The sequence below is a fragment of the Methylobacterium litchii genome (assembly GCF_038442315.1).
GTDB classification, from domain to species: Bacteria; Pseudomonadota; Alphaproteobacteria; order Rhizobiales; family Beijerinckiaceae; genus Methylobacterium; species Methylobacterium litchii.
The window spans coordinates 1-112,824 of record NZ_JBBXMY010000003.1 but is presented as its reverse complement, the minus strand read 5'-3'; the positions used below and the strand labels follow the sequence as shown (position 1 = coordinate 112,824).

The 112,824-nt window shown below is 68.5% G+C and carries 109 protein-coding genes, 1 tRNA gene and 4 pseudogenes (1 of these 114 only partly in view); 44 read left to right on the top strand and 70 right to left on the bottom strand.

Annotated features, from left to right (window positions below; genetic code table 11):
- The 4 genes in view from AAHF99_RS07935 to AAHF99_RS07920 are tightly spaced (at most 12 nt apart) and all read left to right on the top strand, a layout consistent with a single transcriptional unit that may run on beyond the window.
- Positions 1–530: the 3' portion of a 3-hydroxyacyl-CoA dehydrogenase NAD-binding domain-containing protein gene (locus AAHF99_RS07935; RefSeq protein WP_342163601.1), read on the top strand. The gene continues 1,543 nt to the left of window position 1, outside the view; only the last 530 of its 2,073 coding nucleotides appear in the window; its start codon lies beyond the left edge, outside the window; the stop codon is at positions 528–530.
- The gene (locus AAHF99_RS07930; RefSeq protein WP_342163600.1) at positions 527–1,711 is read left to right on the top strand and encodes an acetyl-CoA C-acyltransferase; all 1,185 of its coding nucleotides are present in this window, start codon (positions 527–529) and stop codon (positions 1,709–1,711) included. The genes AAHF99_RS07935 and AAHF99_RS07930 overlap by 4 nt, the downstream gene beginning before the upstream one ends.
- 3 nt (positions 1,712–1,714) lie before the next feature.
- Positions 1,715–2,911: an acyl-CoA dehydrogenase family protein gene (locus AAHF99_RS07925; protein WP_342163599.1), complete on the top strand. Its 1,197-nt coding sequence runs from the start codon at positions 1,715–1,717 to the stop codon at positions 2,909–2,911.
- Between the two features lie 12 nt (positions 2,912–2,923).
- Entirely contained in the window at positions 2,924–4,078 is a 1,155-nt protein-coding gene (locus AAHF99_RS07920) for an acyl-CoA dehydrogenase family protein (RefSeq protein ID WP_342163598.1), read from the top strand.
- 29 nt (positions 4,079–4,107) lie between these two features.
- Here AAHF99_RS07920 and AAHF99_RS07915 read toward each other — a convergent pair whose 3' ends face one another.
- The 4 genes from AAHF99_RS07915 to AAHF99_RS07900 form a co-directional block, all read right to left on the bottom strand.
- Positions 4,108–4,977 (bottom strand): tetratricopeptide repeat protein, encoded by an 870-nt coding sequence (locus AAHF99_RS07915; RefSeq protein ID WP_342163596.1) that lies wholly within the window; start codon positions 4,975–4,977, stop codon positions 4,108–4,110.
- A gap of 291 nt (positions 4,978–5,268) precedes the next feature.
- On the bottom strand, positions 5,269–6,363 hold the full coding sequence (locus AAHF99_RS07910; RefSeq protein WP_342163595.1) for a 5-(carboxyamino)imidazole ribonucleotide synthase: 1,095 nt from the start codon (positions 6,361–6,363) through the stop codon (positions 5,269–5,271).
- On the bottom strand, positions 6,360–6,854 hold the full coding sequence (gene purE / locus AAHF99_RS07905; protein WP_342163594.1) for a 5-(carboxyamino)imidazole ribonucleotide mutase: 495 nt from the start codon (positions 6,852–6,854) through the stop codon (positions 6,360–6,362). Before purE ends, AAHF99_RS07910 begins: the two co-directional genes overlap by 4 nt.
- Before the next feature lie 78 nt (positions 6,855–6,932).
- A complete protein-coding gene (locus AAHF99_RS07900) occupies positions 6,933–7,151 on the bottom strand; it encodes a YdcH family protein (protein ID WP_342163915.1) in 219 nt (72 codons plus the stop codon).
- 172 nt (positions 7,152–7,323) lie between these two features.
- Here AAHF99_RS07900 and AAHF99_RS07895 point away from each other — a divergent pair, with 172 nt between their 5' ends.
- Both AAHF99_RS07895 and AAHF99_RS07890 read left to right on the top strand, forming a co-directional pair.
- On the top strand, positions 7,324–7,503 hold the full coding sequence (locus tag AAHF99_RS07895) for a YdcH family protein (RefSeq protein ID WP_342163593.1): 180 nt from the start codon (positions 7,324–7,326) through the stop codon (positions 7,501–7,503).
- 163 nt (positions 7,504–7,666) lie between these two features.
- Positions 7,667–9,577, top strand: coding sequence for a propionyl-CoA synthetase (locus AAHF99_RS07890; protein WP_342163591.1), 1,911 nt, complete (start codon positions 7,667–7,669; stop codon positions 9,575–9,577).
- A gap of 3 nt (positions 9,578–9,580) precedes the next feature.
- Here the strand turns inward: AAHF99_RS07890 and AAHF99_RS07885 are convergent, their stop codons facing one another.
- A complete protein-coding gene (locus AAHF99_RS07885; RefSeq protein WP_342163913.1) occupies positions 9,581–10,006 on the bottom strand; it encodes a hypothetical protein in 426 nt (141 codons plus the stop codon).
- Positions 10,007–10,179: 173 nt separating this feature from the next.
- Here AAHF99_RS07885 and AAHF99_RS07880 point away from each other — a divergent pair, with 173 nt between their 5' ends.
- Complete coding sequence (locus tag AAHF99_RS07880; protein WP_342163589.1) at positions 10,180–11,298, top strand: NADH:flavin oxidoreductase/NADH oxidase; 1,119 nt, start codon at positions 10,180–10,182, stop codon at positions 11,296–11,298.
- A 30-nt stretch (positions 11,299–11,328) separates the two neighbouring features.
- On the opposite strand, the gene AAHF99_RS07875 is transcribed toward AAHF99_RS07880, so the two are convergent.
- Positions 11,329–12,288 carry a nucleotidyltransferase and HEPN domain-containing protein gene (locus AAHF99_RS07875; protein WP_342163588.1) on the bottom strand — a complete coding sequence of 320 codons (960 nt, stop codon included), beginning with the start codon at positions 12,286–12,288 and terminating at the stop codon, positions 11,329–11,331.
- Between the two features lie 318 nt (positions 12,289–12,606).
- Positions 12,607–13,353, bottom strand: coding sequence for a phosphodiester glycosidase family protein (locus tag AAHF99_RS07870; RefSeq protein ID WP_412759851.1), 747 nt, complete (start codon positions 13,351–13,353; stop codon positions 12,607–12,609).
- A 179-nt stretch (positions 13,354–13,532) separates the two neighbouring features.
- Between AAHF99_RS07870 and AAHF99_RS07865 the strand changes: the two genes are divergently transcribed.
- The 3 genes from AAHF99_RS07865 (at position 13,533) to AAHF99_RS07855 (ending at position 16,340) form a co-directional block, all read left to right on the top strand.
- Positions 13,533–14,039, top strand: a complete 507-nt coding sequence (locus tag AAHF99_RS07865) for a hypothetical protein (protein ID WP_342163587.1) — start codon at positions 13,533–13,535, stop codon at positions 14,037–14,039.
- Between the two features lie 124 nt (positions 14,040–14,163).
- Entirely contained in the window at positions 14,164–15,471 is a 1,308-nt protein-coding gene (locus tag AAHF99_RS07860; RefSeq protein WP_342163585.1) for an MFS transporter, read from the top strand.
- 2 nt (positions 15,472–15,473) lie between these two features.
- A complete protein-coding gene (locus AAHF99_RS07855) occupies positions 15,474–16,340 on the top strand; it encodes an amidohydrolase family protein (protein ID WP_342163584.1) in 867 nt (288 codons plus the stop codon).
- Here AAHF99_RS07855 and AAHF99_RS07850 read toward each other — a convergent pair.
- Positions 16,337–16,513 carry a hypothetical protein gene (locus AAHF99_RS07850; protein WP_342163583.1) on the bottom strand — a complete coding sequence of 59 codons (177 nt, stop codon included), beginning with the start codon at positions 16,511–16,513 and terminating at the stop codon, positions 16,337–16,339. The genes AAHF99_RS07855 and AAHF99_RS07850 overlap by 4 nt on opposite strands.
- A gap of 174 nt (positions 16,514–16,687) precedes the next feature.
- Here AAHF99_RS07850 and AAHF99_RS07845 point away from each other — a divergent pair, with 174 nt between their 5' ends.
- Positions 16,688–17,980: an ArgE/DapE family deacylase gene (locus AAHF99_RS07845; protein ID WP_342163582.1), complete on the top strand. Its 1,293-nt coding sequence runs from the start codon at positions 16,688–16,690 to the stop codon at positions 17,978–17,980.
- On the opposite strand, the gene AAHF99_RS07840 is transcribed toward AAHF99_RS07845, so the two are convergent.
- Positions 17,977–19,038, bottom strand: a complete 1,062-nt coding sequence (locus AAHF99_RS07840) for an SDR family oxidoreductase (protein WP_342163581.1) — start codon at positions 19,036–19,038, stop codon at positions 17,977–17,979. The genes AAHF99_RS07845 and AAHF99_RS07840 overlap by 4 nt on opposite strands.
- Positions 19,039–19,107: 69 nt before the next feature.
- Positions 19,108–20,430, bottom strand: a complete 1,323-nt coding sequence (gene aptA, locus AAHF99_RS07835; RefSeq protein WP_342163580.1) for an omega-aminotransferase AptA — start codon at positions 20,428–20,430, stop codon at positions 19,108–19,110.
- 146 nt (positions 20,431–20,576) lie between these two features.
- Between aptA and AAHF99_RS07830 the strand changes: the two genes are divergently transcribed.
- A complete protein-coding gene (locus AAHF99_RS07830; RefSeq protein WP_342163578.1) occupies positions 20,577–21,137 on the top strand; it encodes a cupin domain-containing protein in 561 nt (186 codons plus the stop codon).
- Positions 21,138–21,144: 7 nt separating this feature from the next.
- On the opposite strand, the gene AAHF99_RS07825 is transcribed toward AAHF99_RS07830, so the two are convergent.
- The 5 genes from AAHF99_RS07825 to gltX form a co-directional block, all read right to left on the bottom strand.
- Positions 21,145–21,441: an alkylphosphonate utilization protein gene (locus tag AAHF99_RS07825; RefSeq protein ID WP_342163577.1), complete on the bottom strand. Its 297-nt coding sequence runs from the start codon at positions 21,439–21,441 to the stop codon at positions 21,145–21,147.
- A 142-nt stretch (positions 21,442–21,583) separates the two neighbouring features.
- A complete protein-coding gene (ccrA, locus tag AAHF99_RS07820; RefSeq protein WP_243956373.1) occupies positions 21,584–22,873 on the bottom strand; it encodes a crotonyl-CoA carboxylase/reductase in 1,290 nt (429 codons plus the stop codon).
- 222 nt (positions 22,874–23,095) lie between these two features.
- Positions 23,096–23,968 carry a DNA-3-methyladenine glycosylase family protein gene (locus tag AAHF99_RS07815; protein WP_342163575.1) on the bottom strand — a complete coding sequence of 291 codons (873 nt, stop codon included), beginning with the start codon at positions 23,966–23,968 and terminating at the stop codon, positions 23,096–23,098.
- A 68-nt stretch (positions 23,969–24,036) separates the two neighbouring features.
- Positions 24,037–25,326 carry a citrate synthase gene (gene gltA / locus AAHF99_RS07810; protein WP_243956376.1) on the bottom strand — a complete coding sequence of 430 codons (1,290 nt, stop codon included), beginning with the start codon at positions 25,324–25,326 and terminating at the stop codon, positions 24,037–24,039.
- A gap of 188 nt (positions 25,327–25,514) precedes the next feature.
- A complete protein-coding gene (gene gltX, locus AAHF99_RS07805; protein WP_342163573.1) occupies positions 25,515–26,942 on the bottom strand; it encodes a glutamate--tRNA ligase in 1,428 nt (475 codons plus the stop codon).
- A 262-nt stretch (positions 26,943–27,204) separates the two neighbouring features.
- Here gltX and AAHF99_RS07800 point away from each other — a divergent pair, with 262 nt between their 5' ends.
- Positions 27,205–29,376 (top strand): ComEC/Rec2 family competence protein, encoded by a 2,172-nt coding sequence (locus tag AAHF99_RS07800; RefSeq protein WP_342163572.1) that lies wholly within the window; start codon positions 27,205–27,207, stop codon positions 29,374–29,376.
- Here AAHF99_RS07800 and lexA read toward each other — a convergent pair.
- The 12 genes from lexA to AAHF99_RS07740 all read right to left on the bottom strand — a co-directional run bounded on the left by lexA (position 29,370) and on the right by AAHF99_RS07740 (position 38,335).
- Entirely contained in the window at positions 29,370–30,110 is a 741-nt protein-coding gene (gene lexA, locus AAHF99_RS07795) for a transcriptional repressor LexA (protein WP_342163571.1), read from the bottom strand. The genes AAHF99_RS07800 and lexA overlap by 7 nt on opposite strands.
- A gap of 116 nt (positions 30,111–30,226) precedes the next feature.
- Positions 30,227–31,270 carry an EscU/YscU/HrcU family type III secretion system export apparatus switch protein gene (locus AAHF99_RS07790; RefSeq protein ID WP_342163570.1) on the bottom strand — a complete coding sequence of 348 codons (1,044 nt, stop codon included), beginning with the start codon at positions 31,268–31,270 and terminating at the stop codon, positions 30,227–30,229.
- Entirely contained in the window at positions 31,267–32,070 is an 804-nt protein-coding gene (sctT, locus tag AAHF99_RS07785; RefSeq protein WP_342163568.1) for a type III secretion system export apparatus subunit SctT, read from the bottom strand. The genes AAHF99_RS07790 and sctT overlap by 4 nt, the downstream gene beginning before the upstream one ends.
- Before the next feature lie 8 nt (positions 32,071–32,078).
- Positions 32,079–32,354 (bottom strand): EscS/YscS/HrcS family type III secretion system export apparatus protein, encoded by a 276-nt coding sequence (locus tag AAHF99_RS07780; RefSeq protein ID WP_243956388.1) that lies wholly within the window; start codon positions 32,352–32,354, stop codon positions 32,079–32,081.
- A 13-nt stretch (positions 32,355–32,367) separates the two neighbouring features.
- Positions 32,368–33,030, bottom strand: a complete 663-nt coding sequence (gene sctR, locus AAHF99_RS07775) for a type III secretion system export apparatus subunit SctR (protein WP_342163565.1) — start codon at positions 33,028–33,030, stop codon at positions 32,368–32,370.
- Position 33,031: 1 nt separating this feature from the next.
- Positions 33,032–34,111, bottom strand: a complete 1,080-nt coding sequence (sctQ, locus tag AAHF99_RS07770) for a type III secretion system cytoplasmic ring protein SctQ (protein ID WP_342163563.1) — start codon at positions 34,109–34,111, stop codon at positions 33,032–33,034.
- Positions 34,108–34,620, bottom strand: coding sequence for a hypothetical protein (locus tag AAHF99_RS07765; RefSeq protein ID WP_342163562.1), 513 nt, complete (start codon positions 34,618–34,620; stop codon positions 34,108–34,110). The genes sctQ and AAHF99_RS07765 overlap by 4 nt, the downstream gene beginning before the upstream one ends.
- Positions 34,596–35,936: a type III secretion system ATPase SctN gene (gene sctN / locus AAHF99_RS07760; RefSeq protein ID WP_342163560.1), complete on the bottom strand. Its 1,341-nt coding sequence runs from the start codon at positions 35,934–35,936 to the stop codon at positions 34,596–34,598. Before sctN ends, AAHF99_RS07765 begins: the two co-directional genes overlap by 25 nt.
- Positions 35,933–36,529 carry a type III secretion system stator protein SctL gene (gene sctL, locus AAHF99_RS07755; RefSeq protein ID WP_342163559.1) on the bottom strand — a complete coding sequence of 199 codons (597 nt, stop codon included), beginning with the start codon at positions 36,527–36,529 and terminating at the stop codon, positions 35,933–35,935. The genes sctN and sctL overlap by 4 nt, the downstream gene beginning before the upstream one ends.
- Entirely contained in the window at positions 36,522–37,046 is a 525-nt protein-coding gene (locus AAHF99_RS07750; protein WP_342163557.1) for a hypothetical protein, read from the bottom strand. Before AAHF99_RS07750 ends, sctL begins: the two co-directional genes overlap by 8 nt.
- 25 nt (positions 37,047–37,071) lie before the next feature.
- Entirely contained in the window at positions 37,072–37,881 is an 810-nt protein-coding gene (gene sctJ / locus AAHF99_RS07745; protein ID WP_342163556.1) for a type III secretion system inner membrane ring lipoprotein SctJ, read from the bottom strand.
- A 10-nt stretch (positions 37,882–37,891) separates the two neighbouring features.
- Entirely contained in the window at positions 37,892–38,335 is a 444-nt protein-coding gene (locus AAHF99_RS07740) for a nodulation protein NolB (protein WP_342163555.1), read from the bottom strand.
- 540 nt (positions 38,336–38,875) lie between these two features.
- Here AAHF99_RS07740 and AAHF99_RS07735 point away from each other — a divergent pair.
- From AAHF99_RS07735 to AAHF99_RS07725, 3 genes are all read left to right on the top strand, one after another.
- Positions 38,876–39,169 carry a hypothetical protein gene (locus AAHF99_RS07735; RefSeq protein WP_342163554.1) on the top strand — a complete coding sequence of 98 codons (294 nt, stop codon included), beginning with the start codon at positions 38,876–38,878 and terminating at the stop codon, positions 39,167–39,169.
- A 194-nt stretch (positions 39,170–39,363) separates the two neighbouring features.
- Positions 39,364–39,558 (top strand): hypothetical protein, encoded by a 195-nt coding sequence (locus tag AAHF99_RS07730; RefSeq protein WP_342163553.1) that lies wholly within the window; start codon positions 39,364–39,366, stop codon positions 39,556–39,558.
- Positions 39,559–39,637: 79 nt separating this feature from the next.
- A complete protein-coding gene (locus tag AAHF99_RS07725; RefSeq protein ID WP_342163552.1) occupies positions 39,638–39,844 on the top strand; it encodes a hypothetical protein in 207 nt (68 codons plus the stop codon).
- A 118-nt stretch (positions 39,845–39,962) separates the two neighbouring features.
- On the opposite strand, the gene AAHF99_RS07720 is transcribed toward AAHF99_RS07725, so the two are convergent.
- Positions 39,963–40,100, bottom strand: a complete 138-nt coding sequence (locus tag AAHF99_RS07720; RefSeq protein ID WP_342163551.1) for a hypothetical protein — start codon at positions 40,098–40,100, stop codon at positions 39,963–39,965.
- A 33-nt stretch (positions 40,101–40,133) separates the two neighbouring features.
- Here AAHF99_RS07720 and AAHF99_RS07715 point away from each other — a divergent pair, with 33 nt between their 5' ends.
- The 4 genes from AAHF99_RS07715 to sctV are packed head-to-tail and all read left to right on the top strand — an operon-like array spanning position 40,134 to position 43,921.
- Positions 40,134–40,907: a SctD/MshK family protein gene (locus AAHF99_RS07715; protein ID WP_342163550.1), complete on the top strand. Its 774-nt coding sequence runs from the start codon at positions 40,134–40,136 to the stop codon at positions 40,905–40,907.
- Between the two features lie 41 nt (positions 40,908–40,948).
- Positions 40,949–41,416, top strand: coding sequence for a type III secretion apparatus assembly protein SctX (gene sctX, locus AAHF99_RS07710; protein WP_342163549.1), 468 nt, complete (start codon positions 40,949–40,951; stop codon positions 41,414–41,416).
- A gap of 4 nt (positions 41,417–41,420) precedes the next feature.
- On the top strand, positions 41,421–41,831 hold the full coding sequence (gene sctY / locus AAHF99_RS07705) for a type III secretion apparatus assembly chaperone SctY (RefSeq protein WP_342163548.1): 411 nt from the start codon (positions 41,421–41,423) through the stop codon (positions 41,829–41,831).
- Entirely contained in the window at positions 41,828–43,921 is a 2,094-nt protein-coding gene (sctV, locus tag AAHF99_RS07700) for a type III secretion system export apparatus subunit SctV (RefSeq protein ID WP_342163547.1), read from the top strand. Before sctY ends, sctV begins: the two co-directional genes overlap by 4 nt.
- Before the next feature lie 12 nt (positions 43,922–43,933).
- On the opposite strand, the gene AAHF99_RS07695 is transcribed toward sctV, so the two are convergent.
- Positions 43,934–44,806: a response regulator transcription factor gene (locus AAHF99_RS07695; RefSeq protein ID WP_342163546.1), complete on the bottom strand. Its 873-nt coding sequence runs from the start codon at positions 44,804–44,806 to the stop codon at positions 43,934–43,936.
- A 243-nt stretch (positions 44,807–45,049) separates the two neighbouring features.
- Positions 45,050–46,003: pseudogene (locus AAHF99_RS07690) on the bottom strand (DUF1521 domain-containing protein).
- A gap of 468 nt (positions 46,004–46,471) precedes the next feature.
- Here AAHF99_RS07690 and AAHF99_RS07685 point away from each other — a divergent pair.
- The 8 genes from AAHF99_RS07685 (at position 46,472) to AAHF99_RS07650 (ending at position 55,398) form a co-directional block, all read left to right on the top strand.
- Positions 46,472–48,262, top strand: coding sequence for a hypothetical protein (locus AAHF99_RS07685; protein WP_342163545.1), 1,791 nt, complete (start codon positions 46,472–46,474; stop codon positions 48,260–48,262).
- The gene (locus AAHF99_RS07680; RefSeq protein WP_342163544.1) at positions 48,262–48,762 is read left to right on the top strand and encodes a hypothetical protein; all 501 of its coding nucleotides are present in this window, start codon (positions 48,262–48,264) and stop codon (positions 48,760–48,762) included. The genes AAHF99_RS07685 and AAHF99_RS07680 overlap by 1 nt, the downstream gene beginning before the upstream one ends.
- A gap of 9 nt (positions 48,763–48,771) precedes the next feature.
- Complete coding sequence (locus AAHF99_RS07675) at positions 48,772–50,424, top strand: radical SAM/SPASM domain-containing protein (RefSeq protein ID WP_342163543.1); 1,653 nt, start codon at positions 48,772–48,774, stop codon at positions 50,422–50,424.
- Positions 50,421–51,275, top strand: a complete 855-nt coding sequence (locus AAHF99_RS07670; protein ID WP_342163542.1) for a hypothetical protein — start codon at positions 50,421–50,423, stop codon at positions 51,273–51,275. The genes AAHF99_RS07675 and AAHF99_RS07670 overlap by 4 nt, the downstream gene beginning before the upstream one ends.
- Before the next feature lie 171 nt (positions 51,276–51,446).
- Positions 51,447–53,012 (top strand): type II and III secretion system protein family protein, encoded by a 1,566-nt coding sequence (locus tag AAHF99_RS07665; protein WP_342163541.1) that lies wholly within the window; start codon positions 51,447–51,449, stop codon positions 53,010–53,012.
- Between the two features lie 11 nt (positions 53,013–53,023).
- Positions 53,024–53,635 carry a CpaD family pilus assembly lipoprotein gene (locus AAHF99_RS07660; RefSeq protein ID WP_342163540.1) on the top strand — a complete coding sequence of 204 codons (612 nt, stop codon included), beginning with the start codon at positions 53,024–53,026 and terminating at the stop codon, positions 53,633–53,635.
- 69 nt (positions 53,636–53,704) lie between these two features.
- Positions 53,705–54,211: a copper chaperone PCu(A)C gene (locus AAHF99_RS07655; RefSeq protein WP_342163539.1), complete on the top strand. Its 507-nt coding sequence runs from the start codon at positions 53,705–53,707 to the stop codon at positions 54,209–54,211.
- 209 nt (positions 54,212–54,420) lie between these two features.
- Positions 54,421–55,398 (top strand): hypothetical protein, encoded by a 978-nt coding sequence (locus AAHF99_RS07650; RefSeq protein ID WP_342163537.1) that lies wholly within the window; start codon positions 54,421–54,423, stop codon positions 55,396–55,398.
- Positions 55,399–55,401: 3 nt separating this feature from the next.
- Here the strand turns inward: AAHF99_RS07650 and AAHF99_RS07645 are convergent, their stop codons facing one another.
- Genes AAHF99_RS07645 through AAHF99_RS07635 form a run of 3 tightly spaced genes read right to left on the bottom strand, consistent with a single transcriptional unit; the run spans position 55,402 to position 58,728 of the window.
- A complete protein-coding gene (locus tag AAHF99_RS07645; RefSeq protein ID WP_342163536.1) occupies positions 55,402–56,454 on the bottom strand; it encodes a HoxN/HupN/NixA family nickel/cobalt transporter in 1,053 nt (350 codons plus the stop codon).
- Between the two features lie 2 nt (positions 56,455–56,456).
- A complete protein-coding gene (locus tag AAHF99_RS07640; RefSeq protein ID WP_342163534.1) occupies positions 56,457–57,437 on the bottom strand; it encodes a DUF6925 family protein in 981 nt (326 codons plus the stop codon).
- A complete protein-coding gene (locus AAHF99_RS07635; protein ID WP_342163532.1) occupies positions 57,388–58,728 on the bottom strand; it encodes an MFS transporter in 1,341 nt (446 codons plus the stop codon). Before AAHF99_RS07635 ends, AAHF99_RS07640 begins: the two co-directional genes overlap by 50 nt.
- A gap of 188 nt (positions 58,729–58,916) precedes the next feature.
- Between AAHF99_RS07635 and AAHF99_RS07630 the strand changes: the two genes are divergently transcribed.
- A tRNA-Phe gene (locus AAHF99_RS07630) sits at positions 58,917–58,992 on the top strand.
- 86 nt (positions 58,993–59,078) lie between these two features.
- The gene (locus tag AAHF99_RS07625; protein ID WP_342163531.1) at positions 59,079–60,722 is read left to right on the top strand and encodes a DUF6538 domain-containing protein; all 1,644 of its coding nucleotides are present in this window, start codon (positions 59,079–59,081) and stop codon (positions 60,720–60,722) included.
- A gap of 95 nt (positions 60,723–60,817) precedes the next feature.
- Here the strand turns inward: AAHF99_RS07625 and AAHF99_RS07620 are convergent, their stop codons facing one another.
- Both AAHF99_RS07620 and AAHF99_RS07615 read right to left on the bottom strand, forming a co-directional pair.
- Positions 60,818–62,575, bottom strand: coding sequence for an ATP-dependent helicase (locus AAHF99_RS07620; protein ID WP_342163910.1), 1,758 nt, complete (start codon positions 62,573–62,575; stop codon positions 60,818–60,820).
- Positions 62,520–64,376, bottom strand: a complete 1,857-nt coding sequence (locus AAHF99_RS07615; protein ID WP_342163530.1) for an ATP-dependent nuclease — start codon at positions 64,374–64,376, stop codon at positions 62,520–62,522. The genes AAHF99_RS07620 and AAHF99_RS07615 overlap by 56 nt, the downstream gene beginning before the upstream one ends.
- A 343-nt stretch (positions 64,377–64,719) precedes the next feature.
- Between AAHF99_RS07615 and AAHF99_RS07610 the strand changes: the two are divergent.
- Together AAHF99_RS07610 and AAHF99_RS07605 are read left to right on the top strand one after the other, a co-directional pair.
- Positions 64,720–65,536: pseudogene (locus tag AAHF99_RS07610) on the top strand (IS5 family transposase).
- Between the two features lie 458 nt (positions 65,537–65,994).
- Positions 65,995–66,800 (top strand): IS5 family transposase gene (locus AAHF99_RS07605; RefSeq protein ID WP_342163528.1). Its coding sequence is split into 2 segments (ribosomal slippage): positions 65,995–66,325 and positions 66,325–66,800, totalling 807 coding nucleotides; the frame shifts between segments, so codons are not numbered across the junction.
- 144 nt (positions 66,801–66,944) lie between these two features.
- Here AAHF99_RS07605 and AAHF99_RS07600 read toward each other — a convergent pair.
- From AAHF99_RS07600 to AAHF99_RS07540, 13 genes are all read right to left on the bottom strand, one after another.
- Positions 66,945–67,859: a ferritin-like domain-containing protein gene (locus AAHF99_RS07600; protein ID WP_342163527.1), complete on the bottom strand. Its 915-nt coding sequence runs from the start codon at positions 67,857–67,859 to the stop codon at positions 66,945–66,947.
- A gap of 149 nt (positions 67,860–68,008) precedes the next feature.
- Positions 68,009–69,439 (bottom strand): pilus assembly protein TadG-related protein, encoded by a 1,431-nt coding sequence (locus AAHF99_RS07595; protein ID WP_342163525.1) that lies wholly within the window; start codon positions 69,437–69,439, stop codon positions 68,009–68,011.
- Between the two features lie 32 nt (positions 69,440–69,471).
- Entirely contained in the window at positions 69,472–70,083 is a 612-nt protein-coding gene (locus tag AAHF99_RS07590; protein WP_342163524.1) for a TadE/TadG family type IV pilus assembly protein, read from the bottom strand.
- A gap of 13 nt (positions 70,084–70,096) precedes the next feature.
- On the bottom strand, positions 70,097–70,522 hold the full coding sequence (locus AAHF99_RS07585) for a TadE/TadG family type IV pilus assembly protein (protein WP_342163523.1): 426 nt from the start codon (positions 70,520–70,522) through the stop codon (positions 70,097–70,099).
- Positions 70,523–70,563: 41 nt separating this feature from the next.
- Positions 70,564–71,457: a type II secretion system F family protein gene (locus AAHF99_RS07580; protein ID WP_342163522.1), complete on the bottom strand. Its 894-nt coding sequence runs from the start codon at positions 71,455–71,457 to the stop codon at positions 70,564–70,566.
- 5 nt (positions 71,458–71,462) lie between these two features.
- Positions 71,463–72,401 carry a type II secretion system F family protein gene (locus AAHF99_RS07575; RefSeq protein ID WP_342163520.1) on the bottom strand — a complete coding sequence of 313 codons (939 nt, stop codon included), beginning with the start codon at positions 72,399–72,401 and terminating at the stop codon, positions 71,463–71,465.
- Positions 72,402–72,432: 31 nt separating this feature from the next.
- Positions 72,433–73,746 (bottom strand): CpaF family protein, encoded by a 1,314-nt coding sequence (locus AAHF99_RS07570; protein WP_412759850.1) that lies wholly within the window; start codon positions 73,744–73,746, stop codon positions 72,433–72,435.
- 158 nt (positions 73,747–73,904) lie between these two features.
- Complete coding sequence (locus AAHF99_RS07565; protein ID WP_342163519.1) at positions 73,905–75,062, bottom strand: AAA family ATPase; 1,158 nt, start codon at positions 75,060–75,062, stop codon at positions 73,905–73,907.
- Positions 75,063–75,103: 41 nt separating this feature from the next.
- On the bottom strand, positions 75,104–76,066 hold the full coding sequence (gene cpaB, locus AAHF99_RS07560) for a Flp pilus assembly protein CpaB (protein WP_342163518.1): 963 nt from the start codon (positions 76,064–76,066) through the stop codon (positions 75,104–75,106).
- Positions 76,063–76,254, bottom strand: coding sequence for a Flp family type IVb pilin (locus AAHF99_RS07555; protein ID WP_342163517.1), 192 nt, complete (start codon positions 76,252–76,254; stop codon positions 76,063–76,065). The genes cpaB and AAHF99_RS07555 overlap by 4 nt, the downstream gene beginning before the upstream one ends.
- A gap of 156 nt (positions 76,255–76,410) precedes the next feature.
- On the bottom strand, positions 76,411–76,866 hold the full coding sequence (locus tag AAHF99_RS07550) for a prepilin peptidase (RefSeq protein ID WP_342163515.1): 456 nt from the start codon (positions 76,864–76,866) through the stop codon (positions 76,411–76,413).
- 1 nt (position 76,867) lies between these two features.
- Positions 76,868–77,203, bottom strand: coding sequence for a hypothetical protein (locus tag AAHF99_RS07545; RefSeq protein WP_342163513.1), 336 nt, complete (start codon positions 77,201–77,203; stop codon positions 76,868–76,870).
- 8 nt (positions 77,204–77,211) lie between these two features.
- A complete protein-coding gene (locus tag AAHF99_RS07540) occupies positions 77,212–78,729 on the bottom strand; it encodes a type II and III secretion system protein family protein (protein ID WP_342163512.1) in 1,518 nt (505 codons plus the stop codon).
- Positions 78,730–79,184: 455 nt separating this feature from the next.
- On the opposite strand from AAHF99_RS07540, the gene AAHF99_RS07535 reads away from it, so the two are divergent.
- Positions 79,185–82,718 carry a glycosyltransferase gene (locus AAHF99_RS07535; RefSeq protein WP_342163511.1) on the top strand — a complete coding sequence of 1,178 codons (3,534 nt, stop codon included), beginning with the start codon at positions 79,185–79,187 and terminating at the stop codon, positions 82,716–82,718.
- A gap of 77 nt (positions 82,719–82,795) precedes the next feature.
- Complete coding sequence (locus AAHF99_RS07530; RefSeq protein ID WP_342163510.1) at positions 82,796–83,614, top strand: hypothetical protein; 819 nt, start codon at positions 82,796–82,798, stop codon at positions 83,612–83,614.
- A gap of 18 nt (positions 83,615–83,632) precedes the next feature.
- On the opposite strand, the gene AAHF99_RS07525 is transcribed toward AAHF99_RS07530, so the two are convergent.
- The 3 genes from AAHF99_RS07525 to AAHF99_RS07515 form a co-directional block, all read right to left on the bottom strand.
- On the bottom strand, positions 83,633–83,941 hold the full coding sequence (locus AAHF99_RS07525; protein WP_342163508.1) for a Rap1a family protein: 309 nt from the start codon (positions 83,939–83,941) through the stop codon (positions 83,633–83,635).
- An 89-nt stretch (positions 83,942–84,030) separates the two neighbouring features.
- Positions 84,031–84,726: a tetratricopeptide repeat protein gene (locus tag AAHF99_RS07520; RefSeq protein ID WP_342163506.1), complete on the bottom strand. Its 696-nt coding sequence runs from the start codon at positions 84,724–84,726 to the stop codon at positions 84,031–84,033.
- 59 nt (positions 84,727–84,785) lie between these two features.
- Positions 84,786–85,307 (bottom strand): hypothetical protein, encoded by a 522-nt coding sequence (locus tag AAHF99_RS07515; protein WP_342163505.1) that lies wholly within the window; start codon positions 85,305–85,307, stop codon positions 84,786–84,788.
- Between the two features lie 367 nt (positions 85,308–85,674).
- On the opposite strand from AAHF99_RS07515, the gene AAHF99_RS07510 reads away from it, so the two are divergent.
- Together AAHF99_RS07510 and AAHF99_RS07505 are read left to right on the top strand one after the other, a co-directional pair.
- Positions 85,675–86,601, top strand: a complete 927-nt coding sequence (locus AAHF99_RS07510; RefSeq protein ID WP_342163504.1) for a ferritin-like domain-containing protein — start codon at positions 85,675–85,677, stop codon at positions 86,599–86,601.
- Between the two features lie 41 nt (positions 86,602–86,642).
- On the top strand, positions 86,643–87,554 hold the full coding sequence (locus tag AAHF99_RS07505; RefSeq protein ID WP_342163502.1) for a ferritin-like domain-containing protein: 912 nt from the start codon (positions 86,643–86,645) through the stop codon (positions 87,552–87,554).
- Positions 87,555–87,601: 47 nt separating this feature from the next.
- On the opposite strand, the gene AAHF99_RS07500 is transcribed toward AAHF99_RS07505, so the two are convergent.
- The 15 genes and pseudogenes from AAHF99_RS07500 to AAHF99_RS07430 all read right to left on the bottom strand — a co-directional run.
- The gene (locus AAHF99_RS07500) at positions 87,602–88,048 is read right to left on the bottom strand and encodes a prepilin-type N-terminal cleavage/methylation domain-containing protein (RefSeq protein WP_342163501.1); all 447 of its coding nucleotides are present in this window, start codon (positions 88,046–88,048) and stop codon (positions 87,602–87,604) included.
- A 2-nt stretch (positions 88,049–88,050) separates the two neighbouring features.
- On the bottom strand, positions 88,051–88,515 hold the full coding sequence (gene gspG, locus AAHF99_RS07495) for a type II secretion system major pseudopilin GspG (RefSeq protein WP_342163500.1): 465 nt from the start codon (positions 88,513–88,515) through the stop codon (positions 88,051–88,053).
- Between the two features lie 59 nt (positions 88,516–88,574).
- Positions 88,575–89,801, bottom strand: a complete 1,227-nt coding sequence (locus AAHF99_RS07490) for a type II secretion system F family protein (RefSeq protein WP_342163499.1) — start codon at positions 89,799–89,801, stop codon at positions 88,575–88,577.
- Position 89,802: 1 nt separating this feature from the next.
- Complete coding sequence (locus tag AAHF99_RS07485) at positions 89,803–90,306, bottom strand: prepilin peptidase (RefSeq protein ID WP_342163498.1); 504 nt, start codon at positions 90,304–90,306, stop codon at positions 89,803–89,805.
- Positions 90,307–90,398: 92 nt separating this feature from the next.
- Positions 90,399–91,013, bottom strand: coding sequence for a hypothetical protein (locus tag AAHF99_RS07480; RefSeq protein WP_342163497.1), 615 nt, complete (start codon positions 91,011–91,013; stop codon positions 90,399–90,401).
- Positions 91,014–91,117: 104 nt separating this feature from the next.
- Positions 91,118–91,678, bottom strand: coding sequence for a type II secretion system protein GspM (gspM, locus tag AAHF99_RS07475; RefSeq protein WP_342163496.1), 561 nt, complete (start codon positions 91,676–91,678; stop codon positions 91,118–91,120).
- The gene (locus AAHF99_RS07470) at positions 91,675–92,823 is read right to left on the bottom strand and encodes a PilN domain-containing protein (protein WP_342163495.1); all 1,149 of its coding nucleotides are present in this window, start codon (positions 92,821–92,823) and stop codon (positions 91,675–91,677) included. The genes gspM and AAHF99_RS07470 overlap by 4 nt, the downstream gene beginning before the upstream one ends.
- On the bottom strand, positions 92,810–94,420 hold the full coding sequence (locus tag AAHF99_RS07465) for a GspE/PulE family protein (protein WP_412759856.1): 1,611 nt from the start codon (positions 94,418–94,420) through the stop codon (positions 92,810–92,812). Before AAHF99_RS07465 ends, AAHF99_RS07470 begins: the two co-directional genes overlap by 14 nt.
- Positions 94,421–94,707: 287 nt before the next feature.
- Positions 94,708–95,634 carry an alginate O-acetyltransferase AlgX-related protein gene (locus AAHF99_RS07460; protein ID WP_342163492.1) on the bottom strand — a complete coding sequence of 309 codons (927 nt, stop codon included), beginning with the start codon at positions 95,632–95,634 and terminating at the stop codon, positions 94,708–94,710.
- A 170-nt stretch (positions 95,635–95,804) separates the two neighbouring features.
- Positions 95,805–96,542 (bottom strand): heme-binding protein, encoded by a 738-nt coding sequence (locus AAHF99_RS07455; protein WP_342163491.1) that lies wholly within the window; start codon positions 96,540–96,542, stop codon positions 95,805–95,807.
- Positions 96,543–96,783: 241 nt separating this feature from the next.
- Positions 96,784–97,572 (bottom strand): type II secretion system protein GspK, encoded by a 789-nt coding sequence (locus AAHF99_RS07450; protein WP_342163489.1) that lies wholly within the window; start codon positions 97,570–97,572, stop codon positions 96,784–96,786.
- A gap of 41 nt (positions 97,573–97,613) precedes the next feature.
- Positions 97,614–98,369, bottom strand: coding sequence for a PulJ/GspJ family protein (locus tag AAHF99_RS07445; protein ID WP_342163488.1), 756 nt, complete (start codon positions 98,367–98,369; stop codon positions 97,614–97,616).
- A complete protein-coding gene (locus AAHF99_RS07440) occupies positions 98,359–98,856 on the bottom strand; it encodes a prepilin-type N-terminal cleavage/methylation domain-containing protein (RefSeq protein ID WP_342163487.1) in 498 nt (165 codons plus the stop codon). Before AAHF99_RS07440 ends, AAHF99_RS07445 begins: the two co-directional genes overlap by 11 nt.
- A gap of 4 nt (positions 98,857–98,860) precedes the next feature.
- Entirely contained in the window at positions 98,861–101,212 is a 2,352-nt protein-coding gene (gene gspD / locus AAHF99_RS07435) for a type II secretion system secretin GspD (protein ID WP_342163485.1), read from the bottom strand.
- A gap of 702 nt (positions 101,213–101,914) precedes the next feature.
- A pseudogene (locus tag AAHF99_RS07430) lies at positions 101,915–102,643 on the bottom strand (ABC transporter ATP-binding protein); the annotation flags it as partial.
- On the opposite strand from AAHF99_RS07430, the pseudogene AAHF99_RS07425 reads away from it, so the two are divergent.
- The 4 genes and pseudogenes from AAHF99_RS07425 to AAHF99_RS07410 form a co-directional block, all read left to right on the top strand.
- Positions 102,635–103,312: pseudogene (locus tag AAHF99_RS07425) on the top strand (transposase); the annotation flags it as partial. The pseudogenes AAHF99_RS07430 and AAHF99_RS07425 sit on opposite strands and share 9 nt — an antisense overlap.
- 16 nt (positions 103,313–103,328) lie before the next feature.
- A complete protein-coding gene (locus tag AAHF99_RS07420; RefSeq protein WP_342163484.1) occupies positions 103,329–103,496 on the top strand; it encodes a hypothetical protein in 168 nt (55 codons plus the stop codon).
- A 1,177-nt stretch (positions 103,497–104,673) separates the two neighbouring features.
- The gene (locus AAHF99_RS07415) at positions 104,674–105,009 is read left to right on the top strand and encodes a DUF3768 domain-containing protein (RefSeq protein WP_342163483.1); all 336 of its coding nucleotides are present in this window, start codon (positions 104,674–104,676) and stop codon (positions 105,007–105,009) included.
- Between the two features lie 121 nt (positions 105,010–105,130).
- Positions 105,131–105,694 (top strand): hypothetical protein, encoded by a 564-nt coding sequence (locus AAHF99_RS07410; protein WP_342163482.1) that lies wholly within the window; start codon positions 105,131–105,133, stop codon positions 105,692–105,694.
- An 8-nt stretch (positions 105,695–105,702) separates the two neighbouring features.
- Here the strand turns inward: AAHF99_RS07410 and AAHF99_RS07405 are convergent, their stop codons facing one another.
- Positions 105,703–105,966, bottom strand: a complete 264-nt coding sequence (locus tag AAHF99_RS07405) for a helix-turn-helix domain-containing protein (RefSeq protein ID WP_342163481.1) — start codon at positions 105,964–105,966, stop codon at positions 105,703–105,705.
- Between the two features lie 560 nt (positions 105,967–106,526).
- Between AAHF99_RS07405 and AAHF99_RS07400 the strand changes: the two genes are divergently transcribed.
- The 3 genes from AAHF99_RS07400 to AAHF99_RS07390 are packed head-to-tail and all read left to right on the top strand — an operon-like array spanning position 106,527 to position 108,662.
- A complete protein-coding gene (locus AAHF99_RS07400) occupies positions 106,527–107,585 on the top strand; it encodes a hypothetical protein (RefSeq protein WP_342163480.1) in 1,059 nt (352 codons plus the stop codon).
- 39 nt (positions 107,586–107,624) lie between these two features.
- Entirely contained in the window at positions 107,625–108,278 is a 654-nt protein-coding gene (locus tag AAHF99_RS07395; RefSeq protein ID WP_342163479.1) for a hypothetical protein, read from the top strand.
- A 54-nt stretch (positions 108,279–108,332) separates the two neighbouring features.
- A complete protein-coding gene (locus AAHF99_RS07390) occupies positions 108,333–108,662 on the top strand; it encodes a hypothetical protein (protein WP_342163477.1) in 330 nt (109 codons plus the stop codon).
- 8 nt (positions 108,663–108,670) lie between these two features.
- Here the strand turns inward: AAHF99_RS07390 and AAHF99_RS07385 are convergent, their stop codons facing one another.
- From AAHF99_RS07385 to AAHF99_RS07375, 3 genes are all read right to left on the bottom strand, one after another.
- Entirely contained in the window at positions 108,671–109,069 is a 399-nt protein-coding gene (locus tag AAHF99_RS07385; protein ID WP_342163475.1) for a hypothetical protein, read from the bottom strand.
- Between the two features lie 114 nt (positions 109,070–109,183).
- A complete protein-coding gene (locus AAHF99_RS07380) occupies positions 109,184–109,492 on the bottom strand; it encodes a hypothetical protein (RefSeq protein WP_342163473.1) in 309 nt (102 codons plus the stop codon).
- Positions 109,493–109,555: 63 nt separating this feature from the next.
- Positions 109,556–111,088: a DUF927 domain-containing protein gene (locus AAHF99_RS07375; RefSeq protein ID WP_342163472.1), complete on the bottom strand. Its 1,533-nt coding sequence runs from the start codon at positions 111,086–111,088 to the stop codon at positions 109,556–109,558.
- 559 nt (positions 111,089–111,647) lie between these two features.
- Between AAHF99_RS07375 and AAHF99_RS07370 the strand changes: the two genes are divergently transcribed.
- Complete coding sequence (locus tag AAHF99_RS07370) at positions 111,648–112,580, top strand: hypothetical protein (protein ID WP_342163471.1); 933 nt, start codon at positions 111,648–111,650, stop codon at positions 112,578–112,580.
- Positions 112,581–112,824: the final 244 nt, after the last annotated feature.

Genomic DNA, 112,824 nt, shown 5'->3' with positions numbered 1-112,824 from the left:
CCATGAGCGACCTCGCCGGGCTCGATATCGGCTGGCGCTCCCGCAAGGATTTCGGCGGGCGGGCCCCGGTCGCGGATTCGCTGGCCGAGATGGGCCGCTACGGCCAGAAGACCGGGCGCGGCTTCTACCTCTATCCCGAGGGCGCCCGCACCGGCACCCGCGACCCGGAGGTGGAGACGCTGATCGAGCGGGTCTCCGCCGAGCACGGCATCACCCGCCGCCGCTTCACCACCGACGAGATCATCGCGCGGCTGATGTACCCGATGGTCAACGAGGGCGCCCGCATCCTCGATGAGGGCATCGCGGCCCGGCCCGGCGACATCGATACGATCTGGATCAACGGCTACAATTGGCCTGCGTGGCGCGGCGGTCCGATGCACTGGGCCGACGGGGTCGGCCTCGACAGGATCGCCGCCGACCTTAGCCGCTTCGCCGACGAGTCCGGCGACGACAGCTTGGAGCCCGCCCCCCTCCTGAAGCGCCTCGCCGCCGAGGGCGGCCGCTTCGCCGATTGGAAGGCGCACGCATGACCGACGCTGTCATCGTCTCCACCGCGCGCACGCCGATCGGCAAGGCCCAACGGGGCGCGTTCAATCAGACCCACGGCGCCGACCTCGCCGCCCACGCGATCCGCGCCGCCCTCGACCGCGCCCGGCTCGAACCGGAGGCGGTGGAGGAGGTGGTGCTCGGCTGCGGCTACCCGGAGGCCTCGACAGGCGGCAACGTCGCCCGCCGCGCCTCGCTCATCGCCGGGGTGCCCGTCGCCTCGGCGGGGGTCACGGTCTCGCGCTTCTGCGCCTCAGGGCTGGAAGCCATCGCCTCGGCTGCGCGGCGCATCGTGCTCGACGGCGTTCCCGTCGCCGTGGCGGGCGGGGTCGAGTCGATCAGCCTCGTCCAGCCGCATGTGCAGCGCGAACTCACCCGCAACGCGTGGCTCGACGCGCATCTCCCCGCCATCGCCATGCCGATGATCGAGACCGCCGACATCGTGGCCGCACGCTACGGCGTCTCGCGGGAGGCGCAGGACGCCTTCGCCCTGGAAAGCCAGCGCCGCACGGCGGCTGCGCAGGAGGCCGGTCTGTTCGAGGACGAGATCGTGCCGATGAGCGCGGTCATGGCCGTCACCGACAAGGCGACCGGGGAGACGCGGCAGGTCGAGACGCGGCTCGCCAAGGACGAGGGCAACCGCCCCGACACCACCCTCGACGGCCTCGCCAAGCTGAAGCCCGTGCGCGGGGAGGGCGCCTTCATCACCGCCGGGAATGCGAGCCAGCTCTCGGACGGGGCGTCGGCCTGCGTGCTGATGGCCGCCGACGAGGCGGCGCGGCGCGGTCTGACCCCGCTCGGCACCTTCCGGGGCTTCGCCTCGGCGGGCTGTTCGCCGGAGGAGATGGGCATCGGCCCGGTCTTCGCCGTGCCGCGCCTGCTCGACCGCCACGGGCTCACAGTCGCCGACATCGACCTGTGGGAGTTGAACGAGGCCTTCGCCTCGCAATCCGTCTATTGCCGCGACCGGCTCGGGATCGACCCGGCACGCGTCAACGTCAACGGCGGCGCCATCGCCATCGGCCATCCGTTCGGCATGTCCGGCGCCCGCCTCGTCGGCCACGCCCTGCTGGAAGGCCGCCGCCGGGGCGCGCGCTACGCCATCGTCACCATGTGCGTCGCGGGCGGCCAGGGCTGTGCCGGCCTGTTCGAGATCGGAGGCTGATCCATGGATCTCCGCTTCACCCCCGAGGAAGTCGCCTTCCGCGACGAGGTCCGCAGCTTCTGCCGGGAGAAGATCCCGGCCGAGATCCGGCGCAAGGTCTCCGAGGGGCGTGGCCTCTCGAAGGAGGACATCGTCACCAGCCAGCGCATCCTGAACGCCAAGGGCTGGGCGGTGCCGCATTGGCCCAAGGAATGGGGCGGGCGGGATTGGACCACGGTCCAACGCTACATCTACACGGAAGAGCTGTTCCAGGCGGCGGTGCCCCTACCGCAGCAGTTCAACTGCTACATGTTCGGCCCCGTGCTCGCGACCTTCGGACGGCAGGACCAGAAGGAACGCTTCCTGCCCCGCGCCGCCAACCTCGACGACTGGTGGTGCCAGGGTTTTTCCGAACCCGGTGCGGGGTCCGACCTCGCCTCCCTCAAGACGAAGGCCGTGCGCGACGGCGACCATTACATCGTGGACGGCCAGAAGACCTGGACGACGCTGGGCCAGCACGCGGACTGGATCTTCTGCCTGGTGCGCACCGATTTCGAGGCGAAGAAGCAGCGGGGCATCTCCTTCCTGCTCATCGACATGAAGACGCCCGGCATCACCGTGCGCCCGATCATCACCCTGGAGGGCCGGCACGAGGTCAACGAGGTGTTCTTCGACGCGGTGCGGGTGCCCGTGGAGAACCTCGTCGGCGAGGAGAACAAGGGCTGGGACTACGCCAAGTTCCTGCTCGCCAACGAGCGCACCGGCATCGCCCGGATCGGCCTCACCAAGGAGCGGATCACCCGCATCAAGCGCCTCGCCCGCGAGATGCCGGCGGGGGCGGGCACGATGTGGGACGACCGCGATTTCCGCGCCCGCGTCGCCGGCGTCGAGGTGGAGCTGAAGGCCCTGGAGATCACGCAGATGCGGGTCGCCGCCAAGCAGGGCCGGGCGGATTCCGTCGAGCCCGATCCGGCCTCCTCGCTCCTGAAGATCCGGGGCTCGCAATTGCAGCAGGCGGCGACCGAACTGCTCCTCGAACTCGCCGGCCCCTTCGCGCTCGCCGCCCCGGCGCGGGGGCAGGGCGCCAACGACCTGCCGGGCGGGTTCGACTGGGTCGATGCCGCCGCGCCGAGCTACTTCAACAACCGCAAGGTCTCGATCTACGGCGGGTCGAACGAGATCCAGCACAACGTGATCGCCAAGGGTATCCTGGGGCTCTGACGGGAGATCGGCATGGATTTCGACCTGAACGAGGATCAGTCGCTCCTGCGCGACAGCGTCGAGCGGCTCTGCGCCGACCTCTATCCCGCGCTGGAGACCCGGCAGAAGCACGCCGGCGCCCCCCTCGGTTTCCCCGAGGCGAACTGGCAGACATTCGTCGAGCTCGGCATTCCCGGCCTGCCCTTCACGGAAGAGGAGGGCGGGTTCGGCGGCGGGCCGGTGGAGACCATGCTCGTCATGGAGGCGGTGGGCCGCAACCTCGTGGTGGAGCCGCTGCTCGCCTCGGTCGTCCTCGGCAGCACCGCCCTGCGCCTCGGTGGCAGCGCGGCGCAGAAGGAGCGGTACATCCCAGGCCTCGTGGACGGCACCCTGCGGCTCACCCTGGCCCATACCGAGCGGCAATCGCGCTACGACCTTTTCGACGTAGCCACCACCGCCCGCCGCAGCGGTGACGGGTTCATGCTGAACGGCGCCAAATCCGTCGTGCCGAACGCCGACGCGGCCGGGCTGATCGTGGTCTCGGCGCGCGTGTCCGGCGAGCGGCGCGACCGGAGCGGGATCGGCCTGTTCCTCGTGCCCGCCGACGCGGCCGGCGTGAGCGTGACGGCCTATCCGGCCCAGGATGGCGGCCGGGCAGCGGAGGTCTCGTTCTCCGACGTGTCAGTCCCGGCCGACGCGGTGCTGGGCGACCCGGAGGCGGGCCTGCCCCTGCTGGAACGGGTGGTCGAGCACGGCATCGCGGCGCTGGCCGCCGAGGCGGTGGGCTCGATGGAGACCCTGCACCGGCTCACCGTCGAGTACCTGAAGACGCGCACGCAGTTCGGCACCTCCATCGGCGCCTTCCAGGCGCTGCAGCACCGGGCCGTCGACATGCTGATCGAGCTGGAGCAGGCCCGCTCCATGGCGCTCTACGCCGCGATGATGGTGGAGTCGGACGATCCGGCGGCCCGCGCGGCGGCGCTGGCGGCGGTGAAGATCCGCATCAACACCGCCTGCCGTGCCCTCGGCCAGGAGGCGGTGCAGTTGCACGGCGGCATCGGCATGACGATGGAATATCTCGGCGCCCACCACTTCAAGCGCCTCGCGATGATCGCGACGCAGCTCGGCGACACCCCGCATCACATGCGGACGATCACCGACGCGGAGGACGGCCTGCTGGCGGCGTGAGGGGGCAGCCCCTCACGTCCTCCGGGGCGTCAGTTGAACACCGAACCCAAACCGCCCTGCACGCGGGCGAGGCCCGACTTCGCGACGCCGTTGCCCGGGTCGATGGTCGCGGCGCGCTGGTAATTGTCGAGCGCTTCCTTGCGCTGGCCGGACTTCTCGTAGGCGAGGCCGCGATAGGCCCAGGACGTGGCGTCCTTGTTGTTCACGTTGAGCGCCGCGTTGTAGTCTTCAATCGCCTTCGGATACTGGTTCGTGGCGATCAGGCTCTGGCCGCGCGCGGCGTAGGGCGCCGAGACGAAGGGGTTCCGGTCGATGGCCGCGTCGAAATCGGCGATGGCCTGGGTGTCGAGACCCTGCTTCTGCTTCACCAGACCGCGCGCGTGGTACGCCTCGGCCGATTCGGGGCTCAGGCGGATCGCGACGTTGAGGTCGTTGAGGGCGCCGTCGAGGTTGCCCTGCGCCCGCTCCACGTTGGCACGACCGATATAGGCCGGGCCGTAATTCGGATCGGCGCTGATCGCCTTCGAGAAATCCTGCAGGGCGGCGTCGTTGCGGCCGGTCTGGCGCAGGGCCAGCGCCCGGTTGTTGTAGGCCGAGGCCGAGTTCGGATCGAGCTGGATCGCCTTCGTGAAGTCGTTGATCGCCTCGCTGAACTGGCCCGCGCGGGCATAGGCCGCGCCGCGGGTCGTGTAGGCAGCAGCGTCGTTCGGGTTCCGCTGCACCACTTCGCTGAGCGAGGCGATGTTGCTCGTCGTCGCCCCCGTCGTATCCGTTTCCAGCACCGCGTACTGGCGCGCGCCCGCGGCCGAACCCACGGTCTCGCAGCCCGCCAGCCCCGCAGCCGCGACCACCGCCGCGCCGACCAGCGCGGCCTTCACGAGCCCGTTGCGTTGCGTCATCGCCCCATTCTCCCGGGAGCCGCCGCGCCCCGCACGGTGCCCCGCCCCTAGTCCTGTCCGCGCCGGCGCATCGCGCCCGGTTCCGGCAACCCGCGCGCAACGTCGCGCAACGCGGTGAATGCCCCCTTAAGCCGGGCCGCCCGATCGCAGCCGGGCGAACCCTGGAACGGTTGGAAGCGGCGGGATGTGGCGAAGGTATGGCCCCCCGCCGCCGGGCCGCGCAATCGCGCCGCCCGCCGGCTCTTCCGGCGGACGGGTGTGGCGCGCGGGCCGCAACCGGGATGGGTGAAATCAGCCCTTGAGGCGGGTGACGTGGCCCATCTTGCGGCCGGGGCGGGCCTCGCCCTTGCCGTAGAGGTGCAGGTGCGCGCCGGGCTCCGCGAGGAGCGCGCGCCACGCCTCGACCTGATCGCCGATCAGGTTCTCCATCTCGCAGGGCAGGCCGCCGACGCGGGCCGCGCTGCCGAGCGGCCAGCCGCAGACGGCGCGGACGTGCTGCTCGAACTGCGAAGACAGCGCGCCCTCGATGGTCCAATGCCCGGAATTGTGGACGCGCGGCGCGATCTCGTTGACCACGAGCCGCTCGCCGCCCTCGCGCACGAGGAACATCTCCACCGCCAGCACCCCGACATAGTCGAGGGCGTCCGCGATGGCGCGGGCGATGCGGAACGCCTCCTGCGCCGTCTCGGGGGAGACGCCCTCGGCCGGCACCCGCGTGAAGGCCAGGATGTGGTTGCGGTGCTCGTTCTCGCAGAGGTCGAAGGCGGCGAAGCTGCCGTCGGCGCCGCGCGCGGCCACCACCGAGACCTCGCGCTCGAAGGGCACGAAGCCTTCGAGGATCAGCGGCGCGCCGCCGAACTCGGCGAAGATCGCGTTGCGGTCGCCCTCGCCGGGCTCGCGGATGATGCGCTGGCCCTTGCCGTCGTAGCCGAAGCGGCGGGTCTTCAGCACCGCCGGCAGGCCGATCGTCTCCAGGGCGCGGGCGAGGTCGTCGGGGGTGTCCACGGGCCGGAACGGCGCCGTGGGGATGCCGAGCCGATTGATGAATTCCTTCTCCGAGAGCCGGTCCTGCGTCGTCGCCAGGGCTTCGGCGTTCGGGTGGAGCGGCGCGTGGCGGGCCAGCACCTCGGCGGTGGCGCGGGGGATGTTCTCGAACTCGTAGGTCACGACATCCACCGACGCCGCGAAGGCCGCGAGCGCCGCCTCGTCGTCATAGGCGGCGCAGGTGGTGCGGGCGGCCACGTCGAAGGCCGGGCTGTCGGCATCGGGGGCGTAGACATGGACCTTCAGCCCATGGTTCGCCGCCGCGAGGGCGATCATGCGGCCGAGCTGTCCGCCGCCGACGATCCCGAGCACCGCGCCGGGGGCAATCGCGTTCTGCGTCACTGTCCTTGAGTCTCCGGCCGTTCGGCCACGGATGCGCTCTGCGCCGCGCGCCATGCGTCGAGGCGGTCCGCCAGCGCCTCGTCCGAGAGCGCCAGCACGGCGGCGGCGAGCAGCGCGGCGTTCACCGCCCCGGCCCGGCCGATGGCGAGGGTGCCCACCGGCACGCCCGCCGGCATCTGCACGATGGAGAGCAGACTGTCCTGCCCCGAGAGGGCCTTCGATTCGACGGGGACGCCGAAGACCGGCAGGCTCGTCATGGCGGCGGCCATGCCCGGCAGGTGCGCCGCGCCGCCGGCCCCCGCGATCACCACCTTGAACCCGTCCCCGCGCGCGCCCTTGGCGAAGGCGACGAGCCGGTCGGGCGTGCGGTGGGCGGAGACGATGCGGGCATCGTAGGGGATCGCCAGCGCATCCAGGGTCTGCGCGGCATGGCACATGGTCGCCCAGTCCGACTGGCTGCCCATGATGATCGCGACGGGTGGCGCCGACATGCGTGGTCCCAGCAAAAGAGGGCGCTTAACCGCGCAGAACGCGGACCGCAAGGCGGGACGGCTGCCGACCCACCGCTCTCAGGCGATGATGTCCGGCGTCAGCACGTCTTCGATGTGGGAGATCCGGTCCCGCAGGGTGAGCTTGCGCTTCTTCAGCCGCTGGATCTGCAGCTGATCCCCCGCCACGCTCTGCTCCAGCGCCTCGATGGCGCCGTCGAGATCGCGATGCTCCTCGCGAAGCCGGACCAGTTCCGATTCCAGATCGGACTGCCCGTTCTCACCCGACTCAGCCGCCATCGCACCCTGGAAAACCGAAACCCCTTCGAAGGTCAGAAGCATGCGTCACGCCTCGGCGGTGGGCAAGCGCTGGAGCAACCCTTGCGAAAGGTTGCCCAGCGAAAACGCTTCGACAGGCCCGCGAACCTGTGTCAGTCTGCCCGTGTCAGAACAATGACAGGAGATTCGCCTCATGTCGCTGCAGACGCATCTGAGCCAACTCGCCCGCAAGCACGAAGCCCTCGAGCGCGAGATTCAGGAGGCCATCCACAGGCCCTCGGCAAGCGACCAGCAGATAGCGGAACTCAAGCGCCGAAAACTTCACCTCAAGGATGAGATGAACAGGCTGCAAGCCAACGGCACCTTGCACTGACACCCATACGATAGGCCAAGGCAGGCCGCGCCGCTCCCCACAGGACGGCGCGGCTTTTTCATGCCCGAAGGTCCAGGGGCGACACCGATGACGGTGCGGCCGGCGATCTGGTAAGCTCGGCGCGAGACGGCGGAAGACCGTCGCACGACCCCGAGGACACGCCATGCCCGCGAGCCGCTACGCCGAAACCCACGCCGCCGCCGCGCGCGATCCCGAATCATTCTGGCTGGACGCCGCCCGCGCCATCGCCTGGGACCACGCGCCGGAGCGCGCCTTCGATGGAGCCCAGGGCCCCTACGGGCGCTGGTTCCCGGATGGCCGGCTCAACGCCTGCTACAACGCCGTCGACCGGCACGCAGAATCCGACCGCCGCGACCAGGTCGCGATCATCCACGATTCGCCCGTCACCGGCACCAAGCGGACGATCACCTACGGCGCCTTGCGCGACGAGGTGGCGACGCTCGCCGCCGTGCTCACCGACCTCGGCGTCGGCAAGGGCGACCGGGTGGTGATCTACATGCCGATGGTGCCCGAGGCGATGGTCGGGATGCTGGCCTGCGCCCGGCTCGGCGCGGTGCATTCGGTGGTGTTCGGCGGCTTCGCGGCCAACGAGCTCGCCAAGCGCATCGAGGACGCGCAGCCGAAGGTGGTGCTCGCCGCCTCCTGCGGCATCGAGCCGAACCGGGTCGTCGCCTATAAGCCGCTCCTTGATGCGGCCATCGCGGCCTCCGCGCACAAGCCCTCGGCCTGCCTGATCTTCCAGCGCCCGCAATGCCGGGCCGACCTCGACCCCGCCCGCGACCACGACTGGGCCGGGACGATGGAGGCCGCGCGGGCGGCGGGGAAGCACGCCGGCTGCGTGAGCATGGCGGCCACGGACCCCCTCTACGTCCTCTACACGTCGGGCACGACGGGCAAGCCGAAGGGCGTGGTGCGCGACACGGGCGGCTACCTCGTGGCGCTCGCGTGGTCGATGCCGAACCTCTACGGCGTCGCCCCCGGCGAGACCTATTTCTGCGCCTCCGACATCGGCTGGGTCGTCGGGCATTGCTACATCGTCTACGCGCCGCTGCTGCACGGCTGCACGACGGTGCTCTACGAGGGCAAGCCGGTGGGCACGCCGGATGCCGGCGCGTTCTGGCGGGTGCTGGAGGAACACAAGGTCGTGTGCCTGTTCACGGCGCCGACAGCTTTGCGCGCCATCAAGAAGGAGGACCCGCAGGGCGAGCTGGTCGGACGCCACGATCTGTCGGCCTTCCGCTCCCTGTTCCTGGCGGGCGAGCGGGCGGACCCGGATTCCGTCGCCTGGGCCGAGCGGGTGCTCGACCGGCCGGTCATCGACCATTGGTGGCAGACGGAGACCGGCTGGCCCATCGCCGGCAACCCGGTCGGCCTCGGCCTCCTGCCGGTGAAGCGCGGCAGCACCTGCGTGCCGATGCCGGGCTACGACGTGCGCGTCCTCGACGAGGGCGGCAAGGAGGTGCCGGCGGGCACGATGGGCACCATCGCGATCCGCCTGCCCCTGCCGCCCGGCTGCCTGCCGACCCTGTGGGGCTCGGACGAGCGGATGCGCGAGAGCTACCTCACCACCTTCCCCGGCTATTACGACACGTCGGATGCCGGGATCATCGATGAGGACGGCTACATCACCGTGCTCGGCCGCACCGACGACATCATCAACGTCGCCGGGCACCGGCTCTCGACGGGCGGCATGGAGGCGGTGCTCTCCGCCCACCCGGACGTCGCGGAATGTGCGGTGATCGGCATCCGCGACGCCCTGAAGGGCGAGGTGCCCTGTGGGTTCGTCGTGCTGAAGGCCCGCGTCGCCCGCGACCCCGCCGAGATCGAGCGGGAACTCGTGGCGAAGGTGCGGGAGGAGATCGGGCCGGTGGCGGCGTTCAAGCTGGCGCTCACCGTGCCGCGCCTGCCCAAGACCCGCTCGGGCAAGATCCTGCGCGCCACGATGAAGCGCATTGCCGACGACGAGCCCTGGACCATGCCGGCCACCATCGACGACGCGAGCGTCCTCGAGGAGATCGGCGACAGTCTCAGGACCCGCGGGATCGGCGGCTAGGGCTTACTCCGCGTCGTCGTCGTCGCTCGGCAGGCCGATGCCGGCGGCGGGGGTGAGAGTGCCGGTGGCGGTGGGGCCGTTGTCGGGGCTCGTCGGGATGGCGCCGGCACCCATGGCGATCACCTCGGCCATGGCGCGCTCCTTCTCGGGGATGCGCGGATCGCGGGAGATCATCTCGGCCTCGCGCTGGAGGCGCTGGTTGCAGGCGCGAGAGGGAAACCCGCCCTGCGGAGTGCAGGCATCGTGACGGGCGCAGGCCGCGTCGAGGGCGTCGATGGGGGGCAGGGGGGCATTGTTGCCCGGCCCGCAATAATTGCCGTGGATCAACATCTTCGGCCCACCGAAGGCGGCGGGCTGGGCCTGGGAGGCACCCGCGAGGGCGACACAACCGGCGGCGAACACGAACGGAGCGGTGAATCTCGGAAGCATCATGATCGGAATCCTGGGCGATCTCGCCCCCTCAGGCGGCTCGCTTGGGCCGCCGCAGCGCGGCGACGCACACAAAACAGGCCTTCCAATCGGCGGGTTCCCGGTTCGGGACGATGGGGCCGCTTGGCCGCACCGCAGCACTGCCCCAGATTGACCCCATGCCGGAGGACCCCATGACCGCACGCCTGTTCGAGTCCCTCACCCTCGATTCCCTGACCCTGGAGAACCGGATCCTCATCGCGCCGATGTGCCAGTACTCGGCCCGCGACGGGGAGGCGACCGACTGGCACATGATGCATCTCGGTCAACTGGCCATGTCGGGCGCCGGGCTGCTGACGCTGGAAGCCACCGCCATCTCCCCCGAGGCGCGCATCACCGCCTGGGATCTCGGCCTCTACAACGACGGCTGCGAGCGGGCGCTGGCCCGCGTCCTCGGCGCGGTGCGCGAATACGCACCGATCCCGGTCTGCATCCAGATCGCCCATGCCGGCCGCAAGGCGTCGAGCGACGCCCCCTGGTCCGGCGGCAAGCAGATCGCGCCGGATCACCCCTATGGCTGGCGCACCGAGGCGCCGTCCCCGGTGGCGCACGGCGAGGGGGAGGTGCCGCCGCACGCCCTCGACGGCGCCGACCTGAAGCGGGTGCGCGACGAGTTCGTGGCCACCGCCAAGCGTGCCGTGCGCCTCGGGATCGAGGCCGTGGAGCTGCACGGCGCCCACGGCTACCTGCTGCACCAGTTCCTCTCGCCCATCGCCAACAAGCGCACGGACGAGTACGGCGGCAGCCTCGCCAACCGGATGCGCTACCCGCTGGAAATCTACGATGCGGTGCGGCAGGTCGTGCCCGCCGGTTCGCCGGTCTGGTTCAGGGTCTCCGCCACGGATTGGGTCGAGGACGGCTGGGACCTCGACGAGACGGTGGAACTCGCCCAGGCCCTGAAGAAGGCGGGCTCCCCCGCGATCCACGTCTCGACCGGAGGCGTCTCGCCCAAGCAGGCGATCAAGGTCGGGCCGGGCTATCAGGTGCCCTATGCCGAGCGGATCAAGGCCGAGACCGGCCTCACCACCATCGCGGTAGGGCTGATCACCGAGCCGAAGCAAGCCGAGGACATCCTGGCCGAGGGCAAGGCCGACGCGATCTCTCTGGCCCGCGCCATGCTCTACAACCCCCGCTGGCCCTGGCATGCGGCGGCCGAACTCGGCGCGCGGGTACACGCGCCGAAGCAATACTGGCGCTCGCAGCCGCACCACCTGAAGGACCTGTTCAAGGACACGTCCTTCGGCCAGCGGTAAGGCATGGACCCATCCCGCCGCGTGCGCGGCTCACTCCGGGTCGTGCGCGGACGGGAAGGGCTGCTCGACCGGCGGCGGCAGCGTGGCGGGGTCGATGCCCATCCCGGCGAGGTGTCGCTCGCAGGCCGTCCGCACCAGGGCGACAAGCGCGTCCAGGCGGGCGAAGCTGTAGGTCAGTTCCTCGTCGGTGATCTTGTAGTGCTTCGAGTAGCGCGCCTTGATGTAGGCTTGGTAGATCAGTTCGAAGCAGCGACGGGTGAGGCCGTGGTTCGCCGGCCAGACGGCCCGTAGTTCCGGCACCAGGGCCTCTGCCTTCTTGCGCAGGTTGCGGATGTTGTGGGAGGCCGGGGCATACAGCGTCAGCGTCAGCAACACGCAGGTATAGGCGTGCTCGGCCGTCTGATGTGCAAGGAAGGCCGCCCATTTCGGCGCGTTGTTCTTCAGCTGTCTGAATGATTCAAGGGCGCTTTCGGCATCCGGCAGCCAGCCCTGGAAATTGCCGATCGTCTCTTCGCGGACGATCTCCGGCGGCATCTTGCCCGGCGCGGCCAGGGGAAAGCCTTTCGCCTCGTAGAGGGCGATCCCCTCGCGCGCGATGTTGAGGAAGAACGGACGCCCCCGGGCGATCTGGTCGTTCACGTCGGCGTAGGCGTGAAGGATGAAGCCAACCTCGGGAAAACGCTCATCGACCATCCGCCTTCTCAGCAACCGGTCGTCGGCTTCCTCCCAATACTCGGCCTTGTCCGTCAGTTGCGGGTAGTTGACCACGACGAGGATGTCGAAGTCCGACAGGTAGTCGGTCTGAGGGGAATCCACGAAGTCGCCCCGGGCGAAGGACCCGAACAGGACGATCTTGAGGATGCGTCCGCCCCGGGTCCAGGCTTGGGTGCCCCGCTCGGTCTTCTTCTCGAACTCCTCCAGCAGGACGCGCACGACGTAGGCGAGTTGCCGCTGCCGCAGGCGGGGGAGGTGATCGAGGCTGGTCTTCATCACGCGTACCGGGGCCCCCGAGGGGCACCCGCCCGCCTCTACACGATCCGCCCCACCGTTTCGAGCGACGGCGTCGATCACCCCGCCAGCTGCAAGGCTGACGCGAAAGTCCGGCGAGGGTGATGATCGCTCTCAGGATGCTGGGCGAACAGGCCTCCGCCCCCGTCTTTGCGAGCGCAGCGAAGCAATCCAGGGACGCGCCACGTTCGGAAGCGGCCCGCTGCCCTGGATTGCTTCGCTGACGCTCGCAAAGACGGGGCGGGATGGTGGCGCCGTTCAGGCTTCTCGGTCAGACACCGAGGCGGAGGGTGGGCTAACTCATTTCGCCACCGCGCCAATCATCGGCCCCAGCGGCCGCCCGAGATCGGAGCGCCCGAGGTTCGGCGCGTAGAGGCTCGACACCGAGCCGTCGAGGAACAGGGCGTTGCGGCAGCCGAGGTCGTCGCGGAACAGCCGGGCGAAGGCGCCGAAGCTCACCGGCCGCTCGGAAATGGCGAAGACCGCCACGTGCCCCCCGTCGCGGGTGCCGACGCCGTTGCGGATCTTCTGCGACGGCCCGTCGGCGGAAATCTTCGGGTGGATCTGCCCCTCGATCACCAGCATCGGGCCGGATTGCGTGGCGAAATCAGGCTTCAGATGGGCGCGAAGATAGCGCGGCGTGTCGAGCACGCCCGCCTTCTCGCCCTTCACGTAGAACACGCCGTTGGGCTTCAGGTGGAAATTGCCCGGCCCGTCCGCCGTCGAGACGCCGTGCAGCTCGCGCCCGTCCTCGACATAGAGCCCGACCGGCGCCTGATCCTTGTCGTACATGCCGCCGTTCATGGCGAAGGCGAGCGTCGCGCCCTGCGCCTCGGCCAGCGCCTGGAGGGAGGAATAAGCCTGCCCGTCCGGCCGGCGCCAGAACACCCGCAGGCGGCGCTTGCGCAGATCGACGGTGCAGATCGTGAAGCTCTCGCCCTGGGCCTGGATCGCCCGGCAGGGCTCGCCCGCCTCAGGCGCCGCGCGGGCCGGGTGAGACAGGGCGAGGCCGGCGACGAGCGCGAGGAAGGCCGAACGAAGGAGCATGGAACGCATCATCAGGTGGATCGCGCCGTCCCTCTGCCGCCCGAAAACGGCGGTTTTCGCGCAGGGCCGTCGCCCGACGTGCACGGGACCGTGACCGCCTGCCGCGCAAGCCGTGCGAACCGTTTCGCCCAGATGCACGTTTCAGGAGCGATGGGGTTCTGATTTCTAGGAGACGTGAGATGAAGGGTGCAGTGCTCGGTTCTACGCTTCTGGCGGCCGGCGCCCTGGCGCTTGCGCCGGTGAGCGCCGATGCCCGCGGGTTCGGCGGGGGCGGATTCCACGGCGGCGGCTTCGGCGGCGGCTTTCACGGCGGCGGGTTCCATGGCGGCGGCTTCGGCGGCTTCCGTGGCGCGGGCTTCCGCGGCGGTTACGGTGGGTTCCGGGGTGGCTACGGCGGATTCCGTGGCGGATACGGCGGCTATCGCGGTTACAGCTATCGCGGCGGCTACGGTCGCGGCATCGGCTTCGGCCTGGCGGGCTTCGGCCTGGGCCTCGCGGCGGGCGGCCTCTATGGCGGCTACGGCGGGTATGGCTACCCGGGCTATGGCTACGGCTATGGCGGCGGCTACGCCCCGGTCGGCTATTACGGCGGCGATTACGGCTACGGCGGCGGCTGCTACACCGTCCCGCGCGTCCGGTGGACGCCCTATGGCTACCGCCGCGTGCTGATCGAGCGCTGCTACTAAGACCCGCAGACGCTCGATGCGAAGGGGCCGCCCGCGAGGGCGGCCCTTTTCTTTGGACCGGCCGCAAACGCCGTTGGACAGGCTCCGGCACCGGGCCGATACTCCCGTCAAACGGGAGTGCATCATGGATACGGTCGGCGGACAGGGGACGGCGCCAAGCGCCGAGGCGGTCGAAATCCGGGACGCGAGTCTCACCGCCTTCTACCGCTCCATGACGACGCCCGAGCGGCACACCTTCTGGGCCTGCGCCGCCGGATGGTGCCTCGACGGCATGGACTTCATGATCTACCCGCTGGTGATCGGCACGATCATCGCGCTGTGGAAGGTCGATCCCGGCACGGCGGGGCTCGCCGCCACGGTGACGCTGCTGGCCTCGGCGCTGGGCGGCTGGATCGCCGGCTTCATGGCCGACCGGATCGGCCGGGTGCTCACCCTGCAGATCACCATCCTCTGGTTCTCGTTCTTCTCCCTGGTCTGCGCCTTCGTGCAGAGCTTCGAGCAATTGCTTGTGGCCCGCGCCCTCCTCGGCCTCGGCTTCGGCGGCGAGTGGGCGGCCGGCGCGGTGCTGATCGGCGAGACGATCCGCGCCGAGTACCGGGGCCGGGCGGTGGGCTCGGTCCAATCGGGCTGGGCCATCGGCTGGGGCCTCGCCGTGCTCTCGCAGGCGATCCTGTTCTCGGCGCTTCCGCCCGAGAGCGCATGGCGCTGGATGTTCGCCGTGGGCGCCCTGCCGGCTTTGCTGGTGTTCTACCTGCGCCGCCACGTGAAGGAGCCGGAGGTCGCCGCCCGCACCCGCGCCGCCGCCGCCGCGAGCGGCGACCGGCCGAAGCTGTGGGAGATCTTCTCCGGCCCGATCCTCGGCACCACGATCCTCGCCTCGCTGGCGGCGGCGGGCTGCCAGGGCGGCTACTACGCCATCACCACCTGGGTGCCGCGCTTCCTGACGACGGAGCGCCACCTCTCCATCGTCTCCTCCACCGGTTACCTCGCGGCGCTGATCGTCGGCTCGTTCACGGGCTACCTCGTCGGCGCGTGGCTCGCGGACAAGCTCGGGCGGCGGCCGCTCTTCCTGATCTTCTCCCTGGGCGCCATCGCGGTCATCGTCGCCTACACGCAATTGCCGCTCTCGAACGGCGTGCTCTGGCTGCTCGGCTTCCCGCTGGGCTTCTTCGCCTCCGGCTACTTCTCCGGCATGGGCGCCTTCCTCACCGAACTCTACCCGACGCGCCTGCGCGGCTCGGGGCAGGGCTTCTGCTACAATTTCGGGCGCGGCCTCGGCGCCCTGTTCCCGGCCCTCGTCGGCTACCTGTCGGAGCGGGTCGGGCTCGCCTCGGCCATCGCCCTGTTCGCGGCCATCGCCTACGGCATGTTCTTCCTCGCCGCCTTCGCCCTGCCCGAGACGCGCGGACGCGTCCTGCACGCGGACACCTGACCATGAGCGACATCCGCGACTGCCCGGCCCCCGATCCGCATCCCGGCGGCCCGACGCGCTACGCGGTGCCGCCGGGCGCCGTCGACACCCACGCCCACGTCATCGGCCTGCCGCCCGCCTATCCGTTCGTCGCGGAGCGCAGCTACACCCCGCCCGAGGCGCCAGCCGAGCGCTACCTCGCCATGCTCGACGCCACGGGCATGGCGCACGGCGTCCTCGTGCAGGTGAGCGTCCACGGCACGGACAACCGGCGGATGGTCGAGACCCTGCGGGCGAACCGGCAGCGTCTGCGTGGCATCGCGGTCATTCCGCTGGGCCTGCCCGAGCGCGAGCTGGCCGACCTCAAGGAAGCGGGGGTAACGGGCCTTCGCCTCAACGTGCTGTTCGGGGGCGGCGTCGGGCTCGATCAGGTCGAGCGCTACGGCGCGCTCGCCCGCGAGATGGGCTGGCACCTGCAATTCCTGCTCGACGCGCGGCACCTGCCGGAGATGGCCGGCCTGATGGCCCGCCTGCCGGTGCCCCTGGTCTTCGACCATATGGGCCACATGCCGGCCTCGGCCGGAGTGGACCATCCCGGCTTCCAGGCGCTCCTCGGCCTCGTCCGCGACGGGAACTACGTGAAGCTCTCCGGCGCCTTCCGCGTGTCGGACACCGGACCGCCCTACGCGGATACGATCCCCATGGCCCGCGCCCTCAACGATGCGGCGCCGGAGCGCTGCCTCTGGGGTTCGGACTGGCCGCATGTCGCCGCCTGGGACGGACCGCCGAAACTGCCGGCGCTCCTCGACCTGATGGCGGAGTGGGTGCCCGACGAGCATCGCCGTCGGCTGCTCTTCGTCGACAACCCGAAGCGGCTCTACGGTTTCTAGCGGCGGCGGGTCTCGTCCTGGGGCAGGTGGCGGCCGTAGACCTCCTCCTTCTCCGCTCTCTGGCGGATCATCTCGGCATAGGCTTCCCGCATCTCCGGGGAGACGGCGATGCTCTTGCCCTTGCTCGGCTTGCGCTTGGGCGCCTTCTTGAAGGTGTCCCCGGTCTCGCTCATGCGATGCCCTCCGATCCGGGCGGGGATCGCGGCCCCCGCCTGCGAGGGCCGCAGCCAACGCAGCAAAGGCGCGATTCGGCAAGGGCATAGGGCTGCGACACACGGGAAGGCGGCGATCCGCCGTTGACAGGATCGCCCGGCCGGCTTCCCCTCTCGCGACACGAAGGAGTGCCCATGCCGCTGGACCCGACGCTCGCCGCCGAGATCGAAGCCGCCGTCGCGGACGGGTTCGACGCCCAGGTGGAGCACACGCGCAACCTCGTCCGGTTCGCGTCGCTGCGCGGGCAGGAGCAGGCCTGCCAGGATTACGTGTTCGAGACCTTCCGGGCGCGGGGCTACGCCGCCGAGCGCTTCGCCATGGACCGGGCGGCGCTGCAATCGCACCCCGGCGGCGGCCGGATCGACGAGCGCCATTCGGACGCGCCGATCGTGGTCTGTCATCACCGGCCGGCGGGGCAGGCGGGGCGCTCGCTGATCCTGCAGGCGCATGTGGACGTGGTGCCGACCGGCCCCCTCGATCTGTGGCGCCACCCGCCCTTCGACCCGGTGATCGAGGGCGACTGGCTCTACGGCCGGGGCGCGGGCGATATGAAGGCGGGCCATGCGGCCAACCTGTTCGCCCTCAACGCGCTGGCCCGGCTCGGCCTGCAGCCGGCCTCCGCCGTCACCATCCAATCGGTGGTGGAAGAGGAATCGACCGGCAACGGCGCGCTGGCGGCGCATCTGCGCGGCTACCGCGCGGACGCGGTGTTCATCCCCGAGCCGGAGGACGAGGCCCTGGTGCGGGCGAATACGGGGGTGATCTGGTTCACGGTGGAGGTACGGGGCCGTCCCGTCCACGTGCGCGAGATGGGCGCGGGCGCCAACGCCATCGACGCGCTGTGGCGGGTGGTGGGGGCGCTGCGCGAGGTCGAGGCGCGCTGGAACGACGAGCGCGGCCGGCATCGCCATTTCGAGGACGAGGCCCACCCGATCAACCTCAACATCGGCCGCATCGCCGGGGGCGACTGGGCCTCCTCGGTGCCGGCCTGGGCGCGGGCCGATTGCCGGATCGCCCTCTATCCCGGCACGCGGGCGGCCGACGCCGCCGCCGCCATTGAGGAAACCGTCGCGCGCTTCGCTTCGGGCGATGCGTTCCTGGCGCGGAACCCGCCCCTCGTGCGGTTCAACGGCTTCATGGCCGAGGGCTACGTGCTGGAGGAAGGCTCGGAGGCCGAGGCCGTGCTCGGTCGCGCCCACGAACGGGCGACGGGCAAGGCGCTCACCAGCTTCATGTCACCGAGCTACCTCGATACCCGCGTCCACGCCCTCTACGAGAACGTACCGGCCCTTTGCTACGGCCCCCACGCGGAGAACATCCACGGCTTCGACGAGCGCGTCAGCCTCGCCTCGGTGAAGCGCTCCACCACCGCCATGGCCCTGTTCGTGGCCGAATGGTGCGGGGTGGAGCGGAAAGCCTCGGCCTAGGGGATGAGCCGGTCGGCCCGCAGCTGCGCGAACAGGTCGAAGAAGGCGTCGTCGGTCGGCTCGTAGGCGGTGAAGCCGAGGCGGCGGCTGCGGCCCATGTCGGTGACGACCTCGATCGGCCGCCCGAGATCGGCATCCGTGTGCCAGGGCGAGGCGAGCTTGGTCAGGTCCGGCTCCGCGAGGTTGTGGCGCTTGGCGATCTCGGCCCAGAGGGGGCCGTCGCCGGCCATGCGCGGCTCCAGCGGACGGTGCGTGCCGTCGAAGGGCGCGGCCTCGATGCCGAACCATTCCGCGAGGCGCCCCCACATCCAGCTCCAGCGGAAGACGTCGCCGTTCACGACGTTGAAGGCGAGGTTCTCAGCCTTCGGCTCGGTGGAGGCCCAGAGCAGGTGCCGGGCGAGGAGCCGCGCGTCGGTCATGTCGGTCAGGCCGTTCCACTGTGCCGCCGAGCCGGGGAACACGAAGAGCTCGCCCTTCTCGCGGCACAGGGTGGCGTAGCAGGCGAGCGTGGTCCCCATATTCATGGCGTTGCCGACCGCCTTGCCGATGATCGTGTGCGGGCGGTGGACGCTCCATGAGAACCCGTCGCGCTCGGCCGCCGCGAACAGGGCATCCTCCTGGGCGTAGTAGAAGTTCTCGACCGGCAGCCGCCCCTGCTCCTCGCGGAACGGGGTCTGCGGCAGGGTGCCCTTTCCGTAGGCCTCGAACGGCCCGAGATAGTGCTTCAGCCCGGTGACGAGGGCGGCGTGGCGCAGGCTCTTCTGCGGACGCAGCACGTCGAGCACGCCCGCGACCATCGCCCCGTTCACGCGGATCATCTCCGCTTCCGTGTCCCGGCGCTGCCATGTCGCGAGCACCAGATGAGTCGGGGCGAGATCCTTCAGCGCAGCCTCCAGGGAGGCGCGGTCCTGCAGATCCGCGGCGACGGGCTCGACGCCCTCCTGCGCGGTCGGGCGCCGGGCGAGCCCCGCGACGCGCCAGCCCTCGGCGACGAAGCGCGACGCCGCCGCGCTGCCGACGATGCCGCTCGCGCCGACGATCAGGACGGTCTTGCTCATGAATCAGCCTCACTCAGCCCCATCGACGGGGCAACCTGTCCGGCGGCAACCCCTGAGGCGGGGGAGGGTTCAGGCCACCCGGTCGATGGCCGCGCCCAGCACCTCGGCCATCTCGGCGATCTGCCCCGGCTCGACGATGAGCGGCGGCGACAGGGCGACGATGTCCCCGGTGACGCGCACGAGCAGCCCGCGCTGGAAGCAATCCACGAACACCTCGTAGGCGCGCTTGCCCGGCGCGTCGGGGCGCGGTTCGAGCTCGATGCCCGCCACGAGGCCCAGCGTACGGATGTCGATGACGTGCTTGCGCCCGCGCAGGTCGTGCATCGCGGAGGACCAATCCTCGCTGAGGTCGGCGGCGCGGGTGAGGAGCCCTTCCTCCCGGTAGATGTCGAGCGTCGCGATACCCGCCGCGCAGGCGACCGGATGGCCGGAATAGGTGTAGCCGTGGAACAGCTCGATGCCGTCCGGCCCCTGCATCAGCCCGTCATGGATCTGGCGGCTCGCGAAGACCACGCCCATCGGCACGGTCCCGTTGGTGAGGCCCTTGGCGGCGGTAACGAGGTCCGGCGTCACGCCGAAATAATCGGTGGCGAAGGGGGCGCCGAGGCGGCCGAAGCCGGTGATGACCTCATCGAAGATCAGCAGGATGCCGTGCTTCGTGCAGATTTCGCGCAGGCGCTCCAGATAGCCCTTCGGCGGCACGAGGACGCCGGTCGAGCCCGACAGCGGCTCCACGATGCAGGCGGCGATGGTCTCGGCGCCGTGCAGGGCCACGAGGCGTTCGAGGTCGTCGGCGAGTTCGGCGCCGTGCTCCGGCTGGCCCTTCGTGAAGGCGTTGCGGACGGGATCGTGCGTGTGGCGCAGGTGGTCGGCACCGGCAAGTTGCGGGAAGACCCGGCGGTTCGAGACGATGCCGCCCACCGTGATGCCGCCGAAGCCGACGCCGTGATAGCCGCGCTCGCGCCCGATCAGCCGGGTGCGGGTGCCCTGGCCGATGGAGCGCTGGTAGGCCAGCGCGATCTTGAGGGCGGTGTCGACCGATTCGGAGCCGGAATTGGTGAAGAACACCCGGTCGAGCCCGCCCGGCGCGATCTCCGCGAGGCGTTCGGCGAATTCGAAGGCGATGGGGTGGCCCATCTGGAAGGTCGGCGCGAAATCGAGGGTCGAGAGCTGGCGCTCCACCGCCGCCGCGATCTGCCGACGCCCGTGGCCGGCATTCACGCACCACAGGCCGGCGGTGCCGTCGAGGACCGTGCGCCCGTCATCCGCCGTGTAGTGCATCCCCTCGGCCGAGACGAGCAAGCGGGGCGCCGCCTTGAATTGGCGGTTCGCCGTGAACGGCATCCAGAAGGCGTCGAGGGAGGGGGTGTTACGCAGCGGATGGTCGGTCATGGACGGGCTCCGGCTCTGTCCCGGCCAGGGGATACCCAATCGCCGACAGCAACAAGTCCTTTTCTGGCGCGCGCCAACCCCTTGCAGGAGCTTGTGCGGAGGCTGCACTGTTGCGGGATCCGCAACACCTGCAACGGAACCCGCCCATGGACGTCGATGTCGGCGAGCGCCTGCGCTTCGTGCGGGTGCGTCACGGCCTGTCGCAGCGCACCCTGGCCAAGCGCGCGGGCGTGACCAACTCGGCGATCTCGCTGATCGAGGCGAACCGGGTGAACCCCTCCGTCGGCGCGCTGAAGCGCATCCTCGACGGCATACCCATCGGCATGGCCGAGTTCTTCGCCGTCGAGCCGGAGCCGGAGCGCAAGGCGTTCTTCGCCGCCGACGAGTTGACCGAAATTGGCCGCCGCTCGGCGCGGGGCGGCATCTCCTACGGCCAAGTGGGCGACAATCTCTTCGGACGCCGCCTGCAGATCCTGAAGGAGCGCTACGAGCCCGGCGCGGATACCGGCCGGGTGCTCCTCAGCCATGACGGGGAGGAGGGCGGGATCGTGCTCAGCGGACGGCTGGAGGTCACGGTCGGCGAGGAGCGGCGCATCCTCGGCCCCGGCGACGCCTACAGCTTCGACAGCCGCCGCCCCCACCGTTTCCGCTGCGTCGGGCCGCAGCCTTGCGAGGTGGTCAGCGCCTGCACGCCGCCGAGTTTTTGACTCGCGCTCAGCGCTTGCGCACGAACTCCGTGCGCAGAACCAAGCCCTTGATGGTGTCGTGGCGGCAGTCGATCTCGTCGGGGTCGTCCGTCAGGCGGATCGAGCGGATCACCGTGCCCTGCTTCAGGGTCGTGCTCGTGCCCTTGACCTTCAAGTCCTTGATCAGCGTCACCGCATCGCCGTCGGCAAGCGCATTGCCGGCCGCGTCGCGGACCACGATGGCGGCGGGAGCGGACGCCGCGCCGGGGGGCAGCCACTCGCCGGTGGCCTCGTCGTACACGTAGGATTCGTCGTCGCCGGTCACGTCTCGGGGCTCCCGCCGCGGCGTTCCCCGAAAGCAGGAACGGCCTGTCAAGCGTCGCCGTTGTCGCGCCCCGCCCGGCGACGGGCAAGGGCGGGACGCGCAGGGCAGCACCGCTTCGAGGCGGTGCCGCCCCGCGAAAGCCTTACCGCTTGAGCGGACCGGCCTCGATCACGTCCTCGACGGTCCGAAGACCGGCGCGGGGGGAGTTCACGAGGCAGGCCATGTTGCCCGGCGGGTGCTGGTTCTTCCACATCTTGGTGTGCGCCTGGGGGATCTTGTCCCAGGGGAAGACCTCGCTCATGCACGGGTCGATCCGGCGGTCCAGCACGAACTGGTTCGCGGCCGAGGCTTGCTTGAGATGGGCGAAATGCGAGCCCTGGATGCGCTTCTGGCGCATCCACACGTAGCGGGCGTCGAAGGTGATGTTGAAGCCGGTCGTGCCGGCGCAGAACACCACCATGCCGCCGCGCTTCACCACCAGCGCCGAGACCGGGAAGGTCGCCTCGCCGGGGTGCTCGAACACGATGTCGACGTCGTTGCCCTTGCCGGTGATGTCCCAGATCGCCTTGCCGAATTTTCTCGCCTCTTTCGTCCAGGCGTGAAACTCGGGGGAGTTCACCTTCGGCAGCTGGCCCCAGCAATCGAAGTCCTTGCGGTTGATGACGCCCTTGGCGCCGAGGCTCATCACGTAGTCGCGCTTCGACTCGTCCGAGATCACGGCGATGGCGTTGGCGCCCGAGGCCGCGCAGAGCTGCACGCCGAACACGCCGAGGCCGCCGGAGGCGCCCCAGATCAGCACGTTCTGGCCGGGCTTCACCGTGTGCGGGGCGTGGCCGAACAGCATCCGGTAGGCGGTAGCGAGCGTCAGCGTGTAGCAGGCGGCCTCTTCCCAGGTGAGGTGCTGCGGACGCTTCATCAGCTGGCGCGACTGCACTCGGCAGAACTGGGCGAAGGAGCCGTCCCCGGTCTCGTAACCCCAGATGCGCTGCGAGGGCGAGAACATCGGGTCGCCGCCGTTGCACTCCTCGTCGTCGCCGTCGTCGCGGTTGCAGTGGACGATGACCTCGTCACCGACCTTCCAGCGCTTCACCTTGGAGCCGACCTTCCACACGATGCCCGACGCGTCGGAGCCGGCGATGTGGTACTCGCCCTTGTGCACGTCGAAGGGCGAGATCGGCTCGCCGAGGCCGGCCCAGACGCCGTTGTAGTTGACGCCGGCGGCCATGACGTAGACCAGCACCTCGTCGTCGCCGATGTCCCACACCGGCAGGACTTCGAGCTGGTGCGACTGCTCCGGCGGCCCGTGGCGCTCACGCCGGATCGCCCAGGCGTACATCTTGGCCGGCACGTGACCGAGCGGGGGGATTTCCCCCATCTCGTAGAGGTCCTTGACCTCGCGACCTGCTTCCTGGATCGCAGCGCTCGCCGCCATCTCGATCTCCTCGCTGACGCGCGGTCTTATGCAGTGCCGCGGTTCTTCGACTTCCGCCTATAGCTGCGTTGCGAAGAGGCTCCAAGTGGGCCGAAAGTCGGAGAAAGCCGAGTTCTCACAGGCACGACGACGCCGCGCAGAGCAGAGATCGAACGCATTCAAAATCCGTTTCTCGAACGGCCAAACATTATTCGGTCGGGACAGGCATGGTGCCACATCAATTCAGTCGTGGCGGGGCGCCTCGTCGGACGCCCAGAGGTGCTGCGCGGCATAGCCCCGGTAGGGCCGCCACGCCTCGGCGCGGGCGACGAGTTCGGCCGGGCTCGGGCGGCCGGCGCCCCGGTCGAGAGCGCGCAGCAGGCCGACATCGCCCACCGGCAGGGCATCCGGCAGCTTGAGGGCGCGCAGGGCGATGTATTGCGCCGTCCAGGGGCCGATACCCCGGATGGCGGTGAAGCGCGCCACCGCCTCGTCCAGGCTCGCCGCCGGGGCGAACAGGCCCGGATCGGCCAGGAATGCCGCCGCGAGCGCCCGGATCGCGGCGCCCCGGGCGCGGGGCATGTTGAGGACGAGGGCGACGTCGGCCTCCACCAGATCCTCCGGCGCCGGGAACAGCCGTTCGAGCCCGGTCGCGGCCGGCATGGGCGCTCCGAACGCCTCCGCGAGGCGCCCGGCGAGGCGGCGCGCGGCGGCGACCGACACCTGCTGGCCGAGGATCGCCCGGCACCCGGTCTCGAACGGGTCCCAGGCGCCCGGCAGACGCAGCCCCGGCCGCGCCGCGACCAGGGGCGCGAGGTGCGGATCGCAGGAGAGGCAGGCGCCGATCGCGGCGGGGTCGGCCTCGCCATCGAACAGGCGGCGCAGGCGGGCCTCGACCTCCGGCCCATCGGACGGTGACAGGCCGGCGAGCGTCGCCACGAGCCCGTCCCCGCCGGGCTCCACCGTCACGGTGCCGGCCCGGCCCCCGAGTTGGACCGTGCGGGCATAGGGACCGGTTGCGTCGGCGCTCTCGACCCCGGGGATAGCCCGCGCCGCGAGGAAGGCGCGGATGCCCGCCCAATCGTAGGGCTGCCGGACGGGGAGGGTGACGATCACGAGAGGGGCGCCTCCGAAACGAGAAAGGCGGCCCGGAGGCCGCCTTTCGTCAGACCCTCGCGCCGGCCTCAGCCGCGCGAGTTGATCGGCACGTAATCGCGCTTGTCCGGGCCGACATAGAGCTGGCGCGGACGGCCGATCTTCTGCTGCGGGTCCTCGATCATCTCGGCCCACTGGGCGATCCAGCCCACCGTGCGCGCCACGGCGAAGAGCACCGTGAACATGTCGGTCGGGAAGCCCATCGCCTTCAGGGTGATGCCTGAATAGAAATCGATGTTCGGGTAGAGCTTCTTCTCGATGAAGTACTCGTCCTTGAGGGCGATCTGCTCCAGTTGCACGGCGACTTCGAGCAGCGGATCGTCCTGGTGGCCGAGTTCCTTTAGGACCTCGTGCGTTACCTTCTGCATCAGGCGGGCGCGGGGGTCGTAGTTCTTGTAGACGCGGTGGCCGAAGCCCATCAGGCGGAACGGGTCGTTCTTGTCCTTGGCCTTGGCGACGTACTTGCCGACGTTCTCGGGCTTGCCGATCTCCATCAGCATCTTCAGCGCCGCCTCGTTGGCGCCGCCATGGGCCGGGCCCCACAGGCAGGCGATGCCGGCCGCGATGCAGGCGAAGGGGTTGGCGCCCGAGGAGCCGGCCAGACGCACCGTCGAGGTCGAGGCGTTCTGCTCGTGGTCGGCGTGCAGGATGAAGATCTTGTCCAGCGCCTTGGCGAAGACTGGGTTCACCTCGTAATCCTCGCACGGCACGGCATAGCACATGCGCAGGAAGTTCGAGGTGTAGTCGAGGTCGTTCTTCGGATAGACGAAGGGTTGGCCTATCGAATACTTGTAGGCCATCGCCGCCAGGGTCGGCATCTTGGCGATCATGCGGATCGACGCGATCAGCCGCTGGTTCTCGTCGGTGATGTCGGTCGAGTCGTGGTAGAAGGCCGAGAGGGCGCCGACGGAGGCGACCATCACCGCCATCGGGTGCGCGTCGCGGCGGAAGCCGGTGAAGAACCGGTTCATCTGGTCGTGCACCATGGTGTGGCGCGTGACGCGGTAATCGAAGTCGGCCTTCTGTGCCTCGGTCGGCAGGGTGCCGAACAGCATCAGGTAGCAGGTCTCGAGGAAGTCACCCTGCTCGGCCAATTGCTCGATCGGGTAGCCGCGATAGAGCAGCACGCCCTCGTCGCCGTCGATGTAGGTGATCTTCGATTCGCAGGAGGCCGTCGAGGTGAAGCCCGGATCGAAGGTGAATGCCCCCGTCTGCGCGTAGAGCTTGCTGATATCGACGACGTCCGGCCCGATCGTACCGGATTTCACCGGCAGTTCGATCTGCTTTCCGTCCACGGTGATGGTGCTGGTGCCGCTCATGGGACGTGGACCCTTCTGGTGGGACGTGACGAGACCGGTTCCGCTCCCCCGAGGCGACCCCGGACTCGTGAGCGCACCGCACATTATTTTGCGGTTGCTCACAGAACCCCCGGTTAGCCGAACGGCAGTGCAGCGGCAACGGGCCGGGTGACAAAGCCTGCCGCCCGCAATGCGAAATCCGGGCCGAGTCAGGCCTGCGGGATCTGGTCCCCCAGGCGGGCGAGGCTCTCGGTTCGCCCCAGCACGGCCATCACGTCGAACAGGGGCGGGGAGGTGGTGCGGCCGGTGAGCGCCGCGCGTAGGGGCTGCGCCACCTGCCCGAGCTTGCAGCCGGCGGTCTCGGCGTACTGGCGCACCGCACCCTCGGTCGCCGCCGCGCTCCAATCGGGCAGGGCTTCCAGCGCCGGCAGCACCGCCGCGATGCGGGCGCGGCCCTCGTCCGACAGGAGGGCCTTCGCCTTCTCGTCGGGCACGAGGGGCCGGGCGGCGGTGAGATAATAGGCGCTGTCGAGGAGTTCGATCAGCGTCTTGGCGCGCTCCTTCAGCCCCGGCATGGCGAGCGTCAGCTTCTCCCGCAGGTCGTCGGGCAGGGGCACCGGGATGCCGCGCTCGGAGCCGACCTGGGGCAGGATCGCCTCGATGGCGGCCACCAGTTCGGCATCGCCGCTGTTGCGGATGTAGAGCCCGTTGAGGTTCGCGAGCTTCACGAAATCGAAACGCGAGGCCGAGCGGCCGACGGAGCCGAGATCGAAGGCCGCGACCATCTCCTCCGTCGAGAAGACCTCCTGGTCGCCGTGGCTCCAGCCGAGGCGGACGAGGTAGTTGCGCAGGGCCGAGGGCAGGTAGCCGAGGTCGCGATAGGCCTCGACGCCGAGCGCCCCGTGGCGCTTCGAGAGCTTGGCGCCGTCCGCCCCGTGGATCAGCGGGATATGCGCCATCTTCGGCACCTCCCATCCGATGGCCGAGAAGATCTGGCTCTGCCGGGCGGCGTTGGTGAGGTGGTCGTCGCCGCGGATGATCTGCGTGACGCCCATGTCGTGGTCGTCCACCACCACGGCGAGCATGTAGGTCGGCGTCCCGTCCGAGCGGAGCAGCACGAGGTCGTCGAGGTCGCGATTCGCCCAGGTGACGCGGCCCTGTACCGCGTCGTCCACGACGGTCTCGCCTTCGAGCGGCGCCCGCAGGCGGATGACCGGCTTCACGCCCTCCGGCGCCTCGGCGGGATCGCGGTCCCGCCAGCGCCCGTCGTAGCGCAGCGGCTTGCCCTCGGCGCGGGCCTGCTCGCGCATCTGGGTCAGCTCGTCCTGCGAGGCGTAGCAACGGTAGGCGCGGCCGGCGGCGAGCAGGTCGTCCACCACCTGCCGGTGGCGCTCGGCGCGGGCGAACTGGAACACCACGTCGCCGTCCCAATCGAGGCCGAGCCAGCGCAGCCCTTCGAGGATCGCGTCGATGGCCGCCTTGGTCGAGCGCTCCCGGTCGGTGTCCTCGATGCGCAGCAGCATCCGGCCGCCGTGGTGGCGGGCATAGAGCCAATTGAACAGGGCGGTGCGCGCCCCGCCGATATGGAGGAAGCCGGTGGGCGAGGGGGCAAAGCGCGTGACGACGGGAGACGACATCTTTTTTCGGACTGGCGGAGGAGCCGGCGGCGGCCGGGACCGGGATTGCGGGGGAAAGCGCGCCGACGCAAGTTCGATCCCTGCGTGTCGTCGCGTCGGCCTTTTCGCTGCCGGCGACAGGGCATTGCTCCGCCCGCCGGGTCAAGTGCCTGGGGGTGAGATCGCCCCATACCCCGCGCGACACTGTCGCCGGGCCCGGCCGCTACGCTAAGCATCGGCAGGGCGCCCGCGTCGTCGTGGGCGACGACGTGGACGGCTCTCGATGCAGCGGATCGGTGCGGGATTGGCGGCGGGGGCGAGCGCCCGCCTCCGCGCCCCGGACCTCGCGCTCGGCGCCCTGCACGGCCGCCTCCTGCACGCCCTCGCCCTGGAGGCCGGGCAGCGGCGGCTGTTCCCCTGGCTCGCCGTCGCCTTCGGGGCCGGCATCCTCGTGTTCTTCGCTTGCGCCGACGGGCGGCCCGTCCTGCCCGCGCCGCTGGCGGCCGGCGTGGCCTGCCTCCTCCTCGCCACCCGGCTCGGCACGCGGCCGGGGACGATGGCCCTGGCGCTCGCCCTCGGTTTCGCCTGCCTCGGCTTCTTCGCCGCCGCGTGGCGGGTCGAGCGCGTCGCCGCGCCGGTCCTGACGCGGACCCTGGTCGGCCCGCTCACGGGGCTGATCGAGGCCCTGGACGAGCGGGAGGAGGGGGCGCGGCTCATCGTGCGCGTCGAGAGTTTCGGCACCCTGCCGCCGGAGGCGCGGCCCCTCCGGGTGCGGGTCTCCTTCCGCAAGGCGCCGCCGCTCAAGCCGGGCGACACGGTGAGCGCCACGGCGCGGCTGCTGCCCCCGCCCGAGGCCGCGCGGCCGGGGGGCTACGACTTCGCCCGGGACGCGTATTTCCAGGGCATCGGCGCGGTGGGCTCGCTCACCGGGGCGATCACCGTGCGGCCGACGCCGGACCTGCCGCCCGCGCTCCGGTTCGCCGCCACCCTGGACGACGCCCGCAACGCCCTGACCCGACGGATCGCCGACAGCTACGGCGGCCAGCCCGGCGCCGTCGCCGCCGCCCTCGTCACCGGCAAGCGCGGACTGATCGGCCCCCAGGCCAACGACGCCCTGCGCGCGGCGGGCATCTACCACGTCGTCTCGATCTCCGGCCTGCACATGGTGCTCGCGGCAGGCGTCGTGTTCTGGCTCGTCCGGGCGCTTCTCGCCCTCGCGCCCCATTGCGCGCTGTTCTGGCCGGTGAAGAAGATCGCGGCCGGCACCGCCATGGCGGGCGTCACCGCCTATTGCGCCTTCTCCGGCTGGGACATCGCCGCCGAGCGCAGCCTCGTGATGACGCTGATCATGCTGGGCGCGATCCTCGTGGACCGGCCCGCCCTCTCGATGCGCAATCTCGCGCTCGCCGCCCTGATCTGCCTCGCGCGGGAGCCCGAGGCGCTGCTCGGGCCCAGTTTCCAGATGTCCTTCGGCGCGGTGGCGGGGCTCGTCGCCTGCGCCCGGCTCATCGATGGACGGCTCTTCCTCACCCCCGGCGCGGGACGGCTGGGGCGGACTCTGGGGCTCCTCGCCAGGGCCGTCGTCGGCACACTCACCACGACCCTCGTCGCTCAAATCGCGACCGCCCCCTTCGCGACCTACCATTTCCAGACGGTGCAGCCCTTCGGCGTGCTCGGCAACGCGCTGACATTGCCCCTCGTCTCGCTGGTGGTGATGCCCTGCGCCGTCCTCGGGACGCTCGCCTATCCCTTCGCCCTCGACCGGCCGGTCTGGTGGATCATGGGCCAGGCGGTGGCGGGGATGCTCGCCATCTCGGAGTGGATCGCCGGGTTCGGCCGCGCCGTCCTCGTAGTGCCGGCCTTCGGGACGGGGGCCCTGCTGCTGCTGGCGGCGGCGCTGCTCGTCGCGACCCTGCCGGTCTCGCCCCTGCGCCGCCTCGCCCTGCTGCCGGCCCTGGCGGGGCTCGCCTTCGCCGCCCTGCCGCAGCGGCAGGATCTCTATATCGACCGCCAGGGTGCGGGGGCGGCCCTGCGCGGGCCGGACGGGCGGCTCACGGTGCTCGGCAAGCCGCCGGCCTTCGTGCTGGAGCAATGGCTGAAGGCCGATGGCGACGGGCGCCGGGCCGGCGACCTCCTCGCCGCGCCCCCGTTGGGCCGCTGCGACCGCCTCGGCTGCACCGCCCGCCTGCCGGACGGCCGCGCCGTCGCCCTGGTGAAGGACAGGCGGGCCTTCCCCGAGGATTGCGCCCGCGCCGCCGTCGTCGTCAGCGCGCTGAAGGCGCCGCCCGATTGCGCCGCGCCCCTCGTGATCGACCGGCACCGCCTCGCGGAAAGGGGCGCCGTGTCCCTCAGCCTCGGCGGCGGCGGCGCCCTGGTCCCGACCTATGCGCACGAGGCGCGGCGCGCCCCGCCCTGGCGGTCTGGCCGGGAGCCGGAGCCCCCGCCGGATCAGTAGCGGCGGACGAGGCTCACCAGCCGGCCCTGGATCCGCACCCGGTCGGGCCCAAGGACGCGGGTCTCGTAGGCCGGGTTCGCCGCTTCGAGGGCGATGGAGGAGCCGCGCCGACGCAGGCGCTTGAGGGTCGCCTCCTCGTCGTCGATCAGGGCGACGATGATGTCGCCGGTATTGGCGGTCTCCTGCTTGCGGATGACCACGAGGTCGCCGTCGAGGATGCCGGCCTCGACCATCGAATCGCCGCGCACTTCGAGGGCATAGTGCTCGCCGCCGGCCAGGAAGTCCGGCGACATGGTGACGGTGTGGCTCTGGTTCTGGATCGCCGCGATGGGCGTGCCCGCCGCGATGCGACCCATGACCGGGATGGAGACGCCCCGGAACTCCTCGTAGGCCCGTGGCTGCGGCGCGGCGGCCGGCGGCAATTTGGCGAGGCCACCCTCGACCACGCTCGGAGTAAAGCGACGGGGCTCCGGCGCGGCAGCAGCCGCCGCCTCGGCAGCTTCCGCCCCGCGCCCCAGGGCGTCGGGCAGGCGAATCACCTCGATGGCCCGCGCGCGGTTCGGCAGGCGGCGGAGGAAGCCGCGTTCCTCCAGGGCGGTGATGAGGCGGTGGATGCCGGATTTCGACTTGAGATCCAGGGCGTCCTTCATCTCATCGAAGGACGGCGGCACGCCGCATTCCTGCATCCGCTGCTGGATGAAGCGCAGGAGGTCCAGCTGCTTGCGGGTGAGCATGGGTCGGGTCTCGCAAAGGGGCGCCGGGCGCAAAGAAACAAATCGCGAACACGTTAAGCGTTCCGCAAGTGTTCCGCAAGAGACAAGCTTGGCCTTGAGTGAGGCGGGCGAGCCTTTCAGGTTTGCATGGTGGCGTAGATCGCCTGCGCCGCCCGGTCGAAGAAGCGGTTCGGCAGGATCGTGCCCGGCGGGACCTTCTTCGCCAGGGAGACCGCGAGCCATTCGTCCGCCACGGTCGGAATGCGCAGCGCCGCCCCGGCCGCGAGCATCGCGTCGGCCCGTTCGTCGCGGGCGCGGCAGACGATGACGGGTGCGGTGCCCTCGCTCGCCACGTAGCGCATCCCGACCACCACGCCGCGCCCCCGGATCAGGATCGTCGCGCGGTCCAGCCCGGTGCGGGGGAGCGACGCGGCCTCCTGGCGGTGGCGGCGATGGGCGTTGCGCACATGCGGATCGCCCTCCTGATCCTTGTGCTCCTTCTTCACCTCGCTCTTGCTCATTTTCATGTCGCGCAGGAACAGCCAGCGCTGGATCAGCACGTCCGCGAGGCCGGCGGCGAGGGAGATTCCGGCCGTGGTCTGCAGGAGGGACTTCGCGTTCGCCGCGATGAGGGAGCCGAGGCAGGGCATGCCGCAGGCCGGCAGGAGCGGCAGCGAGCGCACGGTCTCCAGGATGACCGTGAACAGGGCCGCGGCGAGGATCAGCGCCTTCAGCAGGCCCTTGCCGAGTTCCACCAGCGCCTTCGCGGCGAACAGCCCGGCGAGACCCTTGATCGGGTTGAGCTTCGAGAATTTCGGCTTGAGCGGGTCGAGGGAGACGACCACGCCCTGCGTCGCGAGCACGCTGGCGAGGACGACCATCGCGAAGATCAAACCGAGCAGGGGCAGGAGGGTGATCGCCGCGAGGTCGGCGAGGTTCGCCGCGACCTGCGGAAGCGCCTCCGCGAAGGGCGCGTTCTGGAGGCGCAGGGCCTGCCGCATCGCGTCGCGCAGGCGTTCGGTCAGGCTCCCGGACTGGCCGGCGAGGACCATCGCGGCGGCGGTGAGGGTGAGGGCGCCCACAAGGTCGCGGCTCTTGGCGACCTGCCCCTTCTTGCGCGCGTCCTGAAGCTTCTTCCGGCTCGCGGGGTGGTTCTTCTCCTCGCTCGATGCGCCGCTCACCGCAGGAACTGCCCGAGCCGCGCGGCGAGCTCCCGCGTGGTGGCGACCTCGCCCCCGACGTAGTGGAACAGCGCATGGGCGTAGACGAGCAGGAACACCACCGACGCGGCGTTCTTCAGCATCCCCCCCTGCTCGCCGAGGTGGAGCGAGGGCGCGATCCGCCCGAGCAGCGCGACGGACAGTTCGAGCAACAGCATCAGCCCGATCACCGGCCCGCCGACGGTGAGCCCCACGCGCAGCACGTGGTCCACGACGCGGCCGACCTCGTCCACCGCGTCGCGTTCGGAGGCGAAGCCGGGCAGGGCACTGCCGACCGGCCAGAGGGTGTAGCTGCCGTAGAGGATGTCCACGACGAGGTTCATCCCGTCGGCGGCGACGAAGATCGTGATCGCCAGGAGGCCGAGGAGCAGGTTCGTCGCCGAAGCCTGCGACTTCGACGAGGGATCGCTCGGCCCCGCCGGGTTCGAGATGCCGCGCTGGGTGTCGATCAATTCGCCGACCGCCTGGATCGCCCAAAACGGCGCGCCCATCAGGTAGCCGATGACGAGCCCGACGAAGAGCTCCTTGAGCCCGATGAGGGTGAGGCTCACGGCCGAGAGATCGGCCGGCACGAGCCCCGCCGTGCCGAGGATCGGCAAGGCCAGGGCGGAGGCGAAGGCCATCCGCAGCAGGTTGCCCAGTTCCGCGCGGGTGAAGACCGGCAGGATCAGCATGAGCCCGACCGGCCGGCTCATCCCGATCGAGGCCACCGTCACCCAGCGCGCCGCCTCGATGCCAAGGTCTCCGAGGCCGTCCGGCATGGGCCGGCTCAGCCCCGTCGCGTCAGGGCGGGGAAATCGGTGAAGAGCTGCTTGGCGCTCTCGAACATCGGCGCCGCGAGGATGGGCGAGAACAGCACCAGCACCGCGATGACCACCAGCAGCTTCACCGTCTGCGGCATGGTCTGATCCTGGATCTGCGTCGCGGCCTGCAGGATGCCGACGATCAGCCCGGCCACCAGGGCCGCGCCGAGGGGCGGCAGCGCCAGGATCATGAACTGCAGGAGCGCGGCGCTCATCTGCGTCTCGATGTCGGCACCGTCCATGGGGCGCTCCCGGTCAGGGCTCCACCGCGTAGCTCAGCACGAGCCCGTGCATGAGGCGCGACCAGCCGTCGATGGCGATGAACAGGAACAGCTTGAACGGGGTCGAGATCGTCGTCGGCGTCACCGACGACATGCCCATCGCCATCAAGATCGTCGTCACCACGAGGTCGATGACGACGAAGGGCAGGTAGAGCAGGAAGCCGATCTCGAAGCCGCGCTTCAGTTCGGAGATGAGGAAGGACGGCACGAGGATGCGCAGATCCTCCGGCCCGACGCTCTCCCGCGCCGGTTCGGGCCAGACCCGCCGCGTCGCGTCGAGGAAGAACTGCCGCTGCTCCGGCGTCGTGAAGCGCATGAGGTGGTCGCGCACCGGGTCCGCCGCCCGGCGGCCCGCCTCCACCCAATCCGCAATGGTCTGGTAGGTGAGGTGCGGCTCGGAGGCACGCGCGAACATCTTCTTGGCCACGGGGGATGAGACGTAGACGGTGAGGATCAGCGCGGCGCCGTAGAGCACCATGTTCGGCGGAATCTGCTGCGTTCCGAGGGCGTTGCGCACGAGGAACAGCACCACCGCGATCTTCATGAAGGCCGTGGTCGTCACGATCACGAAGGTCAGGAGACCGATTCCGACCGTGACGGCGACGAGGGACAGGATGCTGGGTTGGACCTCGCTCATGTCAGGCGTCCCGGCCCTGCCCGAACAGGCGCACGACCCGCACCCCGAGACGCTCCCCGATGGTGACGATCTCGCCCCGCCCGATGCGTGAGCCGTTGACCACGAGGTCGACGGCCTCGTCCGGCGCGACGCCGAGATCGAGGATGTGGCCGGGGCCGACATCCTTGAGTTCGGCGAGGGTCATCACCTGCCGCCCGAGCTCGAAGCTCAGCGTCAGGCCCACCGCGTCGAGGCCCGACCCCGCCGTCTCGGCCTCGTTCGTCGCGGCCTGCCCCGTGGACTCGTTCATGCCGTCCGTCCCCCGTGCCATCGCGCCGGCCGAGATCGGCCGGAATGCGGTTCTCAGTTTCGCCCGCCGGGCGTCCGCTGCCGCCATCGCGGCATGGGTGGTGCCGAGGACGAGGCGGATCGCCCGCCGCTTCGGATGCCAGAGGTCGGGCAGCACCACGTCGCCGGGGCTGAGCCCGGCGATCTGCCCCGCGCTCAGCCGCGTGATGCCGGCTTCCCAGGCGAGGGGCAGGGCGATCTCGGGCACCGGGACATCCCGCTTCGGCAGCCGCCGCAGCACGGCGAGCGCCGCGTCCGTCGCCGCGCCCGAGGGCGGGAGCGCGAGGAAAGCCGTGAAGGCCGCGCCGTCCAGCGCCCCGTCGAGGCGCAGCATCACCGCGCCGGGCCGGCGCGCGGCAGGGGCCACGGCCTCCACGCGGAGCGTCCGGCCGGTGATCCCCTCGGCGACGTCGAGGAGCGGGGCGAGGGCGAGTTCGAGGAGGAAGAGGCCCGCCGGCCCCGGCGGCAGCGCGGGGAGGTCCGCCTGCACCGCCTGCGCGAGCCGGTCGAGGATCGCCCCCGGCAGGCGCAGGGCCAGCGTGTCCGCCTCCGCGACGGCGAGGGTGATCTCGGTGTCCTCCGGCGACGGCGCGGGTTCGTCCGCGACTCCGGCGGGGGCGAGGCGCAGGGCCAGCCCCTCGATGATCGCGGAGAGGCCATCGCGGGGCCGCGCGACCGCGTTGAGCACCGCGACCGCCGCCGGGTCGATCCACGTGCGGGGCGTATAGCGCCGGGGGGAGGGACGAGCGTTCATCGGCGCACGCGCGCGGCCCCGAGCCGGTCGAGGGTGTCGTCCTCGGCGGCGGCTTCCTCAGCCCGCTCCGCTGCCGTCCGGCGCGCCGACAGGATACGGGTGCGCACGCGCTCCCACCGTTTCGCCTCGCCCATCCGGGCGGCATGGCGGGCGCGGGCCTGCGCCAGCACCATGGTGGCGGCCTCGGCATCGGCCGCGTGCTCCCTGACCTGCGCGTGGGCCTTCGCGACCTCCTCCGCCCATCCCGCGATCCGCAGGCGGGCCTCCACGAGCGCGGTCAGGCCTAGGGAGGCGCCGTCGAGCTTGGCCCGAAGCACCCGCTCGTTCTCCAGGCGCTCGGCCTCGCGGGCCTCGGCCTCCCGGCCGGCGCGCAGGGTTTCCGCCTCCGCCATCTCCCGCGCGGCGAGGCCGGCGCGGACGGCACGGCGCGCCTCGTCCTCCCGGCGGCTCCGCAGGGTCTGGAGCCGGGCCAGATCGACCAGCCTCACGCGACGAGACGCTGCATCCACGCGACGCTCTCCTCGAAGACGGTGGTTTCGTGCTCGCCCTGGCGCAGGAAGCCGCGCAGGTCGTCGATCCGGGCGATGGCCTTGTCGGTGAGGGTGTCGGAGCCGGACTTGTATTCCCCGACCTGCACGAGGAATTCGGCCTCCTGGTAGCGGGCCAGCAATTGCCGGAACCGGCCGGCGGCCTTCACGTGCTCCGGCGAGGCCACCGCGCCCATCACGCGGGACCGGCTCACCAGCACGTCGACGGCGGGATGGTGGTTCTGCGCGGCGAGGCTCGGCGAGAGCACGATGTGCCCGTCGAGGATGCCCCGCGTCTCCTCCGCGATCGGGTCGCCGCCGCCGTCGCCCTCCACGAGGACGGTGTAGAAGGCGGTGATCGAGCCCGTCTCCCCGGGCCCCGCCCGCTCCATCAGCCCCGGCAGGCTCGCGAAGACGGATGGCGGGAAGCCGCGCCGCGTCGGAGGCTCCCCCGCCGCCAGCCCGATCTCGCGCAGCGCCCGGGCGAAGCGCGTGACCGAATCCATCAGCAGGATGACGCGCCGGCCCTCGTCCCGGAAATGCTCGGCGATGGCGGTGGCGGCGTAGGCGGCCTGCATCCGCTCGATGGCCGACCGGTCGGAGGTCGCCACCACGAGGACGCTGCGGGCCATGCCCTCCGGCCCGAGATGGCGCTCCACGAATTCGCGCACCTCGCGCCCGCGCTCGCCGATCAGCGCCATCACGCAGATGTCCGCCTGCGCGCCCTTCACGATCTGCGCCATCAGCGAGGATTTGCCGCCGCCGGGCTCGCCGTAGATCCCGAGGCGCTGCCCGTCGCCCACGGTGAGCAGGCCGTCGATGACGCGCACGCCAAGGGGCATCGGCCGCGCGATGAGCTGCCGCTTGAGCGGGTTCGGCGCGGTGCCGCGCAGGGAGCGGGTCCGGCAGCCGGCCAGGGAGGCGCCGTCGTCGAGGGGCTGCCCCCGGCTGTCGAGGATGCGCCCGAGAAGGGCCTCCCCCACCGGTACCTCGACCATCCGGCCGGTCGGCACCACCTCCGTGCGGGCGGACAGGGACTCGATGGCCCCGATGGGCGTCAGGATCGCGGCCTCGTCGGTCAGGCCGACCACCTCGGCCTCCAGGCGGGTGCCGCCGCCGGGATCCTCCAGCCGGCACAATTCGCCGATGCGGACACCGGGCACCACCGCCTGGATCACCGTGCCGATGGCCGAGACGATGCGCCCGCGCACCGGCCGCGTGTCGATGTCGGCAACGGCCGCGCGCAGGCGGGGCAGGGCCTCCGCGAGCCCGCCTTCGGTGGAGTCCGTCCCACTCACGGCCGTGCCTCCGCCCGGAGGAGGCCGTCGCGCAGGGCGCGCAATTGCGCTTCGACGCCGAGTTCGACCCGGCCGACCGTACTGCGCAGGGTGCATTCGCCGGGGGCGAGGCTCGGATCGGGCTCGATCCGCAGGGCGTGGCCGCCGAGCCCTTCCAGGGCCTTGCGCACCGCATCGGCCTCGCCGGGGGCGAAGCGCAGCACCGCCTGGGCATCGGGGCGGAGCCGTTCCACCGCGTGGCCGACGACGCGGGCGATGCGATCCCCCGGCTCGAACTCGCCGAGGATGCGGGCGACGAGGTCGTGGACGAGGGTGGGCAGATCTCGCTCCAGGGCCGCGATGTAGTCCGTCGCGCGGGTCGCGGTCTCGGCCACGAGGCGGGCCGCCTCCTCGGCCCCCGCCGCGCGCCCCTCCGCATGACCGCGCGCCCGCTCCGTTTCGAGGAGATCGCGGGCCCATTCCCGCGTTTGCGTCGCGTGCTGCCGCGCGGCGGCGAGCGCCGCCTCGGCCTCGCCCCAGATCGCCACCTCGGCGGCTTTCAGGATTGGGCCGTCGGGACGCAGGCGAGGGGGAATCGGAGCTTCGTCAGACACCGGCGCCGGCCTCCGCATTCCCAGGCGGCGCGAAGGAGCGCGCGACGGCCTCTATCACCGCCTCCGTGTCGATGGCCTCCGTGGGCTCCGTGCCAGCCAGACCGGGGGGCAGCGCCAGAAGGATCGCGGCACGCAGCGGCGCCGCACGGGTCCGCAGCCATGCACCGAGGCAAGCGGCGCCGTCGCGGCGGATCGCCCCCGCGAGGTCGCCGCCGTGGTCGCGGGCAGGCGCCTCCGCACCGTGGCGCAGGCCGAGGGCATGCGCCTCCCGCCCGATGGCCGCCACGAGGGCCGCCACGTCCGGTCCCGTGAGAACGCTCCGGATCGCCCGTCCGTGCAGGATCGCCCCCGCCCGGCGCACGGCCTCCGCAGGGTCGGCGAGGAGCCAGGCCGGCGCGTCTCCCGCGCCCACCGGGCCGCTGCCGAAACACGCGTCGAGGCGCCCGCGTAATCGTGCGCAGGCGAGGAGGCGGACGAGGGTGGCATCGCTCAGCCCCCCGTGGAGGGTGGCGCGCATCCGATCCGGATGGATCCGCATCGCCTCACCCGTTCGCATCGGCGATCAGACCCTGCACCGGGGGAGCATCGAGCCGGGGGGCCTCCGCACGGCGACGGCGGCGAAGGAACCAGAAAGCGCCGCCCGCGAGGGCGAGCAGGATCACCGCCCCCGCCGCCAGGGCGAGCCCAAGGACCGGATCGAGCCCGCCTACGGGACGCTCCCGCAGGGGCGCCTCGCGGTCGATCGGGGGCCGGTCCACCGGAATGAACACCACCGAGACCTTCTCGTAGTTCAGCCCCTCGATGCTGTTGGCCACCAGCATCTTGATCTGCGGTAGCAGCGCCTTCACCGGCACCGCTTGGTCGTAGCGGATGAAGACGGAGGCGGAGGAGGGCGTGGAATCCTGCTTCAGCAAATCGTTCTTCGGCAGGACCACGTGGATCCGCGCCGAGAGCACGCCGTCGATGCCGGAGACGGTCTTCGAGAGTTCCTGGCTGAGGGCGTAGATGTAGCGCGCCCGCTCCTCCGTGGGCGAGGCGACGAGGCCCCCACCCTTGAAGACCTCGCCCATGCTGGCGAAACTCGGCTGCGGGTAGCCGGCCGCCTTCAGGATCTCGACGGCCTGGGCGAAGCGCGTCTGCTCCACCTGGACGGTGCTGGTTCCGTCCTTCACGCCGATGCGGGCGGCGTCGATCCCCCGGTCGAGGAGCAGCGCGACCATCTCATTGGCCTCGCGCTCCGAGAGCTTGGTGTAGAGGTCGGTCTTGCAGGCGCCGAGCGCCAGCGCCAGCACCACGAGCAGCGTGGCTCGGCGCAGGGGTCGGGTTCGGCCGGAACCGGTCGGTCGCGTCATCGCCATGCGCTCAACCGGAGGACAGAAGCTTGTTGAGCGAGCCGGTGAAGCTGCTCGTGGTCTTCGTGACGAGGGACACCTGCACCACCTGACCGCTCATCTGCCGGAGCTGGTCCATCATCCCCTCGAAGCTCGGCCCCCCGCCCTCGCCGGGCGGGCCGGGGAGGGCCGTGGCGGTGGCGCCCCGCTGCAAGGTGTCGAGCCGGTCGAGCACATTCTGGCCGAGGGAGAGGTCGTTGACGGGCGGCGACGCGCTCACCTCCGTCACGATGCGCGGGCGCAGCGACGCCTCCGCCGGGCCGCCGAGCCGGGCCGTCTGCGCGGGCCCGGACGCAGGCGCCTCGGGGGGCACCGGCCGGAAGGCCTCGAAAGCCTCCGCGCTGCTCGTTTGAGACGCGCCACCGGGCGCGGGCATCGCCCCGCCGAGACCCGCCGCAATCGACTCGATCGCCATACCGCCGACACCACCCCTTCCGGGCGCCCAGGGAATCGTCGGCGGCCGGATATCGCCTTGGCCTAGACCGCCAAACTGACGGCGACCTGACGACGACGTTCGCGCGGCGTCAGCGAAGCGTCATACTTCCCGCCTAACCGGATCGGCTTGCCGGGCACCGGGCCCGCGGGGGAGTCGTCGCAGGCATGTCACGGTTGGACCGGTTCGGTCGTCGTCTTGCCCTCTGCGCCCCCCTCTTCGGAAGCTCGGTGGCGAGCGGGTCCAGCGGCATCGCGGCCCCGCTGACCCTGCCCGACATCCCCTACCGCTACACGGTGATCGATCAGGATCTCGCCGCCGCGCTCCAGGAATTCGGCGCCAACCTCGGCCTGAAGGTCAGCATCAGCCCGGAGGTGAAGGGGCGGATCCAGGGGCGCATCCCCGACGGCACGCCGCAGGCGTTCCTCGACAGGCTCGCGGCCATCTACAACCTCGAATGGTATTACGACGGCGGCGTCCTGTTCATCACATCGGCCAAAGGAGAATCGGACGCAATTGCTGGTGCTGAACCCGATCGGGTTCGACGCCTTCGCCGCCGCCCTCGACGCCCTGCGGATCACCGATTCGCGCTTTCCCCTGCGGACGACACCGGGGAAGAACGTGGCGATGGTGTCGGGCCCGCCGCGCTTCGTCGCCCTGGTGGAGCAGACCCTGGCCGGTCTCGCCGCCGAGAAGCCGGACTGCCCGAAGCCGTCGATCCAGACCGCGACACCGCGCATCCCGGCGCGCAGCACCGTCCTGACCATCTATCGCGGCAGCGGAACGACCTTCATCCGGGACGGCCGCCCCGAGTGAGCGGGGCGGATCGCCGTCAGGTTCTCGAAAGCTCGGCTTTCTAGCGTCCCGATCCGTGGCGATGCGGAGCACCGCCGCTGGGTGCCCGGGGCCAGAGCGGATGCGGCACGCACAGCTCGTCCGACCCTCCGGACGCTCATCCTGAACCCGCCGGATGGCGCGAAACGCGCCCCGGCTTTCACGAGGAGCAACCGATGCCTGGCGGGATCGGGAACCATGCAGGCGCCGCCGCGGGCGGGGCGATCGGTGGCACCGGAGATAGGGCTGACGACGGGACGAAGGCCAAAGCCTTCGAAAAGGCCCTCAGCCAGTTCGCCAGGCAGATCGTCGAGACCGACATGGACGAAATGGATCGAGTGATGAACGATACGGAAGAAGACTTTCAATAGCTCAAGGTCCTCATCGCATCCGAAACCTCGTCTACGGAAATATCACGTTGGACAAATAATATTCATACAGGAGATCGATATGTGCTGTTCCCAAGTTGGTGGTGCAAGTGGCGGGTTCGGAGGAGGCGGCCGGGCCAGCAGCGCCGGCGGTGACGACTTCCAGGAAAATCTCAAGCAGCTCCAGCAGGTCAGCAAGGAGCAGCAGCACAAGCAATTGGCGATGCGGATGCTCTCGGCCAAGCTCGGCTCCGAGCAGAACGCCGCCAAGGAAAAGCCCTCGCAGTGAAGGCCGTGCGTGGGGCGTCACGGCGCCCCACGCCCCAGTCGCTCGTGAGACAACGTCCACGAGACTTCGTGAGTGAGCCGTGGCACGCGCAACCGAATCCACATCACCCGACGCCACTCTATCGTCGCACCTCGTCGAAATCGGGAGCGGCCTCTACGCGGGTGTCGTCCAGCACCTCGGCGAGGGCCGGCACGTTATCGGCAGCAACGATGGGGCGGATCTCGTTCTCCTCGAACCCGATCTCGCACCCCGGCACGCGGCCCTCATTCTTCGCGGGGCGACGGCTCAAGTGGAGGCGCTGGCCGACGGCGTATCGGTCACCGGCTCGGGGCCGGTCCCATCGGCGTCGACTGTCACCATCCGCCTGCCCGTCACCGTCACGATCGGCGGTATCGAGATGGTCTGGCGGGAACGAAAACCCCGGATTGCAGGTCCGGCGAGCGGCGCCCGTGAGCGCCTGCTTCGGCTGTCCAGAAGCTCGGTGGTGCCGGGCCTCGCGGCGGCGGCGCTGCTCTCCATCGCCGTCGTCATGACGATGCCGAGCCCGATCGCCGACGCGGCGGTGCCCGCCACCACCACGGTGACGAACCCGATCCTACCGATTCCCCCCGCCGCGCCGGATAGACCCAAAGCGGCCTCCCTGCCAAAGCCGGTCGCGATATCCACCCCAGTTGCCCTCGGCGTCGCGATCGCCGATCTGCGGCGGCAAGTGGAGGAGGCGGGTCTCCACTCCGTACGTATCGAGGCCGGGAGCGGCACCGTCACCGCGACCGGCGCGGTGGAGCCCGCCCTCGCGACCCGGTGGGAGGCCCTCCAGCGCGCCTTCGACGAGCGTGTCCTCGGTGAGGTCACGCTGGTCAACAGCGTCGCCGTTCGAACCGAACGGCAGCCGGTCTCCTTGAGCATCGAGGGCGTCTGGCAGGGCGCGCAACCCTACATCGTCCTGCGCGGCCAGCGCTATTTCGTCGGCGCTTTGGTCGAAGGCGGCTGGGCGATCCGCGCCATCGATCAGGACCGGGTCATGCTCGAGCGGGATGGCCGGCTCGTGGCCATGCGCTTCTGACCGGAAGGCCCGGTTCGGTCCCCGACAGCGAGACACCCCCAATGGCCCGATTGCCGCGCCGCTCTTCCTACACACCGGTTCCGACCTCGTTCGGGACCGCGAGCGCCCATCGCTCGGACAGCACAGTTCGGGCCGTCGCGCGGGACGAATCCGTTCCCCTCGATACCGCCGTCGAGGCAATGCTGGCTGCAGGAGGCATCGATCCGGTAACCCGCATCCGTCTCACTGCAGCGCGGCAGGCCATCGGCGAGCCCGACCCGGAGCAGGCTGCGGAGGGGCTGGGGGGCATCCCCCTCACGCAAACGCTCTTCCGGTTCGTGATGCCGCGCCTGCGCCATCCCGAGGTGTTGCGAACCGACCGGCATCGGACCTTGCTCGAAGGATTAGCGGACGGGCTCGCGGCGGGGGCGGATGACGGCATCGCGCGGGCTGGCGCGCAGGTCATTCACCAGGAACTGCACCGCCTCACCCTCCTGCGCACGGCCCGCAACGCGCTGGTTCAGGGCTAGGCCGATGTCCGTCGTGCCGCTCGACCGCCGGGACCTCGCGCCCGTGGCGCGCACCGACCCTGCCCGTGCCCTGATCGCCCGCGAGCAACGCGACCTGCTTTGCGCCATGGCCTATGTCGCCCTCGGCGTCGGCGATGCGGAGCAGGCCGTCACCCTGCTGAGCCTCGTCCTGCGCGAGATGCCGGACGACATCGAGGTGCTGCGCCTCCTCGCCTACGCCCTGGTCGGGGCCGGCAGCGGCGGACAGGCCCTCGCCGCCCTCGATCGCTTGGCCTTCCTCGAACCCGGCCCCGTCCCGGCGCCCCTCGTGCTGCTGCGGAGCCAGGCCCTGCGCCTCACCGGGCGCCTCGATCAGGGGCGGGAGATGTTCCGGAACTTCGTGGCCCTGCGCCGGGCGGAGGAGAGCGGCCGGTGATCGCCTCTGCCAAGAGCCTGCTGAAGCGACTGCCCGCTAGCCCCGACATCGCCGTCGCGATGGTGGTGCTGCTCGCCATCACCATGATGATCCTGCCGGTGCCGCATGCGGTGGTGGACGTCCTCATCGCGCTCAATCTCGGCTTCGCCGTGCTGATGCTGATGGTGGCGCTCTACGTGCTGAGCCCCCTCGATTTCTCGTCGCTGCCCGGCATCATCCTGATTTCGACGGTATTCCGGCTCTCCCTGACCATCACCACCGCCCGGCTGATCCTGGCGGAGGGGGATGCGGGCGAGATCATCCGCACGTTCGGCGAGTTCGTGATCTCGGGAAACCTCATCGTCGGCGTCGTGGTCTTCCTGATCATCACGCTGGTGCAGTTCATGGTGATCTCGAAGGGCGCGGAGCGCGTGGCCGAGGTCGGCGCCCGCTTCACCCTCGATGCGCTGCCCGGCAAGCAGATGGCCATCGACGCGGAGTTGCGGAACGGCGACATCGACCAAGCACAGGCCCGCGCCCGCCGGGCGACGCTGGAGCGGGAGAGCCAGCTCTACGGCGCCATGGACGGCGCCATGAAGTTCGTGAAGGGCGATTCCATCGCGGGGCTGGTGGTGATCGCCATCAACATGGTCGGGGGCCTTGCCATCGGCACGCTCACGCGCGGCATGCCGGTAACGGAGGCGCTTCACAAATACACGCTACTCTCCATCGGCGACGCCCTGATCGCCCAGATCCCGGCACTTCTGCTGTCGCTCACCGCCGGCACGATCGTCACGCGCGTGACCGGCGGGCGGGACATCGCCCTCGGCCGCGACATCGCCGATCAGCTCATCTCCGATCCCCGGGCGCTGCGCCTCGCGGCGGCGGTGCTGCTGGGCATGGCCGCCGTGCCAGGCTTTCCCGCGCCGGTCTTCCTGATTCTCGCGTGCCTGTTCGCGGCGGCGAGTGTCTGGCTGAGCCCGAAGAAGGATCCGCCCGCCGACGACGATGAGGCCGAGGCGCCCGCGCGGGCGACGAAACCCGCCCTGCCGGTGGAAGTGGCTCCCGTCATGCTCCACCTCGCGCCCGATCTCATCGACCGGATCGGCACGGCGGTGCTCACCCGCGCCATCGCGCGCCTGCGCACGGCGGCCTCCACCGATCTCGGCGTGGCGATCCCCGAAGTGGGGTCCACCGTAGACCCCGACCTCGCCAAGGGCGACTTCCGTATCGATGTCGAGGGTGTCCCCGTGGAGAGCGGCCACATTTTCCCCGGCCAGCTGCTGCTCACCGACGATTTCGCCAACCTCGAACTGTCCGGCATCCCTCACACCAGGGAGGCCGGCGCCGAGGGGCCGATCTGGATCGAGGTCACCCACCGGACGAACTTGGATGAGGCCGGTATCGGCTATCTCGATGCCGGGGGTGTCGTCGGCACGCGCCTGCGCGGCGTCCTCGTCCGCTACACCGGCCGGTTCATCGGCATCCAGGAAACGCGCACCCTCCTCGCCCGGATGGAGGCGGGCTACGGCGACCTCGTGAAGGAGGTTCTGCGCTCCGTCCCGGTGCCGCGCGTCGCGGACGTGATCCGCCGCTTGGTGGAGGAAGGGATTCCCGTGCGCAACACGCGGTTGCTCCTCGAATCCCTTGCCGAGTGGGGCGAGCGCGAGGCCAACCCGCTTCTCCTCGCGGAATACGTGCGCACCGGGCTGAAGCGCCAGATCTGCCACCGGCACGCGAACGCCCACAAGGTGGTGGCGGCCTATGTCTTCGAGCGCGACGCCGAGGAGACGATCCGCTCCGCCGTCCGCGACACCGCCGTCGGCCCCTATCTCGTGCTCGAGGAGCACGCCTCCGAAGCGTTGCTCTCGCAGATGCGGGAGTTTCAGGAAAAGGCCGCCCACCGGACCGGAGAGGCCGAAGGCGGGCGCCCCGTGGTGCTGGCCGCCCTCGACCTCCGCCGCTTCGTGCGCGGGTTCCTCGCCCACAACGGCATCGACATCCCTGTCCTGTCCTATCAGGACCTCGCCGACGAGTTCTCCTTCCAGCCGGTGGGGTCGATCAGCCTCATGCGCGCGGCGCGGCCCGAGGCCCTCGCCGCCGCACGGTAGGATGAGACGATTTCAGTTCAGCTGCGTCATGCTCAGGGCGAGGGCGGCGGCGAGGGCGGCGACATGCGCCTCCGGCTGTGGCAGCGAAGCGGCGCCGGGCGACAGGGCGGGGAAGGTCGCACCGTCCCGGGACGACAGAGCGGCAGCGACTTTCGCCGCGAGCATCACCGCGCTCGGGATCCGGATCGGCGTGGCGTCCTCGCTCTCCAGCACGTAGCCGATGCCGCGCACCGTGCGGATCCGCGCCGTGGCGCCGGCCCCCTGCAGATGGCCGCGCAGCCGGTAGACCCCGACTTCGATGGCGTTGGAGGAGACCTCGTCCTCGAAGCTGTACAGCCCTTCCTCGAGGATGCCCTTCGTCACGGTCTTGCCGGCGCGGCGGATCAGCATTTCGAGGATGCAGGTCTCCCGGCGGGGCATGCGCGTCGGCCTGCCCGCGATCCGGACTTCGCGAAGCGCGGGATCGAATTCGAGATTGCCCGCCCGCAGGACCGGACCCAGCGTCGCGGAGGGCCGGCGCAGGACGGCCCGGAGCCGGGCCACCAGTTCATCCATGGGAATCGGCTTCTGGATGTAGTCGTCGGCCCCTGCGTCCAGGCCCTCGACCCGGTGGCGAACGGCACCCCGCTCGGCCGTCGCGATCAGGATCGGCGCGGTACGTCCCGCCCGGCGCTGCTCGCGCACCCAGTCGAGCCCGTCGCCATCCGGAAGGACACGCTCCGTCAAGATCGCATCATAGGGAGCGACGCTCACCGCATCCCGCGCCGCCTCGATCGACCAAGCCGTATCGACGACGAAACCCTTATCGTTCAATGCGTCCGCCACCGACTTCGCGCTTGCACGGTCGGCCTCAACGACGAGAATTCTTATGATCGGTCCAAGCAACGTTTAGTTGTTTACCCGTCAATGCCGGGAATGGCCCGGGAATGAGTTGGGGCATAGATCCGTCACGTAACAGAATTTTAACATTTAACGTTTCATTAACTACCATGATCGACCGGCCACGTGCGGGCCGAGCACACGATTGGACTTCGACACAAAAATGAGCGGGACGGCGATGCCATCCCGCTCACGAAACCGCAACTCAGGCAGTCGATATCAGATCATCCCATATAATCCCCGATGGGATTATCCCATGATGTGTACGCCACCGTGGTAGAGTTTTTCCGCCTCGTTGATGTAATCCTGCGAAACTGCTTGGTGCTCCTTGGTCTCCCAGGTGCCGCCGGACTCGTGGAGCACGAAGGCGCCCTTGGGGGTGAAGTGGGCGAGGGCTTCCCCTTCGTTCGACTGGACGATTCTCAGGTTGTCCTTGCCATCCATGTCGCCCGCGATCCCGCTCACCTGGATCGCGCGGTCCCCCTGAAGAATGGTGAGGTTCGTGGTGTAGGTCACGTCACCGCCATTGCTCATGGTTCCGAGGCGGAGTTCGAGGCCGTTGTCGAGCTTCAAAGTCATGCCGTCGTGGAAATCGACGTCGTTCTTCCCGTCGTTCCCGATGTCCATGTGGGGATCACCCCAAATGCGGGTAGACGCGTGCGTCTGGTTGTTCACGAGGGTGATGGACTAGTCCTTCTCGTCGATGCGGAGCGTATATTCGTCGCCGAGATGGATCATTCCCACGCCGTCCTTGACCTCGTGGGACCAGATCGACTGCGTCTGATCGCTGGCCCCGGAACTGTCTCCGGACGTAGTCGTACCGGAGTTTCTGGCAGCCTCGAGTTGCTGCTGAACGTAGTCGGGCAGATCGGAATCGGACGAGGAATAGGCCGGAATGCCCTTCTGCGCCAACGATTGCTCGACGGCCGCCATCGTGTCGCTGGACGACCCGGATCCGCTCCCCGTCGAGGCCCTGTGAGGCGTCACCGACCGAGCCGAGTGCGCGTGCGCGTGCCGGCTCATCTGGTTGAATTGGGCCGCCATCTGCTCGGCGCTGGCATTCGCGGCGTCGTCGCGGGTCGGCGTGACGAAGTCGGGCTGCGTATAGCGGGGCGACGAAACGGCGGAATTCCCCCCGCTCGCGTTCGCTGACGCGCCAGCCGGGTTCGTGGACTGTTTCTGCTGGTCGTAGAGCGCTGCCATCTGCTTGGCGATGTCGTCGAGCATGTCGGTCTTGATCGACGCCGGCAGATCCGAAGCGGCGATCTGGTTGGCGAGGGTCGCATAGCTGTTCATGACGGCCACCGGATCCTGCGCCGCGGCCCCGCTCGCCGCCTGCGACGGGGTGGCGATGTTGGCCGACGCGAAGCCCGAGGCGAAGCCGTCGATGGCCGCGCGCTTGCTCTGCGGGTCGTTGGTGCCACTGACGAGCGACAGGAACGTGTTGGAGTCGGTGCGCCGATTGGCTGTCAAATGGGGGTTGAGCATCTCCTGGAAATCCGCCGCGCTGTTCCGGGTCGTGAGCGAATGGGCGCGATGGGCATGGTGGGCGGAAAATCCGTTTGAGCTTGTCGTCTGAGGAATCGTGGCTCTCGTGATCATGACGGCCTCTGGGATTCGGGGGCTCGGGGGCGGGGCTTCGTGACAGTCACACCGGACGGAGATCCGCCGATGGCCGCGTTCTGCGCAGGCCACCCCGCGCGGAACAGCCCCAGCCGGATTCAAGGCTTAGGCCGGCGAGCTTTCGGCAAACTGACGAGACGCACCAATCGGCCTGCGATGGCGGGAGCGATCCGGGACCACGACCTGCGACGCGCGACGAATCAGGCCTGGGATGCATGTCGAGCGGTATGTGCCGGTCAGGTCATCGTCAGGTCGCCCCCCCATGGATTCCCGCGTAACGAACGGGAAGCGGCCAAGCGCCCAAAGTTCTCCAGATCTCGAGAAGGTCTATTCGCTATGGGTAGGTCATACGATAAAAGAATCACGCATGATTCTGGAAGCCAAGTATATAGAGAAATAAAATCGCACTACAGTGAAAATGATTTATGGCAGAAGGCGTTTAAGGCAGCAAAGGCAAATATGCCTAACGACGATGTCGGCACTGGAGGCAATGGGGCCGGCAGCGCAGCCACCTCAACCCCGTCGCCAGTGCCCTCTTTCGCAGAGTGGATGGAGCTACATGGAGACTGGTTCCGTCAGCACGTTGGTAGGGAGGTACCGCCCCCGCCGTTCATATATCAGGACGGCGAAGTAGCTTATGTCATAATGATCGAAGGTATACGCCTACAAATGGAAGCGGAACAGCTGGCAAAGCAGGCACCGCCGCAATCGGACGCAGATAAAGCCTATTCCAACGCGCCAACGTCATGGAATGAATTAAAACCATTACCATTATTGATCGATGGCAAAAACGTCGACAACTTCCAAGACTGGAAAATGGATCATAACGATTGGTACAATCAGCATGTCGGTAAAGATTTTCCATCTATAGAACAAATTAAGATACTTACTGCTGAAAGCTATATGCCATACTTAGAAGCAACATATTTGGATTCTTTAGAGAATAAAACCTTCTTCTTAGGTGGTAATGAGAATACATATCTTGACATTCATGATGCAGTTGAAACAGACAGAATGGATCTATGGGAAATTTTTTTAGACGATAAATACAAATGGCTTGATGAAAACAAAGGTAAAAAGTGGCTGATGTACGGTGATTGGTCTTCTTTCATCGAGCACGGCTATATGGCGCTGCTTGAATACGTTCGAGCTGGAAACAAAATTAACTACCCACCGCCCGATTATGACAGCAACGCCCTTCCCAGCGAGCCTAACCCAATCACACCGTCAAACCCGCGCCGAGATGGCGAACTAAAACTGTTATCAGTGGACGACGGCAGCACCAGTTCCAGCGACAACAAAGATCTGTCCGCAGTTTGCGGGGTCGATAGGTCCCACTGTGGATCGGCCGCCAAGCAAGGAACAGCTTGCGGCGTCAAGGTTACCTTTTATTGCAGCGCCAACGGCAATGCTTTCGCGGCGTGTGGAACGGCCGTCGGAGCCTACTCAGCCACAGCCAGTTTCATGGCCAGCTGTGGCGTCAAAGCAAATCCGTCTCTCTTCACTGCTAGTACCAGTAAATATTGCGCGGCTGCATTTACGGCATGCATGCTCGACGCATCCGCCATCATTCTCTGCGGCGGCAAAATAGGCGCTTGCTATATCAATGCAGGAGTTGCAAGCGCTTGCGGCGTAGCGGGCGGACTCTGCGGTTTCAAATATTCATCGAAAAAATTTTGCGGCGCTGATTGGTCAAACTGCCTAATTAAAAACAGCACAAACTCCCAAACATTAACATCCGTAACATCTTGTATGGTCGATACAGGAGATTGGTGCTTATTCAATTTTTCCAAGACCCCAGGGTTGTCTTGGTGTTACATGAATACGTCATTCCGGTGATGGTTACGATCGATTCACACGGCAGCATCGCGAGGCTCAGCCTCGACGAAATCACTGCCTCCGGCACACGCTACGTCTCGGATCCTGCTGCCTTCTCCGCGTTTGCGCAGGGCTTGCGTCCCGAGACATGGCTCCTCGACGCGAGCGGCACGAGCGGCTTCGAAGGCGCGTCGGCCGGGTTCGCCTTCTACGGCATGCTGATGCACGAGGTGGTGCCGCGCCTCTACGACGTGCGGCACCTGGACAAGCTCGGGGGGCGGTTCGCCCTGCGCCTCGGGGGGCTCGGGCCCCGGGGCGAATTCACCGTCATCGCCATGAACCGGCGTGTCCTCACCCTCTCGGGCCTGCCCCGGGACGAGGCGACCGGCCAGCCGGTGGTCGATGCCGAGATCCGCGCCGACGCCTTCCTCGCCTTCTGGAAGGATTTCCTCGCCCAGATCGCCCTGTCCACCCTGTTCAAGGCCGCCATCCCCCGCGCCGCGCTCCTTCGAGCCGCTTGAGAGACGACCATGCTCGATACCGCAGAGCCCACCGTGCCCGCCATGCGGGATTTCCTTCCCTCGGACGCAGCCGACCCCCATATCGCCGCCGCGCGGCGCACTCTCGCGCGCTTGCCCCTCCATAGCGCCAACGCCGCCGCCGGCCGCTACCGGATCTCGCGCTACGACATCCCGGTCCGGCTCGCCGACGGCGCGAGCCTGCTGTTCAATTCCCGCACCCGGTCGCTGGTCCTCCTCTCCGCCGAGGAGACCGCGACCTATGCCGGGCTCGCGGCGGGCGGCCCGTTCGGCGGGGGCGCGGTGACCGACACGCTGCTCCTGCAATCGCTGATCGGCGGCGGCCACGTGGTGGGCGAGACCATCGATGAGCTGGCCGCCGTGCGGGCGGATTACGAGGCGGCGCGGGGCGGCACCGACACTCTCTCCCTGACGATCGCCCCGACCATGGCCTGCAACTTCGCGTGCGGATACTGCTTCCAGGGCCAGCACAAGCCGTCGAAGCCCATGACGCCGGAGGTGCAGGACGCGATCATCACGTTCGTGAAGGCACATCGCGGCCTGCGGTCGCTCAACATCGTCTGGTACGGCGGCGAGCCGCTGATGGGCCGCGAGGCGATCTTCCGCCTGTCCGATCTGCTGATCGCCTATTGCGACAAGCACGGCATCGCCTACGGCGCCAGCATCGTCTCCAACGCGTGGTTCCTCACTGCCGACGTCGCCGCGCAGCTCTATGCCCGCCGGGTCAGCCAGGTGCAGATCACCCTCGACGGCGACCGGGAAACCCACGACGCGATGCGCCCCCTGACCTCGGGCGGGCGCACCTTCGACCGGATCCTCGACAACATCGAGCAGACCCTCGACGCGACCGCGCTGGCGATCCAGACCCGGGTGAACGTGGGCCAGCGCAATGTCGACCGGGCCGCCGCCATGCTGGACGAGTTCGCCAGCCGGAAACTGGCGCAGCGCGGGTCATTCGGCGTCTACTTCTCTCCGATCGAGGCCTCGACGCCGGAAAGCGGCAGCGCCTTCGAGGAAAGGCTCGCCCGGGCCGAGTTCAACCGCGCCGTCCTGGCCCTGGAACAGCGGGCGCGCGACCTCGGCCTCGCCGGCCCACAGACGCCGCCCGGCGGCTTCATGGGCCTGTGCGTCGCCGCCGCGAAGGGCGGCTACGTTATCGCGGGCGACGGCGACGTGCACAAATGCTGGGAGACCGCCCACGATCCCTCGAAGCGCACGGGCAGCATCTTCGCACCCGAAACCCTGCACCAGAGCGTCAATGCCACCCTGTGGGAGCAATGGACGCCCTTCGACAACGCTATCTGCAGTGCGTGCAAGATCCTGCCGATGTGCGGCGGCATGTGTGGGCACCGCTTCATCTACAACATTTCGGACAACACGGCGCTGCCCTGTCCAAGCTGGAAGTGGAACACGGCCGATTACCTGTTCAGCCGCGCCAAGGATCTCGGTGTCGTCACACAGGAGCAGTGGCTGCCGGAGGAAAGCACGGTGGACGCCATGCAATCCGGCGAGCGCCAGTCGCCGGACTCCCTGCGATCCTCGCAGGCCATCGTGCTGGACAAGGTGAGCCGCCTGCATGGACGCACGTTCGACCGGGCGATGATGCTGGCGGGAGAGGCCGTTCTCGAGGGGAGCGCGCCGTGAACGCCGCGCCCGCTCCGGAGGCTGTCCCACCGGCCGCGCGGTTCGACACCCTCGTCACACGCGCCCTCGCGGAAGACCCGCATCGCTACACCCGCGACCGGCTCATCGCCGAGGTCGATGCCGGGCGACACGATGGGCTGCTTCTGCGGGCGGCGGCGGGCTTGGGCGGCCTGCCGAAGGCCGAGGAACGGCGCGCGGCGATCACCACGATCGACTACGCCTTCGAGCGTCTGGTCTTGCCGAACCTGTCGCTCGAACAAGCGCAGGGCTATTGCGCCGCCCTGGAGAAGACCGTGCGGATGAGCGAGGCCAGCGGCCTCGACCGGCCCGGCCCGATCTGGCTCGATACGGTCCACCACACCGTCCTGGTCTCGGCCCTGTTCCAGTTCGCAGCGAATCTCCGCCAAGTGCGGCCCTGCGACCGTGTCGTGCTCCTGCACGACGACTCACAGCCCGATCCGCGTTTCGAGATCGTGTCCGCCCTCATGGCGCACCTCCTCGGGATCGCCTTGGTGCGGCAGCCCCTCCGTGGGCCGTGGTTTCGCGATCTGGCGACCACCAGCACCCCCCACACACTGATCGTCTCCCTGGCCGACATGCCGCCGGCCCGTGCACGACGGCGGCCGATGCGCTGTGAGCTGCACGCCGCGGGCGGCATCCGTCTGACGGTCGCCGTGGAGAACGGGTCGGCCGCTTTCGCGCGGCGCCTCGGCGCGAACCACCTCGTCCTCGACTATCCGGATGCCGACCGGATCCGCCTCGCCCCCTTCCAGACGGAGCGTCCGCCTGCATGCCCGCTCGTGGATTGGGTCTTCTGGCCGAGGCTCGTCGCGATGCCGGCGGTCGCGTAATACCTCGCCGCCCGTCGGCTATCTCGAATTGAATGTTTGCACAATTCGCCCAGCAGCTGCGCCTATGCTTTGCGAAGAGCCGATAAAGACGGTTTACTACCGCGAATACCGCGCGGATCGTGCCAGATACGTCACACATGCCCGTCGGCAATCGTTTAAGATCCGTGAAGGATGCGAGGCATCGGAGTGGCCCAGTCGGCGATGTGGATGGTGGGAACAGGCGGGGGGCGGGGGGCTGCCTTCGTCCTGGGATGCGCGGCCCTCACCCTCGCCCTCCTGACGGGCGCCGCCGCCGATCCCGTCCCCACCGCCTCCGCGCCGGGCGGGGAGAGCGTGGCCATCGCGATCAAGGTGCATCCGAAGGTCGAGAAGCCCGAGCAGCCCTCGGGGGGCGGCGCTCCAGCGCCGGAGCGGCCGATGGCGACGCCGGCGGCGGGGCCGGCGGTGCCGGCGCGGGGGGACATCGCCCTGAACATCTCGCGGGGCCAGACCCTGCGGCTGGGGCGCCCGGCCAGCTCGATCTTCGTCGCGGATCCGGCCATCGCCGACATCCAGACGCCGTCGAACCAGGTCGTCTTCGTGTTCGGCAAGAAGGCGGGTCGCACCAGCCTGTTCGCCCTCGACGCCCTGGGCGAGCCCATCGCCGAGTATGGCGTGGCGGTGACGCCGCCCATCGAGGATCTACGCGGCCTCCTGCGCACCGAGATCGGCGACGAGCGGATCAACGTCGCCTACACGCCGAACGGCGCGGTGCTCAGCGGCAGCCTGCCCAATGCCGCTTTGGTGGAGAGCGCGAGGGCGATCACCACCCAGTTCCTTGGCGCGGGTGCGACCGTCACGAACCGCCTGCGCGTGTTGGGGGCTCTGCAGGTGAACCTGCAGGTGCGCGTCGCGGAGGTCCGCCGCAGCGTGCTCAAGGAATTCGGCATCCACATCAGCGCGCGCACCCGTGCGGGCGCGGTCGGCTTCACGGTGGTCTCGGGCGGGCGCGGCGCCGCGTCCGAGACGCGAAGCTCCGGGCGCACCAACTCCCTGGGCATCAGCTATTCCGACGGCATCAACAGCGTGTCGGCGACCCTCGACGCCCTGGCCGAAGCGGGGCTCGTGACGATCCTCGCCGAGCCGAACCTCACCGCCATCTCCGGCGAGAAGGCGAGCTTCCTCGCGGGCGGCGAAATCCCGATCCCCGTGGCGCAGGGCTTGGGCCAGACCTCCGTGCAGTTCCGCCGCTTCGGCGCGAGCCTCGAATTCCAGCCGACCGTGCTGTCGAACAACCTCATCAACATCCATGTCCGGCCGGAGGTGAGCGAGATCACCCCGGCCAACGGCATCGACATGAACGGGGTGAACATTCCCGGCCTCACCACGCGCTCGGCGGACACGGTGGTGGAACTGGCGAGCGGCCAGAGCTTCGCCATCGGCGGCCTCATCCGCAAGACCTTCAGCACCAACATCGGCACCATGCCGGGCATCGGGGACATCCCGATCCTCGGCGCCCTGTTCCGCTCCAGCGCCTTCCAGAAGGAGGAGACCGAGCTGGTGATCATCGTCACCCCCACCATCGTGCGGGCGGCCTATGGGCCGCAGGCCCTCGAAGCCCCCACGGACCGGGTCGCGCCGCCGACCGATGCGGGCCGCGTCCTGCTCAACACCCAGTCGAAGGCGCCCGCGAACCGCCGGGCGCCGCGCAAGGGGTCGGTGGGGCTTACGGGCGATGCGGGGCTCGGCGTGCCATGAGCGGCGCCTCCGTGAGAACCGCCCTCGCGGCCCTCGCTGCCTTGTCCGGCCTCGCGGCCTGCAAGCCCGTCACCCTGCCGCCGCCGGTGACGGGCGGCGACGGGCAGGAGGTCCGCGTCGAGGCGGTGCCGACCCGCATCCTCGTCGGGCGCGGCGGCATCCCCCTCGGGCGACTCGCGGGCGCCCTCGGCGCGGCCGCGCGTGGGCGGTTCGACGCCCTGCATCTCACACTCTACGGCCGGGACCGGGGGAGCCTGCGGGCGGTGATCGCGGTCGCCCGCCGGGCGGGCGTCGATCCGTTGAAGATCCACGTCGTGCCGGGATCGGGCCCACCCGGTTCGGTGGAGGTGATCGCCGCACGGTTCGCCGCGCTGGCGCCGGTCTGCCCGTCGCTGGCCATCGTCGAGCCCTCGGTCAACGACAACGATTTCGAGCCGACCCTCGGCTGCTCCACCCGCCGCAACCTCGCGGCGATGGTCAACGACCCCGCCGACCTCCTCGGCTCGGACGTCGTGGTGCCGAGCGACGGGGCCTACGCGGCGCGGGGGATCGAGCGCTATCGCGACACCAAGGCGGCCCTCGGCCAGCGGGATGCCCCCGCACCGGGCAGCCCGCAACCCTGACGCGCGTTGACCCGTCCGCGAGCCGGCCTGTACGCCTCCCCCCGGCTGCCCCTTACGGAGAGATCATCCATGCGTGCCACCGCCCGAGTTGTGCTGCTGTGCCTTTCGCCGCTCCTGGCAGGCGCGGCCGCCGCCGAGGATTTCACCGCCGGCTCCCTCAAGATCGGCCAGCCCTGGTCGCGGGCGACGCCGAATGGCGCCAAGGTCGCGGGCGGCTACCTGACCGTCACCAACACCGGGTCCGAGCCCGACACCCTGACCGGCGGCACCTTCGATGAGGCCGGCAGCGTCGAGATCCACTCCATGTCCATGGAGGGCGGCGTGATGAAGATGGCCCCGGTGGAGAGCGGCCTCGTCGTGAAGCCGGGCGAGACGGTGACGCTCAAGCCCGGCGGCTACCACCTGATGTTCCTCGGCCTGAAGGATCCGCTGAAGAAGGGCGAGACCGTGAAGGGCACCCTGACCTTCGCCAAGGCCGGCTCCGTGCCGGTGACGTTCAGCGTCGAGGCCCTGGCCGCCAAGGCGCCGGGCGCCGCCGGCGGCGAGATGGACCACGGCAAGGGACACCATCACTAAGGCGTCGCGGGACCGTGGCCCGATCCGGGACCACGGTCTTCGCACCCAATGATTGCAACTCCCAGTCTACATCTCGATAGATATACAATCGAAATACAGCCACGAACCGTCAAGCATCGCGCGAAAACCGTCTTGGCGCAGGTGAAACCTTGCGCTAGAGCGCATTCGGCTCCCTGCGGAGCCGTCGCACTCATGGAGCATTCGCAGCGATGGTCGAACCGGCCCCCGCCCGTCCGGGCATCTTCGTCGCCACACCGGTCTACGGCGCCGCCTGCTACATGCCCTACGTCACGGGGCTGCTGTCCCTGCAGAAGATCTGCGCCGAGGCGGGGATCGGGTTCGACTATTTCTATGTGAGCGGCACCGCCCTGCTGCATGAGCACCGCAACGTCGCGGCCGCCGCCTTCATGCACCACAGCGACCTGTCGCACCTGCTTTACGTCGATGCCGATATCGGCTTCGACGGGGCGGACATCCTGCGCATGTTCGTGGAGCAGCGGGAGGTCGTGCTGGGGCCTTATCCGGCCAAGCACATCAACTGGCACGGCGTCGTGGAGACGGCCCGGCAGAACCCGGACCTTCCGGCCCACGAGATCGCCCTGCGGATGGCCGATTACAGCACGAACTTCTACGGCCTGGACGACCGGTCTACCCTGACGGCCAACGGGCTCAACGAGATCCATGCCGGCGGCGCGGGGCTCATGATGATCGCGCGCTCGGCCCTCGCCCGGATCGACCGGGCCTATCCCGGCGCCCGGAGCCGCTTCCCCGACGCCTACCGCCACCTCGTGCCGAACATCGACACCCTGGTCGAGTATTTCGCCTTCGACCGCGAGCCCGACGGGCGGCTGCTCTCGGAGGATCTGACCTTCTGCAAGCGCTGGCGGGAGATCGGGGGCAAGATCTACGCGGCGCCGTGGGTGCGCACGACCCATGTCGGCCCGTTCTACTTCCGGGGCGAATTGCCGGCCCTGTTGTCGGGCAGCGCGCCGGTCCAGCCGATCGTCGTGCCCGAGCCGGCGGCGGCCCCCGCTCCCGCGCCCGCGCCCAAACCCACGCCCGCTTCGGAGCCGATCATTATCCCCGAGGCTCCTTCGAAGCCGGAGCCGGCGGAAGCCGCCAAGCGTCGCCGGCCCGGACGGGGCGCCAAGGCCTCCGCCGCCGACGACGAGGTCGGCTCGGCCTGAGCGTCAGCGCGGCTCGGCGGGGGCGATGGCGACGCGGTCGAACCCGCCGAGACGGTAGACGAGGTAGGACAGGAGCCACGCGGCCGCGAACAGACCGACGATGCCGAACCCGAGCACCCCGAAATGCTCGTTCACGGCGCCGACCCAGCCCCAGAACCGGCCCTCCAGGCCGAGCTTGTCGGCAACGAGGTTGAGGGCCTCCAGCGTACCGACCACCAGGGCGACGACGACCGAGATCGCCGTGATGGTGAGGTTGTAGAACAGCCGCCGCATCGGCTGGACGGTGGCCCAGCGATAGGCGCCGAGCATTAGCACCCCGTCGGCGGTATCCACCAGGGCCATGCCGGCGGTGAACAGGGCGGGGAAGACGAGGATCGCCCAGGGGTCGGCCCCCCGGCTCGCCTCGGCCGCCGAGAGCCCGAACAGGCTCACCTCCGTCGCGGTGTCGAAGCCCAGGGCGAAGAGGAAGCCCAGCGGGTACATGTGCCAGGGGCGCGTCACGAGGCGGAAGAGCGGACGCAGCAGCCGGGCGAGGATTCCCTGGCCAGCGAGGAGCCCATCGAGGTCGGCTTCCTCGTAGCGCCCGGTGCGGCGCACCTGCCGGAAGCTGCGCCAGACGCCCACCAGGATCACGAGGTTCACGAGGCCGATCAGGATCAGGAAGCCGGCGGACACGCCGGTGCCGATCAGGTTGCCGAGCTGCCGGAACTCGTCCGATGCGGTGAGGAGGCTCGTCGTCGCCAGCGCAACGGCGGCGGCGGCGGCCACCACGATCGTGGAATGGCCGAGCGCGAACCACAGCCCCACCGAGACCGGACGCTGACCCGCCTGCAGCAGCTTGCGCGTCACGTTGTCGATGGCGGCGATGTGGTCCGGGTCCACGGCGTGGCGCAGGCCGAACACGTAGGCGAGCAGGGCAGTCGAGAGCAGGGTGGGGCTGTGCGCGAAGGCGCCCCAGGCCCAGAGCCACGCCCCGACATTGCCGACGACCAACAGGGCCGCGAGGAGACCGAGCCGCCGTCTGAGGCGTGATGTCTCGGGAGGAGAGGAATCCACTGTCACCCGTGGGGCCGGAGGGACGGCGCGTCGCCGCGCAGGTAGGGCGCCTGGACCTCGGCGGCCCGCAGCGCCGCCCGAAGGTAGCGGCTCCGGCCCGTGGGTCCAGGGGGCGTCAGGTCCGAAGGCGGCGCGCGCCCCGCCTCGGCCGCGCGCTTGGCGGCCACGAGGGCGGCGTCACCCCAGGCATCGAGCATTGCCTGGAAGGCCTCGTGCCGGGCCCGGACGAAGGGGATCGCCCGGCCCGCGGCATCCTTCGCTGGGTGCGGCGGGTGCAGGGCGCCGCAGGGCACGAGGCCAGGCGGGATCGGCGCCGTGGCAGCATGGCTGCGTCCGGCGCGCAGGATCTCCGGCACGAGGCGCGCATGCGGCCCCTCCGGCCCCGCCTGCCACGGGGTGAACACCTCGATCCGGCCGATCCGCGTCAGGAACACCCGGTGGGGGTTCGCCTCGGCGAGCCAGCCGCCGGGATCGAGCGAGACGTGGTCGCCCCCGGCCCGCAAGCGGGCGATGAGGGCGGGGTCCGCCGTGCGGAGGCAGGCATCGACCGCGCGCAGGGAGAGGCCGAGATCGAACAGGATCGCCCCGCGATCCTCGTCCCGCGCCGCCGCCTCATCCGGCCCGAGTTCGGTGAGGGCGCCTCGCCGGGCCATGGCACAGGCCTCCTCCGGCAGGCACAGGGCGACGGCGTGACTCCAGCCGGTGGCGAAGGCGGTCTCGTAGGCGAGCGGCCGCAGGGTGGCCGGCGGCGCCAGGGCGAGGGCGCCCCGCGCCGTGGCGAGCCCGAGACGCCCGTCCGCCAGGGGGAGGGCGGCCTCGTCCGCATCCCGCCGGAACGCGGCGAGGGCGCCGAAACTGCCGAGGCTCCAGCCGGTCTCGGTCTCCACCAGCGCCCTGCGCAGAAGGGCCTCCACGGGGCCGGGGGCCGCGCTCTCACTCGGCGGCGGCACGGGCGGGGGCGACGGCCGGGTCGGTCTCGTCATCGAGGCTGCGGTCCTTCGTCTCCGGCAGCAGCAGCGCGGCGATGGTGCCGACGAGGCTGAACGCCGCGAGATAATAGGCCGGCGCGAGACGGTCGCCCGTGGTCGTCACGAGCCAGTTGATGATGAAGTTCGTGCTGCCGCCGAAGAGCGAGACCGACAGGGCGTAGACGAGGGCGAGCCCGGTGCTGCGCACCGAGCGGGGCAGGGCCTCGGGGATGGCGACGATGATCGCGGCGGCGTTGATGGAGGACAGGGCCGAGAGCAGGAAGGTCACGGCGTAGACGGCGGCCGGGCCGGGCGTCCGCAGCAGCCAGAGGAAGGCCGGCACCGCCAGGACGAGGATCGCCGCGCGGGGCCAGATCATCACCGGCCGACGCCCGAACCGGTCCGCGAGCCAGCCGCCGAGGAGGGGGAAGCCCACCGAGGCGAGGCCCAGCGCGATGGGCACCGCCGTGGCGGCGGTCTCGCTGAGGCCGAGGGTCGCCCCGGCATAGACGGGCATGTTGGTGCCGACCGCGTTCGACACCGTGGAGGCCGCGATCACGAGGAAGGTCAGACCGAGCAGCCGCCAATGGTCGCGCAGGAGCCGCCCGACCACCTCCCGCGCGGAGCCCGCCGCCTGCGGATCCTCGCCCTCGCCAGCCGTCTCGGGCAGGTGGCTGCGGATGATGAGGCCGACCGGCACCACGGTGAGGCCGAGCAGGAACATCACCCGCCAGCCCCATTGGTTCATGGCGGCATCGCCGATGGTGAGTGCCAGCAGGGTGGAGACGAGGCCCGCGAGCAGCGCGGCGCAGCCCTGGCTGGCGATCTGCCAGCTGGTCACGAAGCCCCGATGGCCGGGGGGCGCGGCTTCGAGGAGATAGGCGGTGGAGGGCCCGACCTCGCCGCCCAGCGCCAGCCCCTGGATGAGCCGCCCGGCGATGACGATGGCTTGAGCCCAGCCCCCGATCTGCGCGTAGCTCGGGCAGGCGGCGAGGATGAGCATGCCGACCGCCATGAGGGCGATGGTGACGAGCATGGCGGGTTTGCGCCCGGCCCGGTCGGCCAGCGCCCCGATCACCACGCCGCCGATCGGCCGCATGACGTAGCCGACGCCGAACAGGGCGAGGGACGCGAGCAAGCTGTGGCTGGCATCGGCGGCGGGGAAGAACGCTTCGCCGATGGGCTTCGCGAAGAAGGCGTAGACGGTGAAATCGTAGAATTCGAGCGCATTGCCGAGGACGACCGCGCCGACGGACTTCCGGTCGAGGCCGGGCCGCTCGGCGGCAGCTTGGGTGGAAAGATCCATGCGGTGACGCTCTCGCCTGTTCGGCACTGGGGCGGCGAAGGTAGTGCGACGCCCGTGAAAGGGGAGGGCGCGCCGCCCGCCCCGGGAGAGAATCGTTGCCGGCGCCAAGAAGCGCGAAGCAAGGCTGGACAGGAGCCTCGACCGCCTCTATACCCCCGCCGTCCGCAGCCGAAACGGCCCGCGTCGACGCCCAGGTAGCTCAGTTGGTAGAGCATGCGACTGAAAATCGCAGTGTCGGTGGTTCGATTCCGCCCCTGGGCACCATCAATTCTCTAAGCAGTTGATGCGGCAGTAAGCTCAGTCAAATCATGTGGTTAGGTTCGCCCGAGTGATGCACACGGGTGATGCACATGGTCCTCGCGATGTCTCGCCCATCCCGCCATCCGAAGACCGGTATTTTCTGGCTCCGAAAGCGCGTGCCGAGCGACGTCGTCGCCCGCGTTGGCCGTGCCATAGAGTACTTTAGCCTGCAGACCCGCGATCCCGGGGAGGCTAAGAAACGTCATGCCGAGGCGCTCGCCCGCCTCGAAGCGCGCTGGGCGGAGCTCCGGCGCGGCGAGCCGGCCGCGGGACCGGGCGCGACCACCGACGCCTCCCCATCTCCCCGTAGCCTGAGCGAGCGCGAGGCAGGCGAGCGTGCAGGGTGGATGTACGCGCACTGGCTCAGGCTGCACCGGGAGAATCCAAGCCAACAACGCTTCTGGCCGACCGACCTCTACCGCCATCTCTGGCGTTCGCCGGGGGGCCGTATCGAGCACCACGAGGACGGGCGCGCCTCCGTGCGCGCTGCCCTCGGCTTCGCAGAGGCCGAGAAGGTCGCTGAGCTGGAAGCGTGGTGTCGGGATCAGGCCGAGACGGTGCTTTCCCTGCACGATGTGGAAGCGGACGAGACAAGCGCCGTGCGTGTGGCCAAAGCCATCGCGGCCCAAGTGCAGCGTGCCAGCCTCTCGCTGGCTGCTCTCGCACACGGCGAGCCCGACGCCGCTCCTGCGACCGCCCGCACTCCCACGCCGTCGGTCAAACCGGCCAAGGCCATTGGGCTAATTGAATTGGTCGAGGCGTGGTGGCGGGAGGCTGAGCGCACCGGTAAGTCCGAGTCGACTCGCGAGTCCTACACCAACACCGTCAAGCAGCTTGTCGCCTTCCTCAAACACGACGAAGCGCACCGCGTCACGGTAGACGATGTCCGGCGTTTCAAGGATTACCGGCTGGCGACCCGCAAGCCCAACGGGCAGCTGCTCTCGCCCACGACGGTCAAGAATAGCGACCTGGCCGCACTGAAGTCGGTGTTTGGCTGGGGCGTCGCAAACGGGCGCCTTATTGACAACCCAGCCATCGACGTGACCGTGGCACGGGTCTCGAAGGTCCGGCTGCGCGAGCGCGAGTTCACCGCCGAGGAAGCGCGGCGGCTACTTAAGGCTGCCTCAGGCTTGGAGCGGGGCAAGGAGCTGCCGCAGACCCATGCCGCCAAACGCTGGATTCCATGGGTGCTGGCGTTCACAGGGGCGCGGGTAGGAGAGATCGCTCAGTTGCGCCGTCAGGACCTTCGGTGGGTCGAGGTTGAGGGGTATTCTGAGGGGGTATGGGTGTTGCGCATTACCCCCGAAGCAGGGCGGGTGAAGACGAAGCAGGCGCGCGAGGTGCCACTGCACCCCCAACTGATCGAGATGGGCTTTCCCAATTTCGTGGCCGGAGCAACCGGGGAACGGCTGTTTCTCGTCCCCGATGCAAAAGGCGGCATCGCCGGGCCTCTACGAGGGCTGAAGAACCGTCTTGGCGAGGCGGCGCGCGAACTTGTTGATGATCCGGGAGTGAGCCCAAACCATAGCTGGCGCCACCGTTTTCGTACCGTGGCCACCGAAGCAGGCGTCTCGGGCAACGTCATCGATGCGATCTGTGGCTGGTCCTCCAAGAGTGTAGGCGAACGCTACGGCAGCGTATCACTGAGGGCGCGAGCAAATGCAATCGCTCGACTGCCCAGGATTGAGATATAAGATATAAGAACCCACGATGGATGGCTTTGACAGGGTCAACTTATGACCCGTTGCGGACCTTCGGAGGGTCCGCTTTGAGGTAGTTCGACGGAGCCCTAAACGGTAATCAATGGCGGCACGGCGCCTTGCGATCGGATGATAGCCACGCGGGTCCGTGCTCGGGTGATAGCGACCCGCAGCAGGCGCCGAGCGTGTAGCGATGGGGGCGGGTCTCCTTTCTCGTCGAAGAAATGAGACTTGAACTGGCCCTCGATAAGCACCACGCCGTCGAACTCCTTGCCTTTAGACTTGTGGATGTTCATCACCAGACAGCCCTGCGGCTCAAGCTCAGCCGAGATTAGGCGCTCCTGATCTAACGTCTTCTTCACGAAGGCGGCAGCGCCCTTATAGCTGCCGGTCCCGACCCACATGTCGGCCAAGCCTTGGCCTAGGGCGTCGGTGGCTCGAAACAGACGGACGAGTCGAACCTGTTTCAGGACGTCGGCCAGGACGGGAATGCCAGCTAGCACCGCCCGAGCGGCCCGCCAGTCGGCCACTGGGTCGCCACGTAGCTCCACGCCGATCAAAGCGGCCTCTGCGATCTCCTTGCCATATTTGTTGCGTAGCGCCTTACCAGCTGAAGCGGCCTGCGCGGCACCCGCAAATCCCGCTGCGGCCGCTCGAGCGGACTGTGAGGTCTTAATGGCGTCTTTCAGTCGGCAGTAAGCGGCCGCGGCCCGCATGGTGATGGCGCCAGCCTCGGCTGGTGGCAGGGTTGCCCATTCGAGGATCGAGGCCAGAACTACCGCCGATGCAGCGGAGAGCTCAGCGTCCCAAATCACCTGATGTTCAACCGGCTTGTAGGTCCGCCCGTTGTAGACGTTCTCCTGGCTGAGAGCGGCCGAAATGTCGGAAACGAGGGCGTTACTCCGGCACAGGACGGCGACGCTAGGGTTCACGATGCCCTTGCTGGCAAGATGGCTAAACATCCAAACCACACCAGCATGGGTTGTGCCCTGAAACATTTTTGGCGGATAGGCATGCTGAGTGACCTCCGGACAGGGCCTTGGCAGCGCGGTGTTGGTGAGGACGGCGTCGGCGAATTTCAGGATCCCGCTGTTTGGACTACGGTGATTGTCGCCAGCGAGGTCCACCACCGTCGGCTTCAAGAACGCCACCGCCTTCTCGATACGCTTCGGGTCCACCTTTGCGTCATATTGAAAGATGCTTTGATCGGGGTCGGCGAGGCTAAAGATTGTCGCCACCTGAGACAGCACCGCCACCAGTCGCCACTGGTCGTCGTCTGTGTCCTGAAATTCGTCGACGATGATCATCGGATATTTGCGGCCGAGGAGGTCGCGGACCGCCGCGCAGCCGTTGACCAGCGTGGCCGCCGCGCTTGCGAACTGGTCAAAACCATATACGGAGGCATCACGCGCAAGGCGGGCTGCCTCCTCGTGCCAATTCCCAGCGAAAGCGGACTTCTGCAGCCGATCCTCGTCGGGGTAGCGGATCGAAGGCGGACGCCCCGTGAGAAGCCGACCGTGAGCCTTAATCAGCTCCAGGCAGAACGAGTGATAGGTCTGGACTTCGATTTGGCTTCGCTCGGTCGTGGACAGAAGAGACTTGCATCGTGTCGCCACCGCCCGGACAGCGGCCCGCGAGAAGCTCAGGAACAGCACCTGCTGGCCGGCCGTCAGCTGCCCTAGGATAGCCTGCGCTTTCAGGAGCGCGATCGTCGTCTTGCCAGCGCCCGGTCCGCCGGTAACAAGCAGATGGCCACCAGCTACCAAGATTGCCTTTCGCTTCGCGTCTAGGTCAATGTTCAGATGCTGTCCCCCCGCAGTCTCCACCTCCACTATAGCCCTTGTCATCACTTGGCGGCGCCAGAGCGGCGTTGATCGACTCTAATATTTCCCGGATCGTCTTGGGTAGCTGGTCGGCCGTTTCGCATTCGCGGATGAACATCGCTGCGTAGCCGTGCGCTTCGCCTTTTCGAGCCTTCAGCACGTTCAGCGCCAACGCCTTGGCCTTACCCGCATCGCCGAACAACACGTCGAATTTTCCAAGCGAATCAGGATAGTCGTCACGGTCCTGGACGGCGACCAGAAAGCGGATGTGCACGTCGCTCGATGTCTCCTCTACCAGCAGCGCCTCCACGCCCTTGTGAGGCGAAAACCAATGCTGGGTGTACTTTGCCAGGAGTGCCGCGGCTTCGACAATCGGGACGGCGTTTGGCTTGTCACAGAATCCGAACACCGCCTTGCCCATCGCCTTGAATACGGGGCCGTACTTCGGCACCGCCGAATCGCTGCCGGCGTTGAATACACTCACGCCGGCCAAATCGAAGTGAGTGTAGGCCTCAGGTCCAAGTGACGCTTCCATGATGGTGGAAGCTTCCGGAAGCAGTGCCGCTTCAGTTGACCCCTCTACCACCAGCACTGCCCGGCTGAGTATAGCCTCGGCGAACTGGCGCCGCTCCGTCTTAAAGGCCTTCGGCTTGAAAGCACCAAGGTCGATCGGGGTGCCTTTCAGCGCACCGTCCGCTTGGCGGTCCAGGATGACAATGTCCTTGGGCTCGAACTGCTCGATCACATAGGGCGAGTGCGAGGTCATGATTGCCTGGCCCATTTCTGCTAAAACGAAACGGCTGACACGCCGCTGCGTATGAGGGGGCAAGGCGATTTCCGGCTCCTCCATCGCGAAGATCACCGAACCCTTCTCCTTCAGGTCGGCGATCACCGTAAGGAGCGCGAAGACCAGCAGGTTGATCGAACCGGTGCCGAGACGCCCGAACGGTACCGAGTAGCCGATTGGCTCAGCCGCGATGAACAGCTTCACGACTTCCCGGAGGTTCTCGCGGGTCAACTCAGAGGCGAAAAAGCTAGTCGCGTCATCGCCGGGCGTCAAATTCACAAAGCGGGCCATCCGCTTTTGGATCTCAGCCCTGATCTGCTTCAGCTGGGCCACCTCGCCGATCGACGGCTTAAGCCCCTGGAGACGGTCGAGGGTGTCCTGCCACATGTCGGCGAGGCCTGTGCCTCCCAGGCGAAGGACGGTATCGAGCAGCGATCCGCGCTGAAGGCTAAGGGCGCGTGATCCCGTTCGAAGGGTGCGCAGGAAGACGAAGCCGCAGAGGCGCTTTTGGTCGCGGCCGAACAAACGTCGGCCCGCCCCGAGGGCCAGCTCCAGCGTCTCGTCGTCGTCGAGCGGCTCGATCGGGTGATCGAAGAAGGTGTTTCCAATAAAGTCGTCTTCACCCCTGTCGTAGCGGCCGAGGAACACGAGAGGGAGCCCCCAGGTCGTCTCGGGAGCGTCGCCGACGGCCGGGCCTTCGTCGGCTTGGTCGGCGAAGTCGTTCTTCGCCATATCCCAGCGCCGCAGATGCCGGTGGAATTTAAGTTCTGCCTCATGGGACAGATCGGTGAGAACGGCTTCGATTTTGATCTCGACCAGTTCGCCGTCGTTGGTTGTGTAGTGCCCACAATGGAAGTCGTGTTCATCGACCACAGGACGACGATATAAGCGCTCCGGGCCCAGGACTAAGTCAAGAGCCTCGCAGACGGTCGATTTACCGACGTTGTTGCCGCCGACTAACAGGGTATGCCCATTGAAGGCGACTACCCCAAAGGCAACACCTCGGAAGTTGGAAATCGTAAGCCGTCTTACCTTCATGGCGCTGCCTTCAGTATCGTTCGCCCACGACGGTATCGCAAAGCGGCGGCGCCGCCAGTTGCTGAATGCCGGGCATCCGCGGATCGTCTGATAGTATTGGCGAAGGCGGTTTGCAGCGTGCCCGAAATTGGCCCTCGACCAAAGTCCTAACAGCCCTTATTTCAGCTGAGCTGAAATGACCGCTTCTAAGCGGGATTCAGATTTCCGCTCATGGCGCGAAGCAGCCGGCCGCTCTTGGCCGAAAGCGGAATGGCTGCTTTCGAGTGAGGGGGCTTAAAAAGCAGACAACCTTCTGTCGACATAGAGGCTGTTACGGACCTGCGGCTGCGCCAGTTTTGGTGGGATGCAGTCCCGCCGTGCCTATCCGTCCGGTGTCAGCGATGAAGAATGGGCTTTTGGTCGCCCCTTACCTGACCATGCTGCCCGAGACGGCCTCCCAGCGCGAGCATAGCCTGCGGGAGGTGTTCAACGGGCTGCGCTACGTGGTGCGTTACGGCGTGGCTTGGCGTGCGATGCCCCACGATCTGCCGCCCTGGTACGCCGTGTACGATCAAGCCCAACGTTGGCTGAGGGCGGGTTGCTTCGAGACCTTGGTCCACGACCTGCGCGCCGTGCTGCGCTTGGCGTCGGGCCGGACCGAGGAACCTTCGGCCGTGGTGCTCGACAGCCGGACGCTGCGCTCGACGCCCGAGAGTGGGGCCCGCGCCGCGTGGGACGGACATAAGCGCACCCGGGGTTCGAAACTGCACGCGGCCGTCGATACGCTCGGTCAGGTCCTGGCCATGCACGTCACACCCGCCGATGCCGACGACCGCGCCGCCGTGGCGACGTTGGCGGATGCCGTGCAGAAGGCGACCGGCGACAGCGTGAACCTCGCCTATGTCGATTAGGGCTACACGGGCGAGCGTGCGGCGAAGGCAGCGGCCGATCACGGCATCGCTCTGGAGGTCGTAAAGCTACCCGAGGCCAAGCGCGGTTTCGTGCTGCTGCCGCGCAGATGGGTCGTTGAGCGTGCCTTCGCTTGGATGGCCCGCTTCCGCCGATTGGCTCGCGACTACGAGCGCCTGCCAGCCACTTTGGCCGGATTGCACCTCGTCGCCTTCAGCGTCCTCCTCCTTCGCAGAGCCGCCGACTTCGCTGCAGTCCGTAACAGCCTCTAGATTTTAGGATGAACTTGCCGCTGCGCCTCCGGACGCGGAGGATGAGGCCCTGGCAGACGGTGTCTGCGTACTCGACGCCGGTGCCGTCGAGGGCGTCTCGGGCGATCAGGCCCTGGGCCTGCTTGACGTGCGCCTACGTCAGCCGCACCCGCTCCCGCGTGAAGGTTTCCTTGCCCGCCATCGACGCATCCGCCTCCGTACCACGGGCGTACCACGGATAGTTTCGCATACCCTTGCAAGGCGGGAGGGTGCGTATGAGAGCAAAAAGCCGTTGGGATTCAACGGCGCGGTTAACGGTGGAAGGGTTCAGGCGCAATGCACGTAAACGGACGAATCAGTTTCCCAAGCTGAATGTCGCCGGTTCGATCCCTATCGCTCGCTCCAAGCCCTTCAGCCATGAGGCGACAGGCCTCGGCTTAGAGGCTCTAACAAAACCGGGTTTGGCGCGTTGAGTGAAGATGGCGAGACCGCTCCTTCCCGATGGCCTGTGGGCCGAGATCGCACCGCTGCTGCCGCCTGAACGGGCCAAGCCGAAGGGCGGTCGGCCTCGAACCTCCGACCGCGCGGCACTGACGGGGATCCTGTTCGTGCTGCGCTCGGGCACGCCCTGGGAGTTGCTGCCCCGGGAGATGGGCTGCGGTTCGGGGATGACCTGCTGGCGGCGCTTGCGGGATTGGCAGAAGGCCGGAGTGTGGGACCGTCTGCAGCACGCGCTTCTCGACCGGCTCGGTCGCCAGAACGGCATCGACTTCAGTCGAGCTTCCCTCGACAGCGCCTCGATCGCCGCCAAAAGGGGGGCCCGGCGACGGGCCCGAACCCGACCGATCGGGGCAAGCCGGGCACGAAGCGCCACATCGTCACCGATGCGAAGGGCATCCCCCTCGCCCTGAAGCTGACGGGGGCGAACGTCCATGACAGCCGAATGCTGGAGGCGGTCGTGGATGCCGTCCCGCCGATCCGCTCATGCTGGGGACCGCCGCGCAAGCGTCCCTCGAAGCTGCATGCCGACAAGGCCTACGACCACCGCCGCTGTCGTCAGGCGCTGACCCGCCGGCGCATCCAGCCTCGCATCGCCCGGCGCGGGATCGAGAGCAGCCGGCGGCTGGGACGGCACAGGTGGGTCGTCGAGCAGACCCTGGCGTGGTTCGCCCAGTTCCGCCGCCTTGCCATCCGCTACGAACGACGGGCCGACATCCATCTGGCCTTCTCGACCCTGGCGGCCGCCCTCATCGTTTGGCGCTTCATCGAACGATGGTTTTGTTAGGCGCTCTTACACGCAATCGAGCGCATCACGCCTGCATCCTGCGTGAACGGCATGACCACGCAGCGCCATTCGCGGTAAGGGCCGGGTCGCCGCTTCGACGCGGCGTACCCGGCCCCTTCAATGATGCGTGGCAGCAGGCTCGAACTACCGAACGCTGCCGTTGAGGCCGTTCGGGAAGAAGCCGGTCGGCTGTCCGTTCGGGTTCAGGTACACGATGTTCAGGACCTGCTGGGGCGTGCGCGCGAACACCAGACCGCGCGAATCGACCGGCGTAAGGTTCGACGTGTTCGTGTCGCCGATGCCCTGGTCGTCGTCGGAGGCGCCGTCGAGGGAATCCCTCGCGTTGGAAATCGCCTGCGCCTGGCTGAACAAACCACGGCTGTACAGGATCGTCCGAATGATACCGGCGTGATAGGCCTCGACCGCGAGGATGCTCGCGGCGCCGGCGAGGTTGCGGGGATCCTTGATGAGCGGCGCGGCGCCATTGTACGCAGTCACGCCGACATCCTCGAAGATGAAGGCCGCTAGAAGGAAGTTGGTTTCGTTCGCGAACGCATCGAAGTTGTCGTTCGGACCCGCGAGACCGGCAGCCCGAGCCGCGAAGGTGAAGGCGAGGTTGAGATCGATCGCAGGCCGGGCGACGGCGTTGCTGCCGAGGGCGGCCCGCAGGGTGTTGACGTGAGCCCGCTCGTTACGCGCGATCTCGTTGGCATAGTTCGCGATGGCCTGCGTCGCGAAGGGGACGGCGCGACCGCCCGACACCGGTCCGAGTGTGCCCGTCCCGGTTACCTCGGCATTGGACAAGCCCTGTCCGACGGAGGCGCGCAGGTAGAACTCGGCTTCGAGATATTCGAGATTGAGCGCGAAATTGAAGATGTCGGCATCCGTCACGCTCTGGGCGAAGGCGGGCAGGACACTGCTCGAATTGAACAGGGCCGCTCCCACAACGCCGAGGCCGACTGCGCCGAGGAAGGCACGGCGACCGGCTTCCAGATTGATGACACGCGGTTGTTCGGCTGATCCGGCCAGCGCCGTCTTGGAGCGAGTTTCCTCACGCATGTTGTGCATCCCTCATTTTTTCGTCGCGCCTTGACGGCGCTCAGCCGTTACGGTCCAGCCTCGCAAAAAGTTTCATATGGTTAATCATTCTTTTCAGTATCCGCCTTGGTCGATACTCGTGCGGTAGGCGGGCTCAGAGCGAAACGAGGTCAATTCGTCCGCACGAGTTGGACAACATGACGCAGCTTGCCGTCATCGCGCGTCGGCGTGAGCAGGCCTTCGAACTCGACCAACACCGCGCCTAGGTTCGACGGTTCCGTCACGAAGAACTTGGCCACCCGCCGAGACAGGTTCGCGGCGGTGGCGGCTTCAGGAAAGCCGTCGCAATCCGCGACGGCGAGATAGAGGATTCGCCTACGGGCCGCCGTCATCGGTCGGTTGCCGGCATAACAGATGGGGGTCGCGCGCTCCCGCGCCGGGCTGGCGAGGGGGCCACCCGTCGGCATCGTCGCCGTGGCCGCGTAGCCCCGCGTATCGACGGGTGTTGCCTCTCGGGCCGCATCCAGGCCCAGTTCGGCGAGGTAAAGGTCCCACCGCGTCGGAGCCTCGCGGAGCCGCGCCTGGAGATCGGTGCCCTTGTCCGCATGGTTCCAGAACAGGTACTCGTCGAGGGCTGTCCGCGCCCCGAGACCCGTAAGGGCGGGGGCGATGCGCCAGTCGCCCCGGCCCTTGTCCCACGGGCCGGTCGGAGCCAGCCCTTGGAAGGCAGAGTCCCTGGGAAGCGCGAAGGGTGGCGTGGTGTTGTACAGGTTCAGCGGCGAAGCGCAGCTTTCGTAGGCCCTGCCCTGGATGATGTTCGGTGCGGGCGGAAAGACCGCGAGATCGGGGGCGACCGGCCCTGCCCTGCCTTGGTAGCGGTCGAACCGCACGTTCACCGCGTCATCGAAATCGGAGGGCGCGATCGTCGTGCGAAGCCGAACGCCCTCCGCGTAGCAGAAGGCGGGCTGGTCGCCCGCCAGGTCGCGCAGGCTCTGATTGCCACCGCTGGTCCCAAGGCGGTCAAGGAGGGCGATGGAGCCCGCGACGCGATTGCCGTCCATGGTCAGACGGTACTGGCGGCCGGGGCGTGCTGTCGCTGCGAAGGAAGCAGGGTCCGGATGGCAGAGGACTGCCGGCGTGACGTCGCAGGCGTAGTATTGCGATTCCGCCACGGCCCGGCGCCGCAGGGGTGTCGGCCGTGCCCCCACCAGGGCGAGGAAACTGCCGGTCAGCGAGGCTTCCGCGGTCGTCACCTCGACATACACAGCCTCGGCTCCGGACCCGTCAGGCAGGCTGTAGGCCGGATTCGAGAAGTCCGACAGCCTTGCCGCGAAACGGAAAGCAAGCCGGTCCCCGCCGGTTTCGGCGAAGCGCGGCCGGTTTCGAAGCGCCAGGGCGGCCGTGCGGGCGGCAGGGATCGCACCGGGAGATCGGTTGAGCGAGGCGGCGGCGGCAAGGGCGGCGGCATCCGAGAAGCTGGCGCTTTGCGCATCGAGGCTCATCAGCCGGCCTCCGTCGATGACGAGCCCGACGAGACCGAGAAGCACCGGAATGCAGATGGCGTAGAAGACGAGGACGAAGCCGCCCTCGTCCGAGGCCATCCGCGAAGGGCGCCGAAACGGCCGGAGAATTGTCACCGGGTGAGCAACCCCTCGCCCGGCAGGGTCGCGGCGGCCCGCAGCGGCATCCGGACGCCGAACAGGCCGCCGAGGAACAGCGGTGAGTATTCGTAGCCGACGAGGCGCAGGGTGACATCGACCGGCACCGGCACGGGACGGCCTACATAGCCGAGGCCGTTGGTCGCGTAGGTGATCTCAACATTGCCGGGGCCGAGGCCGGGCAGGACCGCGCGCATCGCCGCCAGGATCGGCGCTCCGTGGGCCGGCGCCGGTGTGAAGCGGCAGGCATCCCCCCGACAGGCGCAGGGCCCCGCGAGGCCGCAAGTCACGGCGAAGCTCGGGCAGGGGCTTCGGTCCGCCGGGGCGCAGCGCAGGCCGGGGGGCAACCCGTCCCAGTAGGCGCTGCTGTCGCCGGGATCGAGGCCCGGTCCCCAAGCGACCGCATCGCTCACGATGGCCCGGCGCAGGCCCAGTTGCACCGCCTTGGCCGCCAGTTCGGCGTTCCAGAGGTAAAGGCTGATCTCGACCACTCCGAAGACGAGGAGGAGGAGCACCGGCAGGACGAGGGCGGCCTCGATCAGGGCGGCACCGGACTCATCGCGCAGCGCCGCGACCGTCCGCGTCAACCGTGCACGGCGCTTACTCGACAACGTGGCTTTCCCGGTGGGACGCCGAGATGCGGATCGTCGGTGCGAGGCCGACCCAGCCCAGCAAATCGACGGCGACATCGGCCTCCGCCCGGAGACCCACATGGCCGGGCCCTGGATCCGCCAACGGCGCGACGCGTACCTGCGCCGGGGACAGGCTCGTGTTCTCGAGGATTCTCTCGCGCGCCAACCCCACCGCATGGGCAGCGCCCGGCGAGCAGCCGGGGGTGCAAAAGGGATCCGGGACCCGCGCGAGGTAGCGGGCGCCGCCCCGGACGCCCGCTTCGAGCGCCGCATCGACCAGGAGGATGCGGCCGAGCTCGAACGCACCGCCGATGAGGGCGAGCATGATCGGTAGAACGAGGACAAATTCGAGGATCGCCGCGCCGTCCTCGCTGACCGCCAGGGACGTCGCCACCCCACCGTCCTCGCGCCGTAGCCCCGCCACATCGACCTCCCCTACCGCCCGATGATGCCGGTGATGCGGATCAGGGCGGGCGCCAGAACGACGATCAGCACCACGGGGAAGATCAGCAGGCCGAGGGGGAGGGTCAGCTTCGGCGGCAGGGCGGCCGCCCGTTCTTCCGCCGACGACATCCGCCGGTCCCGCATCTCGTCGGAGAACACCGTAAGGGCCTGGGTCAGGTCGGTGCCGAGCTCGATGGTCTGCTGGAGCAGGCCCGCAAAGGCGCCGGCCTCGCGGATCGACAGACGGTTGGCCAGCGCCTTCAGCGCTTCGCCCGTGCTCTTACCGGCGCGCATCTCGCTGCCCATCAGGTCGAGATTGGCGCGAAACTCGCGGTCGCCCCCCCGCAGTTCGGCCGCCGCCCGCTGCAGGGCCGCCTCCAAGCTCAAACCGGCGTTGATGCAGACGACCAGCATGTCGAGGAAATCGGGAAAGGTCAGGCGATAGCGGACTTCCAGCATCCGCTGGCGTCGGCTCACCCAGGATTGGGGCAGGACATAAGCGATGGCGAAGAGAACGGCCGCCAGGGCGATCTTCTCGGTCAGACCGAAGACCGGCAGCAGGACCGCCCCGAAGGCGAGGCCGAGCAGCGGAAGGACGACCAGCGCCGCGAGCCGCGCCAGCGTGTAGGTCGCCACGGCGGATGCATCGAAATAGCCCGCCCGGATCAGCGCGGCGCGGAGCGTCCGCTGCGCCTCGTCGTCGAGGCCGAACCGGCCCGCATCCAGGAAGGGGCGTCGCTCCGCCGCGGCAGGGGGCGCACCCCGCATGGTCAGCGCACCGAAGCGCCGCCGCACCCGGTCGCGCTGCGCGACCAGCCGTTGCGCCCCCAGGGCCAGGAGCGTGCCGGCGGCGAAGGCCAGGAGGGTGATGAGAAGGCCGCTCATCGCGGCTAGACCTTCAAGTTCACGAGACGAAGGATCACCACGTTCCCGACGACCATCAGGGCCAGGGACAGGGCGAGGATCTTGCCCGACGAGGGGCTGGCCCAGAACTCGGCGTAGTAGGCCGGACTCACGAGGTTGATGAGGGCGAACAGGGCGACAGGCAGGATGCTGAGGGCGATGCCGCTGAACCGGCCTTCGGCGGAGAGCGCCCGCACCTTGCGCACGAGCCGCTGCCGCTCCCTCAGGGTCTGGGAGAGGCGGGCCAGGATCTCGCCGAGGTTGCCTCCGGTCTGCTGGCCGATGGAGACGGCGGCCACGACGAAGCGCAGTTCCCGGTATCCCACCCGCTGGTAGAGGTGCTCCAGCGCCTCCGGGACGCTGCGCCCATAGCTGATCTCATCGACGAGCAGGGCGAATTCCGGCCCGGCGGGCGCCGTCGTCTCGCGCGCGACGAGGGCGAGCGAGACCGGAAGGGGATGCCCGGCGCGCAGGCTGCGGGTGATGATATCGAGGATCTCCGGCAGGGAATCACCGAAACGGGCGATCCTCCGGCGGCGCAGGAGCCGCAAGGAGGCCACCACGGCGAAGCCGCCGAGGATCAGGGCGAGCAGGAGGCGATAGGTCCAATGCGCCGCGCCCGGCAGGACGAGGAACAGGACGAGGCCGAGCCCGACCGCCATCGCGCATAGGGCGGCGGGCGAGCGTGTGGTGCCCGATTGCACGACGAGGCGGGCGAGCCACCGCGATACGGGGCTGCTCCCGCCCCGAAGGCGGCGCCGCAGTTCGACCGCCGGGGTGCCTGCCTCCTCGCCGGCCAGCGTCCGCAGCCGGTCGGCCGTCCGCCGCTTCTGACCGAGATAGGTCGCGAGACCGGCCTGTCCCTGATGCACCGCCACCGCCACAAGGACGAAGATGGCCAGCGAGATGAGCCATTGATCGCTCATCGCGTCCGCCGTGTCGTGATGGGCGCCGGGTTCACAGGATCGTCCGGGGATCGAAGGCGTGGGCGGGCATGTCGACGCCCTGGGAGCGCAGTTCGGTCAGCAGCCGGGGCCGGACGCCCGTCGCCTTGAAGCGGCCCTGGATGGTGCCGGCCTCGTCGACCCCCTCCCGTGCGAAATGATACAGCTCCTGCATCTGGATGATGTCGCCCTCCATCCCGGTGATCTCGGCGATGGACGTCACGCGGCGCTTGCCATCAGCCATACGCTGCAATTGCAGGACGAGCTGGATCCCGGAGGCGATCTGCCCCCGGATCGAGGGCAGCGACATGTTGGCGGCGGCCATCCCCACCATCTGCTCGATCCGCGACAGGGCGTCCCGCGGGGCGTTGGCGTGGATCGTGGTCATCGACCCCTCGTGGCCGGTGTTCATGGCCTGGAGCATGTCGAAGGCTTCCTCGCCCCGGCACTCGCCGAGAATGATCCGGTCCGGACGCATCCGCAACGCGTTCTTCAGGAGTTCGCGCTGCCGGATCTCCCCCCGCCCCTCGACGGACGGCGGACGGGTCTCGAGGCGGGCGACATGCGGCTGCTGCAATTGGAGTTCGGCGGCGTCCTCGATGGTGATCAGCCGCTCGTTCGACGGAATGTACGACGACAGGGCGTTCAGCATCGTTGTCTTGCCCGAACCGGTCCCGCCGGAGACGAGCAGCGAGATCCGCCCGCGCACGGCGGCCCTGAGCAGATCGGCCATCAGAGGGCGGAGCGCGCCCAGTTCTACGAGCCGCTCCATGGAGATCGGCTTCTTGGCGAACTTGCGAATGGAGACTAGCGGACCATCGACGGCCACGGGGCGGATGGCGACGTTGACGCGGGAGCCGTCCGGCAGGCGGGCATCGACCATCGGCGAGGATTCATCGACCCGGCGGCCGACGGCGGCGACCATCTTATTGATGATGCGTAGGAGATGCGCCTCGTCCTTGAACCGCACCGGGCTCTGCTGAAGCTGGCCGGATCGCTCCACGAACACCGACATGTGCGCGTTGATGAGGATGTCGGTGATGCTCGGATCCTTGAGCAGGGGCTCGATCGGCCCGAGGCCGATCATCTCATCGACGATCTCCAGGGCGAAGGCTTCGAGTTCCCGCTGGTTCAGGGTCAGGCGCTCGCGGGCCGCGTAGTCGGCGACGTAGCGCGCCACCTGCTTGGCGAGATCCTCCGGGGAGAGTTTGTCGATCAGGGCGAGGTTGAACTCGTCGATGATCCGGCCGTGAAGCCGCACCTTGGCATCAACCAGGGCGGCGCCGGGCGTGGCCTGCGGGGGCGCGGCCGGACGCAGCTGGGGCACGGGCGTTTGGACCGGTCCACGGCTAGCCAGCCCACCCGGTGGGTCCGGCCACTCCGGAGCCCGCTCTGGGGGCTCCCGCTGGGTCTCATCCTGGGGGGCCGCCTCCGGCACCGGCGTTGGGCGGGCGGGGCTGCGCCATCGATCCGACAGGGTCCGACTCACGCGGCGCTCCCCCTCGCAGATTCGGCAGGCCGGGCGGCGACCGCCTCGATCCACTTGGCGATGCGCCGGATGTCGCGGCCGAGGCGGCCGTCAGGGGCAATCTCGACCAGGGGCTGGCCGGAATTGGCGGCCGTCTCCATGCCAGCGCAGTCGCGCCGGACGAGGAGGTTGTCTCGCCCTGCGAGGAGCCGGTCGACCTCCGCTCTCCGGACGAACCGGCCCATCATGTCGGTATCGGCTTGGTTGACCACGGCGAGGCGGCGGGCGGGCGTGGAGAGGTCGTCGATCCGGGACAGCCGGTCGCACAGCCGCCGGAGCCCCGGCACCGTCGCGATGCCCGTCACCACCACCGCGTCCGATCCCTCGATCAGGGTCTCGGTCCAGCCCAGGGCCACGGATGGCAGATCGACCAGCACGAGGTCGTAGCGCGGGCTGATCGTGTCGATGAAGGTGAAGACGAGGTTGGGGGTGATGTCGTCCAGCATCACCAGCCGGGGCGGCGGCGCGAATACGTCGAGCCGGTCCGCGTAGCAGCTGAGGAACACCTCGGCCAACTGTTCGTCCAGGCGCTCCGGCCGGCCGGCGACCTCGGCGAGGTCGAAGCGCGGCTCGACCGCGAGAGTGTCGGCGAGGGTGCCCCCCTGGAAGTTGAGATCGAGGACGGCGACCCTGGAACCCGAGCGCCCGCCGGCCGCCTTCGGGCCGGACAGCAGAACGCCCATCTCGGCGACGAGAGACGTGTTGCCGACTCCGCCCTTGCTCGGCGCGAAGGTGACGATGCGGGCTCCGTTTCCGGCATGGGCGGGGGCGGCGAACCGCTTGACGAGGTCCGCAAGCTCGACCTCGCAGCTCCCCCATTGGATCCACTCGCCGGCTCCCGTGCGGACGAGGGCCTTATAGTCGTCCGGTGGGATCGTGTCGGCGACGACGACGATGAAGGCGGTGTCCCCGTGCTCCGCCGCCAACCGGACCGCATCCCGCGTCAGGCCCAGATCCGGCAGGAGCACGAGGGCGCGGCCCACCCCCGGCCGGGCCAGCTCCAGGCGCAGGGCATCGAGGCCCGGCAGAACGCCGACCGGGAAGCCGATGGCCGCCGACAGCCGCGCGAGGCGCGCGACCTCGCCGGGATCGAGGCCGACGATGAAAGACCGCACGCTCTGCTCACCTCTTTTGCGCGACCGACCGCCCGATCGCCTCAGCGTTCCGCCGCGACGTTGTACTGCTCGGTCTTCGAGCCGTTGCGGATCACGTTGACGATGGAACTCGGCGCCGTGACCTTCGGGGGCGGAGGCGGGGCGAAGCTGGGCGTTGGCTTGTCGAGGCTCTGGCCCATCCGGGCCTCGATCTCGGCCAGGCGCTGGGCATCCCGTCGCTCGGACTCGGCGGTCGCCTTCCTCATGCTCTCGAGCTGCTTTTCCATCTCGGCGAGCCGGTCCCGCTCGGCGGCGGCATCCGGCCCGAGGTCGCTGGCCGTCACGCGCATGGGCGGATCGCCACCGACCTCGCCCGCCTGCCGCAGGATCAGCGACAGCCGACCGATTCCCTGGGCGAGGACGACCTTCTGCGCCTCCATCTGGGTCAGTTCGAGAGTCACCGCCCGCGCCACCGTGGGCTTTTCCTGCCCCTCGGCCGCGATCTGATCGACGGCCAGGACTTTGGCGTTCTGGAGGAGCAGGTCGGCATAGGCCTTGGCGTCCCCACCGGACCCGCCCTCGCCGCGCGACAGGACGACATCGACCCTGTCGCCCGGCAGGACGAACCCCGCCACACCTCGGATCTCATCGACGCGGACGGCGACCGCCCGCATCCCGTCATCGAGCTGGGTCGAGAGCGTGGCCCGCTGGTTGGGGGCGGTGACGCGGCCGGAGAGGACCGGCTCGTCCCGCTGCAGGCTTGCCAGGGCAAGGCGCCGCCCGTCCCGGATCAGGTCATCGACATGGGCGAAAGATCCGGGCAGCGTCTCGGTGCCGTGCCAGCGGATCTCCCGCAGGTTCTCACGGGTGAGCGGCATCCCCGGCGGGATCGGTGCCTTCGCGACGACGATGGTCCTCGACGGGCCGGAATCGGCGCCACCGGACGTCAGGCCACGCGCCAGGAGCACCGCACACAGCCCGCACAGCAGTGCGACCAGCAGCGAGACCCTGGGCGCGAACCTCACGGCTGATCACAAGGTGCGGTCGGGGTGCTGATCTTGCAGCTGATCTTGGCGAACTGCGCGTTGATGCTCGTGCCCGTGGCCGAGACGCCCACGATGGCGACGAGGGCGATCAGGGCCACGAGCAGCGCGTATTCCACCATCGCCGCGCCATCCTCGTCCCGCCAGAAACGCTGAAGCAAGACACGCATGGCAGATCCCTTTTTGTACTGAACGCAACGGTGATCCGAAGTGGAACGTCCGTCAGAACTATCCCGTAAGGATCCCTTAACGATTCGGTTCCGTCAATCGCCCGATGGCCGCATCGGCCGTTATTCCGGAGGACGGAGGCGGTGCCGACCGACCCTTCACCGGAGGAGGCGCGTGAGGCCGATCACGCCGATCCAGGCGACGGCGATGCAGGGTCCGAGCGGGATGCGCATGCGGCGGCCCTCGCAGCGGGCCGGCAAGAGACCGAGGCGCGCGCCCAGGGCATAGGCGAGCACGGCCGGAAGGAGAAGCACGGCGAAGACGAGGGTACCCTCCGGTCCGATCCAGAGGAGGGCCGTCGCCAGGAGCTTCGCGTCCCCGCCACCGCAGATCCCAGCCGCGAACCCGACGAACAGCACGGCGAGGGCAGCTAGGGCGAACAGGCTATGCGGGACGACCAGGCTGGCCTGGCCGCGGATGAGGCATGCCGCCGGGAACCCCAGCGCGAGGGCGAGGACGAGGCGATTCGAGATGCGGAAGCGGAGGCCGTCCTCGCGGGCGATCCAGACCAGCAGGGCCGCGACAGCGCCATCGACGGCGAGGCTCGCGGCCATCCTACCGGAGAGTAGGCACGGCGGCGGCCGGCACGCCGGATGCGCCGATCGGCACGGGTGCGAGCGCACCCGCACCCGGCCCGGCGCCGGGGTTGCGGTAGCGCTCCATCGCGTGCTGCGCCCGCTCGCCATTCAAGGTCGGCTCGATCCGCTGCGCGTGGGCGGGCCACGGGTCGATGACCTGCTTAGCGATGTTGGCGTGGACTGCTTCGCCGCTCCCGATCGTGAGAGTGTCCCGGCGGGCGAGGTAGGGATCCTGGCAGGCGGCGAGGCCGATCGGCAGCAGGCCCGCGGCGATCCGCAAAAGGCTCCCGGGGCTCATGAGACGCCTGGTCATGGACCGCCTCACCGCACGACGATGGCGGCCTCGCCCGGCGGGGGCGGGACGATATGGCCGTGGGGGCCGATGGCGCCGCCCGTCGAGGTCACGAAGGTTCGGGTATCGCGGGCGATCTCGGTCTTTCCGTTGACGAAGAGATCGACATCGTTGGCCGGAAGCGTCGTGTCGAGGGGAGAGGCCAGCACTTGGCCGGGCTTGGCCGGATTGACCAGGGACGGGGTGACGATGACCACCAATTCGGTCTCGTTGTCTTGGAAGGCCGGGCTGCGGAATAGGGCGCCGAGCACCGGGAGGGAGCCGAGCCAGGGAAGCTGATCGACGGTGCGGCTGGACTGGGTCTGAAGCAGCCCGGCGATGGCGAAGCTCTGGCCGTCCCGCAACTCGACATTGGTCCGCGCCCGACGCTTGCTGAGGCCGGGGACGGAGACCCCGCCGCCGACCGCCACCGACAAGGTCGGATCGATCTGGCTGACCTCCGGCTCCAGCTGCAGGTTGATCGTGCCGTTACGCAGGACTGTGGGGGTGAAGGCTAGCTTCACGCCGAACTCCTTGTACGACACCGTGACCTGAGGTGAGCCATTGAAGGTTTGGTTGGCGACCGGGATCGGGTACTCGCCGCCTGCGAGGAACTCCGCGCGCTCGCCGGAAATGGCGATCAGGTTCGGCTCGGCGAGACGCCGGAGGACGCCGCGGGTTTCCAACGCGCTGATGAACACGTCGAGCTGGTTGCCGGAGCCGCCGAACCGCTGAATGATGTTGGCGAAGGGGAGCCCGCCCGTCCCGCTGGTGGCCGCGCTCACGGCGGTCCCCAGCGTGCCGGCCAGCACGCCCGTTCCCGGGTTCTGGATGCTCGTAGCGAGCCCCGCACCGCCGTAAGACCCAACCGTCGTAAGAGTCCGCGCCCCCCCGAATTCGAAGCGAGTGCCGAGTTCCCGGCCCGCCGTCCGGCTCACCTCGACGAAGCGGACCTTGAGCATCACCTGCTGGGGCGATTTTACCCGAGTGAGGTTTACCGTGCCCGGCGGGGCGACCTGCATCGCCCGGTCCACGGTCGGGGCGTCGTTGGCGGTGCCGCCCAGAACGAGACGGTCGCCCTGACTGCGGACAGTCAGGCCGGCTTCCCCGGTGCTCTGCCGGACTTGCGTCTCGAAGGCCTCGACGTCGGGCCGGACCTCAATGTCGATCAGCCCGACGAGGCGCTTATCTGCGTCGATCAAAGAGACGTTGGTGGTGCCGATCCGCTTGCCGAGGAGATAGATGGTCCGGTCACTGATCGGGACAACGTCGGCGATCTCGGACGAACCAACGAGCACGTCTGCGAAGGTGTTCGACAGCTTCAGGGTCTTGGACTTGTTGACGGTGAGCTTGAGGTAGCTGACCGACGCCCCTGCGGACCCGCGGACAACCCGCATTGTGGCATTGGCCTGCGCGGGAAGCAGGATCGCCGCGCAGATCAAGAGCCGGCCCACGATGGTGAAGACGATAGGGGTGGCGGCGGCGCTCGCGGTACGCAAATCGATCACGCCACATTCCCAAACCTTAACTATCTGTTAATTGCTGGTGAGCAGCGCGGAAAGGTACAAACGCGCCTCCATGGCAGAGAACTGTGGGTTTGGTGCCCAAAGGCCACACTCCCGCTTCTACCGTCGGGCGCGGCCAGTCCCGGTTGCATCCCGCAATGCCCGCCGGAAAGAGGAGAGAGGGAACGTCGACGCAACTGGACCTTGTTGTTGGCTCCCGATAGTGGTCAACCCCTACCTCCGCTCCACCGAACGTTCCTCGCCTGGGTCCAAGTGAGGCCGATGCTACAAAATAATCCGCAAACGGTGTTTCACTGTAGATTTGACGATCTAAGCGCTAAGCAGAGCTTCGCGCCTCATCATTGAAGGTATTGAGGTTCCGAATACCGCGTCGGCGGATCGGCATGATTTAAGAGGTATCGCGCGTGCGCCGGATTTTCAAACGCTGGACGAACGCAATGGGCGGCCAAAAGGGCGAGGCGCGATCGTCATGGCAGGCGCGCCGGACCCTCTTCGCGGAAAGCGGCCTCTTCGATCAGAACTGGTACCTCAACCGCAATGTGGATATTCGTCAGCAGGGCCGGGATCCCCTCGATCATCTCGCCGAGCACGGGGCACAGGAATGGCGCGATCCCGGCCCGGATTTCGATTCTGCCTACTACGCCGAAACGAACCCGTCCTTTGCCGAGACGGGCCTGTCCCCCCTTGAGCACTACCTGCGTGTCGGACGGACCGCCGGCCTCGCCCCGACCCGCCCGCTTCCGTCGGCGCCCCAGCAGCCGATGCCGATACAGTTAGTTGTGGAGGAGGGGGAAAACGATGGAGCCTTCCGCACCCTGGTTGAGCAGAGCGGCCTCTTCGACCGGGGATGGTATCTCGCCCGGAACACGGACGTTCTCCGCGCCGGCCTAGATCCCCTGATGCATTTGGTGACGGCCGGGGCACAGGAATGGCGCGATCCCGGCCCGGATTTCGACTCGGCCTTCTATGCAGAGACGAACCCGTCCTTTACCAAGTCCGATCTGTCGCCCCTAGAGCATTACCTGCGCGTGGGGCGCGAGGCGGGGCTTCCGGCCACACGCCGGCAGATGGAGGCGGAAGGACAGTTCGGCTCGCTACTGCGGGAAAGCGGCCTTTTCGACGCGGAATGGTACCTCAAACGCTATTCCGACGTGCGGGGCGCGGGCCTAGACCCGTTCGAGCACCTGATCAAGACGGGGGCTAGGGAGGGGCGCGATCCCGGTCCGAACTTCGAGTCGGCGCTCTATTCCGAGCTGAACCCGTCCTTCGCCGAGACGGACCTGTCGCCATTGGAGCATTACCTCCGCTTCGGGCGGGCCGCCGGCATCACACCGGTGCAGGCGCCGCCCTACGCGCGTTGGGTTCACCGCTTTGATAGCCTGACTGAGGATGACAGGGCACGGATCGAGGCCGACGCGCGGGCTTTCACGCGCCCGGATGTCCTCTGCCTCTACGTCCTCCGAGGAGAGGCGGAGGCGGCCAGCATCTGCGCGGCCATGGCGGAACAGGTCGGCGTGAAACCGGCACTATGCCTCATCAGCGGGCCCGGCGACCTCTCCGAGGCCGAGCGCGCCCTCGCCAGCCTCCCGAACGGCGCCGTTGCTATCCTCGCCGCCGGGGAGATGCGCCTGCGAGCTCACGCGGCCTACTGCTTCGCTTCGGTGCTAGCACGGGGCACCGCCGAGGCTGCGTTCAGTGACCATGACCACTTGGCCTCAGACGGCCAGCGCACCCGCCCGGTGTTCAAGCCGGCTATGGCACCACTCTTCATGGCGCAAGTCCCCTATGCCGGCCCGGTTCTCGGCGTGCGGCTCTCTCTCGCGACTCGCGCACGGATTCAGACCGCGCTGATGCAGGCCCTCGCGTCCGATCCATCGACGGCCTTCGCCGCGCTCCTGCTCGAGATGGATCATCGGTCGGTGGAGCGGATCCCCCTCTCGCTCTACGCCCTACCGGACCGGGAGCAGCTGGGCGCGGCCAGCAGGCCGGAGGTCTACGAGGTCGTGCCGGGCAACCTGTGGCCTTTGCCGGCTCCGCCCCTCGCCGAACCGCCGGAGGTGCGCATCCTCATCCCCACCCGCGACCGGCAGGAGTTGCTGGAACCTTGTATCTCCAGCATTCTGAAAAAGACCAAGTATCCGCGCGACCGCTACCGCATCGTCGTGATCGACAACGACTCGCGCGAGCCCGAGAGCGTCGCATATCTGAAAACCCTGGCCGACACCCCGTCCTGCACGGTGGTCCCGTCGCCGGGGCTGTTCAATTTCTCGAAGATTTGTAACGACGGGGCCGCCGCGACCGATGGCGAGATCCTCGTGTTCTTGAACAACGACATCACCGTCATCGAGTCCGACTGGCTGATGTCCCTCGTGGCCTACGCTGCCGAACCCGATGTCGGCGCGGTCGGCGCGAAGCTGCTCTACCCCGACGACACGATCCAGCATGGCGGGGTCGTGCTGGGCGTCCAGGGCGTTGGCGCTCACCGCCTCGTGCGAAACTCGGTCCAGGAGTGCTTTGGGCTCGACGCCACTCGTGAGATGACCGCAGTGACAGGTGCCTGCCTCGCGATACGTCGTAGCGCCTTTGAGGCCGTCGGTGGCTTCGACCCTGTTCTGGCCGTGGCCTTCAACGACGCCCATCTGTGCATGCGTCTCTTCGAGAAGGGCTACCGAAACATCTACATCGCGCGGGCACTGCTCTATCATCACGAGTCGAAGTCACGGGGCTACGACGATTCCCGCGAGAAGCTCGCGACCAACCGGCGGGAAGCGATCTACGTCCGATCACGCCACGCCTCGCTGTTCCGGGACGACCCGTCCTACAACCCCAACCTCTCGCTGCAACGGATCGGTGACCTCTCCGTCCCCCCCCGGCGCGTGCTACCATGGCGCCGGTCGCCTACCCGGCGGAAGGTACTGCTCCTGTCCCACGTTCACGGCCTGGGCCATGGAGTCGCCTGTGTCGTTGGCCTTCAGGCGGAGCGGTTCCTAACGCGTGGTTGGGACGTGACGGTCGGAGGACCAGTCGGCGACAGCGACCGGGACTATCCCGGCTGCCGCCGGGTCAAGCTCGTCACCGATCTGCAGGCCGCCTCCTACGCAGTCACAGAGGGCTACGATTGCGTCGTGGCGCATACCCCACCGTACTTTTCCATGGCCCGGTATTTCGGCGCCCGGCCGCTGCTCTACTTTTATGACCACGGCGAGCCACCGCCTGCCCTTTTCGAGGATTGGAAGGGCCGGGAGTTGGCGGACTGGGAGAAGCGATTCTCGGCCCCCCTGGCCCATCGGGTCTTCACTATCTCTAAGGCGATCCATGCGGAGCAGTACCGCGCCGACGCGCTGGTCCTGCGGAATGGCAACAACCACCTGTCGGCGTGGTCGCCGGATTGGGCAGCAAAGCGCCAAGCCCTTCGGCGAAAGTTCGGCTTCGAAGGCCAATTCGTCATCTTAAACGTCTGCCGGTTCCACGAGGGCGAGCGGCGGTACAAGGGTGTCGATCTGTTCGCGACCGTGGCGGCCGACGCGCGCTACGTCGTACCGGACATCGCCGGCCGAGGGATCTTCGCCCTTGCGGGACGGGGAGACGACGAGGACGTCGCGCATCTGCGCAAGGCCGGGCTCTCCGTCTTCCCAAACGTCACGGACAAGGAGATGGCGGAACTCTACGCCGCTAGCGATCTCTTTATGAGCCTGTCCCAATGGGAGGGCTACAACCTTGGCATCGGACAGGCTCTAGCTATGGGATTGCCGGCGATCGCCTCGGACATCCCAGCCCATAGGGAGTTCGGGATTCCTGTTTCGAACGCCGTCCCGACGCTCTGCGCGCTGCTGGGGGACGCCCTTTCGCAGTGGAACGAGGCAGCGGCGGATCGGACAGCTTGCCTGGAGCATTGGGATGGCCCGCTGTCGCGGCTGGTGGACATCCTTGAGGAGGACGTCGCCGCCGACCTCGCTGGACGCTGGCTATGAGCGGGCTGTCAGCCGGCCTGCTGAGGCGACTCGGTCTCGGAAGGCGCGTTCCACAGCCGGCGCCGGAGTCGGCGGACGTGCCGGCGCCAGACAGGCCCTTTACCATCGCTCGATATGAGACCTGCCTCGGCGATCTGGAGCCCGACGCCCTCCGAGCGCTGATCGCCGACCTGAACGCGCGTTCGGACTTGGTGGGCTGCGCCGTCTTCCGACCTCCCGGCGATCACGATTGCGTCGCGACGATCTTCGCCGGCAATCTCGAACGCTACTTCATGCTGGCCGCGGCCCGAAATCTGCGTTGCCCAGTTGTCTACATTCAGGACTCGGTCAGCTACTGGTACCAGGGCTCCCCCCTCCTGCCGGACATCGACGAGTTGTGCCGGAGGGTCGTGATTCCCGAGACTGGTGGAGCCCAGCCGCTTCTCTTCGGCCAGTCGTCGGGGGCCTATGCGGCGTTGGCGGCCTCGGTGAGGCTGCCGGGTGCGACCGTGGTGGCCTGCGCGCCGCAAACCTTCTCCGATGTTCAGGCGAAGGGGCGGATCATTTTCGTGGGCGTCCGCGCCCTATCGACCCCGGATGGGCTGATCGACCTGCGGACCCACCTCGCCGTCCATCCCGATCCTGACGCGATGCGCGCTGTCGTGATCGCCGCCGGGGAGCTCGACAATCCGGCGCACATGCACTGGTGGGGCGACTACATCCACATGCTCCGCCTGCTCGACGTGGCGGGTACGGACCTCTACGTGGTTAATGCCAACACCCACGTCCTTGCGCACGGGCGCGTCAACGATTACGCGCGACTCCTCGCCGCCCTCGCCGCCGACGCGACCGCGCCCCCTGCCCGCCGGGCGGAGACGGTTCGCGCGTTCCTCGACGAAATTTACACGCCGGCATAACGCCGCCCCGGCCCGAGATCATCGGCAAGGATACTTCTCTCTCAGCGCCTGGAGGACCACGATCACCACGCCGCTGCGGGCCTTGATCGCCTCCGTGTCCTGCCCGAGCTTCGCGAGGAACGCGATCCTCTCCCGTAGCAGGCGCCGCATCAGCGGGACGTCCAGGGGCGTGTCCGTGCAGAAGAGCTTCGGCTTGCCGGAACTGGCGAGGACCGTGTTGGTGATCTCAAGCGTGTCAGCCACTGCTGCGAGATAGGCGTTGATCTCGCTTGATTCTCGCGTGCCCGACAATTGGTCGAGCAATTCGAACCGTCGCAGGGACAGCACGCCCGAGGATTCGGCGGCTGCTCCTGCAGTGGTGCCGATGGCGAGCAGGACGACGGCCTGAAGCAGGATCGGCCGAGGAGCGATCCGGTTCAGATCGGCACGTCACGGTTCGGCCGCTCGCCCGTTTGGAGCAGCCGCAGGTTGTTGCGGACCACCTGATTGCCCGGGTCGATCGCCAACGCCCGCTTGAAGTCGATCAAGGCGCGCTTCCTGTCGCCGCGGAGGAGGTACGAATACCCGCGGTTGTTGATGATCTCGAAGGTCTCTCCCTGAAGCGCCGAGGCCTCCCGATAGGCCCGGTCCGCGAGATCGAACCGGCCGAGGTTGTCGTAGGCGGCTGCAAGACCGATCCAGGACGGGACGTCGTTGCGATCCTTCTCCACGGCGGTTCGGAAGTGCCGCTCGGCATTGCCATAATTGCCTGCCGCGAGATCCGCCCGCCCGAGCCGGTTGGCCTCGTTCGAGGTGAGGATGCCCGTCTCGAAGGCCGGCGGATCTGCCGAGGAAACAGGATCGCCGGGAAGGCTCTGGCACCCTGCACCCGCGAACACCAGGCAGCCCGCAGCCACGAACGCGATACGCCTCAACACTCCGTCCTCGCCTTTGGTGGCAGGCTCCACTCCGCCGCAGCCTTCGACATCACGAATACCCGAAGAATGCGGAGTGAGGAGGGCGCGCAACCCGTTCTGAGTAACGGGCGTCTTTGCTTGGCCGCGCCGTGCGGCGCCTATGTGGTCCAAAGCCGCGTCGTCAGACACCGGATGAGTGCACTGGCCGTTCAGCATACGGGGGCCTGTCGAAGCGTCAAGGTTAGGGCGCCGACCGGGCGTCGGTTCGAGAGGCCTTACAGGCTCAATCGCGTCGCGGGTGACAGCATGGGCCGATCCGCCGGAACGCTCGCCCGCCTCGGCCAAGCGAAGTGCGGCATGTCGCCTTCGCACTTCACAATGGCGAGAATAAACGAAGCGTGGCTCACGGCACAGGCAAGCCCGGTCGCCGCCAGGAGAAGCGCGACGAGAGCCGTGCCGCCCGCCTCACGGGTCTGGAGGACCCACGGGGACATCGCGCCGTGCAGATCCGCCGTCCATGCTCTGGCGACGAGGAGGCTCGCCGCGAAGGCGAGGTGAGCGAACAGGGCAACGCCGAGGCGGAAGCGCACGATCTGCACCGCCGCCATCAGGAGAAGGATGAGGGCGAACTCGGTCGCCGACGTGCGGTCGAGGACGGTCGCCAGGAGCGAAGAGACGCCTCGGACGTCCTGCAAGGGCGCGAAGACCGCGAGGTTCAAATACCACGCCGTGGCGGAGGACGGATACGCGTCGAGCAAGCGTTGAGCGGCTTGGGCAAGCACGAAGCTGCCCGGCACAACGGCCGATCCGAGGGTTTGGGCCATAAGACTGCGAGCCATGCCTCACAGCAACCCAGAGCTGTTAAAAACCCGCTTGCTCGTGATCCGGCGCCCTTCTCGCTTTCGGACAACTCGCGTCCGAACCGTCTCCATATGTAGGAGCCGCATGTCTGGCATCGGCGCAATTTATGTCGTTTAGCCGCACCCTCTGGACAACGTAGGCCAAGTGAACATTGGGAGCAGTTTGCTTTGTACTTAAAATCCTCTGATGGACGGCCAGTCCGTCGGAAGTAAACATATGAGGCGTACACGCGATGTTGCCGCTATGCTGGTTTTCGCTAGAGTATGGTCAAGATTTACAATTTACTTGAGGGAGTTCGATTCGATGGAAGACAGCCAAGCTGCCGCCGCCGAGCTGAGCATTTTCCATGGAGATGCGGAACGGGTTGTAGCGACCTCCCGATCCGGCCCAGGAAGACGATCCTTGCTCCACACCGTGGGTCTCGGCGCCGCTGCGGCTTCTGCCCTGGCTCCTCAGGTTGGGTCTGCCCAGGCGCAGTCAGTGTCCGACGCGGATATCTTCAATTTCGCGCTCAACCTCGAATATCTCGAAGCCGAATTCTATCAACGGGCCGCCTACGGCAGCGGCCTCCTGGCGAGCGATGTCGATGGCAGCGGAACGCCGGGCTCCGTCTCCGGCGGGCGGCAAGTCTCATTCGCGGATCCCAACATCCGCAAGATCGCCGTCGAACTCGCCAACGACGAACTTGCCCATGTGCGGACGCTGCGCAATGCGCTGGGCAGTAACCGGGTTTCCCGCCCGGCCATCGACCTGAATCTCGCCTTTACGTTCGCGGCCCGCGCCGCCGGTCTCGTCGGCCCGAACGACACCTTCGACGCCTTCGCCAACGACGCGAACTTCCTTCTGGCGGCCTACATCTTCGAGGATGTCGGCGTGTCGGCCTATCTGGGCGGCGGACCGCTTATCGCGGATCCCCGCAATCTCTCGGGCGCCGCGCGCATCCTGGCCGTCGAAGGGTACCATGCAGGGGCGATCCGCACGCAACTCTACGTCAATGGCTTCTATAACCAAGCGCAGGCTATCACGAACGCCCGCAACGCGCTGAACCCGAACACTAACATCGACCAGGGAATCGGCGACGCGAACACTGCCAATATCGTGCTGACCAATCTCACGACAGGCGTAACCCCGGCGCGGACGCCGCAACAGGTGCTCAACATCGTCTATCTCAATGCCAATACACGACCGACTGGCTTCTTCCCCAACGGTCTCAATGGAACCATCCGCTGAGACGCAGAACCCTCCCCTATCAGCCAGGAATCAGGTCAGCCATGCTTACGAACGATCAGACCCAACAAGCCGCCCATCCGGTCAAGACAATGGACGTCGAGAAGGGCCGGCGAGCCTTCATCCAGGCCCTCGGCCTGGGCGCCGTTGGAGCCGCGCTCCTCGGAGCAGGCGTCACCCCGGCGCGGGCGCAAGCCCTCTCGGATCTCGATATCGCCAATTTCGCGCTCAACTTCGAATATCTCGGGGCTGAGTTCTACCTGCGGGCTTCGGTCGGACAGGGCCTGACCGACGCGGAGGTGAGCGGTACCGGCAACCTCGGCGCGGTGGCCGGCGGGCGGCAGATCGCCTTCGCCACGCGCTACCTCGCCAACTTCGCGAATGAGCTGGCACGCGATGAGCGCGCCCACGTCCAGAGCCTGCGGGCGACGATCGTGAACGTCCTCGGCGGCACCCCCATCGCCCGCCCCGCGATCGATCTGGCCTTCGCCTTCACCCTCGCGGCGCGGGCCGCCGGCCTCGCCGGTCCGAACGACGTGTTCGACCCTTACGCGAACGAGAACAACTTCCTCCAGGCGGCCTTCATCTTCGAGGACGTGTGCGTCACGGCCCTGGCCGGTGCGGCCCCGCTGATCAGCAACAAGACGTTCCTGGCCAACGCGTCGGGCTTCCTGGCGACGGAATCCTATCAGGCGGGTGCCATCCGCTCGTTCCTGTATGCCAGGAACTACCTCCAGCAAGCGAGCCAGATCTCGGCTGCGCGGGATTCGGTGGACGGGCCGCAGGTCGATGATCAGGGGATCGGCGACAATGCGACGATCAACATCACGCCGACCGACGTGAACGGGTTGGTCTTTGCCCGCACGCCGCAGCAGGTGCTGCGGATCGCCTACCTCAACGCCAACGGAACGCCGACCGGCTTCTTCCCGAATGGAGTCAACGGCACCATTCGGTGACGGCAGCCCGCCGCCGCCCGATCCGATGATCGGGCGGCGCGGTTCCATCACCGGCCATCCGAGGTTGGTGGACTGAGGACGATGCGCCCGAGCTTGACGCTCTCGAGCGTCAGCCACTTCGCGGGGCCGGTTTCCACCGCGATCGACACGCGCATAGGCTGCCACCGGACCTGCCGCTCGGCCGGATCGGGTGTGCGATCCGGCCCACGCCCTACATGGTCGTCGTCAAGGCCCGTTAGCGGCGTCAGCCGGATCTCGAACCGGCGCCCGCCTTCCACGCCGGACCGACCTCCCATGCTCATGTCGAGGTCCGACAGGGGCTCCGCGAGGAGGCTCCGCATCAGCCATTCCGGTGCCACACGATCCGCGGTCTGGGCCGTGGCGGCGCGGGATTGCACGAGGCTGCGCTGCACCACCACGGTGGCGCCCGCGACGATCGCGAAGGCCACGAGGGCTTCGATCAAGGTGAAGCCATCGCGGCCCGCCCGCTTCATCCTCACTCCCGGCTGATCGCGCTACCGTCACCCCGCTGCCCGTCCGGCCCGAGGGACGTGATCATGTAAGGGGCCGCCTTGCCGGGCACCCGATACTCGTAGGGGCGTCCCCACGGGTCGGCTGGGACGGAGGCCTGCTTCAAGTAGGGGCCGCTCCAATTCTCGGCCGACGCGGGCCGCTGAACCAGCGCCTGCAGCCCTTCGTTCGTGTTCGGATAGCGGCCGTTGTCGAGGAAATACAGATCGAGGGCCGACGAAAAGGATTCGATCTGCAGTTTGGCGGTCCGCTCTCGCGAACTCGACAGGTACCCAAGCACCCGTGGACCGGCGAGGCCCATCACGAGGCCGAGGATCACGAGGACGACCAGGAGTTCGACCAGGGTGAAGCCGCCGTTGCGGTCGCGCTCCCTGCTTCGACGCGGGCGGCCCGACGCCGCCGGGCCTGCCTGGGATACGGATCGATCCATCCTCGCCTCCTCGTCTTCCGGTGTCTCGCCGTCCGACGTCCGGACGCGCGTGGCCCGCATCAAGTCAGCATGTCGTTGATGCTCATCAGCGCGGTCATCACCGAGATGATCAGCCACGCGATGAGGATGCTGACGAACACCATGACGGCCGGCCCCACGACGGCGATCAGCCTGCCGAGGGCCGCATCGAGCTTGGCCTCGTAGAACACCGCCACCTGCTCCGCACTCGAGGCCAGTTCGCCGGCCTCCTCGCCCACCCGCAGCATCTGCACGACGTGGCGGGGGAACAGCTGGCGGTTGCCGAGGGTATCGGACAGGCGCCGGCCCTGGCGCACGCCCGCGACGATCCCGTCGATTTCGGCGGCCGCCCTGGGCATGCGGACGACGCCGCGCATCAGCCGCAGGGCGCTCGAAATGTCGACGCCGTTGCGAACGAGGACCGCGAGCGTCCGGCAGAACGTGACCGTGAATTCGCTCTGGAGCACGCCGTGCGCGCCGGGCAGGCGCGCGAGGAAAGCGATCCACAGGCCGCGCTCCCGCCCCAGCCGCGCGATCACGACCGTAGCGGCCAGGACGAGGGCCAGACAGATCACCAGCGTGTCGAGGTTCCGGTTCAGGAAGGCCGACATGTTGAAGACCACGAGGGCCGTCGGATCGATGCGGTCGCGGAACCCCTGCAGGGCGACCTCGAATTTCGGGATCAGGTAGATCAGCACGAAGGCAAGGACGCCGAGCGCTGCCACGACGAGGAAGACGGGATAGGAGATCGCGGAGACGAAGCGCTTGCGCAGCCGCTCGCCCCTCTGCCGCTCCCCGGCCAGGGCCGTGAGGGATTCCGCGAGCGAACCGGAGACTTCGGCCGCCTCGACCATCTTCACGTAGATCGGCGAGAACAGGCGCTCATGCCGGGACAGCGCCTGGGACAGACTTTGCCCCTGTCCGAGACACGTATGCAGGTCCCGCAACACCCGGACCAGCCAGCGGTCGCTCGCGAGGTTCGCGAGGATCAGCAGCGCCTCGTCCAGGGCGATGCCCCCGCGCAGGAGCATGGCGAGATCCAGCGTCATCGCCGTGATGGCGACGGGCGAGGGCTCGGGCTTGAGGAGGTCCTGCCAGCGGCGTTGCCCCTTGGCGCGCAAAGGAGCCGGCTGCGCCGAGATCGGCGTGCAGCCGAGGCGTTCGAGATGCGCGACGACGTCGGCGGGGCTCTCGGCTTCCATGCTGCCGGAGAGGAACTTGCCGCCCGGATCGATGGCCCGGTACTCGAAGCTGAGCATCGCTTCCATGTCAGCCGATCCCTCCGAGCGCCGAGACCCGAAGCTGCGGAAGGCCGACGCTCAGCAGCCAGACGAGCCAGAGACTCGGCGCCAACAGGGCCCCGTAAGCGAGCTTCATCGGTTCTTGCGACCAGTCGCGCCGGCTCCGCTGCCACAGGGCGACGACGAGGCCGCCGATGCTCGCGGCGAGCACGGTCCAGGCGAAGCCCTCGGTTCCCACGAGGATCCCGCCCGCGAGCGCGAGCTTCACGTCACCGAAGCCGAGGCCATCGTACCCGCGCCAGCGGTAGAAGCCTTCGCGGATGAGGAGGAAGGCGGCGCCGCACACCATGCCGTCGAAGGCGGCAAGCCCGAAGCCGTCCAGCGGCGGGATGCCCAGAAAGGCGGCCTCGGCGAGCCGCGCGGCGAAGCCCAGCGCGCCGAGGGCGAGCAACGCCACGTCGGAAATCGTGAAGGTCGCAAGATCCTGCCACGCGATTTGCGCGGCGACGAGGGCCAAGCCCGTGAGGATCACCGCGGCACAGGTCGGTCCATGTCCGAGCCAGGCGGCGCCTGCGACGCAAAGCGCCGCGAGCGGGGGGAGGCAGGGTGCGAGAAACGACCGGCTCATCGCACGCCCGGCCCAGGTGCCGGCCGGGGTCGTATCCCGGGCGGGGTGGTCGCTGCGAACAGCCTGTAGGTCTGGACCTGATCACCGAGGCGAATGGTGAGATGCTCCGGCCCGATCTCGCTGACCGACCAGCCGTCGATCGGATCGCCGGTGCGCAGCAGGAGAGGTGGACCGCTGCCGCGCCGCACGAGGCCCGCCGCATTCTCAGGATCCTGGACGATCCCGATGAGGCGGAGGACGGGGGCGGAGGGCGGCGGCGCGGCCACTGGGACTACGATCTGCGCGACTGCGGCCGGGGCGGGCTTCTGAGGACGCCGCGAGGCCGAGAAAAGCGGCCGCTCCCGCACCGCCTTCAATGCGGGGAGCGTGGCGGCAAGCGGGTTCAGCTCGGGAGGGACCTGTTCGTCGGGACGCTCGGAGAGCCGTGGCCGGGGCAGTGCCGAACTCTGCGCCGAGGGCAATCCGCCGCCGCCCTGCCGTGGAGCCGAGCCGGGGCCCAACACCGATCCGATGCCGCCGCCGGGCATCGCCGGCATGACCGGCGGGCCGACCGGGTCAGGCGCGGCGGGTGCATCGGGAAGGATCGTGCGGGCGACACCCCAGGGGGTCACGGGCTCCGCCTGGGCCGTGCCGGCTGACAGCGCGAGCGCCGGCAACCCTGCCAAGAACGCGGCGCGAAGAACCCGCGTGGAACGGCCGGTGCGCCTCGCCCCCATCACGGCTGCCCCCCCTTGCGGTCGCTGCGGACCGTTAGAGTGATGCGCAGCCGCGGATCGTCGGAGGAAGCGGAAGCGTCTCGCCGCTGCTCCAGCCGTGCGTCGAGGCCGGCGACGCGCAGGAGCGGCAGACCGCCCTCCACGGCCGCAAGGAGGTCGACGAGGCGATCCTGCACCGTCTCGAATGTGGCGCGGACGGTCGTGCTGAGGGGATCCTCCGCCGGAGCGTCCTCGTCCGCCCGCACCTCGATGACGCGGCTCCCGGAACGCTCGACCAGATCGACCACCCGTGTCTGCAATTCGGCCCGCGCCAGGGTCGGCACCGTGGCGGCGAGATAGATCCGACTCAGATCGAAGGCCGGCAGGCGGGCGACGGCGGAGGACCGTACCCGCCGCTCGATGTCGGCGACGCGTTCGGACTGTTCCGCTCGCACGCTTCGCGCGTCGGCCCAGCGCAGGATGTTGACGACCGTGAGCGCCGCGAGGAGGCAGGGCAGTGCGACGAAGACCGCGAGGGCGGTCGGCCCGACCCATCGGGCGGGAGCGGACAAAGCGATCATCGCGCCCCCCGGATCGGACGCGCGTGATCGGATCCTTGCCCGCGGGTGGATCCTGCCGGGTCGCCGGGTCTCTCCGCCGTGATCTCGAACAGGTCTCGCCCTGCCGCATCGCGCACGACCGGAGCGGCGAACTTCACACCGGTCAGGCCCACCTGACCTTCGAGTTGCTGGATCAGGGCCGGCGCGTCGCTCGACCGCCCGGCGAGGCGCACCTTCCCCGCGCTCAGGTTGATCTCCCGCAGCACCGTGCTGTCGGGAATGGCCGCGCTCAGCCTGTCGATGAGCACGAGGGCGCTCGCGTCGCGATGCGCGTCGATGAGCGCCTGCTCGCGCGAGGTTCCGCCGCCGCGATGGGCCTGCAGGCGGGTTCGCAGGGCGGCGAGGCGTGCCGTGGTCTCAGCCTGCTCGGCCTCGGCCTCCTGGGCGATCCACGCGCTGGTCAGGCAGACCATCATCAGCACTGCGATCGAGACGACCGCGATGCGGCCGACACGCCGCCGCAGGCCCCGGTCGGCGATGCCGGGGCGTCCTGCATACAGGTCGATGCGTGGAGGGACGTCGAGGGGATCCGCGTCACAGCCGAGGTTCGTCGGGACGAAGCCGCGGGCGGCGAGACGGTCGAGGATCGGCGCCAGCCGGTCCGCCGATGTGGCCAGGAGATCGACCGCCAGCGTACCGTCCGTCCGCTCCTCCGGCGAGACGGCGAACCCGTGCAGGACCTTGTCCATGCGCCACGGCGTGAGCCGCTCGAGCCGATGCGCGATGATGGAGGGGAGATACGCCCGGCCGGCGGAGGGAAGGGTCAAGCTGCGCCGCAGCATCTGGTCCGCCGGAAGGCGCAGGTCGATCCTGGCGAAGCGGCCCGGCGCGGCCCCGGCTATCTCTTCGAGAGAGCCCCGACGGACGAGGGCGCCGCGCCCGGCCTGTTCGTGGACGACGAGGGTCTCGCCTTCCGCCACGATCACCGCACGTCGCTGAGGGACGACGCGAGAGACGAGCGGGGCGATCCTGTCCAAGAAGGCATCGAGCAACTGCCCCCACACCCGGCCGGCGGCCCTCCCCACGTGCACGAGGCGCGCTGCCAGCGCGAGCCGGACGAACCCGAGCCCCGACGCGCCGTCTTTCCCCGATTCAGGCCGCGACACGCATCACCTCTTCCAGTGAGATGAGGCCTTCGGCGGCCTTCCCGATCCCGTCTTCGAGCATGGTCGTCATGCCGCCGGCACGGGCCGCTTCGAGGATGCGCAACGGATCCGGTTCACGGCGGACAAGTTCGCGGACGGCACCATCGACAGGCAGCGCCTCGAACAGCCCGACGCGGCCACGATAGCCCGTCCCCCCGCAGGAGGGGCATCCGACCGGCGCATGCAGGTTCAGGCGCTCCGGCGGCGTCAGTCCGCGCCGGGCGCAGACCTCGCGCAGGAGGCCGGCGCCCTCCTCGTCCGGGATCCGGCAGCGGGCACAGAGGCGCCGGACGAGGCGCTGTCCGAGGACGCCCCGCAGCGCGGACGCGATGAGGAACGGTTCGATCCCCATGTCGGCGAGGCGAACCACCGCATCGCAGGCGCTGTTGGTATGGAGCGTCGTCAGGACGAGGTGGCCGGTGAGCGCGGCCTGGATGCCGATGCTTGCCGTCTCGCGATCGCGCATCTCGCCGACCATGATTACATCCGGATCATGGCGGAGGAAGGAGCGCAGGGCGCTGGCGAAGGTCAGACCGATCGCCGGCTTGATCTGTGTCTGGTGGATGCCGGGTATCTGGTACTCGACCGGATCCTCGACGGTGACGATCTTGCGGGCCGGATCGTTCAGCAGGGAGATCGCGGTGGCGAGGGTCGTCGTTTTGCCGCTGCCGGTGGGGCCCGTGACGATGATGACGCCGTGCGGCTCGGCCAGCATCGCCTCCAGGGCGGCCCGGTCCCGGCCGGCGATGCCAATCCGGGCGAAGTTGAGGATCTGCGCGTCCTGCACGAGGATGCGCAGGACGGCCGTCTCGCCGTACAGCGTTGGCATCACGGCCACGCGCAGATCCGCCTCGATGGCGCCGACCCGGATCGTCGTGCGCCCATCCTGCGGCAGGCGGCGCTCGGCGATGTCGAGGCCGGCGAGGATCTTCACGCGGGAAATCACCGCCGGCGCCATGCCGCGCGGCAGGCTCTGCTGCGGGCGCAACAGGCCGTCGATGCGGAAGCGGATGCGCAGGTCTTCTCGCGCCGTCTCGATGTGGATGTCGGTGGCGCCGGCATCGAGGGCGCGGGTGAAGAGGTCGTCGATCGCCCGCACCACCGGTGCGCCGCGCGCGAGATCCTGCAAGGTTTCGATGTCGTCGAAGAGACCGACCTCCGCCGCGCCATCGAGGTCGGCACCCGCACGGGCGGCATGATCCGACGTGTCGTCGCGGGTGAGCAGATCCGCGATCTCCTCGAACGAGAGCACGGCGAGGGTGGTCCGTTCGTCGAGGGCGAGCCTCACCGCTTCGATCGGCTCGGCATGCGCAGGATCGGCGGCCAGAATGAGCGCGCCCTCGGCCGTGCGCACCGGATAGAGGAACATTTCCTGGAGGAACCGGCGGGACAAACCCTCGGTCAGGGGCGGCAGGTCCAATACGGCCTCTCGGCTCGCGCGCGGCAGGCTATGGAAGGCGGCCACCGCGTCGGCGAGTTCTTCGGCGCCGATGCCGCCCTGTCGCCAGATCGCGTGTGCGGTGACCGCGCCGACGGCAGCGACCGGCAGGCCCCGCATCCGGAGGAAGTCCGTGAGCGAGCGGTCGGCGGAAGATTCGACGCGAAGTTCCTCTCGCACGCGCTGATCTCCGGCTCGGCTGCCTGAGCATTCAAATTAACGAATTTTTAACCGGACACTACCTCGCGCGCAGCATGGACACTCTCGGCAAGTCTCGAAAACTGTGATTCGTGGCCGGGATGCAACAAGTTGCGCCACAATGTCGCTTCGGGCGAGTTCGGGCAGCGGAAAGCCGCCGTTCACTTCTAGAGATCGGCGTGAAAAGCACAGATCAAGCGTCGCTTGGCTTAGTTGCCGAAGGCATAGGCTTCCATCTGCCGGCCAAAACTGTCGTGTTCGAAATCGGCCGGCGGGATCGTCACCATGAAGCGCTCGGCGATCTCGGTGAGGATGAAGTCCGGGCGAAGTTCGCGGGCATAGGACCAATCGACCGTCGTCGCCCAGAAGAAATGCACTTCGAGGAACGTCTCGGCGAACATCGCGGTGAGCGCGCCGACGAGCGGCAGGTAGGCGTGATGGGCGAAGGAATCCCCGCACAGGATGATCCGGCGCGGATCGATCCCGGGCGCGTCGTTGCGGAACACGGCCCGCGTTCCGACACCGCCACCGGTCGCGCCCCGCTCCGTCAGGATCCGGTAAAGGTAGGCGTTGACGTGCTGCCGCTCGGCCGTGCGTGGATACGTCCAGACCGGCACGACCTCGTCCACATGCGTTGGGAACTTGGTCCCGAGATCGCCCGAGAGCGAGGCGAGCGCGGGCTCGGCTGGAAGGAGGCGAACCCGTGGTCGAACCCCCATACGAGCACAGATCGTCAGGTAGGCGCGATGGCAACCCGGCAGGGACCAGTGGGAATCCGTCTTGAGATAGAGGTTCTCGCGGTCCTGATCGCCGCGAAACGGTTCAATCAGATCGATCAGCGATCCCCAGGCGATGGAATTGCGAAGCCAGCGGCGCAGCAACACCGACGGCGCGAGGTCGGGATCGACCGACAGATGGGAGCGATCAGCAAGGATCGAGACCTTCTCCGGGACCGCCACGTGGAAGTAGCGCGCGCCGACGCCACGCGCCCGCCGGACGCGATCCTCAAGCAGGCGCCGCCATGCTGGAAAATGCTGGGGCGGAAACGCGTCCTTCCGGTACTGGTCCAGCACATTGTTGGACCCGCCGACGAGGAAGAGCCATCCGTCGCGGCCGCGATGAACGATGTCTTGCACGGTGTTCCACTTCGACCGGTCATTCGGCGAACCCGCCGCCGCACCAACGGCACGGCGACAGGTCCGGGTCATGACGCTCGACCATGCTGGGTCAAGATCGCGACGCGTGGATCGTCGCGAAGTGTGTCGATGCTACCGATTCGTGCGCGTCGGGTTGCATCGATGTCTGATCAGCTGTTGGTCGACTGGCCCTGAGTGCCCGCCGAATTCGGACAATTCGGGTGGCCGCCCGTCGCCGGCGTCGCGCCGTTCACCAGGGTGATCGTGTCCGTCTCCGGCCCGCGCAGGTTCAGGATCTGGCGGATGCGCCATGCGACCGAGTGGTCGGCGCAGGCGGTGTCCCCGGACACGCCGACCGCGCCCACGGCAAAGTTGCCAGAATAGAGCGCGAGGCCGCCGCCGAAGGTGATCGTGCCGCCGATCCGGAAGCCGAGCATCGGGTCCTGCGCGGTGCCGAATTGGAAGTAGTCACCATTGTAGGCCTTCTCGGCCTGCAGGACGTTGCCGCCCTCAAGACCGAACAAGGGGTTACCGCCGCTCGGCGACGGCTGCGCGAAGCCGTAGAGCTGTGCCGTCGAGAGCGGTCCGCGACCGGCCGTGACGCTGAGGCTGAACGCGTTGGCGGTATAGGCCTTGGCCGCAGCAATCTGCCGGCTGCCGAGCCATTGCGAGTCGATCGCCGCGCCCGAATACGCCACGGCGCAAACATTGCCGGAGCGATTCACGGCAACAGCCCAGAAATCGTTGTTGAATCCCGTGGAGTCGGCGGCCGCAGCCTGTGTCACCGCCGCTTTCAGCGCGTCGTAGCTGATCGGGCAGGCGACCTGTGCTTGAGCCGACGAGATTCCTCCCAAGGATCCGATGGTGAGAGCTGCCGCAAGCAGCCCCTTTTTCGCATGTCTGTGCATGATTGGTCCTCACTGATGATTCGGACGTGCTCCCCAACTCGCAAGTCCGAACGAATACTCAGTTGAGTGTTTTTATATATCAAGCAAAAACTGCATTGATTTCGTAAAATTTGATCGAATTGTGTTATCGAAGCACAATTAATGATTCGTCAAAACGACAATACAGCCGCAAGGCAATCTCTCGACTGCCGCGTTTAGAGGGCCGATCGTTCTTTGAACGCTAGGTGACAGGTCGCTGTACTCAAAACACCGGTTCATACGAGGTTGTGTAGTAAAGAGCCTGATCCCGTGCGGCCTTGACGGTCGTCATCCAGATGCGCTTGTGCGACCGCGCGGTCGTAGTCGCGTCCAGAAGGATGCGGAAGCAGCGACCGGCTTTGACGGCGAGGAAGGCTTGCTGATCACGGAGCAGGTTTGCCAAATCCTCAGCCAACTGGTCCGTGGGGTCCTCGCGGAGTCGCAGCACGCGGTCGATGGTCTGCGGCATCAGGCCGGGAAGGGCATTGAGGACGGTGACGGGCGCGGTCGCCGGAGCGATCTTCCCCTGAGGGTTCAGGACGGTCACGAACTCCGAGAGCACGGCCGCTTCGGACGGGGTCAGGCCGGGCAGCCAGCGCAATTCGCCGATAGAGCGGAAGCCCGGTTCCCGCCGCTCGCGGTTCGCGCCCGTGGATGGGAACCGCTCGCGCCATGCGACGACCTTGGCCGCGAAGACTTCGGGTTCCATGTCGGCGAGACCGGCTGCCCGGTAGAGACCCGCGAGCAGCACGGGAGGCGATCCGTTAAGATCGATCTTCCCGGCTTCGTCCTCTACGGTCACTTGCACCACACCGTCATCGAGGCGAATTGTGCGGCCGTTGACGCGGAAGGCCGGGCGCTTGAGTTCGTAGAGTTCGTAGGTGACGAGGCTCGCCCCGGCCTGGGTCAGCCCTTCGAGCCGCATCTGTTCGGACGCCGTCAGCACCGCATCGATCTCGCCCCGGACCGCGAGGCTGAGGGAGCCGAGCACGCCGGTCAGCAGGGCCAGCACGGCCAGCACCGCGACGACGATGAAGCCATCCCGCTTGCCCCTCATGGCTTTCGCCCCTGAAGGGCGTTGACGATGGCCGCGGTGCTGACCCCATCGTCGCCGTCCCGGTCGGCAGGTCGGCTGCAAAAGGCTTTCATGGGGGTGGCACACCCCGATTCGGCTTCCACGCGCAGGGCGACGCGCAGCGATCGGGCGACCGAACCGGTCTCCGGATCCTCCAACGACAGTCGCACGGCGACGGGCATCGAATCAGGCAGGTCCCAGGCGTCGAAAGCGATCTCGGGGGTCTTGGCGGTCGCTGCGGCGATGTAGGCGAACCGCAGGCGCCAGGGGCTGCGATGCAGGAGGCGGACGGGTTCCCGGACGAGATCGGCACTGTCCCGCGCGGCGGGGGAGAACGCGGCCTCGGCGCGGAAGACCTCGCCGCCGGCCGCTGTGACGACGCTTTGAAGTTGCACGATCTGCGAGGGCGCCGTGGCGGAGCCGGTGGGAGAATCGACCGCGAACAGCAGGGCGTCGGCGCTTCCGAGGAAAATGAAGGGGCGCGCCTCCAGCGGCCCCGCCCACCGCTGCCGCTGGGCGAGCGCGATTTCCCGGGCAATCGCGTCGAGGCCCCTCCGGTCGGTCTCCGAGGCTTCGACGCGGCCGAAGACCAGCCCGGCATGGCGGGATACGACGTTGGTCAAGGAATAGAGGCCGAGCAGAACCGCGCCGCTGATGGCCAGCGCCGCCAGGGTCTCGGCCAGAACGAACCCGTCCTCGCGGTTCCGTCCGGCTTGGAGGTGGTCAGGGTGCATGACGCGCCTCGCTGCCCTGCACGTAGACGGCGGCGCTCACCGGATCGATCCGGAGGACCACCCGCTGCTCCCGCGCGTTCAGGATCGCGATATCGCCCACCGTCGCCTGACCGTCCGGATCGAAGCGGACGCCGCCTGCCAGCCTATCGGAGACCAGCATCCGATAGTGCGGGGGAAGCACGACCGTGTTGGCTCCCGAGCCGGAGCGGACGGCACCCGACTGCCGGTCGAGTTGGCTCACGACCGGCTGGCCTCCGCGAAGCGCCGCGTTCCGGTCCGCTCGCAACAGGACCGCGATGCGCGCGGCGATCGACCTGAGTTCGCTGACCCCTCCCGTGGCGGAAGCCCGGGGCAAGGCGAGGCCCGCCAGCAGGCTGACGATCACCAGGGCCAGCATCAGTTCGATGAGGACATAACCCCCGTTCGCGGTGCGTATGCCCGCCACGGCCTGCCCCCTGATCGCGTGGTCGGCGCGGCTCCGGATCATGGCGTCAGGGCTTGTAGACGGGGGCGTGAGGGCGTGCCCCACGGCGCACGCCGGCATCGAGCAGCTTGTCGCGATAATCCTCCGTGACGGCCCGGGCATCGCCGGCATTGCGCACGACGACGGGGCGGATGAAGACCACGAGTTCCGTGCGCTCGGCGCTGTTGTCAGTCGAGCTGAACAGCGTGCCGACATTCGGGATGCGGTTCAGGAAGGGGATACCGTCGCGCTCGCGCTGCCGCTTCTCGCTGATGAGGCCGGCCAGCAGCACGGTATGTCCGTTGGCGACGGAGATCATGCTGGCGACCCGGCGCTTCGAGATCGTCGGCGTCAGCGTATCGGCTGCCGCGACGACGGCTGAAATCTCTTGCTCGATTTGAAGTGTGACCGCGTTGTCCTGCCCGATGCGCGGGATGACGTTGAGGATGATGCCGGTGTCGCGAAACTCTACTTGGTTGATGAGCGGCGCGTTCGAGACTTCGACGCTCTGGGCTTGGCGGGTGGTGATCGGTACCGCATCGCCGACCTGCAGGGTCGCCGGCTGGTTCTCGACGACGACGAGCGAGGGCGATGACAGGATCTTCACGTCGGTGAAGCCATCGAGCGCGGAGAGCACGATGTCCGGGCCGGCATAGCTGCCGCCGAGGAAATTGAAGCCCCCCGTCCCAGGCTTGAGGACGTTCGGTGCAGCCGAGGCCGCCGCACTGACGAGGCCGAACGATCCCTTGTTCTTTCCGAGGCCGATCCGGCTGCTGTCGAGATAATATTGCACGCCGTACTTCAGCTGATCCGTCAGCTTCACTTCGGCGATGGTGACGTTGATCGCCACCTGCGGCGGCATGCCGTCGAGCTGGCGGAGCGCGGCGTGGATCTTTCGGTAGCTCTCGCCGTCGGTATAGACGACCACGGCGTTGTTCGACGGATCGACGCTGATCGCCACACGACGCGCCTGGGAGCGCTGCGTCAGATCGAGGAGCCCGCCCGATTGGCCGGGTCCGGCCGTATAGCTCGGCCCGCCGCCCCCCGCGCCGCTCGCGAACGTGTTCCCATCGTTGAAATTCGCCGCGAAACGCGCCTTGAGGAGATCGGTGCCGCGTGATTCGCCTCCCGAAGCGCCGGATGCACCGGCGTTCGGCGTGCTCGCCCCCGCGCCGCCGAGCCCGGAATTGAAGCCGCCCCCGGAGCCGCCCAGGCCCGATCCCCCCGCGCCGGAGCCGGACAGGCCCGATCCCATCATCCCGGCAGAAGAGGGCCGTGATGCATCGAGGCCGGTTCCGCCCATTCCGCCCTGACCCGAGCCGAACAGGTTGTTCACGACCCTCGCCAGGTCGCGCGCGTCGCGATACCGCGCCTTGTAGATAAAGACATTGTCTTCGGCCGTCTCGTTCGCGCTGTCGAGCTTTCGAATGTAGGTCTCCGCGCGGCGGATCAGATTCGGGTTCTTCGATGTGACCATGATCGTGCGCAGGCGCGCGATCGGCTTGAATTGGATCAGCCCGGCCCCGGTGCCGTTTTCGCCCGTATCGAAGAGTTGGGTCAGTTCCGCCACGAGAGCGTCCGGCCGTGCACGGCGTAGCTCAAACAGACTCACCGATTGACCACGCATCCAATCCGCGTCGAACGAGAGGATCGCGTTCACGGCCTCCTGCCGTCGCTGGGCCGGACCTTTGACGATCATCGTATTGCGCGCCACGTCGAAGCGCAGGCCGTCCGCATCGGCGACGAAACCCGAGACCAGACGCGACATCACCGCCGCCGAGACGTAGCGCAGCGGGACGATCGTGACGCCATAACCGGGTTCGCCGGCGCGGCCGAACGAGACTTTTCCGGGGCTGAGGGCATTCGGCGCCACCCGGTAGCCCGATCCGGCGCGGGTCAGCGCGAGGCCCTGACCCGCGAGGGTCGTCTCCAGGGCGGTGAGCAATTCCTCTCGGCTCAGGGGGCGAGGCGAGGAAATCGTGACTTGACCGTTCACGTCTCCCGCAAGGGTATAGTTCAGTCCGAGAGTGGTGCTCAGGATCGCGTGGACGACATCCTTGATGTCGGCCCGCTCGAAATTCAGCCTGTAGCCGCCGACCGGCGCGGGAACGCCCACTTCCTTCGGTTCGGCATCGTCCGGAGAGACCGCGGCGGTGGTTTCCACGTCCTCCGGGCTGAAATGAAAACTATTTCCTGGCCGTGAATCGCGTGGCACGACGCCTTTCGCCGACGAGGGTGACACAGTCTTTGCCCGTGGCGAGCGCGTCGAAACCTCTTTTGAGACCTCATTCGCCAGATTTGCGCGCGAAAGATCTTCCGCAGCAGCGATTCCCTCAAAGAGAAACGCAAAAACGCAAATAACAAGAGCGTATACTGGCATGAGAGGCCTGAACGCCGCATCAAAAAGTTAATAATTTGTAAACTATCCCGATCGCCTGGGAAGCGAAAAAAGTTGTGACGTTTTGTGTTTCGGGTGAATGTTGATTTTTTGTCACATGCCGCGAAGTGGCGCCGGCGGCTTATTGCTTTCGGCAATCAAAATGGTGGAGCGTAGGATGCAGTGATGATTTAAGATGTGTCGGATATAAAATTCTGGTGTTTATCATATCTCGCGAAACATAATTTGGCGGTACATGGGCGCATTTAAACAGTACTCTGAAGTATTCGCGCAGTTTTTATAAGAAAAATGTTGCACGCGTGCCGAGATATTTGTGGCCCATGATACGATCTCGCGGCATTTGCCTGGGGGCGGCGAACGGGGTGTGAAAGCAGACGCCCCTGCCTGTTTGCACGTACGGGTCCGCAGGCAGGCTGCTGAGAGAGACTGACGGAGAAGACGTTTCTCGCCCACCGGCGGCTCCCTCGCCGTCATTGCGAACGCCGCGAAGCACTCCCGGGGCGACAAGTCCTCTCAGGATGTGGTGTGTCCCTGGATTGCTTCGCCGCGCTCGCCAAGCCGGGGGCTTGTCATTCGGCGAACCGCGCGTCTGCCAGGAACCGTACAGCGGCGTGTCCGTCCGCCGAGAGGCGATCCCGCCGGCGCATCGCTTTCCGGGGGACATTGTCGGCTATCACCGGAAGGCTAGCGATAAGCAGCGGCTTGGAGCTCGAACAGTTCGGCATAGCGCCCACTGTTGCGTACCAGTTCATCGTGGGTGCCGGCCTCGCGCACCCGGCCGCCGTCGAGCACGACGATCCGGTCGGCGCGGCGGACGCTTGAGAACCGATGCGAGATCAGGAGTGCGGTGCGCCCCACCGCGAGCGCACGAAGGCGGGCGAACACCTCGGCTTCCGCACGCGCATCGAGCGCCGCCGTCGGCTCGTCCAGTACGAGGATTTTGGCCTCGCGCATGTAGGCGCGTGCGATTGCGAGCTTCTGCCATTCCCCGCCGGATAGATCGACCCCATCTTCGAAACGCCGCCCCAGGCGCTGGCTGTATCCTGCCGGCAACCGGCCGACCACGCCATCGGCCAGGGCGCGCGTGGCGGCACCCGCGATCCGACCTTCGTCGTCCTGCGCTTCGATCCGTCCGACCGCGATGTTCTCGGCGGCCGTGAGGTCGAACCGGACGAAGTCCTGAAAGATCACCCCGATGCGCGTTCGCAGCGCCTCGGGGTCGTAGTCGCGCAGGTCCCGTCCGTCGAGCAGGATACGTCCCTCGGTCGGATCGTAGAGCCGCGCCAAAAGCTTGACGATCGTGGTCTTGCCGCTGCCGTTCTCGCCCACCAGTGCCACGACCTCGCCGGCACGGATCGTCAGCGAAAGGTCGCGCACGGCCCAACGCGCCGCGCCGGGATAGCGGTACCGGACCGCGAACAGGCCACCGCACAGACATGGCTGGAGATGAACGGCTCGATCCGGATCGTCGCCCGTGACCGTGGGGGCGGATATGGTGAGGCCATCGCTCGTGCTCTGCCGCAGGCCATCCAGGTCGCCGACCGGTGGCACCTCATGGAGAATGGCACCCGTGGCTTCCTCGATGCCGTGCGCAGGTCGATGCGTCAGGTTCGCGAGGTCGTCGGCGCAGCCTCGATCGATCCGGCGCTGCTCACTGCAGCCGAGCGCATCCAGTACGAGGGTTACCTGCGACGGGAGGAGGCGGACGCGGCCATCTGCGCACTCGCCGAGGCGGGCGTTCCGATCCGCCGGATCTGCCAACGTCTTGGCCACAGCCGCAAGGTGGTGCGTGCAGTCCTGCGTGGGGAGCGTACCGACGTCTTCCGGGTCCGCCAGAGTTCGCTCGACGCCTACCTACCCTGGCTCGATGCCCAGTGGGATGCTGGCAGCCGCAACGCGACCGAACTTTGGCGCAGGGCGAAGGGACAAGGCTGCCGGGGATCGCTGCGCGTGGTCGGGGAATGGGCGACGCGGCGTCGACGCGCGGAGCAGGCCAAGATCGAACGGCTGCAGCGTGTGCCGTCGGCACGAACCCTGGCGCGATGGCTGACGATGGGTCGCGACCGCTTGACCAAGGCGGAGCCCGGAAGCGGTCGAGTTGCTTCTCGACCTTGGCGAGGCGGGCGAGGACGTGGGCGGCCTCGTCCTCGGCGGCTTCCACCCGGAACGCGGGGGCGGCGTTGTCGGCCTGGATGGTCTCGATCATGCCGAGCAAGTGCTCGCGGTCCTGCTTGTCATCCGCCGTCATGTCCGCTTCGGGAGCTGAACGACAACGTGATGAATGGCTGGGATGGGCGCAAAGCCGAAGGTCTGCTTACAGGCGGCGAGCCGATTGTTATTTTTGATGAGGACTAGCACTACCTCCCAAATTTAGAGCTTATAGGATTTTATTCTTGACAAGGAATTCGGTACTGCTATGCTGACTGTGTTGGCCAGCAAACCGGTGTATCGCATTGGTGCTGGCCAGCGCTCACTGAGGGAACGTGCCATGCACACACGATCACGAACACCGCGGCCCAGACCGCAATCGTGCGCCAGCCAGCACGCGCCCCGGAGCAGTACCTCTAAGCAAGGCCCCCAACATGGGGGCCTTCGTCGTTTCAGGGGCCTTTCATGACCGCTAAATCCTCACCCCGCAGCAACCTACCCGCCCTCATCACGGAGACTCCGCTCACCCCCCAACCGCCCGTCCTAGTTTTGTTTGGCCGCGATCGCGGGGGGCGGCCCCGGGCCGCCTGGTTCGATGCCGCTGATGCAGCTGCCGCCCGTACCGCGGCGACCGACGCCAGCCTGAGAGAGCTACCGATCACCGATGAGGCGGGACGGACGCTTGCCCGACAGCTCGCCCGTGGACGGATGCTGCCGAGCGGCCGGGCGCACGCCTCGTTCACTAAGCGTGACCTCTATGCCCAACTCCTGGCGTTGGCTGGGGAAGAAGCTGAGCTGGCTGTCGCGGCAGCGGACGCGCCGGGGCGAAGCGATCCTCCGAAGCAGCCCGTCACCAACACCACCGCGACGTCCCCGGCCCCAGCCAGCGGTCAAGGCGAGCCGCCCAGCAAACCGCCGGCCCCCCGACCGGGCGCCGGACTCTTCGTCGGTCAGCACCACCCAGGTGACCGGGGTGAGATCGGCCTCGGCAGCATCGTCCTCGCACACGAGGGCCCAGAGGACGGCTGGTGGGAGGCTGAGGTCATCGGGGTCAACGGGCCCGTACTCGCCCTGCGTTGGGTGGGGTGGCCAACAGATCCGACCATTCTTCGGTCAGCTGACAAGCTGGCGCTGCTGCCCCCCGCCAGCGACGCCTAGGCGCCCTACTGGCGACCGCTGCCGGGGGCGGGACCAGATACGCCCCCGGCAACCCCTCCACGGTGCCGAGGCGGTCGCCCCTCACCCCCCGATCGGCCCTCCGGCCAGCTGCCCCATTCCATATCCATGAGGTTCCCATGACCGCCGTCCTCGACGCGGATCGCATTCGTGCGCTCAACGACATCCTCCGCCGCACGCTGTCCGGCGGGACCCTCGTGCTCACCGCCGGGATCATCGCGCTAGGCCGCGAACGCCAGCAGGCGATCGTCGACGCTGTCGCCGCCTTCGACCGGTTCGATGCCGACAACGACCCATACGGCGAGCACGATTTCGGCGCGGTCGAAGCCGTAGGCGAGCGGATCTTCTTCAAGATCGACTACTACGACCGTTCCCTCACCCAGGCCTCCCCGGACCCGGCCGACGCCAGCGCCACCGCCCGCGTCATGACGATCATGCTCGCCGGGGAGTACTGAGGTAGCCGGGATCGAAGACGTCCCAATCACGGGGGTGATCGCGCCCCCGGCACGCGGATCGCCATCCCGACGCCGCCTGCTCGCCCTGCTCGGCGGTGTTCCGGCGATGGGCCTGGAGGGGATGCCGACCGTCCTCGGGTGGCCATCACTCCAAACGACCACCCTTGGGCCAATCGTCGATCCGATGCCCCGGCTGTTCGCCGAGTTCCGGGCGCTGCTCGACCGCCACGAGGCCGCGCTCGCCGCGTGCGACCGCATCGAGGCGACGCTCACCGCGCAGATCGGCCCCCCGCGCGTCGCGCTGCCGCCCGACGAGGACGGCGTGCGTCGCCATGCCACCGATGCGAGTACCCTCACCGAGGCCTTGCCCCTGGGCCCGCATCGCCGACGCCTGCAGCGGGCTCTCCAGCGCCGGCAACGACGCTGGGACGAGGCCGCGCGCAGGGCCGGCCTCACCGGCGCGCTGCTGAGTGAGGCCGCCTTCGACGAGGCGGTGCTTGATCATGCTGACGGCTTGATCGCCACGCCGGCCCGGACCCTCGACGCGGTGGTGATCAAGCTGCTCGTGCTGTTGAGCAGCCGCGAGCCAGGCCCCTCCGCAGCGGGGCTATCGCCATGGCGCGAGCTGCGGACGATCCTTCAGGATTTACGCGGCCTCGTAGCGACGGGCGAGGCCGACCGATGACCGCCTGGCTACGACGCGCGCTTGCGACCGGCCCGCAGCGGCATCGGCGGCGGGGCATCGGCCGCGGGCTCGGTCAGCAGGATCGCGACCGGCACCGACAGGGCGGTCGCCATCGCCTCGAGCGTGGTGATCGTCACGTTCTCCGAACCGCGCTCGACCCGCCCGACATAGGCGCGGTCGATCCCGGCGGCCAACGCCAACCGCTCCTGCGACAGCCCGTGCTCGACCCGCAGCCGCCGCAGGTTCCAGCCGATGATCGTGCGCGCGTCCATCGCGCGAGACAGCCAGATCCGCGGCTTGACAATCGACGGACCGACAATCCCTCATTTGGCGATCCAAGGGGCCCTGCTCCCCGTCACCCCCCATCCACCACCGAGGCGCCTTCCCATGGTTCCGATGCCCCTCAGCCGCTGCGCTTCGAACCTCACGCTCGCGCTGCTGCTCGCCCATGCGCCAATCGTTCGCGAGGCGGTCGCCCAAACACCTTCGGTTGGGCAAAGCACGCGGGAGTACACCGCGCGCGATGCGGACGCGCAGTCCCAGGTACTGGCGCTGACCAACGAGGTGATCGCCTTCACTGGGGAGGGCTACAAGGCGATTCCACCCGGTGAGGTGCTTGCCCGTATGGACAGCTACCGCGACCGGATGCGCGCGCTCGCCACCAAGATCGCCGATACCCCAGCGGCGGCTGTGCTCACGACGTTCCTCGCTCAGTTCGAGCGGGTCCGCGCCGACATCGCCGCCGTGCAGGCCCGCCACGGGCTGGCGGCACCTGGCGCCGCTGTTACGACCCCGGACCGGCAGCGACTCGGTCCCGGCAAAGCTGCGGGCCTTGCTCGCCGAGGTGGCGGCGGCCAACGCCTATACCGACCTCCCGCCCCCGCAGCGGCTTGCCGCGTTCGACGCCTACCTCGCGCGGCTGCAGGCACTAAGCCCGGAGGTCGCCGGTACGTCGGTTGCCGCGATCCACGAACGCGTGCTGCGGGAAGGTCGTGAGGAGCGCGCAAGCATCGCCGCACAGCTCGGGCTCGACTCCGGTGCGGCGCTTGATAGGTCCGAGGGGGCCTACACCGACTTCGAGTGGATGGGGCAGCGTGGAGTCATGGCGCTGACCAACCCGCTGCAGCGGGACGACTTTCGCGCCTCGCTGGACCGCGGCATCGACTTCGATGTCGGGGTGAGCGGCATCGAGCCTGTCCCAACCGGTTGGCTCGTTCACTTGTCGGGCCGGCTCGGCAGCTCGGGTACGCCGGGCCAAGGCTTCTTCTGCAAGGTGGCAGCGTCGGACGCGGCCAGCCTGACGGTACTGCGCGGGATCACCCCGCCCTACGGCATCGTGCACATGACCGCACCCGGGATCGGGGCGTTCACGATGCAGGACCGCCCGGCCAACATCCGCATCGTGTTCGAGGGTTGCCGCATCACGCCGCCCACGGGCGGGGTGAACCGCCGTCCGAACGTCGCCCTCAGCGATCCGAACCGCTCGACGCGTGCGCCCCTCCAGGCTGGACCAGTGCCGCGGGAAGCGGCAGCGACCGGCGTGGGCCTGCCCGTCGCGCCGTCCCCGGCGGGGTTGCGCTGCATGACCAGCCCGCTGCGCAACGACCCGCAGCGTGCGATGGCACGTCGCCTGCGGCAGGCCTGGGCAATCCCCGAGCCGCTGCGCGCCGATCCTAGCCTGATCCTGACCTTCGCGGTGACGCTAGACTTCGACGCCGAGTTGCAGGCCGCACCGCGCCTGCTGCGCTCGCAAAGCGAACGGGCGACGCCGGACCAGCTGAACGCCGCCGCCGAAGCAGCGGACCGGGCGATCCGGCAGACGGCGCCATTCCCCGAGCTTGGCCAATTCGCGGGCGGCACGATGCAGATCGACATGACGCCGTGCGACTAATGCGGTGAAGAAATCGGCGGTACATGGATGGGGGGCGCTATGGACTGGTTCGAGCGACTGACGGGGTTCCGAGAGGCGGGTTACCGCGAGACGCAGGCGCGGTTGCGCGTGGTCGATGGCCGCCTCGTGCGCGAGGGCACGGGTGAGAGCTATGCGGTTGGAACACTGACATTGCCGTCACTCGGGGAGCTGCGCGCGGCCGCTGCAAACTTCCGGCACTTCGGTCGGCTGCGGCTCTCCATCGTCGAGGGCGACGTGCGCGCCCTGCACCGGGCGCCAGAGTACCGCGGCGCGCTGTTCCAGGTTGCCTCGCAGTTCAACATGCTGGAGATGGTCGGGCCGGACGTGACCCCGGAGGACGGCGTTACCCGTTACGCCCACGACCGCACGCAGGGTCCGGCCTGCGCGATGGCGGCGGGCGCGGCCACCCTTCACCGCAACTACCTCATGCCGGTCGGTGACGGCGTGGGTCAGACGGCGCAACGTCAGCTCGACGGCCTCGCCGATCTCGGGGCCGCCCTCGCGCGACATCTCGGCATCGACCGGGGAAAGTTATGGACGATGCGTAATGGCTACGCCCTGCCGACGCGGGCAAGCTTGGATGCCATCGCCGGGCACCTGAGCGCGGCCGACGAGGACACCCTCGACGACTTGCGCGGCCGGCTGCAGCTTGGACTGCACATGGACGTCTAGGTTACCGATGGGCCGAAGCCGGGCCCGCTCGTCAGCCAGATCTTCTGCTCGGCGATGCCGGTGGCCTATGCAGGGCTACCGGTCGCGTCGTGGGCGCCGTTCGCCCGGCTCGTACTGGACGCCGCCTACGAGGGCACCCTGCTGGCCGGGGTGCTGAACGCGGTGCGCGGCGCCTCGAACCGCGTGCTGCTGACGCGGCTCGGCGGGGGCGCCTTCGGCAATGCGGATGCGTGGATCGATGCCGCAATGCAGCGGGCGTTGCGGCTCATGGATGACTGCGACCTAGACGTGATGGTCGTAAGCTACGGGCCGCCCGCGCCGGGCCTGCGGGCTCTCATCGCTTCCCACCGATCTGAAACGGCCAGAAAGACCCACACAGCGTAACCGTGGCCTCACAGCTGGCACTCGGCAACGCCCATCAGGATGCTCTCCACCTTGGCTTCGAGATCCTCCCCGGTCACCTTCTCCGGCACCGTGCCGATCACGGCCAGCGCCATCGTCAGGGACGGGGGCCCCAGGAACGCGCGTGCCTCCTGCACCGCGGCGCTCAGCAGCAGGCTCGTCATCTTCAGCGCGTCCACCCGATGCAGCGGGCCTTCCGCGAGCCAGTCCCGCAATTCAGTACGCGCCGCCACGGTCGCCCGGGTGGGCCGCCCGAACGCCCCAGGCTCGTCCTCCGGCTTGGCTCGACGGGCGCGGGGGGCGGAGGCGCCGGCCCGGGCCTTTGTACGGGTCGCTGGGCGGGCGGTGCGCTGAGTTTTGCGGGTGATCGACTTGGTGGCCTGGGTCATGCGGGTCTCCTACTGGGATAAGGGAGGTGATCGCGTTCAAGGGTCGGCTCGCAGACGCTTGAATGACGATGTCGGCAGCCCAATAGAACTTGTGCCGCCGACATCGCCGGTCACTCAGTCGGCCTTCGCGGCAGCCGGGCCGCGGCGGGCCTCGCTTGCACGGGCCTCCGAGTACTTCGCGAGAAAGCCCTCAACGCGATCCCACATCCACAAACAGTCGAGGGGTCCAGCATCACCGACGGCGTCCTGATTGATCGGCGTTGGGAAACGCTTGTGGCGGATCAGAGTGATCGTTTCTTCCGGCGGGATCCCGCAGCTCATCGCAATGTCGACCACATCGGTGAAAGCCGCGATGATGGGCGCGGACGAAACAATGGTTGCTCTGTACGTTTGGGAGGGGGTGGTGTTCTGCACGATGTCCATGTCAATTCCAGTCTATTGAGGTGCTGCTAAGTTGTATGATTGCCCATCGACACAGCAGTGCAGCTAGCTCGTGTCGAGGCGAATGGCGTAGACCCGGTCCTTCGCCACGAGGCGGCGCACACGGGTCTGGAGTTGCAGCCCGTCGCGGGCGACCAGATGTCCGGATTGGCGTAGATCGCGCAGCAGGGTCGGCCCGCGGGATCCGAAGGCGGCCGTCCAGCGGGCGGGGCGCAGGAGCAGGTGTAGGGCGCCGTCGATCACCTGGAGGAACCCGGGCGCCGCGTCGCAGGCGTCCGCGCTCAGGTTCGGGTAGCCCTGGCGCAGGTCATGCAGCGCGCCCGCGTGGCGCTCGACGTAGCGGCCGATGACGGCGGGGGCGCCCCCCGCCACGGGCACGGCGTCGGCCTCAGCCGCCAGGGTACGGCGGTGGACCTTGAGAATGAGGGGCCCGATCCGGTCGAGGGGCAACAGCCGCCAGCGGCGCGCGAGGCAGCCCGCGGCGTAGGCCAGGGCGAAGGTCTGACCGGCCCGCGCTACCGTCGGGGGGGCGCGATCCAGACCGGCGCGGCGCTCGAACGCCCGCATCCGCCGGGCGAGGTAATCCTCCAGCCAAGCGTGACCCGACGGCGCGGAGAGGCAGGCGGCGAGGCGGCGGGCGAAGGCGGGGGCGGCGTGGCCATGCTGCGCACCGACGAACGCGTGCAGCGCCGCGATAGCCTCGGCCCCCGTCGCGCACCCAGGCGGCAAGCGATCGAACACGCCGAGCCCCGTGCCCGCATCCGAGGGGATCGAGAGGACGCGCACGCGCACCCCGGCGGCCTCATCCACGGGCAATCCAGCGGTCAGGGCGGAGAGGGGTACGTTGGTCGAGCTGAGGAAGGCGAAGCGCCGGCGCACGCTGATGGTGCCGTAGCGGGCCTTCTCGGTGCCGTGGGCGAGCTTGAACATCGCTCGCGCCATCGCGTGACGCCGCTCCGCCCCGCCGTCGGCAAGGAACTGGCTGCCCTCGTCGAGCAGCAGGGCACCGCCGTCGGCCCGGGCCATCGGACCTTCGAGACCGTTGATCGTGGCGTCCCAGCACGCGAGAAGCCACGCGGGGTCGCCGAAGATCGTGGCGAGAAGGCGCAGCAGGTAGGATTTGCCGATTGAAGAGGGGCCGACGAGTTCCGCCCCCGGGTTATCGATCAGCCGGCCGACGAAAGCGAGCAGAATGGCAGCGAAGCCGTAGGCCAGGACGAAGGTCGGCAAAGCCTGACCGTTGGCCAAGCGGCGCGCGCCCGATCGCCAGTCGGCGGGCGACCCGGCCGTCCCTTGGCCCGTCTCGCCATCCGGCCGGGCATCGACGACCGGCACGCCGTGCAGCGTTCTGGGCAGGGGCTCACCCGGCGCTAAGTAGCACCCGCCGTGGAAGCCGGCGGCCTCGACGACATGAATGGGCCCGCCCGCCGGTGGCCCCTCCGCGGTCTGGCGTACGAGGCTGCGCACCTTCGGATCGAGGACGCGCACCCCGCCGCGCAGGAGGGCGTCGTAGAAGGCACCCTCGTCGGCAAAGAGCAGGTCCAACGGCGCGTGGGCGACGTGGCCGCGGTAGGCCACGCGCAGCCACACGCGACCATGCTGGTCCGGGCAGTCGTGAACGGTCGGGGGACCGGCCTTGCCGGCCAAGCATGAGCCATCAGGCGTGGGAGCTCGCACGCGTACCTCGTGGTCTGACCGGGAAAAACAAGATCAGACCGTGAGGGGGCGCACGCCACGCGACGCCCAAAAGCGTACGTGGTTTGTGGCGTAATAATAAAGTCCGCAGCCAAGCCTGCTATCAGGATGGACGCGGTTCCCACGGTAACCGCCCCCGAACTCGCTAAGGGAGCCCATGGACGATGAATGATAACACTATGGGAGCGTGAGACAAATTTCAAGGCGTTGCCCCGGGCCGGGACGGGATGGCCGGGAAAAGCCGGGAAAGTAGCAGCGATGTGACGCTGGCGTTCTTGCCAAGCTTTGCAGGATAAGCTGCTGCGCTTTCCCGGGATTTGCCGGCGGGTGACTGGCCTCGGTGCCTCGGCCCTGACCGTATCGCCGCGGCTTGTTCGCCGCCGGTCCACATGTAGAATGGTGGCGCCTCTCACAATGCTGTGGGAGTGAATGTGAACGCACCATGGAGCGCGAGGTCGAGGAGCGGGCGTTCGAGCTGCGCCGCCTGCTCTACCCAGGGTACGCCTACAACCTGCAGCATCAGTTTAAGCCGACGCGCGCGCGTAAGAACGTACCGGCGCGACCAGGCTTCGAGCGCGGCGTCGATGCCGCGATAGAGGACGCGCGTCGGGTCAGGACGCTGCGACGATGGGCAAAGCGCGATGCCGCGCGATCGGTGCACCCGGCCGCGCGGTTCACGCCGGAGGCCGCCCTCGCGCTTGCCCGCCGGCTCGAAGCCCCCGACGAGCGCGGACGTCCGAACCGGACCTTCTCCTGCGCTGCTTACATGCGGCGCTATCGGCTGCGGTTCGTCGGCGCCGCCCTGCGCTTGGCCGCCGAGCACCCGCCGGAGGATCTGCGCCTCGCTACCATCGTGCCGCCGGACTGGCGCCTGCCCGGTACCGACCTCCCGGCCCTGCAGCCTCGACAGCTCCTCGAACGCTTCCGGCAGCAACTCGTCCGGGCGGGCCTCAAAGAGGCCAAAGGCTGGCTGATCGCCTTCGTGCACGGCGACTACGATCCGACTCACGACGCCTATCAGCCCCATCTCCATATCCTGATGACCACTGGCCTGCTCCCCGTCCTGGCGACGGTAGCCGGTCTACCGGCCCTGCGGCCCGGCGACCCCACCGAGCCGGGTCACGTGCGCCGTCCAGTGCTGGTCCAGCGGCTGAACAACCCGGTCCGCCAGATCTCGTATCACCTCGCCCAGGGGTTCTGGCCGGCGAAGGCGAGCTATGTGGAGGATGGGGTGTGGCGGCGATCGCGATATCGCGGCCGTATCCGAGCCCCCCGCTCGGTCGAGTACCTGATGTGGCTCGACCGGTTGGACTTCCGAGACCTCGTTCTCCTGCATGGGTGCCGGATCGGGCAAGGCCGCCTGCGCGCGACATGACGCTTCTCGGGCCGGACCGTTGGGGGTCAGTGAACGTGTCTTACCCGGGCCGCGGCCGGGGCACGCTGGTCTCGCCGGTCAGGGGGTAAAGGATCAGCATCGCCGTAATCCGTGCAGCCTAGATGTTTGATCCCGGGGTTTGATGGTGCACTCTTCACGTCGGAGTGGAGGGACGCGCTATGGGCCAGGTTCTTCACGGCAGCGCCACGACGACGGAGGCGATCCGTCGAGCGATCCAGCATAG

Excerpts from the sequence above, each read along its gene's own strand:
- AAHF99_RS07930 (WP_342163600.1), top strand. The coding sequence starts at position 527 with ATGACCGACGCTGTCATCGTCTCCACCGCGCGCACGCCGATCGGCAAG.
- AAHF99_RS07925 (WP_342163599.1), top strand. The coding sequence starts at position 1,715 with ATGGATCTCCGCTTCACCCCCGAGGAAGTCGCCTTCCGCGACGAGGTC.
- AAHF99_RS07920 (WP_342163598.1), top strand. The coding sequence starts at position 2,924 with ATGGATTTCGACCTGAACGAGGATCAGTCGCTCCTGCGCGACAGCGTC.
- AAHF99_RS07915 (WP_342163596.1), bottom strand. The coding sequence starts at position 4,977 with ATGACGCAACGCAACGGGCTCGTGAAGGCCGCGCTGGTCGGCGCGGCG.
- purE (WP_342163594.1), bottom strand. The coding sequence starts at position 6,854 with ATGTCGGCGCCACCCGTCGCGATCATCATGGGCAGCCAGTCGGACTGG.
- AAHF99_RS07900 (WP_342163915.1), bottom strand. The coding sequence starts at position 7,151 with ATGGCGGCTGAGTCGGGTGAGAACGGGCAGTCCGATCTGGAATCGGAA.
- AAHF99_RS07895 (WP_342163593.1), top strand. The coding sequence starts at position 7,324 with ATGTCGCTGCAGACGCATCTGAGCCAACTCGCCCGCAAGCACGAAGCC.
- AAHF99_RS07890 (WP_342163591.1), top strand. The coding sequence starts at position 7,667 with ATGCCCGCGAGCCGCTACGCCGAAACCCACGCCGCCGCCGCGCGCGAT.
- AAHF99_RS07885 (WP_342163913.1), bottom strand. The coding sequence starts at position 10,006 with ATGCTTCCGAGATTCACCGCTCCGTTCGTGTTCGCCGCCGGTTGTGTC.
- AAHF99_RS07880 (WP_342163589.1), top strand. The coding sequence starts at position 10,180 with ATGACCGCACGCCTGTTCGAGTCCCTCACCCTCGATTCCCTGACCCTG.
- AAHF99_RS07875 (WP_342163588.1), bottom strand. The coding sequence starts at position 12,288 with ATGAAGACCAGCCTCGATCACCTCCCCCGCCTGCGGCAGCGGCAACTC.
- AAHF99_RS07870 (WP_412759851.1), bottom strand. The coding sequence starts at position 13,353 with ATGCTCCTTCGTTCGGCCTTCCTCGCGCTCGTCGCCGGCCTCGCCCTG.
- AAHF99_RS07865 (WP_342163587.1), top strand. The coding sequence starts at position 13,533 with ATGAAGGGTGCAGTGCTCGGTTCTACGCTTCTGGCGGCCGGCGCCCTG.
- AAHF99_RS07860 (WP_342163585.1), top strand. The coding sequence starts at position 14,164 with ATGGATACGGTCGGCGGACAGGGGACGGCGCCAAGCGCCGAGGCGGTC.
- AAHF99_RS07855 (WP_342163584.1), top strand. The coding sequence starts at position 15,474 with ATGAGCGACATCCGCGACTGCCCGGCCCCCGATCCGCATCCCGGCGGC.
- AAHF99_RS07850 (WP_342163583.1), bottom strand. The coding sequence starts at position 16,513 with ATGAGCGAGACCGGGGACACCTTCAAGAAGGCGCCCAAGCGCAAGCCG.
- AAHF99_RS07845 (WP_342163582.1), top strand. The coding sequence starts at position 16,688 with ATGCCGCTGGACCCGACGCTCGCCGCCGAGATCGAAGCCGCCGTCGCG.
- AAHF99_RS07840 (WP_342163581.1), bottom strand. The coding sequence starts at position 19,038 with ATGAGCAAGACCGTCCTGATCGTCGGCGCGAGCGGCATCGTCGGCAGC.
- aptA (WP_342163580.1), bottom strand. The coding sequence starts at position 20,430 with ATGACCGACCATCCGCTGCGTAACACCCCCTCCCTCGACGCCTTCTGG.
- AAHF99_RS07830 (WP_342163578.1), top strand. The coding sequence starts at position 20,577 with ATGGACGTCGATGTCGGCGAGCGCCTGCGCTTCGTGCGGGTGCGTCAC.
- ccrA (WP_243956373.1), bottom strand. The coding sequence starts at position 22,873 with ATGGCGGCGAGCGCTGCGATCCAGGAAGCAGGTCGCGAGGTCAAGGAC.
- gltA (WP_243956376.1), bottom strand. The coding sequence starts at position 25,326 with ATGAGCGGCACCAGCACCATCACCGTGGACGGAAAGCAGATCGAACTG.
- gltX (WP_342163573.1), bottom strand. The coding sequence starts at position 26,942 with ATGTCGTCTCCCGTCGTCACGCGCTTTGCCCCCTCGCCCACCGGCTTC.
- AAHF99_RS07800 (WP_342163572.1), top strand. The coding sequence starts at position 27,205 with ATGCAGCGGATCGGTGCGGGATTGGCGGCGGGGGCGAGCGCCCGCCTC.
- lexA (WP_342163571.1), bottom strand. The coding sequence starts at position 30,110 with ATGCTCACCCGCAAGCAGCTGGACCTCCTGCGCTTCATCCAGCAGCGG.
- sctT (WP_342163568.1), bottom strand. The coding sequence starts at position 32,070 with ATGCCGGACGGCCTCGGAGACCTTGGCATCGAGGCGGCGCGCTGGGTG.
- AAHF99_RS07780 (WP_243956388.1), bottom strand. The coding sequence starts at position 32,354 with ATGGACGGTGCCGACATCGAGACGCAGATGAGCGCCGCGCTCCTGCAG.
- sctR (WP_342163565.1), bottom strand. The coding sequence starts at position 33,030 with ATGAGCGAGGTCCAACCCAGCATCCTGTCCCTCGTCGCCGTCACGGTC.
- sctQ (WP_342163563.1), bottom strand. The coding sequence starts at position 34,111 with ATGAACGCTCGTCCCTCCCCCCGGCGCTATACGCCCCGCACGTGGATC.
- AAHF99_RS07750 (WP_342163557.1), bottom strand. The coding sequence starts at position 37,046 with ATGCGCGCCACCCTCCACGGGGGGCTGAGCGATGCCACCCTCGTCCGC.
- sctJ (WP_342163556.1), bottom strand. The coding sequence starts at position 37,881 with ATGACGCGACCGACCGGTTCCGGCCGAACCCGACCCCTGCGCCGAGCC.
- AAHF99_RS07740 (WP_342163555.1), bottom strand. The coding sequence starts at position 38,335 with ATGGCGATCGAGTCGATTGCGGCGGGTCTCGGCGGGGCGATGCCCGCG.
- AAHF99_RS07730 (WP_342163553.1), top strand. The coding sequence starts at position 39,364 with ATGCCTGGCGGGATCGGGAACCATGCAGGCGCCGCCGCGGGCGGGGCG.
- AAHF99_RS07725 (WP_342163552.1), top strand. The coding sequence starts at position 39,638 with ATGTGCTGTTCCCAAGTTGGTGGTGCAAGTGGCGGGTTCGGAGGAGGC.
- sctX (WP_342163549.1), top strand. The coding sequence starts at position 40,949 with ATGGCCCGATTGCCGCGCCGCTCTTCCTACACACCGGTTCCGACCTCG.
- sctY (WP_342163548.1), top strand. The coding sequence starts at position 41,421 with ATGTCCGTCGTGCCGCTCGACCGCCGGGACCTCGCGCCCGTGGCGCGC.
- AAHF99_RS07685 (WP_342163545.1), top strand. The coding sequence starts at position 46,472 with ATGGCCGCGTTCTGCGCAGGCCACCCCGCGCGGAACAGCCCCAGCCGG.
- AAHF99_RS07680 (WP_342163544.1), top strand. The coding sequence starts at position 48,262 with ATGGTTACGATCGATTCACACGGCAGCATCGCGAGGCTCAGCCTCGAC.
- AAHF99_RS07675 (WP_342163543.1), top strand. The coding sequence starts at position 48,772 with ATGCTCGATACCGCAGAGCCCACCGTGCCCGCCATGCGGGATTTCCTT.
- AAHF99_RS07665 (WP_342163541.1), top strand. The coding sequence starts at position 51,447 with ATGCGAGGCATCGGAGTGGCCCAGTCGGCGATGTGGATGGTGGGAACA.
- AAHF99_RS07655 (WP_342163539.1), top strand. The coding sequence starts at position 53,705 with ATGCGTGCCACCGCCCGAGTTGTGCTGCTGTGCCTTTCGCCGCTCCTG.
- AAHF99_RS07650 (WP_342163537.1), top strand. The coding sequence starts at position 54,421 with ATGGTCGAACCGGCCCCCGCCCGTCCGGGCATCTTCGTCGCCACACCG.
- AAHF99_RS07640 (WP_342163534.1), bottom strand. The coding sequence starts at position 57,437 with ATGACGAGACCGACCCGGCCGTCGCCCCCGCCCGTGCCGCCGCCGAGT.
- AAHF99_RS07635 (WP_342163532.1), bottom strand. The coding sequence starts at position 58,728 with ATGGATCTTTCCACCCAAGCTGCCGCCGAGCGGCCCGGCCTCGACCGG.
- AAHF99_RS07625 (WP_342163531.1), top strand. The coding sequence starts at position 59,079 with ATGGTCCTCGCGATGTCTCGCCCATCCCGCCATCCGAAGACCGGTATT.
- AAHF99_RS07620 (WP_342163910.1), bottom strand. The coding sequence starts at position 62,575 with ATGACAAGGGCTATAGTGGAGGTGGAGACTGCGGGGGGACAGCATCTG.
- AAHF99_RS07615 (WP_342163530.1), bottom strand. The coding sequence starts at position 64,376 with ATGAAGGTAAGACGGCTTACGATTTCCAACTTCCGAGGTGTTGCCTTT.
- AAHF99_RS07600 (WP_342163527.1), bottom strand. The coding sequence starts at position 67,859 with ATGCGTGAGGAAACTCGCTCCAAGACGGCGCTGGCCGGATCAGCCGAA.
- AAHF99_RS07595 (WP_342163525.1), bottom strand. The coding sequence starts at position 69,439 with ATGGCCTCGGACGAGGGCGGCTTCGTCCTCGTCTTCTACGCCATCTGC.
- AAHF99_RS07580 (WP_342163522.1), bottom strand. The coding sequence starts at position 71,457 with ATGAGCGGCCTTCTCATCACCCTCCTGGCCTTCGCCGCCGGCACGCTC.
- AAHF99_RS07575 (WP_342163520.1), bottom strand. The coding sequence starts at position 72,401 with ATGAGCGATCAATGGCTCATCTCGCTGGCCATCTTCGTCCTTGTGGCG.
- AAHF99_RS07555 (WP_342163517.1), bottom strand. The coding sequence starts at position 76,254 with ATGCGTGTCTTGCTTCAGCGTTTCTGGCGGGACGAGGATGGCGCGGCG.
- AAHF99_RS07550 (WP_342163515.1), bottom strand. The coding sequence starts at position 76,866 with ATGGCCGCGAGCCTCGCCGTCGATGGCGCTGTCGCGGCCCTGCTGGTC.
- AAHF99_RS07545 (WP_342163513.1), bottom strand. The coding sequence starts at position 77,203 with ATGACCAGGCGTCTCATGAGCCCCGGGAGCCTTTTGCGGATCGCCGCG.
- AAHF99_RS07535 (WP_342163511.1), top strand. The coding sequence starts at position 79,185 with ATGGGCGGCCAAAAGGGCGAGGCGCGATCGTCATGGCAGGCGCGCCGG.
- AAHF99_RS07520 (WP_342163506.1), bottom strand. The coding sequence starts at position 84,726 with ATGCTGAACGGCCAGTGCACTCATCCGGTGTCTGACGACGCGGCTTTG.
- AAHF99_RS07510 (WP_342163504.1), top strand. The coding sequence starts at position 85,675 with ATGGAAGACAGCCAAGCTGCCGCCGCCGAGCTGAGCATTTTCCATGGA.
- AAHF99_RS07505 (WP_342163502.1), top strand. The coding sequence starts at position 86,643 with ATGCTTACGAACGATCAGACCCAACAAGCCGCCCATCCGGTCAAGACA.
- AAHF99_RS07500 (WP_342163501.1), bottom strand. The coding sequence starts at position 88,048 with ATGAAGCGGGCGGGCCGCGATGGCTTCACCTTGATCGAAGCCCTCGTG.
- gspG (WP_342163500.1), bottom strand. The coding sequence starts at position 88,515 with ATGGATCGATCCGTATCCCAGGCAGGCCCGGCGGCGTCGGGCCGCCCG.
- AAHF99_RS07490 (WP_342163499.1), bottom strand. The coding sequence starts at position 89,801 with ATGGAAGCGATGCTCAGCTTCGAGTACCGGGCCATCGATCCGGGCGGC.
- gspM (WP_342163496.1), bottom strand. The coding sequence starts at position 91,678 with ATGATCGCTTTGTCCGCTCCCGCCCGATGGGTCGGGCCGACCGCCCTC.
- AAHF99_RS07465 (WP_412759856.1), bottom strand. The coding sequence starts at position 94,420 with ATGCGGGGCCTGCCGGTCGCTGCCGTCGGCGCGGTCACCGCACACGCG.
- AAHF99_RS07455 (WP_342163491.1), bottom strand. The coding sequence starts at position 96,542 with ATGCACAGACATGCGAAAAAGGGGCTGCTTGCGGCAGCTCTCACCATC.
- AAHF99_RS07445 (WP_342163488.1), bottom strand. The coding sequence starts at position 98,369 with ATGCACCCTGACCACCTCCAAGCCGGACGGAACCGCGAGGACGGGTTC.
- AAHF99_RS07440 (WP_342163487.1), bottom strand. The coding sequence starts at position 98,856 with ATGATCCGGAGCCGCGCCGACCACGCGATCAGGGGGCAGGCCGTGGCG.
- gspD (WP_342163485.1), bottom strand. The coding sequence starts at position 101,212 with ATGCCAGTATACGCTCTTGTTATTTGCGTTTTTGCGTTTCTCTTTGAG.
- AAHF99_RS07415 (WP_342163483.1), top strand. The coding sequence starts at position 104,674 with ATGACCGCCGTCCTCGACGCGGATCGCATTCGTGCGCTCAACGACATC.
- AAHF99_RS07410 (WP_342163482.1), top strand. The coding sequence starts at position 105,131 with ATGCCGACCGTCCTCGGGTGGCCATCACTCCAAACGACCACCCTTGGG.
- AAHF99_RS07405 (WP_342163481.1), bottom strand. The coding sequence starts at position 105,966 with ATGGACGCGCGCACGATCATCGGCTGGAACCTGCGGCGGCTGCGGGTC.
- AAHF99_RS07395 (WP_342163479.1), top strand. The coding sequence starts at position 107,625 with ATGGACTGGTTCGAGCGACTGACGGGGTTCCGAGAGGCGGGTTACCGC.
- AAHF99_RS07390 (WP_342163477.1), top strand. The coding sequence starts at position 108,333 with ATGCCGGTGGCCTATGCAGGGCTACCGGTCGCGTCGTGGGCGCCGTTC.
- AAHF99_RS07385 (WP_342163475.1), bottom strand. The coding sequence starts at position 109,069 with ATGACCCAGGCCACCAAGTCGATCACCCGCAAAACTCAGCGCACCGCC.
- AAHF99_RS07380 (WP_342163473.1), bottom strand. The coding sequence starts at position 109,492 with ATGGACATCGTGCAGAACACCACCCCCTCCCAAACGTACAGAGCAACC.
- AAHF99_RS07370 (WP_342163471.1), top strand. The coding sequence starts at position 111,648 with ATGGAGCGCGAGGTCGAGGAGCGGGCGTTCGAGCTGCGCCGCCTGCTC.